Here is a 112,838-nt window from a genome sequence, read left to right as displayed (position 1 = left end):
GTCCTTGGCCTTGGCCGACGGCGGGTTGCGGGCCGGTGCCCCGGCCGACCGCGGGCTGCGGGCCGGTTCCGAGCGCGGGCTGCGGGCCTGTCCCGGTGCCGACCGCGGGCTGCGGGCCGGTGCCCCAGCCGACCGCGGGCTGCGGGCCCGTGCCCAAGCCCACCGCCGGTTGAGGTCCAGTGCCATGGCCCACCGCCGGTTGAGGTCCAGTGTGGCCGTGACCGACTGCCGGCTGCGGGCCGGTGCCGGTGCCCACGGCGGGCTGCGGGCCCGTCCCGGAACCGATGGCGGGCTGCGGGCCCGTGCCGGGGCCCTCCTCGCGGACGAGCGGCTGCGGGCCCGTGTTGAGCCCGACGACCGGCTGCGGCCCCGTGTTCGGGCGCACCGGGGGCTGCGGGCCGGTGCCCTGGCCGACGGCGGGCTGCGGGCCGGTGCGCGTGCCGACCGCGGGCTGCGGGCCCGTTCCCGTACCCACCGCGGGCTGCGGGCCCGTCCCGGTCCCCACGGCGGGCTGCGGGCCGGTGCCCGTGCCCACGGCGGGCTGCGGGCCGGTGCCCGTGCCTACCGCAGGCTGCGGCGCGGTGCCCGTGCCGACGGTGGGCTGGGGGCCGGTCGGGCGGCGGGGCGGGTTGTGTTCGTCCAGGTCAGGTGTGGTGAGCGTAGGGTCGGCCTGGTCGGCGGCGGCGGCGCGCTCCTCGGCCAGCGCCCGCGCGAACTCCTGCTCCGGGCTCTGACCGAAACCGGCCGCCGGGGCCGGAGCGGGAGCCGGGACGGCGTTCTGCGCCTGGGCCAGCGCGGCCTGAGCCGCCTCGAGAGCCTCCCGCACGTCCGGGTCGACCGTGATCACCGGCTCCGGGCGGAGCGGCCCCTCCGGGGCGGCGGGGGCCGGGGACGCGGCCGGGGGGACGGCGGGCTCGGGACGCGGCGCGGCCGGGTCGGCGGGCTTCGCCTCCTCCAGCATCGCCTCGAAGGCCTGGGTCACCGACGGGTCGACCGGCTGTAGCTCCGGGTCGTCGGCGTCGGACTTGAGCTCGCCGAGCCACTCCATCGAGGGCTCGTCCGAACCGTCCCGGGTGGCTCGCGGGGAGCCGTGGGATTGCTCACTCATGCGTTGACCAGTCTCTTAACGATCGAAGTGAAGAACCCGAGACCGTCCGTGGACGGACCGGTCAGCGACTCCACGGCGTGCTCCGGGTGGGGCATCAGCCCGACCACGTTGCCCGCCTCGTTGCAGATCCCGGCGATGTCGTCGAGGGAGCCGTTGGGGTTCAGGTCGACGTAGCGCGCGACGATCCGGCCGGAGTCGGCCAGTTCGGCGAGGGTCTCCCGATCGGCGGTGTAGCGGCCGTCGCGGTTCTTGACGGGGATGACGATCTCCTGGCCCTCCCGGTACTCGGTGGTCCAGGCGGTGTCGGCGTTCTCGACGCGGAGCCGCTGGTCGCGGCACACGAAGTGGAGGCCGGCGTTCGGGAGCAGCGCGCCGGGCAGCAGGTGCGACTCGCACAGCACCTGGAAGCCGTTGCAGATGCCGAGGACGGGCAGGCCCGCGTCCGCCGCGGCGGCGAGCTCGGTCATCAGCGGGGCGAACCGGGCGATGGCCCCGGCGCGCAGGTAGTCGCCGTAGGAGAACCCGCCGGGCAGGACGACGGCGTCCACCCCGCGAAGATCGTGGTCGCCGTGCCAGAGGGGGACCGGCTCCGCGCCGGCCACCCGCACTGCGCGTGCGGCGTCCTTGTCGTCGAGAGAACCAGGGAAGGTGATGATCCCGACCCGGGCAGCGTCCATCTCTTCTGTTCCTCCGAAATGAGGGGCGGCCGGGACGGGCGGGTCGTTCCGCCGATCACCCCGATGCGCGTCGTATTTCCCCCCGCGCCCGTACCAATCTACCCGGCGCTGTGCATGAGGCTGCGGTCGAGGCGCCGGACCAGCGCCCCGTCGCGCCAGGTCAGCCGCTTCCGCAGGTGGACCACGGTGCCCCGGTCGGGCGCCGAGTCGATCTCCAGGTCGTCCACCAGCGCCCGCATGATCTTAATGCCGCGACCGGACTCGCTCAACGGGTCGGGGTCGCGCGGGGCGGGCCGCGGGCCGCGCCCCCAGTCGACGATCTTGAGGGTGCAGACGCCGTCGTCGACCTGTCCGGAGACCTCGTAGTCGCCCGTGAGGCGGGCGTGCTGGACGACGTTCGTACACGCCTCGGAGACGGCGACCAGGAGGTCGTCGACGCAGTCGGCGGTGACGCCGAGCCCGCGGAGCGCGTCCCCGACCACCCGCCGGATCACCGGGATGCTCGGCGCCTCGCACGGCAGCGCGAGCGAGAACCTCATTTCCACCCGGACACCTCGTGTCATGCCCCGGAACGACCGTTCCCCCGGTCCCGGAGCGTGCTCGACGACTCGACGCAGCTAACACTTCCCCGGAGCAATCTTCCGTAATCGTTATACTCGCGGGTCGCTCACGGAGGTCTCGGCGGCACGGACGGTGGCCGGGTGCCGCCTGGAACGCGCCAAAGCCGTCCCGCGACCGAACGGCACTCCGCTCCCGGGCCGCCCGCGGGCCCGGTCCCGCTAGAGAACCCGGACCTCGTAGTTCTCGATCACGGGGTTGGCGAGCAGCGTCTCCGCGATCTTGCGGACGCGCTCCAGGGCGGCCTCGTCGGCCTCGCCCTCCAGTTCCACCTCGAACCGCTTGCCCTGCCGGACGGCGACGACGCCGTCGAAGCCCATCTGCGGCAGCTTCCGGGCGATCGCCTGACCTTGCGGATCGAGGATCTCCGGCTTGAGCATGACGTCGACGACGACACGCGCCACGGCCGCCCCCTCACTGATCTGCGCTTTTCGTTACGACTGCTTACGATCCTGAAGCGTACGGCACCATGGCCGGACACGGACCGACCCGCTCCCGCCGAGCACGTCCCGAACACGTCCAACCGCACCCCCCGGAGCCGCCCGATGAACATCGAGGACCTGACCCCGTCGGAGCGCCGCCTCTGGGAGGCGTTCCCGAAGGGCGAATCCGTCGACCTGTCGTCCGGCGACCAGACGTTCGACGACGTCGGCCGGTCGGACTCCTGGGGACGCGACCGGGTGATCAGGGCCGAGGTGCTCGTCGCGCTGCTCGTCGGCGCGGTGGAGTCGGAGCCGGGGCAGGTCGCCGCCGTCCGGCTGGTCGGCGCGCGGATCATCGGGTCGCTGAACCTCGGGCACGCGGACGTGAGCGTCCCGCTGGCGCTCACCGGCTGCTCGTTCGACGAGGCCCCGCACCTGTACTGGGCGAACATGAACAGCGTCCACCTGATGCGGTGCCGGCTGCCGGGGCTGATCGCGTCCGGCACCCGGGTGGACGGCCACCTGTGGCTGGAGGGCAGCCGCATCGCGGGCGGGCTGTGGCTGGACGGCGCGAACATCACCGGCATCCTGAACATGTCGGGCGTCCAGCTGCACAACCCGACCGGGGACGCGCTGCTCGCCGACCGCCTCACCGTCGAGGCGAACGTCTACTGCGACCAGGGGTTCTCCGCCCAGGGCGAGGTGCGGGTGCCGGGCGCCCGGATCGGCGGCCAGCTCATCCTGCGCGGCGCGCGGCTGCACAACGCGTCCGGTCCCGCGCTGTACGCGAGCCGCCTGGACGTCGCGGCCAACGTGTTCTGCGACGGCGGCTTCACGGCGGAGGGCGAGGTGCGGCTGCGCGGCGCGCGGGTCGGCGGCTACCTGTCGTTCGTCGGGGCGAAGCTGTCCGCGCCGCAGCGGACCGCGCTGAATGCCGACGACCTCGCCGTCGAGACCGACGTCTACTGCTCGGACGGGTTCAGCGCGGTCGGCGCCGTCAGCTTCTCCGGCGCCCGCATCACCGGCCAGCTCAGCCTGCGCGGCGCCCGGCTCCAGCACGACGAGGGGACGGCCCTCAGCCTGCAGCGCGTCCAGGCCGAGGAGCTGCTGCTGCGCACCTCCGAGCCGATCCAGGGCACCGCGGACCTCTCCTACGCCCGCATCAACCTGCTGCGCGACGACGCCGCGTCCTGGCCCGCGAAGCTCCAGCTCGACGGCCTCCAGTACGAGACGCTCGACCCGCCGCTCACCGCCCGCGAGCGCCTCGCCTGGCTGCGCCGCGACAACGACGGCTACGCGCCGCAGCCGTACGAGCGGCTCGCCCAGACCTACCGGGCGCTCGGGCTGGACGCGGACGGGCGCTCCGTCCTGCTCGCGAAGGCCCGCGACCGGCGCGCCACGCAGGGCCCCACCCGCAAGGTCGTCGGCTGGTTCCAGGACGTCCTGGTCGGCTACGGCTACCGTCCGTTCCGGGCGGCGAGCTGGCTGATCGGGCTCCTCGCCTTCGGCACGATCGTGTTCTCCGTCCACCGGCCGGACGTCCTCGACGACGGCCACCACCCGCACTTCAACGCGTTCTTCTACACGCTCGACCTGCTCCTGCCGATCGGCAGCCTGGGGCAGGAGGTCGAGTTCGCGCCGAAGGGCGTCTACCAGTGGATCGCGAACTTCATCGTCGCCGCCGGGCTGGTCCTCGGCCTGACGGTCGCCGCCGGCGCCACCCGCGCCCTCTCCCGCGAATGACTCCCCTCACCGGCGCAAGGCCGGCCTAAGCCCGCCCCAAGCCGGATGGTCCAGGCTTGTCTGACGAGCGGCGCGATTTTGCCCAAGGGTGGCATGTGTCACGTCCGCGTCAACGGCGTCCGACCGGGGTAGGGACGGTCACAGGTGGGACTTGCATCGCAGGGTGTGATGTCTGCCACGATGGCATTAGCGGCTTTTGTCCCTTACCGGGGCCTCAAGCCGCGGACATCGGCCGATGCGCGGCGATCCCGCGTGCCGGCCCCGAACGAGGAGTGTCATCGATGACGATCGACTCCGTGCGCGGCGCGCCAGACACCCCCGAGCTCGCCGAGCCCGAGCTCGTCCAGTTGCTCACCCCCGAGGGCGAGCGCGTCGAGCATCCCGACTACCCCCTGGACCTCAGCGCCGAGGAAGTCCGCGACCTGTACCGCGACCTGGTGATCGTCCGCCGCCTCGACCTGGAGTCCGTGGCGCTCACCAGGCAGGGAGAGCTGGGGCTCTGGGCGTCCCTGCTGGGACAGGAGGCGGCGCAGATCGGGTCCGGACGGGCCCTGTCCGAGAACGACATGGTCTTCCCGACCTACCGGGAGCACGGCGTCGCCTGGTGTCGCGGCGTCGACCAGCTGAAGCTCCTCAGCATGTTCCGGGGCGTCACCCACGGCGGATGGGACCCGGCCGACCACAACTTCCACCTCTACACCGTCGTGATCGGCAGCCAGACCCTGCACGCCACCGGGTACGCGATGGGCGTCCAGCGGGACGGAGTGCTCGGCACCCCCTCGGCCGCCGCGACGATCGCCTACTTCGGGGACGGAGCGACCTCGCAGGGCGACGTCAACGAGTCGTTCGTGTTCGCGTCCGTGTTCAACGCGCCGATCGTGTTCTTCTGCCAGAACAACCAGTGGGCCATCTCCGAGCCCCTCGAACGGCAGTCGCGCATCCCCCTCTACCGCCGCGCGCAGGGTTACGGGTTCCCCGGCATCCGCGTGGACGGAAACGACGTGTTCGCCTGCCTCGCCGTCACCCGCAAGGCACTAGAAAACGCCCGGACAGGTCAGGGCCCCACCCTCATCGAAGCGTTCACCTACCGGATGGGCGCCCACACCACCACGGACGACCCCACGCGCTATCGGCTCAAGGCCGAGGAAGAGGCGTGGAAGCTCAAGGACCCGATCGAGCGCGTCAAGGCGTACCTGGTGCGCAACGAGTTCGCGGACGCGGCGTTCTTCCAGAAGATCGAGGACGAGGCCAAGCAGGCGGCGCGCGAGCTGCGCGAGGGCTGCCTCTCCATGCCCGACCCGAAGCCGCTGTCGGCGTTCGAGCACGTCTACGCCGAACCGCACCCCCTGATGACCGAGGAGCAGGAGCAGTTCGCCGCCTACCTGGCGTCGTTCGAGGAGGAGGCGGCGAGATGACGACGCTGACGCTCGGCAAGGCGATGAACGAGGGCCTTCGCAAGGCCATGGAGAACGACCCGAAGGTCCTCGTGATGGGCGAGGACGTCGGGAAGCTCGGCGGCGTCTTCCGCATCACGGACGGCCTCCAGAAGGACTTCGGCGAAGAGCGCGTCATCGACACCCCGCTCGCCGAGTCCGGCATCGTCGGGACGGCGATCGGGCTCGCGCTGCGCGGCTACCGCCCGGTCGTGGAGATCCAGTTCGACGGGTTCGTGTTCCCGGCCGCCGACCAGATCATCACGCAGCTCGCGAAGATGCACATGCGGTCGCTCGGCAAGCTGTCGCTGCCGGTGGTCGTCCGCATCCCGTGCGGCGGCGGGATCGGCGCGGTGGAGCACCACTCGGAGTCGCCGGAGGCGTACTTCACGCACACCGCCGGGCTGCGCGTGGTCGCGTGCTCGAACCCGGTGGACGCCTACTCGATGATCCAGCAGGCCATCGCGTCGCCGGACCCGGTGATCTTCTTCGAGCCGAAGCGCCGGTACTGGGAGAAGGCCGAGGTCGACGTCGAGTCCACGGACTGGACGCCGCTGCACAGCGCCACCGTCGTCCGGCCGGGCGAGCACGTGACGCTCCTCGCGTACGGGCCGTCGGTGAAGACGTGCCTGGAGGCGGCGGGCGCCGCCGCCGAGGAGGGACGCTCGCTGGAGGTCATCGACCTGCGCTCGCTCAACCCCCTCGACATCGGCACGGTGGTCGAGTCCGTCAACCGGACGGGACGCTGCGTCGTCGTCCACGAGGCCCCGGTCTACAACGGGTTCGGCGCCGAGCTGGCCGCGCGGATCACCGAGCGGTGCTTCTACCGGCTGGAGTCGCCGGTGCTGCGCGTCGGCGGGTTCTCCACGCCGTACCCGCCGTCCCGCATCGAGGACCAGTACCTGCCCGACCTCGACCGCATCCTCGACGCGGTCGACCGGACCTTCGCGTGGTGACGCCGGTGAGCCAGCCGAAAGTCTTCAACCTGCCGGACGTGGGCGAGGGCCTGACGGAGGCCGAGATCGTCAAGTGGCACGTCCAGGTGGGCGACACGGTGGAGATCAACCAGACGATCATCGAGATCGAGACGGCCAAGGCGATCGTGGAGCTGCCCTGCCCGTTCGAGGGCGTGGTGACCGAGCTGCACGTCGCCGAGGGCCAGACGGTGGACGTCGGCGCGCCGATCATCTCGGTGGACGCGGAGGGCGGCGCGGCACCCGAGCCCGCACCGCCCGCCGAGTCGGCCCGGCATGAGGAGCGGGTGCCGACCCCGGACGAGCCGGGGATGGTGTCGCCGGAGCAGCCGCCCAAGCGGACGCCCGTGCTCGTCGGGTACGGGGTGAAGGAGGCGGCGACCAAGCGGCGCCCGCGCAAGCCGTCCAACGGAGCGGCCCCCGCCCCGGCGGCATCCGCCCCGGCGGCATCCGCTCCGGCCCCCGCGCCCGCGCCCGCCCCGGCGGCGCCGGTCGTGAAGCCGCCCGCACCTCGTCCACAGCCTGTGGACAACGGCCTGCCGCTGGCGAAGCCGCCCGTCCGGAAGATGGCGAAGGACCTCGGCGTCGACCTCGCCACGATCAAGGGGTCGGGCCCGCAGGGCTCGATCACGCGGGACGACGTCCAGGCCGCGCTGTCCGCGCCTTCCGCGCCCGCCGTCCAGGCGGGGCCGCGCGAGGAGCGGGTGCCGGTCAAGGGCGTGCGCAAGGCGACGGCGGCGGCGATGACCGGGTCGGCGTTCACCGCGCCGCACGTCACCGAGTTCCTCCAGGTCGACGTGACCCGGACGATGGAGACCGTGAGGCGGCTCCGCGAGCTGCCCGAGTTCGCGGACGTGAAGGTGTCCCCGCTGCTGCTGGTCGCGCGGGCGCTGCTCACCGCCGTGGCGCGCAACCCGATGGTCAACTCGTCCTGGGCGGACGGCCCGGACGGCGCGGAGATCGTCGTCAAGCGCTACGTGAACCTGGGGATAGCGGCCGCCACGGAGCGCGGCCTGATCGTCCCGAAGGTGAAGGACGCGCAGGACCTCGACCTCCCCGGCCTCGCCCGCGCGCTGGCCGAGCTGACGGAGAAGGCCCGCGCGGGCAGGGCGACGCCCGCCGACCTGTCCGACGGGACGATCACGATCACCAACGTGGGCGTGTTCGGCGTCGACTCCGGCACCCCGATCCTCACGCCGGGCGAGTCGGCGATCCTGGCGTTCGGCCAGATCAGGGACATGCCGTGGGTGCACGAAGGGGAGCTCGCGATCCGCAAGGTCACCACGCTGTCCCTGTCGTTCGACCACCGCATCGTGGACGGCGAACTCGGCTCGAAGGTGCTCCGCGACGTCGGCGCCATGCTGGAGGACCCGATCCGGATGCTCGCCTGGTCCTGACGACCGCCTGACCCGCGGGGCCGGTCGACCGGCCCCGCGGGTTCCGCGGTCACGAGACGGGGACTTTGTCGAAGTTTCCAAAGGGCCCCGCGTTGAAGGTGACGGACGTGACGTTCCCCGGCGGCGCGGGCAGGTACACGAAGCCCCGGACGGGCTGGTTGACCGCCGTCCGGAAAACGGCGCGCCCAGGGTCGACGTACGCGCCGACGCCGCCCTCCGCCGCGCCCGTCTCCGCGCCGACGCGCACGCCCCGGTACGTCTCCTTCCCGCCCTGGACCTGGATGGAGAACGCCGTGAACGCGCCTCCGGGATAGTCCTTGTTCGGGTAGGAGGCGTCCGGCGGCGTGGTGCCGGGGCCCTCGTTCACGATGTCGAACACGGCGACGACGTAGGGGCCGTCGCGGTAGAAGGGCTTGACGTCGATGCGTCGCTTCGCCGAGCCGAACTGGGCGGAGCGGCTCGCGACGGTCTTCCCGTCCTGCGCGTGGAACGCGGCCGGCGCGCCGGCCGCGGGGCTCGCCGAAGATCCGGTGGACGAGCCCAGCAGGGTCGCGCCGACCGGGAAGGAGATCTCGACGCGGCGGTTGCGGGCGCGGGCCGCGGCGTCGTCCGCACCGCCCTCCCGCGCGACCGGCTGCGCCTCGCCCATCCCCCGCGCGGTGTAGGTGAGGCCGCCGCCGAGCCGCGCCTTCAGCTCCTTCATGACGGCTTCCGCCCGGTCCTTGGACAGCTTCAGGTTCTTCGCGTCGTCGCCCTTGCCGTCCGTGTGCCCCTCGAACGTGAGCGTCCGCGCGCCCTTCGCCTTGACCTGCTGCGCGGTCTCGTCCAGGACGGCCTTCGCCCCGGCGGCGAGCTTGGCCTTGTCGCCCTCGAAGAGCGCGTCGGTGTGCAGCGCGAACGTGACCTGCGAGCCGCTGGCCGTGACGTCCTTGGTCTGGCTCTCGGTGATGTCGTACAGGTCGGCGGGGTTGGCTCCGGTCGCGGGCGGCGACGTCCCGGTTCCGGGCGACGGCGTCCCGCTCGACGAGGACGAAGGTGAGGACGAGGGCGACGAGGTCACCGGCGACGGCGCCCCGGCGAACGCCCGCTCGAACGGCTCGCCGCGCAGCGACGGCCCGTTCGTCGTCGTCCCGCCGTTCGGCGCCCCGGACGGCGGCGTGAACCCGCTCGGCGGCCCGGACCACGTGGGCACCCCGGTCCCGGTCGTCGGCACGCCCGGCCCGGACGGCAGCCCACCGGACGGCGGCCCCGGCGTCCCCGTGGCGGTGGTCACGGGAATGCCGGTGAACTCCCCCGCCGTCCCCGGCGTGAGGACGGTGACCTTCTGCGTCTCCGGCGGCAACGGCGGAAACTCCGCCGCCATGTCCCGCGCCGTCCCCGGCGTGAAGTTCTCGCCGCTGGTCGAGCCGGTCGGCCGGTACAGCCTGCGTCCGACCGGGTCGAGGAGCTGGACGCCGAACGAGACCGACTTCACCGCCGAGTCCAGGGACGTGACGCCGTACCGCAGCACGGTCTTCGTCCCCTGCCGCTCCACGGCCCTGACCTCGAAGCGGGCGTGCAGGCCGTCCGCCGTCCCGAACCAGCCCTCCTTCGCGTAACCGGGGCCGGTGCGCGGGACGGGCGAGCCGTTCGGCCCGGCCGTCGGCGGGTCGCTCGACACCGCCCGGTCGGTGTCGGCACACCCGGCGAGCAGCAGAAGCCCGCTGAGAAAGATGGCGAGGGGCAGGACACGTCGCATCGTTGTTCCGGTCGGGGGGAGGAGGACGAGCGAGGGGACGCGCCCACAGTAGCCACATGCGAGACCCCCCGCCATCGGGGGTCTTGCGCACCCGTCGATCTCCCGGGCGGGGCCGCCCGGGAGATCGACGACCGCGCTAGAAGGACTCCTCCGGGAGGTCCATGACGTCCAGGGTGGTGCCCTCGGTGATGGCGCGCTCGGAGGCCAGGCGCGGCAGGACGGTCTGGCAGAAGAACTGCGCCGCCGCGACCTTGCCCGTGTAGAACGCCTCGTCGGCGTCGGAGACGTCGCCGCCGCCGAGCCGCTCCAGCGCGATCTCGGCCTGGCGGCAGAGCAGCCAGCCGACGATCAGGTCGCCGAGCGCGAGCAGCAGCCGGGACGAGTTGAGCCCGATCCGGTACAGCTCCCTCGGGTCCTCCATCGAGCCGAGCGCCCAGCCGACCATCGGGTCGATGATGCCCTGCACATCGTCCAAGGCCCGGCCGAGCAGGGCCCGCTCGTTCTTCAGCCGACCGTTTCCGGCGTCGGAGTCGGCGAACGCCCTGATCTCCCCAGAGAGCACCTTGAGCGCCTCTCCGTTGTCCCTGAGGATCTTGCGGAAGAACAGGTCCTGGCCCTGGATCGCGGTCGTCCCCTCGTACAGGGTGTCGATCTTGGAGTCGCGGATGTACTGCTCGATCGGGTAGTCCTGCAGGAAGCCGGAGCCGCCGAGGGTCTGCAGCGACTCGGCGCCGAGCAGCGCGTACGCCCGCTCCGAGCCGAAGCCCTTGACGATCGGCAGCAGCAGGTCGTTGACCTTCTCGGCCGTCTCGTCCTTGCGGCTCTCGAACTCGGCGACCTGCACGGCGTCCTGGTAGGTCGCGGCGAGCAGGAGCAGCGCCCGCATGCCCTCCGCGTACGCCTTCTGCGTCATGAGGCTGCGCCGGACGTCCGGGTGGTGCGTGATCGTCACACGCGGGGCGGTCTTGTCGGTCATCCGCGTCATGTCGGCGCCCTGGACGCGCTCCTTCGCGTACTCCAGCGCGTTCAGGTAGCCGGTGGACAGCGTCGCGATCGCCTTGGCGCCCACCATCATCCGCGCGTACTCGATGACGAGGAACATCTGCCTGATGCCCTGGTGGACGTCCCCGACCAGGTACCCGACGGCCGGGTGCTTCTCGCCGAAGGTCAGCTCGCAGGTCGTGGAGACCTTGAGCCCCATCTTCTTCTCGACGTTCGTCACGTACGCGCCGTTGCGCTCGCCCAGCTCGCCGGTCTCCAGGTCGACCAGGTACTTCGGGACGAGGAACATCGACAGCCCCTTCGTCCCCGGACCGGCGCCCTCGGGACGGGCCAGCACCAGGTGGAAGATGTTCTCCGCCATGTCGTGCTCGGCCGACGTGATGAACCGCTTGACGCCCTCGATGTGCCACGTTCCATCGGGCTGCTGGACGGCCCTGGCGCGTCCCGCGCCGACGTCGGAGCCCGCGTCCGGCTCGGTCAGCACCATCGTGGCGCCCCACTGCCGCTCAAGGGCCAGCTCGGCGAACCGCTTCTGCTCCGGCGTCCCGATGCGCCACAGGATCTGCGCGAAGCCGGGACCGGACGCGAACATGTAGACGGCCGGGTTCGCGCCGAGGATCTGCTCTGCGACGGCCCAGGTCAGCGAGCGCGGGGCGCGGCTGCCGCCGAACTCGGGCGCGAGGTCGAGCCGGTACCACTCGGCGTCCATCCACGCCTTGAACGACTTCTTGAAGCCCTCCGGCATCGTCACCTCGCCGGTGGCGGGGTCGTAGACCGGCGGGTGGCGGTCGGCGTCCTCGAAGGAGTCGGCGATGGGGCCCTCGGCCAGCCGGTTCACCTCGTCGAGGACGCTGCGCGCGGTGTCCTCGTCGACCTCCTCGTAGGGGCCCTTGCCCAGGAGGTCCTGGCGCCGGAACACCTCGAAGAGGTTGAACTCGAGGTCTCGGAGGTTGCTCTTGTAGTGCCCCATTTCGAGACTCCGTTCGGTCTTGCGGCGACCGGCGGTCCCGCTACGTACTGGTCGGTAACTCGCTCTCATGCTACCCGCTGGTAACCAGTGGCGGCACCCCCGGATCGAGTTACCGGGTAGTTCACGCACTGTTCACGCATCGTCGCCAGCACCGCACCCGACGCGGCTTGGGACCCTTCCGGTGGGAAGATCGGACGTGCCATTCACCGCGCGACACCCGCGACGCGAAAGGGAGGTGCGCATGGATCAGAGGACGGCCGAGGTCCCGCGACTGACCGTCATCGGGACCGGCTACCTCGGCGCCACACACGCCATCTGCATGGCGGTGCTCGGCTTCGAGGTCCTCGGCGTGGACGTCGACCGGGAGAGGATCGCCCGGCTGGCGTCCGGCGAGGTGCCCTTCTTCGAACCCGGGCTGCCCGAGCTGCTCACCAAGGCGCTCGACTCGGGCAGGCTGCGATTCACCACCTCCTACGAGGAGGTCGGTGAGTTCGGCGACGTCCACTTCGTGTGCGTGGGCACACCGCAGCTCCCCGGCTCGGACGCCGCCGACCTGTCCTACGTCGAGGCGGCGATCGGCTCCCTCGCCCCGCACCTGCGCCGCCGCGCGCTCGTCGTCGGCAAGTCGACCGTCCCGGTCGGGACGGCGCAGCGGCTCACCGGCGTCCTGCACGACCTCGCTCCCGCGGGCACGGACGTCGAGCTGGCCTGGAACCCCGAGTTCCTGCGCGAGGGCTTCGCGGTCGACGACACGATGCGTCCCGACCGGCTGGTGTTCGGCGTCGCGTCCGACTGGGCGGAGGAGCGGCTGCGGGCGGCGTTCAAGCCCGTCCTCGACCTCGGCACCCCCGTGGTCAGGACCGACCTCGCCACCGCCGAGCTGGTCAAGGTCGCCGCGAACTCCTTCCTCGCCACCAAGATCTCCTACATCAACGCGATGGCGGAGGTCTGCGAGGCGGTCGGCGCGGACGTCAAGGACCTCGCCGACTCCCTCGCCCTGGACGACCGCATCGGCGGCAAGTTCCTGAAACCCGGCCTCGGCTTCGGCGGCGGCTGCCTGCCGAAGGACATCCGCGCGTTCGCGCACCGCGCCGAGGAGATCGGCGTCGGCCAGGCGGTGTCGTTCCTGCGCCAGGTGGACGACATCAACCGGCGCCGCCGCGCCCGCACCGTCGACCTCGTCCGCGAGGTCCTCGGCGGCGACCTCGCGGGCCGCCGGATCGCGGTGTGGGGCGCCGCGTTCAAGCCGAACTCCGACGACATCCGCGACGCGCCCGCGCTGGACGTCGCCCGCACCATGCACGGCCTCGGCGGCGACGTCCGCGTCCACGACCCCGTCGCGCTCGACAACGCGCGCCGCGCGGCGCCCGAGCTCACCTACGGCGACAGCGCGTTCGACGTGGCGCGGGACGCCGACGTCGTCGTCCTGCTGACCGAGTGGTCGGACTTCCGCGAGGTGCGTCCGGAGGCGCTGGCGGAGGTCGTCAAGCACAAACGGATCGTGGACGGCCGCCACGCCCTCGACGCCGCGCAGTGGCGCGGTGCGGGCTGGGAGTACCGCGCCCTCGGCCGGTCGTAGGGGAACAGCTCACGGCACAGGGCCGTTGGATCGAATGAGGACCAGGGCGTCCTCCCGGACGAGGTGCGACGTACCCGGCAGGCGAAGACGGCGCGTGACCTGACCGTCTCGCCTTCCGGGAGTACACGATGGCCTGGATCCTCGTCATCACCGCCGGCCTGTTCGAGGTCGCGATGGCCCTGTGCCTCAAGGGCAGCAAGGGCTTCACCGAGCCGCTGCCGTCCGCCGGCTTCGCCGTGTTCGCCGTGACCAGCTTCGGCCTGCTCAGCCTGGCCTTGAAGAACCTCGACGTCGGCACCGCCTACGCCGTGTGGGTCGGGATCGGCGCGGTCGGGACGGCGGCGCTCGGCATGCTCGTCATGGGCGACCAGGTGTCCGCGATGAAGATCGCGGCGCTGGCGCTCATCGTGCTCGGCGTCGTCGGCCTGAACCTCGCGGGCGGCGGGCACTGAAATCCGCGGCCGAAACCCCCGCGCGCGGCCGTCACCGGACGTGGCCATTCGCAGGTCACGCCGGTACTTCGGAACGTACTCTCCCCTAACAGCGTCTATGGGACGAGAGCGCCCCCAACCAGGCATCCGGGGGCGCTCGTACACGGGAGGGACGGACCTTGGTCTTCAAGAAGCTGCGCCAGGCGATGGGCATCGGCGGCCCGTCGATCGAAACGACCCTGCACGACCCCAACACCGCCCCCGGACGGGTGGTGACAGGTGAGATCACCATCATCGGCGGGCAGTTCAACTCCGACATCAAGGCGGTGAACCTCGCCCTCCGGACCAAGGTCGAGGTCGAGTCGGGCGACAACGAGTACACGTCCAACCTGGAGTACTCGAAGATGCCCGTCGCCGGTGGGTTCAGCCTTCAAGAGGGGGCCCGGCACAGCATCCCGTTCCAGTTCCCCATCCCGTGGGAAGCGCCGCTCACGCACATGTACGGGCATCCGCTGCACGGCACCACGGTCGGGCTCGCCACCGAGCTGGAGGTCGCGGGCGCGCTCGACCCGGGCGACCTCGACCCGATCGCCGTCCACCCGCTGCCCGCGCAGGAGCGCATCCTCGCGGCGTTCTCCAACCTCGGGTTCCAGTTCCGCAACGCCGACTGCGAGAAGGGGCGGATCTGGGGCGTCCACCAGGAGCTGCCCTTCTACCAGGAGATCGAGTTCTACCCGCCGGGCCAGTACGCGCGCGGCATCAAGCAGCTCGAAGTGACGTTCGTGTCCTACCCGCAGTCGATGGAGGTCGTGCTGGAGCTCGACAAGCGCGGCGGCGTGTTCACCGAGGGCCACGACGCGTTCAGCCGCTTCACGGTCGACTACGGCACCGTCGACCACACCGACTGGGAACGGCAGCTCGACGGCCTCCTCCGGGACGCCGGACGCCGCCGGGGCTTCTTCTAACCCTTGCCGATCCCCTCCGCGAGCTTGATCGCGGAGGGGATCGCCGCGTAGGAAGGGTGTCCGTGTAGAAAGGTGTCCGTGCCCCAGCCCCCCGGACTGAACCACGCCGAACGGCGGCTCTGGGCCGCCTTCCCCACCGGCGCGAAGGTCGTGCTCGGCGACGACCTCCCGGCCGGGCCGCTCCCCGACCGCATCGTCCGCGCGGAGATCATCACGCAGCTGCTGCTCGGCGCGGGCGAGACGCGGCCGGGCGCGGTCGCGGCCGTCCGGCTGCGCGGCGCGTACGTCACCGGGACGCTGGACGTCTCCGGCGGGAGGGTCGAGCACGAACTGCGCCTTGAGCAGTGCAGGCTCGTCGAGCATCCCGACTTCTCCAACGCCGAGACCAGGCAGCTCCGGTTCGCCGACTGCCGGATGCCCGGCTTCGACGGCGGCGGCCTGCGCGCGGACGGCTACGTCAGCCTGTCCGGGTCGCGGATCGACGGCACCGTCAAGCTGCCGCGGGCGGTGATCGGCGGCGGCCTGCGGATGAACCGGACGACGATCACCGCGCCCGACCCCGAGGCGTGGGCGGTGTTCACCGGCGGGCTCGTCGTCGAGGCGGGCATGTTCGTCCAGGAGGCGACGATCACCGGCGGGATGCGGCTCGTCGGCGGCCGGATGAACGGCGGCCTGTTCATGCAGGGCACGAGCCTGATCAACCCGGGCCGCATCGCGCTCGACGCGCAGAACCTGGTGGTCGAGGACGCCGCCGAGTTCAGCCGCGGCTTCTCCGCGCTCGGCACCGTCCGGCTGCGCAGCGCCCGCTTCAACGGGATCCTGTCGTTCTCCCGGGGCCGCCTCGACTCCGGCGACCCGGGCCGGATGGCGCTGCACGCGAGCCACATCGTGGCCGACGAGCTGCTCCTGCTGCCGGAGGGGAAGATCGAGGGCCGGGTCTCGCTGTCCTACTCCCGGATCAAACTGATCATGGACATCGACACCGCCTGGCCGGACGAGCTGTTCCTGAACGGCCTGACGTACGAGACGCTGCGCAGCGTCGAGGGCGGCGACCGGCTCGACTGGGTGTCCCGCGACCCCGACTTCCACCTCCAGCCGTACGAGCAGCTCGCCGCCTGGTTCCACGGCGCCGGGCACGACGACATGGCCCGCAAGGTGCAGCTCGCGAAGCTGCGCGCCCGGCGCCGCAACCTGAACGCGGTCGGCAAGGCGTGGAACCACGTCCTCGACTGGACGGTCGGGTTCGGCTACCGGCCGTGGCTCGCGTTCGCGTGGTTCGCCGCCCTGGTCGCGCTCGGCACGACGGTGTTCTCGATCGAGAAGCCGCGCGCGGTGAAGCCGCCGGACGAGCTGCCCGCCTTCCACGCCCTGATCTACACGCTCGACCTGCTGATCCCGCTGGACACGTTCGGGCAGCAGTTGTCGTACGACGCGGTCGGCTGGTCGCGCTGGATCGGCTACGGGCTGGTCGCGATCGGCTGGGTGCTCGCGACGGCGCTGATCGCGGGGGCGACGCGGGTGCTGCGCCCGTCGGCCACCGCGGGCTGATCTTCCGGTGGCCGCGAACCCGGGGACCGCCCCCCGCGTCCACACGTATGGCGGACCCGACGAGAATGGACGGTCATGGGCACGTATCTGATCACGGGGGCGACGGGCGGGATCGGGACGGCCGTCGCCGAGCTGCTGCGCGAGCGGGGGCACGACCTCGTCCTCACGGCGCGTTCGGCCGAGCGCCTCGACGCGCTGGCCGCGCGGCTGCGCACCGGCGCGCACGCCGCCACGCAGGTCTTCAACCCGGGGGCCGCGACGGCGCCGCGTCCGACGCCGCGCATCACGACGATCCCGGTCGACCTGACCGAGCCGCTGCGGATCGAGGCGTCCCTCGGGATGGCGGACGTCCCCGCGCGGCTGGACGGCGTCGTCCACGCGGCGGGCATGGTGCATCTCGCGCCCGTCTCCGACCTGGGCGCGGACGAGTGGATCGAGCACCTGTCGGTGAACCTCGTCTCCGTGGCCGAGCTGACGCGGCTGCTGTTGCCCGCGTTGCGCGCCGCCGAAGGGCACGTCGTGTTCGTCAACTCGACGGCCGGGCTGCGCGCCAACCCCGAATGGTCGGCGTACGCGGCGTCGAAGTTCGGGTTGCGGGCGCTGGCCGACTCGCTGCGCGCCGAGGAGCGGTCCCTGCGCGTCACGACCGTCTACCCGGGCCGGACGGCCACCGAGATGCAGCGGAAGGTGCGCGCCGAGGAGGGCCACCCCTACGCCGAGGACGACTTCGCCGCGCCCGCGACCGTGGCGCGCGTGCTGGTGTCCGCGCTGGAGACGCCGCGCGACGCGGTCGTCTCCGAGGTGACGGTCAGGCCGAACTAGGCGCGTCCCGGCTCGGGGAGCGGCGCAGGAACCACGCGCCGAGGACGCCGCCTAGCAGCCCGAACAGGTGGCCCTGCCAGGAGATGCCGGGGTCGCCGGGGATGACGCCGAGAAGCATCGTCCCGTACACGGCGACGACCGCCACGGCGATCGCGATGTCCACGAGGCGGCGCTCGAAGATCCCGCGTCCGACCAGGTAGCCGAAGAAGCCGAAGATCAGGATGCTGGACCCGAGCGTGTTCGCGCTGCTCGTGAACCACACCCCGAGCCCGCCGACGACGATCACGATCAGGCTGGCGACGAGGAACTTCGCGACGCCGCGCACCGCCGCGATGAACCCCAGCACCAGGAACGGGACGGTGTTCGCCATCAGGTGCCCGAACCCGGCGTGCATGAACGGCGCGGTGAAGATGTCGGGCAGGTCGTTGACGTCGCGCGGCTGGATGCCGAACCGGTCGAGCCAGCCGTCGGTCGTGTAGTCGAACGCCTCCAGGACCCACATCAGCGCGGTCACGGTCCCGACCAGCACGGCCGCGGACAGCGCCCGCGTCCCGTGCTTGGCCAGCGACTCGGAACGCCGCCGTTCGGGGGTATAGCTCATGTCAGCCACCGTAAGTCTGGACGACCCTGCCCAGTCAACGCGCGGCCCGTCCGGAAGGTGCCACGGGGCCTATGCGGCGGAGGCGTGCTCCGACTCCGAGGCGTCGCCGCGCACCACGATGACCGGCAGCGGCTTGCGGACCGGCGCGTCGGCCGTGCGGCGCAGGTAGCGGCGCTCCTCCGGGGTCGTCCCGCCCCAGACGCCGTCGGGTTCACCGACCTGGAGGGCCCAGGAGAGGCATTCGGCCTTCACCGGGCAGTTCGCGCAGATCGCCTTGGCGGCGTCCTCCTGCGCCTTGAGCACCGGCGCGGAGTACCCGATCGGGAAGAACAGGTCGGGATCGGCGCCACGGCAGATGGCGTGGTCGCTCCAGTGTTCCTCGTTCTCGTTGCGGTACATCGACATCTCCCTGCGCGGCGACGTGACCACCGGCAGTCGGGTGCGTTGGAAGGTGGTCTCCACTCAGTGTAGTACTACAACTCGTAGTACTACAGGACGTTCGTGAACGTTGCAACTTAGCGTGCGGATAACCTGTCGGGTGTGCAGCGTGATCAAGAAGTGACCTTCCGCGAGGCGACGGTCGCCGACCTGCCGGGGATCGTCCGGCTACTGGCCGACGATCCCCTCGGATCGACCCGCGAAACACCGGGCGACCCGATTCCGGAGGAGTACTTCACCGCGCTCGGCGCCATCCAGAACGACCCGAACAACACCGTCCTGGTCGCCGAGGTCGCCGGAGAGGTCGCGGGCACCCTCCAACTGACCTTCATCCCCGGCCTGACCTACACGGGCGGCGAACGAGCCCAGATCGAGGGGGTCCGCGTGGCCGCCTCCCAGCGCGGCACCGGCATCGGCCAAGACATGATCAACTTCGCCATCGACCGGGCCCGCGCCCGCGGCTGCCGCCTCGTCCAACTGACCACCGACCGCCAACGCCCCGCCGCCATCCGCTTCTACCAAAAACTGGGCTTCCACCCCTCCCACATGGGCATGAAATACCACCTAAACGACGCCTAACCCCACCCGCCGACCAGCAGCCCGCAGGCCGAACACGGAGAACTGAACCGCATGGACGCCTACGCCGTGACCGCCAGCCGCGACGGGAAGTTCTGGATGCTTGAGATCAACGGCCCAGGGCTCAAGCGCCCCGGAGCGACCCAGGTCCGCCGCCTCGATCAGGAACTGGCGATGGCGCGCGATTGGCTCGGAACCCGATTCGCCCTGCTGGACGATTACACAGTCGAGGTCACCATCACTCCGCCCGCCCTTCACAGGGAAGACCACTAGGGCGTTCAGACTGTGTTGGCTAAGCGGGCACGCCCTTAGCGTGCGGGACCAAGGTTCGTCCGCAGGCCGGGCCGGAGGTCACGTCAAGGCAACAGAATTGGGCTGTACCGCCCCTTGGACGCCTCCGGGTGGGGGGACAAACGTTCTGTATGGGTGCGGGTGGGACACCACCGATCCAGGATGCTGCACAACCCTGCGGCCGCCTGGCCGTAGGAGCCGTACGATGAGCAAGAGGTCTGACGGGGAAAGAGGGGATCGACGGTGGCGGCATCGCTCAGTGAAATCGAGATGCGGCTGCGGGCCGTCGAGGCTCGGGTTGGTCGCCACGACGAGGACATGGCCGCGCTAGTGGACACCGGCAGTCAGACTCTCACTCTCGTGAAGGCACTTGCCCAGCACGCAGGTCTGGACGTTGACGTGCTGCTCGCCCAGGCAGAGGAAGACGCCGAGTACTAGCAGTTCAGCGGTGCCTGACTGCAACGGGTAGGGCAACAATGAGCGACCCGTCCCGGACCCGCACGACGGGCTGCCGTGTCCGGTGCTAGGAGTGCCGGGGTACCGGGCTTGCCGAGCCGCCCGCGCCACCGCCCCGCTACGACGCCCGCGGCTACAAGATCCCCCAGGACGGGGAGGAATACGACGAGGCCGTCCACGGGCCGGTGTCGGCGTCCCCGCTCCCTCGGCGTCTGTCTGCCGAGTCTGCTACGGCGGCCGCTCTCCCTGCCCGGCCTGCTCGGCGGGCTAAGAGAACTGGTGCGGGCCTGCGCCCTCGGTTCCGATCATCGAACGCGCGTCCACTGCTTGGGAGGACGGCGAGGTGATGCAGGGGGTTGTCACCTCGCCGTCCCGGACCGCGCCCCTGGTCGCCTCCGCGCAGGCATCCGGGGGTGCGGTGTCTCAGGGGGTGGTGCGCTCGGCCTCGCGGCGGCGGGCGGCCGCGCGCTCGATGATGTTGCCGAGGTAGGCGACGCGTTCGGGGTTCTCGCGCTTGCCGCGGTAGTACTGCGACTCTGGGACGATCTCGTCCATCAGCAGGTTGTAGGCCGCGAGCGCCTCCGCGAGGTTCCGGGCGCGCTCGGGCGAGAGCTTCGCCTCACCCGTCATCGCTCATGACCCTTCGGATCTTCTCGGCGAGTTCTTCGGGGGTGTCCGCGGAGACGTCCGCGACGCCGCTGAGGTCTTCGCGGGTGAGGGGTCCGCGGGTCGCCCACCATTTGCCGATGTCGGTCCGGATGATGGACCACCTCGGGAACTCGTCCTTGAGCCGGGCTCTGGCGTCCTCGGTGTCGTCTGCGGTTGTCGTCATGTAGGCCGTCCTGCTGCGATGCACGGGTGGTGTTTCGATCACTCTCAGTGAATCTGTGGCGGACGGCGCGCGACCAGAGGGAGACTGGCAAGCCAGGGGAAGCACGGTCTTCCCTTCCCCCGGCGAAGGGTGCATCGCAGCATGTCCGCCGCCAAAGTCATCGGCGCACGCCTGCGCAGGCTGCGCGAGGAACCCCGCGATGAGCACGGGCGCGCCCACCGGTCGCGGGAGAAATGGGCGCTCATGCTCCGCAGCGCCGCCGATCCCGCCGCTGACGGTCTGCCCGGCATCAAGAGCCTGGCGAAGATGATCGCCCAGTGGGAGCGCGGCGACCACGTCCCCGGCCCCATCTACCGGCCCCTGTATGCGAAGGTCACGGGGAAGGCCGAGGCGGAGCTGTTCGGCGAAGCGATGAGGAGCAGCGCCCCGGTAGCGCGCCATGATGCCTTGCCCCTGGCGTCGGCCGCCGGTGCCGCGTCGCGCCGGCGGTCCGCGCCCGTCGCCCCGGAACTCGCGGACTACTTCGCCGAGCAGCTCGCGGGGCACTACCGCGCCGACCGCCATCTCGGCCCGTTCCGTCTCATCCCGACCGCTGCCGCGCAGTACGAGCTGCTGTGCGACCTCGCCGCTGGGGCGCAGGCGCCGCTGCGTCGGCGGCTGTGGTCGCTGGCGGCCGGGTTCGCCGCGTTCCTCGGCTGGCTCTACCAGGACGGCGGCGACCTCGACCGGTCCGCGCACTGGCACGACCTCATGCTCGAACGCGCGCACCGGTCTCATGACCCGCAGCTCGTGGCGTTCGCCCTGCACAACAAGGCGATGCTGCTGGCTGACCTCGGGGACGGGCGGGGTGTCCTCGACCTGACCGGCGCCGTCCTCGCCTACTCTCCGGGGCTGATCCCCAAGGTGCGGGTTCTGGCGTTGCAGCAGTCCGCGCACGGCGTCTCCCTCGCCGCCGGGGACGACGACACCGGCGAGGCGGCCGACGAGTGCGCCCGGCTGCTCGATGACGCCGCTGCCCTGGTCGAGCGGGTCGACGACGTGTATCCATGGGGTGGTGCGTGCCGCACGACGCATTACCTCGACGTCCAGCGCGCGACGTACCTGACCCGGCTCGGCCGCGCCGATGAGGCCCTGACGATCTGGGAGCGGATCATGCCTGCGCTCGTCGAGAGCGGGGCCCGCCGCGACGTCGGCGTGTTCAAGGCGCGGCAGGCGCAGGCATACGCATCGCGCCGCGAGCCCGAGCAGGCCGTGACCGTTGCGGGCGAGGTCGTCGCCGTGGCCGAAGAGACTGGCTCGGCGCGGATGCGGCGGGAACTGCGGACGCTCGGCGAGCGCATGAGACCGTGGGCGAGCGAGCGGCCCGGACGGCGCCTCGCCGAGATGCTCGCCGGCATGGGAGGACACGCGTGAGCTTGAGGGCCCCCCTCGACGCCGGTCAGGTCGCCGAACGGCTCGCCGCGACGGGATGGGCCGGGGACACTCGCGAGATCCACCGGGCGTTCGCCGTCGAGTACGACGTCGCGATGCGCATCGTCGCGGACGTCGCCGCCGCCGCGATCGAACTGGAGCACCGTCCGGACGTGGATATCCGCTGGGACCGGCTGCGGTTCTCGATGACGACGCACACCGCCGGGGACGTGGTGACCGAACTCGACTTCAAGACCGCTGAGCGAATCAATCAGATCGCCGCCGCCCACGGAGCCGTACCGGCCTAGCCAGGCCGACCGTTCGGCCGGATGCCCTCGTGCGGCACGCGGGCGAAGGCGGCTACTGGAACTGTGCGGCGAGTGAGCATTGGGTTGTGGCCAGGTGTTTTAGTTCGGCGGTGCACATCATCAGGTTGCGGGTCGGGATGTGTTGAACGTAGTGGTCCAGGTCGGCACCGAGGGCGAATACGTGGACTGGGACTTCGGCGGTGCGGCCGGAGTCCACGGCTTGGCGTAATGCGGCCAGGACGGCCAGGGGGCGGGTCTGGTAGGTGGCTGATACCAGGTGGTTTCCTCGGTCGGCGGCCAGGTAGAACTGGATCAGGTCCTTGGTGCCGACGAACAGCTCGCTTGCTCCGGAGGCGCAGCATTCGGCGGCCGAATGGACGGCGGCCGAGGTCTCGGCTGCCGCCTCGTCCAGCTCACCACCGACCGCCAACGCCCCGCCGCCATCCGCTTCTACCAAAAACTAGGCTTCCACCCCTCCCACATGGGCATGAAGTACCCCCTCACCGACTCCTAGCCCACGCCGATGTGCGGATGCCGCTCCACGCCGATTGCGGCCGCTTGACGGAGGTCTCCGTTGATCGCTAGGGGGCCGATTCCAAGCCTGGCGACCGATGCGCCGATACACCGTGGCATTTCAACCCGACTGTCCGTGACCGTGTTTCGTGTAACCCGGACGCGTACTTCTGGAAGAGGTCTTCTCGTCAGTCAAGGAGGCACGAAGTGTTGCGGAAACTCATCGGCGTTGGCGTGGCGCTTGCCGTGGCTGTCACGGCCACGGCCGGTCCGGCCGGGGCAGCCACTTTCAAAGAAGCGAACTCCAAGGTCCAACCCAGTGTCGATCCCGCCACGGTCGCCGCGGCGATCAAGGCCGCGTACGACGCGTACAAGACCTTCGCCGGTGGCGGCTCATCGGCGGCCGCCACCGCACAGATCATCGCCGCGATCCAGTCCGCCCAACGCGACATCATCAACCACATTGACGCCGTCGCCGCCGCCGACGCGCGCGCCTGCGCGCACAGCGCCGTCATCAACTTCCCCGACTTCGACAATCTGACCACGGACAACAAGCAGAACTTCGCGCTGAACGCGACCTCCTGTATCACCCAGATCAACAGCCTGATGTCCGCGGTCACCAGCGGGGCCGCCCTGGATCAACTCGGCTTCTCGGTCAACGCCGTCGGCCCCATCGCGCTCATGGCACGCAGCAAGGCCGGCCTGCACAACGACACTCTCATCCCGGTTCTCCGCGAGTCCAACCAGAAGATCCGCACCAGCCTGACGCCCAGGTGCTCCCAGCTCTACGACGCCGACTCCCACAAAAAGCTGTGGTTCTGCACGGCCTACAACGGCAATCGAGGCGACAGCATCATTCAGGCCCGCGCACAAGAGGACGCGATGGTGAACACAAGTTGGGAGGTCGCCCAGACCACCCTGACCCAGCTCACGGGCCTGTGAGAGTCGTCTGACCGGCGGTCGGGGCCGGTCGAGGACACGCGGTCCGGCCCCGACCGTCCCATGCGAAGCCCCCGGCGGACGTTCGGCCGAGGGCTCAGGGTGAGCGGGGGACGTCAGGACGGGTCGTGTGCGCCTGACTTGATTTCGGCAGTGAAGGCACTCCATGCGGACGGGGAGAGGGCCAACTTCGGACCGTTCGGGTCCTTGGAGTCACGCACGCCGATCACACGGGCAAGGTCCGCCACCTCGACGCAGTTGCCGCCCTCGTGTCCGCTGTAGCTGCTCTTGCGCCAGCGGATGCATGGCATGCGGTTCATAGAGCCTCCATCGCCGCCTTTATCGCGGCTCGCGACTCCCCGATGGGGAGTGCGTAGCCTCTGAGCGAGTCCCAGCGTACGACGAAGTCTGCGATCTTGTCGGGCGTGCGGATGAGCGTTCCTATTCCTGCTGACTCTGTGTAAGCGATGCTGGTCCCATCACTGAAGCCCAGCATGGTGAAGTCGCCGGTAAGTCCCACGTGGTAGCCCGCACGAAATGGCATAACCTCGATCACCACTCCGGGCTGCTCCGACGCCTTCAGCAAAGCTTCGAGTTGTCCGCGCATGACTTGCGAAGATCCGATCACTCGATGCAGGATCACCTCATCGATGGTCAGCCAGGTCAGTGGCGGATCCTCCCGATGGAAGATCGCCTGGCGCTCCATGCGCTTCGCGACCAGCTCCGGCACACGACTCCCGTGGGCAGTGCCCATCACCGCCGCCGCGTAGTCCTCAGTCTGGAATAGACCGTTGACGAGAAAGCCAGAAAACGCGCGGACAGAGTTGGCCTTCGTCTCGTCCTCCGCGTACTGCGCGAACCCGGGAGGAAGCACGGCCTGAAGCTCGACGTCGTTGATGAGCTTCCAGTGGCGATGGAAGTGGCCATCGGTCTTGAAGAAGGTGTCGAGGTCGTGGGCGCTCTGCTCGGAGACCTTGCGGCCGCTTTCCATCATGCTGATCCACTGCGGGGTGCAGCCGAGGGCGTCGGCCAGCTGCTTGCCCGTCAGCCCGGCTTTATCGCGCATGCGGCGGAGTTCTTCGCCGAAGAAGACACGGGCTCGGTTCTCGGTCATCGGGGAGCCTCCGAGAGTTCACCATGATCTTGGTTGATGTGATCTTTCCCCGGCTTGACGGGAAGTGCCGAAGGTTCACTAGCCGACTTTTACCTTGGCTGTGAGTGTGATTGCAAGCTTTTCGACGGCGGCAATCGAAAATGGGGCTTCTACATGACGGTATCGGCCAATTTCAGGAGAGTGAGGGGAATGCCCTTCATGTCCGGGTGGTTCGGCGAGCGGAGGGACGGCGGATTCGTCGCGCGCCGGGTCGGCGAGCTGAGCGAGTACCAGCGGTCCAACGGCTGCCTGGCCAGCGTGCGGGCTCGGGACGAAGGCGAGCTGTGGCTGCTGTGCGACGCGCAGACCCGGCTGTCCGAGCGGGTCGCGCTCGCCGAGGCCCTGGGGAGGCGGCCGTGAGCGTCCCCGAGCACGAGTCCCCGGCCGTCGAGTCGTACGTCCGGCTCAGGGCGCTGGAAATGCACCTCCGGGCGCACGGGTTCGCGACGCAGATGGTGGCGGGCTCGCTGGTCGTCCGGAACATGACCGCGCGGAGCCTGTGCGGGTCGGCCGGGGTCGCGGGCGATGTGATCGCCTGCCGCCCGCACGAGGACGACGAGGGGCGCTACTGGTTCTTCACCTCCTGGCAGCAGCCGATCGCGGAGTCCGACCGCATCACGGACGCGCTGGTGACGATCAAGGGTTATCTGGGGGCGCCCGCGTGACGTGCGGCGACGACGGGACGTGGCGCACCGACCCGGCCGCCTACCTTGCCGAGCTGCGGCGCGACTTCCCAGGGTTCGGGATCGTCGCTGATCCGTGGCGTCCCATATGGATGGCGGTTCGAGGCGATGTGTTCATCAAGGCGACGGACGGTGTCGTGCTCCGGCAGCGGCTATTGGAACTGTCCGGCGAGTGAGCATCGGGCATTGGCCAGGTGTTGCAGTTCGGCGGTGCACATCATGAGGTTGCGGGTCGGGATGTGCTGGACGTAGTGGTCCAGGTCGGCGCCTAGGGCGAATACATGGACTGGGGCTTCGGCGGCGCGGCCGGATTCTACGGCTTGGCGTAATGCCGCTAGGACGGCCGGGTGGCGGGTCTGGTAGGTGGCCGATACCAGGTGGTTTCCCCGGTCGGCGGCCAGGTAGAACTGGATCAGGTCTTTGGTGCCCACGAACAGTTCGCTTGCTCCGGAGGCGCAGAATTCGGCGGCTGAATGGACGGCGGCCGGGGTCTCGATGAAGACGCCCAGCGGTGTGTCGTATCGCAGGGCGAGGCGGCGGCGGAGGAGCAGGAATTCGTTGCGGTCGTTGATGAAGGGGACGGCGAATCTCACGCGGTCCGCGTCCGGGCCGAGGTGTTTGCCGATGTGGGCGCGGAGCGCGCGGAAAGCGTGTGGGTAATGGCGTTCGTGTAGGAGCCATCGGGCGCCGTGGCGGCCTAGTTCCGGGTTCGGTTCGTCGTCCACGTGGTCACCGGTTGTGATCTTGGCGGCGTCGTCCGAGCGAAGGTCCAGGAGTCTCATGATGAGGCGTTGGCCGGGGAGCAGCTCGTCCACCATCGAGCAGATCTCGGCGGCTATGGCCGCGCCGTAGCGTTCGGCTTCGAGGGTGCCTGCGCGTAGGGCGTCGATGGGGCTCAGACCGGCGGCGAAACAGACGAACTCCTCGCGGACGAAGAACGAGTTCGCCTGGTGGACGCGGGGTTTCAGGGCGTTCGTCGATCGGATGTCGGTGGCGTCGGCGATGACCACGCAGATCGACTCGATGTCGGCTAGGGCGGCGGGCGAGAGGGTTGATGGGTGGGGTGGTGGGTTGGCCTCGCCCAGGACTACTGATCCGCGGTCTAGCAGGACGGTGACCTCGGCGGGAAGGGCGTCCAGATCGGACGGCTCGATCCGGAGGACGGGGATGCCGCGGGAGCGGCAGAGGGACTGCATGTGCCCGGTCCGGCCGCCTCTCGCGCAGATCACGGCGGAAGAGGCGATGATGGCGTCATAGAGTTCGGGGCCGAGCGAGTCGACCACCAGAATGGCGCCTTGAACCGGCTTTCCGGTGCGATTGCAGGGCCCGTGAACGCTTCGCTTGTGCGAATCGACGAGCAATACCCCGGGTACTTCACGAGGGCTGGCGGATGTCCTCATGAGGGAAGGCTCGCAGCGGCGGTGACGGATGCGCACCTTCCCAAATGCCGAGGTGCTTTCCGGCTAATCAGCCTCCTGCGGCTCATCCAGCCCTAGCAGGGAACGGAGGTCTCGCGGCGTCACGGAAAGGTCGTTCAGCCTCGTCGTCGCGGCCGTGTTCACGGCGAACCGCAGCGCACGGTCCGTAACGCGGCCATCGCGAACGGATTGGATGCATTCCTCAAGCCTCGCCGTCCAGGCTTCGCGGTCGCGGCGGCGTCGGGCGGCCATTCGGCGCACATCGAGGCTGATCAGGCGGGGGAACGCGGCGGCATCGACGGTGGAAGTGTCGTCGAAGCAGGATTCGAGGCTTCGTAGGACGGCGGCGGCGACGCCCACCGAATGGTTCTTGATGGCGGCGAGGTTGAACGCGAACGCACCCATCCGGCCATAGCGGACGATCTCGTCGCCCTCACGCGGACAGCCGACCACGGAGATCGGAGCGACCGGGACGCCGCATGGCCCGAGGAGTGCACCGGAGGCGTCCACCTCGATGCCGCGTCCGGTGCGCCGGTGCCGCACCGCGATTCCCTTGCGCAGCAGGTTCTTCCACAAAGGCGAGCCGACCTGCGCGTAGTCGGTCTCGCGGCCGAAGTTCGAGATCACGAGGTCCGCCTCGATCGTCCGCGTCGGCGACGGGCCGGACACCGTCAGCCGCAGGGTGCCGGACGCGGTGCCGACGATTTCGTCCACCTTCCCGGTGGTGCGGACGATCGGTCTTCCGGACTCCAGCGCGGCGTCCACGAAATCGGTGATGTACGCGACGGCATTCACGCGCAGCGTGGCGAGAAGGCTCCCGTACCCGTCGAGCAGCGCGCGGAGGTCGGACGACGGGACGCGCGCCAACGCCTCGGGCAGAAACGGCTCCCAGGATTTGGCGACCCGTTCGGTCACCACGGCACGCGGTACGGCGGGATGTTCGCGGGCGACGATGTCACAAGCCCGCTCCCATTCGCTTTTCACGCGCCGGACGAGTTCGTCCCGCCCCTCGTAGGCGTCGGCGTGCAGCCGTGGCGCGGGCAGGTCGAGTACGTGGTGCCGGTGGTCTGAGGGATAGGTGCGGAGTCTCAGCCCGGACCGCGAGATCATGTGGATCGTCCCGGTGTGGCCGCGACGGAGGAGCAGCGACGCCGAGTCGTACGCGCTCAGCAATGTGCCGACGATGGCGACGACGGCGTCCCGCCGAGTACTGACGATTCGCTCGATGCCGTCCTTGGAATACGGGTGCCGCACGAACGCGGGATGGTCTTTCACACCGGCCGCGAACGGCAGGTCGCGCTCTTCCAGACCCGTCGCCAGGACGACATGGTCGGCGAAGAGCACCGTCCGACCCGAAGAACCCGATAAGAACGAGTTCTCCACGACGACGCCCACCCGGCCGCCGCCGATTTCCAGGTCGACCACTTCGCCGTCGGCTTCGAGGAGCGTCACGCCCTTCGCGGCTTCGCGTGCCGCGTCGGCGAGGCGGGTGGCCAGGTAGTCGGCGTAGATGCGGCGCGGTGCGGGCCCCGACTCGACGAACGTGAAACCGCTCCATTCCGGCGGCCAGCCCGCGCGGTCGGCCTTGTTGTTGGCCCAGTCGAGGAAATCGTCGACGTCCTCGCGGAACATCGACATGCGTCCGGCCTGGATGTTGAAGACATGGTGCCAGTGGTTGCCCGTCCGGTGGTAGGCGACTCCGGCGCTCCGGTATTCGGGCCGCCGCTCGACCACCACCACCCGCAATGGTTCGCGGGCGAACTGTAAGAGGCGGACAGCGGTGGCGGTACCGCCAAGCCCCGCTCCGACGATGACTACGCTCCGTGGTTCCGAGAAGCCCACCGTGGCCACTCCCGCACACGCCGAACGGTCCGCGGACAAAGGATTTCGCCGGTCGAGCGTATCTCGCATCGTCCCGGCCGCCCAGCGGCACCAGTCCCGCGGGCTCAGGGATCGGAGAATTCTTCCGCCAGTTCGCGGTGTTTCGTCGCGGCCTGTCTCGCCTGTGCGGAACTGATGACGGAGCCGGGCATGGCGCCGAGCCGTTCGACCTGGTCCGCGAAACGGAGGTGCTCGCGCCGCGCGTGCTCGCGGCACGCCAGGCAGGTGACGCGGTCCGCGCGCGAAGACGTCATCGCGTACGGCACCCGCTGCCCGCATCCGGTCATGACGACGCGAGGCAGGTCGGCGGCGAGGCCGAACGTCGACGCCATCAGGTCGCGGACCGCAGCGGAATGGCGCACCACGTTCGCCGTGACGTGAATGTGCGGATCGTCCCCACTCGTGGTCATGCGTTCTCCTCGCATCCCGAAGCCGATTCTGCCAGCCGTCCGGAGAGCGGCCCGGGTGGGTATGAAGATCCGGACTACCCCCGTTCGGGGGTGGCGTGGGTCACTCGGGGTGGCCACGATCCTGCTACCGGGTGTCCGTGCGGCTACGAGGAGAGAAAAATGCCCGCAGTCGAGTTCCGGGCGGCGCGCGACTTCCTGCTCGCGCATCGCGACGACTACGCGACCGCGTACGAGAAGTTCCGCTGGCCCGTGCTCACCGGCTTCAACTGGGCGCTGGACTGGTTCGACAAGATCGCCGAGAGCAACGACTCGCCCGCGCTGTGGATCGTCGAGGAGGACGGTTCGGAGGCGCGGTACTCGTTCTCCCAGCTCGCGCGGCGGTCGAACCAGGTGGCGAACCTGCTGCGGCGGTCCGGCGTGCGGCGCGGCGACCGGATCATCCTCATGCTGGGCAACCAGGTCGAGCTGTGGGAGACGGTGCTCGCCGCGATGAAGCTCGGCGCGGTCCTGATCCCGTGCACGCCGCTGCTCGGCCCCGCCGACCTGCGCGACCGGCTAAAACGCGGGAACGCCAAGCACGTGGTGGTCGCGGCGGCCGACACCGGCAAGTTCGACGCCGTCGAGGGCGACTACACGAAGATCGCGGCGGGCGACCCGGTGGACGGCTGGATCCGCTACTCCGACGCCTACGAGGAGGCCGAGCACTTCACGCCCTACGGCCTCACCATGTCGCGGGACACGCTGCTCCTCTATTTCACGTCCGGGACGACCGCGCAGCCCAAGCTCGTGGAGCACACGCACGCGTCCTACCCGGCGGGGCACCTGTCGACCATGTACTGGATCGGGCTCCGCCCAGGCGACGTCCACCTCAACATCTCGTCGCCGGGCTGGGCCAAGCACGCCTGGAGCAACATCTTCGCCCCGTGGGACGCCGAAGCCTGCGTGTTCATCTTCAACTACACGCGCTTCGATCCCGACCGCCTGCTGGACACCCTCGAACGCTGCGGAGTGTCGAGCTTCTGCGCCCCGCCGACCGTCTGGCGAATGCTCATCCAGTCCGATCTGGGACGCCTGGCCAACCCGCCCCGCGAGGTCGTCGCCGCCGGTGAGCCGCTCAACCCGGAAGTGATCGAGCGCGTCAAGGACGCCTGGGGCCGGACGATCCGCGACGGCTTCGGCCAGACCGAGACCACCGTCCAGATCGCGAACACGCCCGGCCAGCCGGTGAAGCCCGGGTCGATGGGACGTCCCGTCCCCGGCTACAAGGTGACGCTGATCGACCCGCTGACCGGCGAGCCCGCCGACGAAGGGGAGATCTGCCTCGACCTGGAGGACCGTCCGCTCGGCCTGATGACCGGCTACCACGGCGACGACGCCCGCACCGACGAGGCCATGGCGGGCGGCTACTACCACACCGGCGACATCGGCTCCCGCGACGCGGACGGCTACATCACCTACGTCGGACGCGCCGACGACGTCTTCAAGGCGTCCGACTACAAGATCTCCCCGTTCGAGCTGGAGAGCGTCCTGATCGAGCACGAGGCGGTCGCGGAGGCGGCCGTGGTGCCGTCGCCCGACCCGGTGCGCGGCGCGCTGCCGAAGGCGTACGTGACGCTCGCCGCCGGATGGGAACCGGACGCCGCTACCGCCAAGGCGATCTTCGAGCACAGCCGGGCGCAGCTCTCCCCGTACAAGCGGATCAGGCTGCTGGAGTTCGGCGAGCTGCCGAAGACCATCTCCGGGAAGATCCGCCGGGTGGAGCTGCGGACGAGCGAGATCGGCAAGCATCCCGCCGGGGACGCCCGTCCCGACGGCGAGTTCCGCGAGGAGGACCTGCGATGACGGCGCTCGCCTACGCGTCCGGCACGGCGACGACGCCGCTGCTCGGCGACACGATCGGCGCGAACCTGGACCGGATCGTCGCCGCCCACTCCGAGCGGGACGCGCTGGTCGAGCGGGCGACCGGCCGCCGCTGGACGTACGAGCAGTTCGCCGACGACGTCGAGGCCGTGGCGCTCGGCCTGCGCGACCTCGGCGTCATCAAGGGCGACCGGGTCGGGATCTGGTCGCCGAACTGCGCGGAGTGGATGCTCGTCCAGTACGCGACGGCGAAGCTCGGCGCGATCCTCGTCAACATCAACCCGGCCTACCGGGTGCACGAGCTGGAGTTCGTGCTGAACCAGGCGGGCGTCCGGACGCTGGTGTCGGCGTCCGCGTTCAAGACGTCCGACTACGCGGCGATGATCGCGGAGGTGCGGCCGAAGTGCGCCGCGCTGCGGGACGTCCTCCTCCTCGGCACCCCGGACTGGGACGCGCTCCTCGAATCCGGCCGGGAGAGCGACCCGGGCGTCCTCGCCGAGATCGGCCGGACGCTCACCGCCGACGACCCGATCAACATCCAGTACACGTCCGGGACGACGGGCTTCCCCAAGGGCGCGACGCTCTCGCACCACAACATCCTGAACAACGGCTACTTCGTCGGCGAACTGTGCGGCTACGACGAAGAGGACCGCATCTGCGTGCCCGTGCCGTTCTACCACTGCTTCGGGATGGTGATGGGGAACCTCGCGTCCACGAGCCACGGCGCGTGCGTCGTGATCCCGGCCCCGGCGTTCGACCCGAAGGCGACGCTGGAGGCGGTCGCGGCGGAGCAGTGCACGTCGCTGTACGGGGTGCCGACGATGTTCATCGCCGTCCTGAACGAGCCGTCGCTGGACGACCTCGACCTGTCCTGCCTCCGCACCGGGATCATGGCCGGGTCGCCGTGCCCGGTCGAGGTGATGAAGCAGGTCATCGACCGGCTCGGGATGAGCGAGGTCGCGATCTGCTACGGGATGACGGAGACGTCCCCGGTGTCGACGCAGACGCGCGCGGGCGACTCGCTCGACCGGCGCGTGTCGACGGTCGGACGGGTGCTGCCGCACCTGGAGGTGAAGGTGATCGACCCGGAGACGGGCGTCACCGTCCCGCGCGGCGTGCCCGGCGAGTTCTGCACGCGCGGCTACTCGGTGATGCTCGGCTACTGGGACGAGCCGGAGAAGACCGCCGAGGCGATCGACGCGGCGCGCTGGATGCACACCGGCGACCTCGCCGTGATGGACGACGAGGGCTACGTCAACATCACCGGCCGCATCAAGGACATGGTGATCCGGGGCGGCGAGAACGTCTATCCGCGCGAGATCGAGGAGTTCCTCTACACCCATCCGGACATCGTGGACGCGCAGGTCATCGGCGTCCCGGACGAGAAGTACGGCGAGGAGCTGATGGCCTGGGTGCGGCTCCGCGAGGGCGTGCCCGGGATGACGGCGGCGGAGCTGCGCGCGTTCTGCGAGGGCAGGCTGGCGCACTTCAAGATCCCCCGCTACCTGCACGTCGTGGACGAGTTCCCGATGACCGTCACCGGGAAGATCCGCAAGGTGCAGATGCGCGCCGAGGCCGTCGACATCCTCGGGCTCACCGACAGGTAGCGTTCACCACCGCACGGCGGAGACGTCCACGGGCCGGGGACGCAGCGCGCGGGTGCGCACGGCCAGCCCGTGCAGCCGTCGCCGCATCTCCCCTACCGGAAGACGCTTGCGGTCGCCATGTCCGGGCAGCAGCCACTCGAAGCTGAGCCGGTCGACCGTCCGGGTCAACGACGCGGCCAGTTCCTCGATGGAGTACCAGGTGACGGTCTCGGCGACCTCGACGTCAGCCGTGGTCCGCGACCAGTAGAAGCTGTCGCCGCTGAAGCAGAACCGGTCGTCCACCACGTAGAGCACGCTGCCCTCGGTGTGCCCGGGAAGCGGATGGACGATGACTCCTTCGGCTATCTCCAGCGGTTCAAGGCCACGAATGACCTGGTCGGCGTCCGGGGCCGCGTCGAGGTCGCCCTCGTGTATCCAGAGCCGGGCCCCGAACCGGTCGGCGAAGCGGCGGCCGTGGGCGGCGTGGTCCCGGTGGGTGAGCAGGACGTCGCTCACCCGGCCCAGCTCCGCGAGCCGGGCCGCCACCGGCTCCGCCCAGCGCGGCGTGTCGATCAGCAGGTTGCCGGTCGGACGGCGCACCAGGTAGGAGTTCGCGCCCGCAGTCTGGCGGGAGTTGTGCCCGCACAGGTAGACGCGGTCGTCCAGCCGCATCGGGAACGGGTCGAGCGCCGGATCCAGCGGCCGCGCCGAGCGGTGGATGGACCGGGTGTGGCAGGCGAACGCCGCCGCGTGCAGCGCGGCGCGCTCTTCGTCGTCGCGCGGCTGCCGCAGTAACACCGAACGACCGTCGCGCTGCCCGATCAGCCCGGGAGCGAGCTGCCGGGCCACGTCGCAGTTGGTGCAGCGTGCGTCGACGAACCATCCGTCGTCCATCAGGGCTCCTTCGTCGCGTGCCGCCCAGGGTGTCCGTACCCCGACGCGCGCGCCGCCACCCGAGGGACGCCCGCTGACCACGCGGCCCCCTTTTCGCCCGCACGACTTTCCGGACGCGGCCCCGGCGGGGCATGCTCTGACCATGGCAGTGCAACCGGGGGACCTGGGAAATTCTCTGTCGGGACGAATACCCGACGACGCGGGCGCCGTCCGGTCGGCGGTGCTGACGCTGCACCGGACGACCGGCCTGCCCGTCGTGTTCGGCGGCGCCGTGTCGTCCGCCGCGCGGGACCGCCTGCGCATCACCGAGCTGGTCGGCAACACCACCGACTCGCTGGACGGGCTCGTCGTCCACAACGGCAACGGGCTCGGCGGCAAGGCCATGGCGATGGGGCGCCCGCTCTGGGTGAGCAACTACCCGTGCTCGGCGTCGATCAGCCACGACTACGACAAGCCGGTCGAACGCGAGGGGCTGCTGTCGATCCTCGCGGTGCCGATCGTCGTCCGCCGCCGGGTGCGCGGCGTCCTGTACGGGGCGCTGCGGGAGCCGCTGTCGCTGGCCGACCGGGTGGTGGGCGCGGCCGTCCAGGCGGCCCGCGACCTCGAACAGGACCTCGCCGTCCGCGACCGCGCCGACGAGACGCTCGCCCGCGCCCGCCCCGCCACGTCGTCCGCCCGCTGGGAGGAGGTGCGCGCCGTCCACGCCGACCTGCGCGCCCTGGCCGACGAGGTCACCGACGAGCCGACCCGCGAACGCCTCCGCCAGGCGTCCCTGCGCCTGGCCGCCGCCGGACTGAACGACGCGCCCGACACGTCCCCGCGCCCGGCCCTCTCCCCCCGCGAGTTGGACGTCCTCTCCTACGTGGCGATCGGCTGCACCAACGCCGAAGCCGCCGCCCACCTGGGCCTCCTCCCAGAGACGGTGAAGAGCTACCTACGCTCCGCCATGCGCAAACTGGACAGTCACACCCGCCTAGAAGCAGTGACCACAGCCCGCCGCACGGGGCTGCTCCCCTGACCGTCGCGGCGGGCGGCGCGGTGTCCCGCGTAGGCGGCGCAGGCGGCGGTCAGGGCCGTGGCGGTGAAGGCGAGCATGACCACGGTGAACGCATGGGCGTGACCACCGGGGACGCCTAGGTAGAGGGCGCCGTAGGCGGCTACGCCGGTGACTCCGGCCAGCTGGAAGTTGGTGTTGATCAGGCCGCTCAGGTCCGCCGCTTGGTGCGGTGGGACGGCCGACGTGAGGCGGACTAGTTGAGGGGCGAAGCCCAGGCCCAGGCCGAGGCCGCCGAAGCCGAGGAGGGCTACCAGCGCCGCTCCGTCCGGGTGCGTCAGGCCGATCGTCAGGTAGACGGACGCTAGGAGGACGTATCCGGCGACCGGTGCCCATGCGGGTAGGCGAGGTGTCAGCGTGCCTGCGATTCCGAACGCGGAGACCCATGACACGAGTACCAGGCCGGAGAACAGGGCGCTCTTGCCTAGGCCCTGTTGGAGGTAGAGGGCCAGGACGAACAGCATCGCGAAGTAGGTTCCGGTCGCTGCGGCCAGGGCGGCGAGCGTCCACGAGACGACCGGGCGCGCGAGGACGGTGAGGTCGAGGAGGGGCGCGGCTACGCGGCGCTGGCGGCGGACGAAGAGGGCGAAGACGGGTGGGCAGGACGCCAGGGACGCCCATGTCCAGACGGGCCAGCCTTCCTCGCGTCCGAACACCAACGGGACTACTGCCAGCAGGACGGCCAGCGACAGCAACACCACGCCGCCTACGTCGAGCTTCGGCTTCGCGCCGCGTGGGTCCAGAGGCAGCAGGCGTAGGCCCGCAATGAACAGGATGAGACCTACCGGCACGTTGACCAGGAAGATCGGGCGCCAGCCGAGTCCGGCCAGATTCGCCGAGACGAGGACGCCGCCGAGCACCTGGCCTGCCACCGCGCCGCCCGACAGGGCGACCGCGAACAGGCCCTGTGCCCGCGCACGGGCACGTCCGGTGAAGTGGAGTTGGATGCCGGACAGTACCTGCGGCACCATCACCGCCCCGGCCGCGCCCTGCGCGAGGCGCGCGGCGATCAGCACGCCGGTGGTCGGGGCCAGCCCGCAGGCGAGCGAAGCGAGGGTGAAACCGGCCAGGCCGAGGAGGAACATCCGGCGATGGCCGCGTGCCGCGCCGAGGCGCGCGCCGGTGACCAGCAGGACGGCGTACGCCAGCGGGTAGCCGGACACGACCAGTTCCAGCGCGCCGCCGGACGGGCGCAGCCCGTCCTGGATGGCGGGCGCCGCGACGTTCACGATCGCGACGTCGACGTTGACCATGAACTGGCCGGCGAGCAGCACCGCCAGCATCCCGGCGGCGGGGGTCTTGGAGATCACGGACGGTGGAACCCCGCCCGCCCCCGGCCGGTTGCACGGCGGTGCGCCCGGGAGGGGACCGCGGGGCCGCGCGGTGTTCCCGGGGATCGGGCCCGGCGACGGGGTCAGCGCGTACGTGCGGCGGCGCGCGTCGTCCAGTACAGATCGGCCCCCGTGGCGCACTGCCTGGACGGAACGCTCACCCCACGCCGGCTGCGCCGGGCCGTGATCGTTCGGCCGTCCCGCCTCGTCCCGGGCGTGGACGTCCGTCCCCTGATATACGCAGAAAACCGTAACATCTCGGCGAACAACATTGTTCATGGATTGCTTCGTAAATGGGTTACCTCGTCGGGCGATGCCCCGTTGGTAGCTTGTGCCTGTGGACTCCGACGGCTACACCTCGCTGCCGCGCGGGCGTCATCACCTCACGCGCGAACAGGTCTCGGCCTCCCAGCGGGAGCGCATGCTCCAGGGCATGACGGACGCGGTCGGGGAGAAGGGATACGCCCGCACCTCGGTCGCCGACGTGCTGAAACGCGCGCACGTGTCCCGCGAGACGTTCTACGAGCACTTCACCGACAAGCAGGCGTGCTTCCTCGCCGCCTACCAGGCCGCCGCCGACCGCATCGTCGGAGTCGTGAACGACGCGCTCGCCGACACCGGCGTGCCCGTGATGGGACGGCTCGAAGCGGCGCTGCGCGGATACCTGCGCGAGCTCGCCGCCGACGGCGGCGCGGCCCGCACGTTCCTCCTGGAGGTGTACGCGGCCGGGCCCGCCGCGGCGGCGCTCCGGTTCCGGGTGCAGCGCGGCTTCGTCGAGCTGATCGCCGGCCTGCTGATCGAGGACGAGCGGTTCCGCGCGCAGCCCGACCCCGAGTTCGCCTGCGGGATGCTGATCGGCGGGATCGCCTCGATGGTGACCGGGAAGGTCGCGCTGGGCGAGCACGCGACGCTGCCGAAGCTGTGCGCGCCGATCCTCGCCCACGTCAGCGCCCTCCTCGATCACTAGCCGTCAGATGAAGGTGCTGAGCAGCGCCGCCGTCGCGAAGCCGACGACGGACAGGATCGTCTCCAGCACCGTCCACGTCTTCAGGGTGTCGCGCACCGACATGTTGAAGTAGCGGGAGATGATCCAGAACCCGCCGTCGTTGACGTGCGACGCGATGATCGACCCGGCCGAGATGGCGATGGCGATCAGCGCGACGTGCGGGTCGGAGTAGTCGTGCGCCTTGACGAGCGGCGCCACGATCCCGCCGGTCGTCACGATCGCGACGGTCGCCGAGCCCTGCGCGAGCCGCAGCCCGCAGGCGATCAGGTAGGCGAGGACGATGACGGGCAGCCCGGCGTCCGACAGCGTGGTGGCGAGCGCCTTGCCGACGCCGGTCGCGGACACGACCGCGCCGAAGAACGCGCCGCCGCCGATGACCAGCAGGATCATGCCGATCGGACGGAGCGACCGCGTGGCGAGCTCGGACAGCTCCGCCGCCGGGACGCCGCGCCGGACGCCGAGCAGGTACATGGCGAGCAGCACGGCGATCGTGAGCGCCACGACCGGGTTGCCGAGGAAGGTGAGGGTGGGCAGCGCCGGGCTGTCCTTCCACCAGACGGTCCCGAACGTGGCGAGCAGGATCAGCACGAGCGGGATCGCGATGATCAGCCCGACCAGGGCGAGGGACGGCTCGCGCTCCTCCTCGTCCTTGTCCTGCGCGACCTCGTCGTCCTCCGGAGCCTCGTGCTTCTCCTTCTCGGTCTCGGCGGTGACGTACTCCTCCGGCACCTCGACGTAGACGCGCTTGCCGATCCACGCGCCCCACGCGACGCCGGAGACGAGGAACGCCGGGATGCCGCAGATCAGGCCGAACACGATCAGCCAGCCGAGCGGGACTTCGAGCAGCCCGGCGGCGGCGACCGGTCCCGGGTGCGGCGGCAGGAAGGCGTGCGTCATCGAGAGCCCGGCGAGCAGCGGCAGCGCGTAGAGGACGAGCGACCGTCCGCCCCGCCGGGCGGTGATGTAGACGAGCGGCGCCAGGACGAAGATGCCCACGTCAAAGAAGACCGGGATGCCGAAGATGAGCCCGGCGAGGCCCATCGCGAGCGGCGCGCCGCGTTCGCCCGCGACGCCCAGCAGGCGGCGGGTCAGGACGTCCGCGCCGCCGGACCGCTCCAGGATCGCGCCGAGGATGGTGCCGAGCCCGACGATCGGCGCGATGTGCCCGAGCAGCCCGCCGAAGCCCTTCTCCAGCACCGACTCCTTGGAGCTGAGCGCGGTGCCGACGATCTCCTCGACGCTGAGCCCGGCGGCGAGCGCGAGGGCGAGACCGGAGACGAGCAGCGCGATGAACGGCTCCAGCTTGACCTTGATGATGAGGAACAGCAGGACCGCGATGGACGCGGCGCAGAGCAGCAGCAGGCCGCCCGTCTCGTGTTGCAGCCAATGGACCATGGGGGTGGGCCCTCTCGGTCGGCGGGGGGTAGGGGGAGTCGAAGGGTCAGCGGGTGGTGCCGTCTGGGGAGCGGCGGAGGGAGCGGCCTGGAAGCGCGCCGGTGCGGCGCCCGTCGGAGACGACGGCGGTCCCGGCGACGAACACGTGCGGGACGCCCTCGGCCTGCCGCTTCGGGTCGTCGAACGTGGCGGCGTCGCGGACGGCCGCCGGGTCGAACAGGACGAGGTCGGCGTGGTATCCGGGCCGGATCAGCCCGCGCCGGTCGAGGCGGAGCCGCCGCGCGGCCCGGCCGGTGAGGTGGGAGACGCACTCTTCGAGCGAGAGGACGCCCAGTTCGCGGACGTAGTGCCCGAGGTAGCGCGGGAACGTCCCCCACGCGCGCGGGTGCGGCTTCGCGGCGGCGAGGAGCCCGTCGCTGCCGCCGGTGTGGCACGGATGCCGCATGATGGCCCGGACGTTCTCCTCATGCCCGACGTGCTGGAGGATGGTGGTGGCGAGGTCGTCCGCGATCAGGCGCTCGCGGTAGACGTCGAACGGCGCGCGGCCCGACGCCTCCGCTAGCTGCGCGATGGTCCGGCCGACGACGGCGGGGTCCGGGGAGCCGGAGATCTCGATCGTGTCCCATTCGGCGGGGACGCCGTGGCAGCCGTCCGAGCCCTCGACCTCCATCGCGTGCTGGATCTCGGCCCGTCCGGCCGGGTCGGCGAGCCGGGCGAGCAGCGCCTCGGGGCCGCCCGCCGACGCCCAGCTCGGCAGCAGCGCGGCGAGCGTCGTGGAACCGGGCAGGTAGGGATAGGTGTCGAGGGTGATGTCGCAGCCCGCGTCGATGGCGTCGTCCAGGAGGCGGAGCAGGTCGGGGGCGCGGCCGCGGTTGACGCCGAAGTTCATGGTGGCGTGCGCGAGGTGCAGCGGGCAGCCGGAGCGCCGCGACAGCTCGACCATCTCGGCGTACGCCTCCAGCGCGCCCGCGCCGTAGGAGCGGTGGTGCGGCGCGTAGAAGCCGTCGAGGGACGCGACGACCCGGCACAGCTCGGTTAACTCGTCGTCGTCCGCGTACATGCCGGGCACGTAGGTGAGGCCGCTCGACATTCCGACCGCGCCGTCGCGCATTCCGTCCGCGACGAGTTCGCGTTGCCGGTCGAGTTCGGCGGGAGTGGGCGGACGGTCGTCCCAGCCCATGGCGAGCATCCGAACCGTCCCTTGCGGGACGAGATAACAGGCGTTGACGGGGACGCCTTCGTCCAGGCGGTCGAGGTATTCGCCGACCGTCCGCCAATTCCAGTCGAAGCCGGGCGGGTCGCCGTTCCATCCGGCGATGGTGCGGCGGATCTCGGCGAGGGTCTTGCCGTCGGCGGGCGCGTAGGAAAGGCCGTCCTGGCCGATGACCTCGGTCGTCACGCCTTGGCCGACCTTGGCGAGATGGTCGGGGTCGGTGAGAAGCGCCAGGTCGGAGTGGGCGTGCATGTCGATGAAGCCGGGCGCCAGGACGAGCCCGTCCGCGTCGAGCGTGGTGGCGCCGGTCAATCCGGGGCCGATCTCGGTGATGCGGCCTTCGTCCATCGCGACGTCGGTCACCTGGCCGGGGGCGCCGGTGCCGTCCACGACGATGGCGCCTCGGATCACCGTGCCGGGCATTTCAGAACCACGTCCTGATGAGGTCGACCACGACCGGGTCTTCCGCGTCGGCGTCGTCCACGACCGGGATGAGCGTCCATTTGTCCATCGCCGTGCACGGGTGCGAGAGCCCGAGTCTGACCACGTCTCCGATTTCCACCGACGAGTCGACGAGGAATGTGTGCTGGTCGTTCATCGCCGTGGACCGCGCGTTCTCCACCGGCCCGGCGCCCTTTCCCTTGACGAACTGCGGCTCGGGCAGCCCCTCGTCGAACGGCAGGTCGCGTTTCCCCGCGTCCAGGAGGGCGAGCGCGGGCTCGGGCTTCGACACGACCCGCGCCCAGCCGTGCATGGCCGACCGCAGCGGCGCGTCGCCCGTCCCGCGCGAGAAGGGCGAGATCTCCCGGTAGAAGCCGTCGTCGTGGACGATGTACGCCCCCGACCGCAGCACCACCTGCCCGCCGGTCGCGCCGAGGACGTCCACGACCTGGTCGAAGAAGGCGCTGCCGCCCGCCGTCACGAACGGCTCGTCCGTCTCGTGGTCGAGGCCGCCGAACAGGTTCGCCATCCGGCGCAGGTAGGCGTCGACGGTGCGGCGCCCGCCGTCGGACGCGTCGTGCGCGAGCGCGCCCTCGTAGCCCGCGAGCCCGGCGAGGCGGAGCGTCTGCGCCTTGCGGACCGCGTCGGCGAGGGCGCGGGCGTCGCCGTCGTCGCGGATGCCGGTCCGCCCGTGCGGCCCGCCCAGCTCGACGCACACGTCCACCGGACGCTGCGCGCGGGCGGCGCGGAGCGCGTCGTCCATCAGCTCGACCGAGCGCGGCGAGTCGACCCACGACACGAACTCGAACTCCGGGTGCTCGTCCAGCTCGGCGCCGAGCCAGGCGAGGCCCGCCGGGTCGAGCAGCGCGTTCGCGAGCATCACCCGGCGGACGCCGAACGCGCGCGCGACGCGGAGCTGCGGCAGGTTCGCGACCGTGATCCCCCACGCGCCCGCGTCGAGCTGCCGCCGCCAGAGCTGCGGGGCCATCGTCGTCTTGCCGTGCGGGGCGAGCGCGACCCCGGCCTCGTCCGTCCAGCGGGCCAGCGCGCCGACGTTGTGGTCGAGCGCGCCCGCGTCGAGCGTCATCAGCGGGGTGCCGAAGTCGGGGAGCGGGACGCGGGCGGCGCGCAGCTCCGCGACCGTCGTCCCGTGCGCGGACACCGGGACCGCCTTGAAGCGCCAGTCGAGCCGCTCGTCGCCGAGCGCGTCGACCGCCGCCCCGTCGATCGCCTCACCGGAACTGGTCGCGACCATCATGACCTCCGATGTTGCACAATGTGCAACGAAAATTGCGCCTTGCGCCGATGTGGTTGTAGCATCGCGGCCGGTGATCGGTCAACGATCCGGGCCCTCCGAAAAGGAGAGGGGGAACGGTGAGCCAGAGCCTCGGCCGCGCCCTCGCCATCCTCGGTGAGCTGGGCGAGGGGCCACGCCGACTCGACGAGCTGGCCGCGAAGATCGGCGTCCACAAGACGACGGTGCTGCGGCTGCTGCGCACCATGCAGGACGAGGGGTTCGTGCACGGCGACGCGAACCACCGCTACCACCTCGGGTCCCGGCTGTTCGCCCTCGCGGGGGCGGCGCTGGAGCAGCGCGGCGTCCGCGACATCGCCGCCCCGCACCTCGCGCGGCTGAACGACGACACGGGCGAGACCGTCCATCTCGGCGTGTACGAGGGCGGAAGCGTCGTCTACCTCGACAAGTACGACTCGCGGCACGCCATCCGCATGTACTCGCGGGTCGGGCTGAGCATGCCGCTGCACGCCACCGCGATCGCCAAGGTCCTGCTCGCCGACCTGCCCGAGCCGCGCCGCCGCCGCGTCGCCGACGGGATCGAGTACACCCGGTTCACCGAGCACACCATCACCAGCCCGGCCGAGCTGCTGGACGAGCTGTCCCGCGTCGCCGCCCAGGGCTACGCGCTCGACGACGCCGAGCACGAGACGTTCATCCGCTGTGTCGCCGCGCCCGTCCGCGACGCGACCGGACGGGTCGTCGCCGCCGTCTCCATCTCCGTGCCCGCCGTCGTCCTCGACCGGGACGGCGTCCTCGCCCTGCTCCCCCGCCTGCTGGAGACCGTCCGCGCCGTCTCCGCCGACTGCGGCCACGCCGAGGGCTAGCGCGACAGGCGTCCGGTCGCGACCAGCTCCAGCGTGATGAGCACCGCGACCGACTCGACGGCGAGCAGCCCGACCAGGACGAGGAGCTGGATCGCGCCCGCCTCCACCGGGTCCGCGCCGCCGAGCAGGACGCCGACGAACGCGCCCGGCAGCGTGACGAGCCCGACCGTCCGGGTCTGGTCGAGGACGGGGAACAGCGCCAGCGCCGCCGCCGGACGGCACAGTTCAAGCGCCGCGTCCCGGGGCGGGAGGCCGAGCGCGAGCCCGCCCTCGTACTCGCCGCGCCGCAGTCTCAGCTCGTCGAGCGCGCGGCGCCCGGTGAGCCCGGTCGCCGACATCGCGCCGCCGATGAAGATGCCCGCGATCGGCAGCACGGACACCGTCCGGTGCGGCACCAGCGTCGTCGCCAGCAGCAGCCCGAGGACGGGCCCGACACCGGCGGCGATCGGCAGCGCCGTCCACCACGCCCGCCCGCGGAACGAACCGGTGACGCGGCGTCCGGACGTGGCCGTCGCGATCACGACCATGCCCGCGATGAACGCCGCCGTCAGGCCCGCGCTGCGCAACACCGCGGCGATGAGCAGCGACACCGCGGTGAGCTGCACGGCCGCCCGCAGCGCGACGACCAGCATGTCCCGGCCGAGGCCGAGCGCGCCGACCCGGACGAGCAGCGCGGCGGCCGACGCGAGCGAGAAAAGCACGATCGCGAGCGCCGGCCCGACCGCCGGACCCGCGCTCACCTGCGCACCTGTCCACCCATTCGCGCCGAAGATCCCATAGCGTGCTCCTACCCCGGAAAACCTCGATAGCGTGGGACTTGTGGAGGTTGACCCGGCCGCCTTGGCGACTCATCTGACCCGCCGCAGGGCGCTCTGGCTGATGGGTGCCGCGGGCCTCACCGCGCTCGGTTCGGACAGCGTCCATCCGCACGGCGGAGCCCGGCGCGTACCGCCCACGGCGGCGACGCCGCGCGCCCGTCCGGTGATCAATCCGTCTCCCACCCCGACTCCGACGCCGACGCCGACCCCGCGGGCCGCCTCCTGGACGCCGGTGAAGCTCACCGCGGCCGAGACGCCGGTGCGCGAGCTGACCGAGCTGTCGCCCCCGCCGCCGCCGAAGTCGATCGCGCTGACCATCGACGACGGCCCGAACCCGACGTGGACGCCGCGCATCCTCGACCTCCTCGCCGAACACGGCGTGCACGCCACGTTCTTCGTCATCGGCGAACAGGTGGAGGAGTACCCGAAGCTCACCCGCCGCATCACCGACGCGGGCCACCAGATCTGCAACCACACCGAGACGCATCCGATCACGATCGCGGGGCTGCCGCGCAAGCGCGTCCGCAAGGAGATCCTCGACGCGCAGAGCCGGATCTCGGACGTCACGGGCGTCGTCCCGCAGTTCTTCCGGTCGCCCGGCGGGGCGTGGTCGAAGACCGTCCTCGAACTCACCGCCGAGCACGGCATGATCCCGATCGACTGGGCCGTCGACCCGCGCGACTGGGCCCGCCCCGGCGTCGCCCACATCCGCCGCGAGCTGCTGAGCGGCAAGGACGGCGACATCCTCCTCTGCCACGACGGCGGCGGCGACCGGTCGCAGACCCACCGGGCGCTGAAGGCCGTCATCCCCAAGCTCAAGGAGCGCGGCCTGACCTTCGTCGCGCTGTAACTCCCAGGGGGGCGACCCCCTGGAACCCCCGTCACTCGCGAGGGGCCGTTTTCCCGAATCGCGTTCGCTCTCGGGAAAACGGCCCCTCGCTCGGCGGGTCGGGCGACCTCCGGCCTTGGCGGCCTCCGGCCGCCCGACCCGTGACCCCGGTGCTGCTGGTTGCGTGGGTCAGTTCTGCGGGACCAGCGTTCGGGGCGCGGGTTCCGGGGGCTGGGGCTCGCCGTGCGAGATTCGGGGTAGCCAGGCCAGCCAGCGCGGCAGGTACCAGTTGGCGCGGCCTAGCAGGGACATCACGGCTGGGAGCAGCACCACCCGGACGACCGTCGCGTCGATGAGCACCGCCACCGCGAGGCCGACGCCGAGCTGCTTGAAGTCCTGCATGGACAGCGTCCCGAAGATCCCGAACGTGGCGATCATGATGACGGCGGCGCTGGTCACCACCCCGGCCGTCGCGCCGACGCCCTCCCGGACGGCGGCCGCCGTGTCGAGCCCGCGGTCGTGGGCCTCGCGGATCCGCGAGACGACGAACACGTGGTAGTCCATCGACAGCCCGAACAGGACGACGAACACGAACAGCGGGATCCACGACTCCAGCGCCCCGGCGGCGGTCGTCCCGACCAGGAAGTCGCCCCAGCCGTGCTGGAACACCGCGACCATGACGCCGTAGGCCGCGCCGACCGACAGCAGGTTCAGCACGATCGCGCTCAGCGCGATGAGCGGCGACCGGAAGAAGACCAGCATCAGCAGGAAGGTGATCCCCATGACGAACAGGAACACCGGCACGATGCTGCTCTTCAACTGCGCGTTGTAGTCGGTCGACCAGGCGAGCTGCCCGGTGACGGGCGCTTCGGCGACCTTCCCGACCGTCTCGGGGACGATCCGCTCCCGCAGCGTCTCCAGCGCGTGCTTGGAGGCCGCGTCGGAGCCCGTCCCGGCGAGCGGGACCTTGACCTCCGCGATGTTCTCCTTCCGGTGGACGGTCACGTCGATCGGCTCGTTCATCTCCCCCGACGCGACGGCCCGCCGCTTGAGCTCGGTGATCGCGGACCTCACGGCGGGCGCGCCGATGTCGGGCGCCTTCACGACGACCAAGGCGGGTTCCGGGTTGCCGGGGAACGCCGCGTTAAGCCGCGTGTAGGTCTGCGCGATCTCCTCGCCGGGCGGGACCTGCTGGTCGAGGCGGAGCTTCTCGGTCTTCATGCCGAGCGCGGGCGCGGCCAGCGCGAGCAGCAGCCCGGCCGCGAGCACCGCCGCGATCCCCGGCCGCGCGAGGACGGGCCTCAGCAGCGTCCCCACCACTCCGGCGCGCCCCTCGCGGCGCCGGCGGGGCAGGCGGACGCGGCCGAAGTCGACCTTGTCGCCGAGCAGGGACAGCAGCGCGGGCAGCACGGTCACCGACCCGAGCATCGCGATCAGCACGACGAGGATCGTCGCGAGCGCGAAACCCTTGAACAGCAGCAGCCCGGACAGGAACATCCCGGACATCGCGACCAGCACGGTGAGGCCGGAGACCAGCACGGACCGTCCGGACGTGGCGGCGGCGATCGCGAGGGCCGTCTCCCGGTCGCGTCCGCGCCGCCTCTCCTCGCGCTCGCGTTGGAGGTAGAAGAGGCAGTAGTCGACGCCGACCGCGAGGCCCATCAGCAGCATCACCGAGTTGGTCGTCTGGTCGACGTGCAGCGCGTGGCTCGCGACCGCGAGCAGCCCGCCCGCCGCGAGGAACGCGGTGAACGCCAGCACGACCGGCAGGACGGCGGCGAGCAGCGCGCCGAACGCCACGAGCAGGATCCCGATGGCGAGCGGCACGGCCGTCATCTCGGCCCGCTTGAAGTCGTCGCCTAGGGCGTTCTCGAACCAGGCGTCGGCGGTCGCCCCGCCGAACTCCCCGATCTTGACGGACGGATTGCCGCGCTGTGTCTGCTTGACGGCCTGTTGGATGGCGGGCAGCGGGTCGGGCGCGCCGTCCGCGACCTTCTTGACCGTGAACTGGACGATCACGTGCCGCCGGTCCTTCGACACGACGTCCGGCCGCAGGTCGGTGACCTTGCCGGTGGCCTTGACGTTCGCCCGGACGTCCGCCGCCGCGCGGGCCAGCTCGGGCGCGCCCGCCGTGGCCGCGGAGATCAGCACGGTCTCCTGGTCGGGATCGTCGATCCCGGCCTCGTCGAGGATCCGCACGGCCTGCGCCGACCGTCCGCTGCCCTGCTCGTGGTCCGCCATCGTGACCTGGCCGGACATCCCGCCGAGCAGGGAGGCGAGGACGACGAGCAGCAGCCAGCCGAGCACGGCCGTCTTTCGGTGCCGCGCGCTCCATCCGCCGAGCGCGGCGGCGAGATTGCGTTTCATGGGGTCCCCTGGAGTCATCGGTGCGGGGTGACACCAATGGACGCTAGGAACGCGGGGACCGCCGCGACATGGCTCTAGACGGCGTCCGGCGGTGTACCTGAGTACACCCCCACTCCGGGACACGGGCACACCGAGCCTGGACGCCGTCCAGAGACCACGCTCGGCCGCGGGTCAGACCCCCGCGACCGAACGAATCCAGGAGCGGTTGGCGGGGACGCTCCCGTAGGTCTGCTCCGCCCGGCCGTCCGCCGTGGACGCGACGCCGACCTGCTTGCCGTCGTAGCGCTCCGGGCCGCCGGAGTCGCCGCTCCACGCATTGCCGGTGATCTTGGTGCTGCACAGCGCCAGGCCGTACCGGTAGTCGCGGCAGGTGGTGGACGTGACCTTGACGTCCGCGCACTTGAGCTGCTCGGACACCGGGCCGTTGGAGCCGGTGTAGCCCCAGCCGCAGATCTGGTTGGTCGAGCCGACCGGCGGGTCCGCGTCGGCGAGTTGGGAGAACGTGGCCTGCTGCGGCGCGGTGAGTTCGATCAGGGCGAGGTCTGCGCCGGGCGCGACCTCGTAGCGCTTGACGGTCGCCGGGGCGGCCTTCGACCGGTAGACGCTGCCGACGCGGACCGAGATGCCGCTGCCGACGCAGTGGGCGGCGGTGAGGACCCAGGTCGGCGCGATGATCGTGCCGGAGCAGGAGAACGATCCACCGCTGCGGTAGATCGACGCTCCCCACGGGGCCTCGGCGTCGGTGACGACGGTGCCGCCGATGATCGGCGCGGACGGGCGGGTCCCGGGCGGGGGCGCGGCGGCGGCGGGGAGGGCCGTCCCGGAAAGCAGGGCGAGCACGGCGCCGGTGACGACGCCGACACGGCGGGGGGCGGGCATGCACAACTCCTTTGTCCGAGCATGCGACCCTCCGAAAATAGAGCAGCGCCCACCCGGCGCGGCGTTTTCAGCGCGCCTCGGCTTTTCGATGTTGATACTTGCCTCCTAGAAGGAGGCCGGTGAATCGCCTTTACGGACGGGAGTGCCGCCCGGCCGGACGATCGAGGCGTTCGGCCGGACGGCACCCGTCATGCGAACCGGTTCAGAGCGGTCGCCTTTCATCCCCCGGCGGGGCGGGGAACGAAATGCGTCAGGCGATCTCCTGCAGCGGAACCAGGGTCTCGCCCGGCTTGTGCGTGCTCATGTCGAACATCGTGAGCGAGGCGAACGTCGGGCCCTTGGCGCAACGGTTGTCGAGCAGGGTCGAGCGGCCCATGAACATGTTGATGGTGCCGTCCATGGTCTTCTCGGCCGGGCAGACGACGTTGAGCTGCACCGCGCCCTCGCCCATGCAGGACGCCGCCACGAAGGGGCCGGCGTCGGCCTTGAGACTGCAGGTGACGGGGGGCTTCGGCTTCTCGTCGCCGGTGGTTCCGGCGAAGGCGGAGCCGGCGCCGCCGTACAGGGCGAGCGCGGCGGCGCTGACGCCGACCAGGGCGAGGGTGTGCTTGCGAATCCTCATGATCGCACTTCCTTGGGAGCGTGGTGGATCACGTACTGCGTCGCCGGCGGGCAATACGCGGACGAGGCGCAGCGGAGCCGCGCCTCGAATGCAGCAACCATCATTGATCGGCGAAGCGGATCCTGGCAATGTCATTAGGCCATAGAACTAAGCTATATCCTGCGACACCATGGAAAATGCGCTGAATTCGCCGGTCGAACCGGCCCCGGACCCCGAATTGGTCATGATCGAATGCGCCGCCGGGAGAGCCCGTAACGGGAGGTGACGGAACGCCCTCCGGGCACTATTCTCGGGAATCTCTCAGGAAGAAGTCTCGCGCCCCGGCGGACTTTCCGTCAATGATGAACAACAACTCGGCATGGATTTCCTTGCGCCGCGCGAGGCCGGGAAAAGGGCGCAGATCGGGTGAACCGCGCAATGGCTCCTCGCGTCCGCGGGCGCGGTTCCTCCTCTTTCCGGCGGCGTCCGGGGTGTAGCTGAGTACACCCCATGTCCGGGTTGCGGGCACACTGTGGCCGTGGCCGCCGGCCGGAAGACTCGTCTTCAGGACGGCACCCGACCTGCGGAGGAACCCGGTGAACGGCGTAACGGTGAGAGAGACCAGGCTGCAGCGGCACGCCAGGGCGCCCTGGCGCGGCCTCGCGCTGTACCTGCTGAGCGTGCCCGCGACGCTCGTCGGCCTGTGGTTCATCACGGTCGTCTCGATGATCACGAGTTTCGTCGGGGTGCTGCTGTTCCCGTCGGCGGCGATGCTGCTGCGCACCCAGCTCGACGCCTACCGCTCCCGGATCAACAAGTGGACGGGCGTCCGCGTCCAGCGCCCCTACCTGCCGGAGCAGGAGACCGAGCCCGGCGTGATGGGGATGATCAAGCGGTTCGTCGGGCTGGCGTCCGACCCGGCGACGTGGCGCGACTACCTGTGGGTGGTCGCGGACCCGGTGGTGGCGCTGTTCACGGCGGCGCTGCCGGGGATGCTCATCCTGTACGGGGTGTGGGGGTACGCGCTCGCCACGTTCGCGGGCGGGCTGATCGGCCACTACGGCGGCAGCGACTGGTACACGTGGATCCACGTCGAGCCCGGCTACGACCGGGACGCCGAGCGCATCGTGTCCACGGTGATCGTCGCGACGGTCTGCATCGTCGTCGGCTACCTCATCGGCCCGAAGATGCTGACCGTGTACGGCCACTGGGGGCGCCTCCTCCTCGGCCCGACGAGGAAGTCGGAGCTGGCGCTGCGCGTCCGGCACCTCCAGGAGTCCCGCTCCGAGGCCGTGGACGCCTCCGCCGCCGAGCTGCGCCGCATCGAGCGCGACCTGCACGACGGCGCGCAGGCCCGGCTCGTCGCGATGGGCATGAGCCTCGGCGCGATCGAGCACCTGCTCGACCGCGACCCGGAGAAGGCGCGGATCCTGCTCGCCGAGACGCGGGCGTCGTCGGCGAAGGCGCTGAGCGAGCTGCGCGACCTCGTCCGCGGCATCCACCCGCCGGTGCTCGCCGACCGCGGCGTCGGCGACGCGGTCAAGGCGCTCGCGCTGGACCACCCGCTGCGTCCCGAGGTGAACGTCGAGCTGCCGGGCCGGCCCGAGCCGCCGGTCGAGTCGGCCGCCTACTTCGCGGTGTCGGAGATCCTCACGAACGCGGCCAAGCACTCCGGCGCGTCCCGCGTGTGGATCGACGTGCGGTACGAGCGCGGCATGCTGCGGATCACCGTCACCGACGACGGGCGCGGCGGCGCGCGGATGGAGGACGGCACCGGCCTGCGCGGAATCGAACGGCGGATCGGTACATTCGACGGCGTCCTCGCCCTCAGCTCGCCGGTGGGCGGCCCGACGATCGTGACGCTGGAGCTGCCGTGCGCGTTGTCCTCGCCGAAGACCTCGCCCTCCTGAGGGAGGGCCTGGTCAGCCTCCTGGAGTCGCACGACTTCGAGATCGCGGCCGCCGTCGACAACGGCCCCTCGCTGCTCAAGGCGCTGGTCGACCACCGTCCGGACGTGGCGGTGGTCGACGTGCGCCTGCCGCCGTCCTTCACCGACGAGGGGCTCCAGGCGGCGCTGGAGGCGCGCCGCCGCGTCCCCGGCCTGCCCGTGCTGGTCCTCTCGCAGTACGTCGAGCAGCTCTACGCGCGGGAGCTGCTCGCGGACGGCAGCGGCGGCATCGGCTACCTGCTGAAGGACCGGGTGTTCGACGCCGCCCAGTTCGTGGACGCGGTCCGCCGGGTCGCCGCGGGCGGCACCGCGATGGACCCGGAGGTCATCTCCCGGCTCGTCGCGAGCAGCACCCGCGACACGCCGCTCGCCCGGCTCACCCCGCGCGAGTCGGAGGTGCTGGAGCTGATGGCGCAGGGCCGCTCGAACGCCGCGATCGCGGAGAAGCTCGTCATCACCGAGCGCGCCGTGACCAAGCACACCGCGAACATCTTCGCCAAGCTCGACCTGCCCGTCACGGGCGACGACAACCGCCGCGTCCTCGCGGTCCTCGCCTACCTGAACCGCTGATCCGGCGTCCGCGTCCGCTCGCCGGGGATCTGGCCGGGGCGCGCCGGGTGAACTAGGTTGCTCGGCGAGATGGCCCTCCCGACCCGGTTCCGGGGGCGTCCCTCAGAAAGGCGGGGCTCGATGGAAGTGGTCCTGGTCCTGCTCTGCCTGGCCATCGCGGGCCGGGAGCTGTATCTGGCGTTCGAGCGCAGGCGGTCGCCGGGCGCGCCGGAGATCGCCGACATCCGCACCCAGCTCCGCGAGCTCAAACGCACCCGCGAGGAGCTGGACGGCGTCCGCGCGGCGCAGCGCGAGGGCCTCGACCGGCTGTCCCGCGAGCAGGACCGCGACCGCGAGGCGCTCGCCGCCGCCGACGTCCGGATCCGGTCGCTGATCGCGCAGATCAACGAGCGGATGGTGCCGGACGTCAACGCCCGCCTGACCCGGCAGCGCGAGGCGGTGGAGGCGCTGTCCGCCGAGGTCGCGGGGCTGCGCGCGCACCTCGCCCGGCGGCTGGACGACGCGGTCGCCGCGTCCCTCGGCGCCGAGCCCGCCGACCTCGTCGGCGGGACGCTGGCCGTCCGGCCCGAGTCCGCGCGGGACGCGCTGACCGGCCCCTACGAGCGGTTCGCGGCACACCACGGGCTGCGCGTCGAGCTGACCGACGGCGACCGCCTCTACCTGTCGGGACGCAGCCCGCGCGCCCTGGAACGCGACTTCATCGAGCTGGTGCGGGCGTTGCGCGGCGAGTTCGCGGAGGACACGTCCGAGGCCCGCGCGCTGCTCGACGGCCTGCGCGACGCCGACCACGGCGGCGCCACGCTCGGGCCGCTGCTCGTCGTCCGGACGCCGGAGTCGCTGGTCTGCGGGGTGCTGCCGCTCGCCGAACTGCTGCGCCCGGACGCCGCCCGGCTGCTCGACGACCCGCCCGCCGCCGCGCGGCGGCTGCGGCGCCTGGACGAGCGCCGCTTCTACGACGTGCCCGCACGCTCCGCGCTCAACGGATAGGGGACGTCCATCTGAAGGCGGGCGCGCGGCGTTCGAGGAACGCGGCGACGCCCTCCTCGACCTCGCCGCTCGCGGCCATCTCGGCCAGCCAGCGCTTCGCCGCGTCCGCGGTCGGGGTTCCGGCGGCGGCCGCGTCCACGATCTCCTTCGTCGCGCGCTGCGTGAGCAGCGACCGGGACGCGAGCGTCGCGGTGAACGCGGCGACCCTCGCGCGCAGCCCCTCGGCGGGGACGACCTCGTCCAGCAGGCCGATCCGCAGGGCGTGCGCGGCGTCGATCAGGTCCGCCGAGTACAGCAGGTACTTCGCCGCGGACGGCCCGAGCAGCCGGACGAGCCGCTCCGTCGCCGCCGCCGGGTACACGATGCCGAGCCGCGCCGGGGTGACGCCGAACCGGGCGCCGTCCGCCGCGAACCGCAGGTCGCAGGCCGCGGCGAGCTGGCAGCCGCCGCCGACGCAGTACCCCTCGATCGCGGCGAGCGTCGGCTTCGGGAACGCGGCGAGCGCCCGCTCGGCGACCGTCGCGAGGTGCGACTCGTCGTCGCGGTGGATGTCGGCCAGCTCGGAGATGTCGGCCCCGGCGCAGAAGTTGCCGCCCGCGCCGGTCAGCACCACCGCCCGGACGCCGGGATCGGCGGCGAGATCGTCCAGGAGGGGCGGGAGCGCCCGCCACATGGCCGCCGACATCGCGTTGCGCTTCGCGGGCCGGTCGATCGTGATCGTGCCGACGCCGTCGGCGGCGTCCACGCGGATGTCCACGCGGCCGATCGTACGGAGCCCTCCTCCCTCTAGGAACCTTGGGGGCCTCCTGGCAGTCTTAAGGGGTCGAGGCACGAAACGATCAGTGGCACGGGCGGACGCGAGCCGGGGGGCACGGCGTCCGCCGACACCGGCCACAGGGGGACCAGCTACATGAAAACAGTCATCGACCTCCGGGAATGCGAAACCGCCCTGGAGTGCTGTACTGTCAAGGCAACGTCTTCGGACTTCCGCGATTCGCGGCGGAGGCGTTTCTTCCCCGCCCCGGGCCATCTGAGCGCCCGGTGACTTCTCCGGTTCGAGACGCGCACGGCGTTTCGGGCCGCCGTCCAAAGGGAGCAGACGTCAGCCCGGTGAACCGAGCTGCATACCTCTCATCCCCCTCGCGTACGCGCCGCGGGAGCAGCCGCCGTACGCAGGACTCGACCCCTGGCCGCGCGGAGCGTTTCGCGGCCTGAGAAGGGACCCGCATGTCCACTTCCACAATCACCACCGAACGCCCGCCCTCGGGCCGTTCCACCACGAACCGTAAGACCCAGGCGCCGCACGGCGTGGCCGCGCAGAACGCGCAGAACGCCGCGCAGAACGCCGGAAAGAGCACCGCGCAGAGCGCCCGCAAGAACAACAACGACCGCCGTCCGGCCGCCGAGGCCCCGGTCGTCCCCTTCCACGGCATCCTCGACGTCCAGGAGAAGCACGCCTTCATCCGCACGTCCGGCTACCACCCGGGGCCGGACGACGTGCACGTCGCCCTCGCCCAGGTGAAGGCCGACGGCCTGCGTCCCGGCGACGCCGTCGCGGGCTTCGCGCGGCCGCCGAGGTCCGCGCGGGAGAAGTTCGGCTCGCTCGCCCGCGTCGAGACCGTGAACGGGCTCCCGCTGGAGGAGGCGGGCGGCCGTCCCGAGTTCGCGAAGCTGACGCCGCTCTTCCCGAACGAGCGGCTGCGCCTCGACACCGGCCCGCTCGCGACCCGCGTCATCGACCTCGTCGCGCCGGTCGGCAAGGGCCAGCGCGGGCTCATCGTGTCGCCGCCGAAGGTCGGCAAGACGATGGTGCTGCAGGCCCTCGCGAACGCGATCGCGGAGAACAACCCTGAGGTGCACCTCATGGTCGTCCTCGTCGACGAGCGGCCCGAGGAGGTCACCGACCTCCAGCGGTCGGTGCGCGGCGAGGTGATCCACTCGACGTTCGACCGTCCCGCGCAGGACCACACGGCCCTCGCCGAGCTGGCCGTGGAGCGGGCCAAGCGGCTCGTCGAGCAGGGCCACGACGTGGTCATGCTGCTCGACTCGATCACCCGGCTCGGCCGCGCCTACAACCTCGCCGCGCCGTCCAGCAGCCGCATCCTCGCGGGCGGCGTCGCGACGACCGCGATCTACCCGCCGAAGAAGTTCTTCGGCGCCGCCCGCAACATCGAGAACGGCGGGTCGCTGACCATCCTCGCGACCGCCCTCGTGGAGACCGGGTCCCGCATGGACGACGTCTTCTTCGAGGAGTACAAGGGCACCGGCAACATGGAGCTGAAGCTCGACCGGGGCCTCGCCGACCGCCGCGTCTTCCCCGCCGTCGACATCGAGGCGTCCGGCACCCGCCGCGACGAGCTGCTCATGTCGCCCGAGGAGCTCGCCCTCTCCTGGCGCCTCCGCCGCGCTCTCCAGGGACTGGAGAAGCAGCAGGCCGTCGAGCAGCTCCTGGAGAAGATGAAGGGCACCTCGTCGAACGCGGAGTTCCTCCTCCGCCTCCAGCAGTCGACCTGACCCGTCCCGCCTTTACGGGGTCACGGCCTTACGGGGTCACGGCCTGTCGGGGTCGAAGGACTTGAGGATTCCGTCGTAGAGACGCTGGCCGGGCGTCCAGCGCCGATCGGGCGCGGAGAAGCAGAACTCGTACCCCGCCGCCCGGCCGCACAGCATGTGCCGCGTGTCGTCCCCGCGGCGGCGCGTCCCGCCGCCGCGCCAGGTGAACTCCCATTCCGCGCCGCCCGCGACGACGTCCGGGACGCCTTCGAGCCGCAGCCTGCGGTACCCGGGGAAGCGGTGCTCCGCCGTCGCCTTCCGCTCCGCCGCGCGCAGGCCGGTCAACGGGTCGCCGGGAGCGGGCGAGATGCGCAGCGCGCGTCCCGTCCCGGCGTCCTTCCACAGGACGGCCGAGCCGTGCCGCTCCGCCCGCCATCCCGCCGGGACGCGCACCGTGTACGCGCCCGCCTCCCGGTACCGGGCGGTCTTGGCCGTGTCGCTCGCGCGGAGCGCGACCGCGTCGCTCTTGCCGATGGACGTCCAGCGCGCGGCCCACGTCCCGGTGCCCGCCGCGAGCGCGGCGAGGACGGCGACGCCCGCCACCGCGCCGGGCCGCAGGCTCCGCGGACGCCGCCGGGCGCGGGCCCGCCGCGAGCCGCACGGCGCGGGCCGGGTTCCGGACGGACGCCCGCCGCGCAGCGTCCACGGCACGCGCGGGCCCCGGACGACGCGGGAGCGCGCCGCGTCCCGCGACACCCACGAGCCGCGCCGCGCCCACGGCACCCTTCGCAGCAGCGTGCGGCGGCGGGCGGGCGGGACGGCAAGCGTGATGCCCGGCTGCGGGAGTTCGCCGACGATCTCGCGCAGGAGGTCGGCGGTCGCCTCGGCGGTCAGCCGGTCCTCCGGCCGCTGCCGCAGCAGCCCCTCGATGACGGGCGTCAGCGGCCCCGCCCGCACGGGACGCGCGTAGTCGCCCAGCAGCACCGCCACCATGGACGCGAGGGCGTGGCAACGTAGGAAGGGCGAGAACCCTTCAACCGCCGTGTAGAGGGTCGCGCCCAGCGACCATAGGTCGGACGCCTCCAGCCCTGGCACTCCGTTCACGCGCTCTGGCGAGAGGTAGGCGGGCGAGCCTTCGATGCCCGCCGGCATGGTGTCGACGGTCTCCCGTCCACCGGACGCGTAGACGGCGAGCCCGAAGTCGGTGAGCAGGACCCGCCCGTCGTCGCACACCAGGACATTGCTGGGCTTGACGTCCCGGTGCACGATCCCGGCGGCGTGGGACGCGCGCAGTACGGACAGGACGGCCGCGCCGATCTCAGCCGTCCGGCGCGGGCCGAGCGGACCGTCCTCGGTGACCAGCCTGTTCAGGGAGCACGACTTCAGGAACTCCATGACGATCCACGGGCGTCCGCCCTCGATGATGAGGTCGTGGACGGCGACCACGCCCGGATGCTTCAGCGCGGCGGTCGCCCGCGCCTCGGACAGCAGCCGCCTGCACATCGCCTTGCGCTCGGCCTCGGTGATGCGCTTCGGGAGGTGGACCTCCTTGACGGCGACGTCCCGGTCGAGCGTCTCGTCGTAGGCGCGCCAGACGGTCCCCATGCCGCCCCGGCCGACGACGGTGAGAAGGCGATAGCGGCGCGCGAGCGGTGCCGGCCGATCCCCGTCCATGCGGAGTCAATCGCCCGGACGCGGTCAGCCCACGCCCCGTCCGCATCCATCATTTCTTGACCGGTGCGGCCGGGGAAAAAGTGGCAGGACGTGGTATAAGCCGCGTCTGGGGGAGACGCGCCCGTTTTATAGGACGCTGCGGGCCCACTTGTAGTCGGACTTCCCGACGGCGGTGCGGCGGACCTCGTCCACCACCGTGATCTGGCGCGGCAGCTTGTATCCGGCGAGCCGGCCGCGGCAGAACTCCGTCAGCGCGTCCAGGGTGACCGTCGCGCCGGGACGCGGCGCGACGACCGCGGCGACGCGCTGCCCGAACCGCTCGTCCTGGACGCCTACGACGACCGCGTCGTACACGTCCGGGTGGTCCTTCAACGCGACCTCGACCTCCTCCGGGTAGACCTTTTCTCCGCCCGTGTTGATGACGAGGGAGCCCCGGCCCAGGAGGACGATCGTGCCGTCCTCCTCCAGGCTGGCGAAGTCGCCGGGAACCGACCAGCGGGTGCCATCGCTTGCGGTGAAGAAGGTCGACGCGGTCTTCTCGGGGTCGTTGTAGTAGCCGATGGGGATGTGTCCCTTGCGGGCGAGCCGTCCGATCTGGCCGGGTGCCACGGGGTTGAGGTCGTCGTCCAGGACGGCGACGTCAGGGTTCATGTCGAACCGGGCCGTCCCCTCCTTGCCGCCCACGGACGGACCGCACGCGCCCGTCTCCGAGGCGCCGTAGTTGTCGAGGAAGACCACATTCGGGAGTCGCTCGCTAAGCGCCTTCTTCGCGCCGTCCGTCAGCGGCGCTCCCCCGGACGCGATCCCCATCAGAGACGACGTGTCGTACTCGCCTTCGGCCAGCGCCCGCGCGACGGGCCACGCCATCGCGTCCCCGACCAGCATCAACACGTTCGCCCTCTCCTCGGCGACGAGCCGCAGCGCCTTCCCCGCGTCGAAAGCGTGGTCGGTGTAGAGGACGACCTTCGACCCGCCGAACAGGCCCATGAACGCGACCCACTGCCCGGCGCCGTGCATGACGGGCGCGCAGTCGAGCACGGCCGTCGCGGGCTGCTCGGCGTTGGCGGCGATCTCCTCCGGGCTGCCGATCGGGTCGCCGAGGACGTTCCCGCCGCCGAGCGCGCCGAAGAAGATGTCCTCGACGCGCCATTCGACGCCCTTGGGATATCCCGTCGTCCCGCCCGTGTACATGATGTAGCGGTCGTCGTTGGAGCGTTCCGGGAAGTCGTCGCCGGGATCGGCCTCCGCGAGCGCCTTCTCGTACTCGACCGCGTCCGGAATCTCGCCATCGGCCCCGTCCTCCAGGACGATCACATGCCGCAGCTTCGCCAGATCACCCCGAATCTCCTGCGCCTTCGCCAAGAGCGAACGCTCCCCGATCAGCGCGACGGAGTCGGAGTCGGCCAGCACGTGCCGCAGCTCCGCCGCCACATACCGGTAGTTCACCGGAACCGGCACGGCCCGGATCTTGAACGCCCCGAGCATCGACTCGATCCACTCGGCCCGGTTGTGAGCGAGTATCGCGACATGCTCTCCCGGCCGCACCCCGGCCGCCGCGAGATGGTGCCCGACCCGGCTCGCACGCTCGTTGAGCTGCCGAAACGTCCGGCGGACGTCCCCCGCGACGAGCGCGGGCCGGTCCGGCCCCGCCGCGGCCAGGAGCTCCAGCAGGTCGGCCGGGTTGTAGCTACGAGCCATGCCACGTCCTCGCGTCTCGGGGGTGGGACTGCCCCGATCCTCGCCCCGGACGGACGGCGACTCAATCCTTGTTGGCATTCCGTCCAATGAGATCGGTCACACCGGTACCGAATCGAGATGCGCCTCATCCGGCCACGCACCCGGTTCTTACACGGCTCTTATCCGGGTACCGGCATGCTTGGCCGTAACGATTCAGTATCAGACGGGGGTAGTGGTGAGCGCAGGCGCTATGGCGTGGACCCCGCCGACGTGGGAGGAGATCGTCAGCCAACACTCGACCAGGGTGTTCCGGCTGGCGTACCGGCTGACCGGCAACCGGCACGACGCCGAGGACCTGACCCAGGACGTCTTCATCCGGGTCTTCCGTTCTCTGTCGTCCTACAGCCCCGGCACGTTCGAAGGCTGGCTCCACCGCATCACCACCAACCTGTTCCTGGATCGGGCCCGGCGCAAGCAGCGGATCCGCTTCGACGCCCTGGGCGACGACGCCGCCGAGCGCCTCCAAGGTCGTGAGCCGACCCCAGCCCAGGCGTACGACGACCGCCACCTCGACGCCGACATCCAGCGCGCCCTGGACGACCTCGCCCCCGAATACCGCGCGGCCGTCGTCCTCTGCGACATCGAGGGCCTCTCCTACGAAGAGATCGCCGCCACCTTGAACGTCAAGCTCGGCACCGTCCGCTCCCGCATCCACCGAGGCCGAGCCCAACTACGCGACGCCTTGGAACACCGCCGCCCCACCGAAGTCCCCGCCTGCACCGACCACTGACCAACGGCCACCGCCAGCGCGGGCAATCACATCAGCCAGCCTCGAACAGGTCTTCCAAGATCAGCCGTGCTCGGTCAGGTACCGGCTCTTCTGGGAAGACGTCGGCGCACAAGGACAAGACGTCCTTCACAGAACCGAGGCGAAGGTGACGGATCAGGAAGCGGATGTCTTCTGCGTCGCGGCGGCGGGCCGCGAGCACTTTCATCGCGAGAAGGTGTTCGGGCGAGGCTGCTGAGACCCGCAGTCCCGGGTGGTCGAAGACGCGCGTGGCAGCGGGATCCCCACCTGGGGCAACGTAGACGCTCGCCTGTTCGTTAAGCCACCACTGCGGCAGGCCAAGTTCTCGGGCGACCGCGCGAACTTCTTCTAGCACGATGCCGTGCGGCTCGAAGACCGCATCGATGTCACGGGTGGAGCGGCGGGCGTCGTAGGCCAGCGCCATCGCCGCGCCGCCGACGACGTAGATGTCGGCGACCACGCCTCGACGCGCCAGGCGATCGCCGAGCGAACGGAGGACGTTCTCAATGGCGGCGCGGTCGAGGAGCGGTTCGGAGTCGCTCACGCGACCTCCAGTTCCTGCGGTGCGATGAACACACCGCGCCGACGGAACGCGGCCGGAGCGTGCACGATGGCGTCAACCCTGGCGGCACGGGTGTTGAAGGGGAACCAGAACCGGTACAGATGGCGGGACTCGGCCCAGGAGGCGGCACCCCGCCCGTCCCGGGACGCCAGATGTTCGGCCAGTGCCGCCAGAAACACGTCCCAGTGTTGATCGCCGGTCGTCGCGGGCTCTTCCGCGAGAAGCCTCAGACGCTCGATCGGCGGCTCATGCTTGAACTCTTCGAGGAACTCGGCGATCAGCCGCCACCGCGTCTCGTCATCTCGACTACCCGCCAGATGAAGAGCCAGGTCGACCAAGGTCATCGGCTGGTATGCCTGGTCAATCCGCATGAGCTGCACCTCCACCCCCGAGTGTACGGCCGGGCCGCGACACTGGCCGGTGGTGCGGCTGGAGGCTGCCCCCAGGTCGGACAGCCTCCAAGGGTCGCGAAGCGGCGGTTACGGCAGGTCGTAGCGTCCGGCCAAGATCTCGGCGTGGAAGGTGCGCCAGGACGCGACGCTGAACGCCAACCTCGGACCTTCCGGATCCTTACTGTCCCGAACGGCCGTCCCACAGCAAGCGCACGTTCCGACCTCGACACATCCCCCGTTATTTCCGCTGCGAGCGCTCTTCCGCCACGCACCGACCTCTACGCAATGGGCGTCGCCTTCTCCGCCGTGGCTACTCGTGCGCCACGAGAGTTCGCTGCTCAGTTCCATTCTTCATACCTCGTTCAAGGTAGGTTCTCGGCTGCTTCCTTGATCAGCGAGCGCGACTCCACCGGTCCAAGGGCACGAGCGCGCAGTTGATCGAACAACGTGGAGTATGTGGCGACCTCGGCTGGCTGCTCCAGGTACAGCCCGTTCGGCCGCAGCTCAAAGTAGACAACGTCCGGGTCAATCGGCTCCGGGAAGCCGAGAACGGTGAAGCCACCAGCGGCAATGGCCGGGTGCGCTCCTGCCGCGAAGGGGAGAACCTGGAGATCCACGCTGTCGCCCCTGGAAGCGGTCACCAGGTGTTGTAGCTGTTCGCGCATCACGGTCGAACCTCCGACGAGTCGCCGGATCGCGTCCTCGTTGACGACGAACCAACTCTTCAACGGATCACCTCCAGCGAGGCGTTCTTGTCGCTTCATGCGCACGGTGACCACTCGTTCGATTTCCTCTTCAGGATAGGTCCGCACCTCTGCCGCGAGTAGTTCCCGGACATAGGCATCCGTCTGAAGAAGACCAGGAATCACGTCCAGGCTGTACTGGCGGAGGGTGTTGGCCTCTTCTTCCAGGCCGGTGTACGCGCTGACGAACTCCGGCAGGTCGTACTTCTGCCACCAGCCCTTGATCCGGCACTGGCGGGCCAGCGTCACCAGTTCGTCGGTCTCACGGTCACCGACGGCGTAGAACCTACAGAGCATGGCGATGTCGGCGGGCTTCGGGTTGTGCGTCGCTGCCTCGATGCGGCTGATCGTCACTGGGCTGATGCCAGCGAACGTCGCCGCCTCCTCACGGGTCTTCTTCGACTGCTTGCGGAGCTGACGCATGATCGCGGCCAAGCGTCGACGGCGGACCGTGGGGCTCGTCCGTCTTGTCGCCATCGTTGCCTCCCGAGAAGTTCGACCGTCGAGTGACCGCGGATTTTTTGAACTAGGTCACACAAAGTGCTTGCCAGCCCACAGACGGTCACGCAGACTCGGAGCGTAGCGACTCATGACGCGCCGTGTTCGGATCTTCTGTGTATTCGGCTGAATACGTCTGCCTTGGACGAGGGGACGCCTGATGGGAATCGTTGGACGGGTGGGCTGGCGTCTCGTGGTCCGGGACCGGTCGTCTGTGCGGCCGCGCCGGATGCACCAGGCCAGGCGTACGTTCGATCTCCCCGTCGATCACGGGGGTTCGGTTTCGCGGTTGGGGCTGGCCAAGGGGTCTCTGCGGCTGCCGACCGAGGTGGGAAGCGTGCCGGTCGGGCGTCAGTGGCTGCGGGACGTCCTCGGGCGGGAGTGCGGTGCCGGGCATCCGGCCATCGACGATGCTCTCCAGGCTTTGTCGGAGATCCTCACGAACGCCGTCCTGCATGGGACGGGCCCGGACGTCCGGGTGGCGTACACGCTGGTCGGCGAGTGGGCCGAGGTCTCCGTTCACAACCGCGTCCGGCCCGGTGAGGTCCAGCCGCGGAGGCGGACGCCCGCCCCGCCTAGCGCTGAGAGCGGTCGCGGGCTGGACCTGGTCGAGGCGTTCAGCGACCAGTGGGGCATCACGGTGCTGCCCGAGGACGAGATCAAGGTCTGGTTCAGGGTGAGGCTGGCATGAACGGCCACCCGCAGCGGGCGCATGCGCGGCATCGGGGTGCGTCCGACCGCTATGCCCTTGGGATCGTGCACGGCGCGCTTGTGGGGATGGGCATCGGGTTCGTCTTGGTCGCCTTGGCCGCGTTTCTGGTGTGAGCAAGGCGAGGGCCCGCGCGTCCGGACGCGCGGGCCCTCCTCCAAGGCTCAGCCGGTGACTGGGAGGTCGCCGGTGATGGGGGTCGGGATCGGGGCCGCTGAGGGCGGGGGCGTCGGCGTGGACGGGGTGCCCGGGTCGGACGGGTCCGAGGGGCCGGACGGCGGCTGGCCCGGCTCACCCGGCTGGGCGCCCTTGCCGCAGGTCGCGGAGGCGATGCTGATCGTCTGGGTCTGGCCCGCGAGGGTCGCGCTGACCTCGATGGCCGTGACGGTCAGCTTGCCGTCCTTGTCGCGGACGTGCCGGTTCAGCGTGACCGTCGCCGAGCCGACGCCGGTCAGGTTCACGGTGACGGCCGTGTTGGGCGCCGCGTCCGCCTTCAGGGTGCGGCCGTTCAGGGTCGCCTTGACCAGGTGCGAGACGCCGTTCCCGTTCTCGCATTTGGCGGTGACCAGGCTCGCGCGCAGGCCGAGCTTCAGCAGCCGGAGGTCGGCGACGGAGGCGCGGGCGTGGCCCGACCAGGCTGCGGCGTTCAGCAGCCGCGCCTCGACGATCGGGTTCGGCGGCAGCTCGACGACGCTCTTGCGGACGGGCCGCTGGGCGTCCGACGTCACGGCCGGGGTCGGCGGGACGGCGACGGGCCCGCCCGCCGAGATCGCGACGGCCGAGCCGGCGCCGCCGGTGGTCGCGGACGCGCCGGGGACGACGGCCGCGAAGGGCAGCGCGAGCGCGCCGGCGACGGCCGCGCACTTCGTGAGTGCCTGCAAACGCACGGTGTTTTCTCCTCTGTGTCGGGGGTGGAGACGGTTCGGGGGGACGTCAGGCCGTGATGACGACGGGCGTGCCGAGCGGCACCTTGGCGAGGCGTTTCAGGGCGTCCGCGGGCACGCGCACGCAGCCGTGCGTGACGGCCTTGCCGAAGACGGCCGTGCTGGGCCAGCCGTGGAACGCGACCGTCCCGGGGCCGCCGCCGAAGGTGTCGAGGGTCGCGGAGTGCGCGCCGACCGGCAGGATCAGCGGGCTGAACGTCGGCTTGGCCGGGGCCAGCGATGCGAGCAGGAACGTCCGTCCGACGGGGGTGGGCGTCTTGGGCGCGCCGACGGCGACGGGCCAGGACCCGGCGGGGCGGCCCGCGTTCAGGAGGGTGAGCTTCCGGTCGCTGATGTCGACCTTGATCGCCTGGCCGCTGCGCGCGGTCTTCAGGCCGGAGTCGGGGATCCAGCCGGTGACGCCGTTCGGGCGGCTCGGCAGCAGCACCCGCTTCCAGCCCGGACGGCTCTCCACGACGGGCACCCACGTGTCGCCCTTGAGCTGGGCGGCGGGCAGCTCGGCGACGGCGGGCGCGCCGGGCTGCGCCGACACCGGGGCCGTCTCGGCGGGGTGGACGACCGTGCCGTCCAGCGCGGCGGACGGAGCCGGGTCGGCGGGCAGGTCCTTGAGGGTCGTGTAGGTGGTGGCCTGGGGCAGCGCACCGCCCGCCGCCGGGGACACCCCGCCCTTGCCGGCGGTCCCGCCCCCGCCGCCGCATCCGGACACGAGCACGGCCGCGACCGCCAGCACGACCGGTATCGCGACTGGTGGTCCGGGCACGCCGCGCGCCGTGGTTTCGTCGCTCACGAAGACTCCCGATGGTCGTGGACGCCGGACGGACGGCCTCCTCGCCGTCCACGCCCGCCCGTCCGTGCGCCTCTGTGCCCGCTGTCTACGCACGAGCCGGGAATCGGGTTGCACGCCCCGGGAACAATCGCGGGTTTGACTTGTGTTTGAACCCTCAACTAACCTTCGACGAGTCGTTGAAGATTCAAGCACCAGCCACACTTGTCGTCCGGTCAGTGCCGTCGACCACCCAGAGGAGTACCCATGAGCATCGCCGCAGTCGCACCCGAACTGACCACCGGGACCTGGAACATCGACCCCGCGCACTCCGAGGTCACCTTCGTCATCCGGCACCTCATGACCAAGGTCCGGGGCACGTTCACCGAGTTCAGCGGGACGGTCCAGATCGCCGACGAGCTGGCCGACTCCACCGCCACGGCGGAGATCAAGGTCGCCTCGATCGACACCCGCAACGCCGACCGCGACGCGCACATCCGCACCGCCGACGTGCTGGACGTCGAGAACCACCCGAACATGACCTTCGCCGCCACGGGCGTCCGCGCCGAGGACGGCGAGTACTACCTCGACGGCGAGCTGACGATCAAGGGGGTCACCCGTCCGGTCTCCCTCGCGGTCGAGTACAACGGCGTCGCCGAGGACCCGTGGGGCGGCACGCGCGCCGGGTTCTCCGCGTCCACGACCATCAACCGCAAGGACTGGGGCGTCGAGTTCAACGTCCCGCTCAAGGGCGACAAGGCCCTGCTGGGCGACAAGGTCGACCTGAACCTGGAGATCCAGGCCGTCCGCGCCTGAGTCCCGCGCCGAGCGCGCGTCGAAAAGGGCCGTCCACACCCTGTGGACGGCCCTTTCGCGTTGCCGTGGTCAGCGGCGGCGGCGGTCGACGGGTTCTGCGGCGAGCGGCAGGCGGAGGGCCAGGCGGGCGCCGCCGCAGGGGGCGTCCTCGATCCGGAGCGTCCCGCCGTGCGCCTGCGCGATCTCGCGGGCGATGGCGAGGCCGAGCCCGGCGCCGCCGGCGCCCCGGCTGCGCGCGGTGTCGAGGCGGGTGAAGCGCTCGAACACGCGCTCCCGGTCGGCGGGCGCGATGCCCGCGCCGTCGTCGCTGACGGTGAGCAGCGCCCGGCCGTTCTCCCTGGTCACCTGGACGGTGATGCGCGAGTCGGCGTACCGCTCGGCGTTGTCGAGCAGGTTGCCGAGCAGCCGGACGAGCTGCATGCGGACGCCGCGCACCAGCACGTCCCGCGTCAGGTCCGTGACGATCTTCATGGTGAAGGCGCGGCGGCGGATCTCCGCGTCGGCCAGCGCGGACAGCTCGATCGGCTCCTGCACGGCCGTCCCGCCGGTGCCGATGCGGGCGAGGAGCAGCAGGTCCGTGACGATCGACTCCAGCCGGTCGGTGTCGCGCAGGGCCGACTCCACGACGGCGCGCAGGTCGTTGTCGTCCGGGTGCATGGAGGCGTCTTCGAGGTTCGCGCGCAGCCCGGCGATCGGGGTGCGCAGCTCGTGGGACGCGTCCGAGGCGAACTGCCGCTGCCGCCCGACGGCCCGCTCCAGCCGGTCGAGCGTCGCGTTGGCGGTGCGGGCCAGTTCGGCGATCTCGTCCTGGCCGGACGGCTCGGGCACGCGCCGGCTGAGGTCGCTCGCGCTGATCTCGGCGAGCTGCGCGCGGATCGCCTCGACCGGGCCGAGGGTGCGGCCGACGATCAACCAGGTGATCCACGCGGAGAGCCCGGAGAGCAGCAGCACGGCCGCGCCGAGAACGCCCTCCAACAGCCCGTTCACCAGGTAGGACGGCACCCGCTCGGACGCGTACACGACCACCGAGTCGGGCGCCGTGGAGACCCTGATCGCCTCGGTGACATAGCAGTCACGACCCGGCCACGTTCCGTTGCATTCGGTGTAGTCGCGGATCCGCAGGTTGCTCGACGGCCAGAGTCTGCTCACCGGGGGTCTGTCCGTTGCGGCGGGTGTCGCGTTCGCCACACGTCCGCCGCGTTCCACGACCTGCACGAGGACGCGGCCGCGCGTGTCGTCCGGGATCTGGCCGTCCAGCGACCCGTCGCGGACGCCGCCGCTGGCCCGCCGTCCCTCGACCTGCGTGCCGCGCAGGAGATCCGCCTTGACGGCCCCGCGCACGGCGATGTCCGCCCCGGCCGCGGTGACGCCGAGCACGAGCGCCGCGAGCACCGCGGCGACGAGCGTGTCCCTGGCCCTGATGGACCGGGGGCGCATGCGCATATGGCCCCTCCCCGCTGGAGTTGCCGCTTCCCGGACGGCGCACACACGCTACCGGCCGGTCACAAATCGGGGAGCCGAAAATCAAGCGCCTGGTTTTCGCCTACCCCCGCTGGGACATCCCGTTTGTGACGGTTCCTCCGAAGCACAGGGACGGACACATGGGCAGGGACGTGGCTTCGGTCACCATCAGCGGCGAGGACCGGCGGCGGTACCGCGACAAGGTGCGCAGGTGCCTCGACGTGCTGGCCCGCATGCTGGGCGAATCCCAGTTCGACTTTGAGCGCCCCCATATCGGCCTTGAGATCGAACTCAACCTGATCGACGAGCTCGGCGACCCGCTGATGCGGAACGCCGACGTGCTCAAGGCGATCGCCGACCCGGCCTGGGCAACGGAGCTCGGCCAGTTCAACCTGGAGATCAACATCCCCCCGCGCGAGCTGGGCGGGGAGGGCACGGGCGAGTTGGAGGCGGAGGTCCGCGACCATCTCGAACACGCCGACGACCGCGCGCGGGAGGTCGGCGGCAGGCTCGCCATGATCGGCGTCCTGCCGACGCTGCGCCGCGCCGACATAGGAGAGGAGGCGCTCTCCGCCAACGCCCGCTACAAGATGCTCAACGACCAGATCTTCGCGGCACGCGGCGAGGAGATGCACATCGCGATCGACGGCCCGGAGCCGTTGCAACTGCACACGGACACCATCATCCCCGAGGCCGCGTGTACGAGCGTCCAGTTCCATCTCCAGGTGAGCCCTGAGCAGTTCGGCGCTTACTGGAACGCGGCCCAGGCCATCGCCGGCGCGCAGGTCGCGATGGGCGCGAACTCCCCGTTCCTGTTCGGGCACCAGCTCTGGCAGGAAACGCGCATCACGTTGTTCGAACAGGCCACCGACACCCGTCCGGAGGAGCTCAAGGCCCAGGGCGTCCGGCCGCGGGTGTGGTTCGGTGAACGCTGGATCACGTCGGTGTTCGACCTGTTCGAGGAGAACACGCGCTACTTCCCCGCGCTCCTGCCTCTCTGCGACGAAGAGGACCCGCGGGCCGTCCTGGACGAGGGCGGCATCCCCGAACTGGGCGAACTGACCCTGCACAACGGCACCATCTACCGCTGGAACCGTCCCATCTACGCCGTCGTCAAGGGTCGTCCCCATCTTCGCGTCGAGAACCGCGTCCTGCCTGCGGGGCCCACCGTCGCGGACGTCGTCGCCAACGGCGCCTTCTACTACGGCGTCGTCCGCATGCTGGCCGAGGACGACCGTCCCGTCTGGTCGCGCATGTCCTTCGCCACCGCCGAGGAGAACCTGCACCGCGCCGCTCGCGACGGCCTCGACGCCACCCTGTACTGGCCCGGCGTGGGCGAGGTCCCGGCCGCCGAGCTGATCCTGCGCAAGCTGCTCCCCCTCGCCCACGAGGGACTCGAACTGTGGGGCGTCGACCCGGCCCGCCGCGACCGCCTGCTCGGCATCGTCGAACGCCGCTGCGTCACCGGCCAGACCGGCGCCGCCTGGCAGATCCGCGCCGTCGAGAACATCGAGAAGTCCTACGGCATCCCACGCCATGACGCCCTCCGCATGATGACCCGCGCCTACGCGGACCGGATGCGGGACAACGCCCCCGTCCATACCTGGACCTTCTAGCCGCAAAAGGAGATCTTCACGAGTCACGCACAACTCCGGCCCTTCACGTCCATGACCTGCTTCTAGAGTTTGGACGTGACTGGGAACGAAACGCGCATTCTCATCGTCGAGGACGAGCCGACGATCGCGCGGGCCGTCGCCGACCGGCTGGCGGCGGAGGGGTTCGCCGTCGAGGTCGCCGGGGACGGCCCCGCGGCCGTCCGGCGCGCCCGCGAGTACGCGCCCCACCTCATCGTCCTGGACGTGATGCTGCCCGGCTTCGACGGCCTGGAGGTCTGCCGCCGCGTGCAGGCGGAACGCCCGGTGCCGGTGCTGATGCTGACCGCGCGGGACGACGAGACCGACGTCCTGGTCGGCCTCGGCGTCGGCGCGGACGACTACGTGACCAAGCCGTTCAGCATGCGCGAGCTCGTGGCGCGGGTGCGGGCGGTGCTGCGGCGGGTGGAGCGTCCCGCGCCGGAGACCGACGGCGCGCTGGTGCGGATGGGCGCGCTGGAGGTCGACCGGCGGGCGCGTCGCGTCGTCATGGACGGCCGCGAGGTGCATCTCACGCCGACGGAGTTCGACCTGCTCGCCTGCCTGCTGCGCAACCGGGGCGCGGTGCTGACGCGGGCCGTCCTGCTCGAACAGGTGTGGGACTGGGCGGACGCCTCCGGAACCCGCGTCGTCGACAGCCACGTGAAGGCCCTGCGCCGCAAACTCGGCCAAGAACTGATCCGCACCGTCCACGGGGTGGGCTACAGCCTGGAGGTCGCGTCGTGACCGGAGCGGAGCGAGGATCACGACGGGACCAGCGGGGGCCTGAGGGTCATCCCCCAGAAAGGTGGGCGTCGTGACGGCTGTCGTTTATCGGGCTTGGGCGCGGTTGCCTCGGCCGTTGGATCCGTTGCGGTCCATCAAGGTGAAGTTCGGCGTCGTGGTCGTGGTGACGGCGTGCGTCGCGGTCCTGATCGTGCTGTGGGGGTATCCGCTCGGGTTCCGGGCGCGGCAGACGATGCCGGTCGGCGTGCTCATCTCGCTGGTCGTGACGCAGCTCCTCGCGCACGGGATGACGGCGCCGCTGCGGGAGATGACGGCGGCGGCGCGGACGATGGCGCGCGGCGACTACAGCCGCCGGGTGCGCGCCACGTCCCGGGACGAGGTCGGCGAGCTGGCGCAGGCGTTCAACCGGATGGCCGCCGACCTCGCCGAGGTCGACCGGCAGCGCCGCGAGTTCGTCGCGAACGTGTCGCACGAGCTGCGCACCCCGATCAGCGCGCTGCGGGCCGTGCTGGAGAACGTCGCGGACGGCGTCACGCCCGCGACGCCGGACGTCCTCGCGTCCGCGCTGGAGCAGACCGAGCGGCTCGGACGGCTCGTCACGCAGCTCCTCGACCTGTCGCGGGTCGAGGCGGGCGCGGCGGTCCTGGACGTGACCGACGTCGACGTCGCCGCGTTCGTCGCGGACGTCACCGCCGAGGCCGCCGCCGGGCATCCGGACGCCCTGTTCGCGTCCGACGTCCCGGCCGGGCTGCGCGCCCGCGCCGACCGCGACCGGCTGCACCAGGTCGTCGCGAACCTGCTGGACAACGCGGCGCGGCACGGCCCGGCGGGACGTCCCGTCACCGTCACCGCGCGGCCGCTCGGCGGGACGGGCGGCCTCGTCATCGACGTCGCCGACGAGGGCCCGGGGATTCCGCCCGAGGAGAGGACGCGGGTGTTCGAGCGGTTCTCGCGGGGGTCGGCGTCCGGTCCGCGGGCGGGAACGCCGGGCGGCGGCACCGGCCTCGGCCTCGCCATCGCTAGCTGGGCGACGGAGCTGCACGGCGGCGACATCACCGTCATGGACACACCGAGCGGATGCCGAATTCGGGTCGTCATTCCTGCGGGGCTTGGCGAACCCGCGTGACGTTGACTATTTCGCCTCGTGCATGAGGAGAAGCGCGTAGGCGGCCAGGGTCGAGTCGTCGGTGATGCGGCCGTCCCGTACGAGGGTCGTGAACTCGTCCCTGGACATCCACTTCTGGCGCATGTCCTGTTCCTCGTGCTCACGGTCGGCCTGGCCCGCCCTCAGGTCGGACGCCACGAAGACGTTGAAGCCTTGGCCGCTCGTCCCGTGTGAGCAGTTCAGATAGCCGAGGTGGGTCAGTTCGCCCGCGCGGAGGCCGGTCTCCTGCGCCAGTTCAAGATGGGCGAGTTCCTCTGGGTCGGCGTCACGCCGACCTGGCAGCGAACCCTGCGGGAAACTCCACGTGCGCTTCCCAATGGGATAGCGGTATTCCTCCACCAGGTGGAACCCGTCGTTCTCGACGGGAATGACGAGAACGAAGTCGGGCTTGTCGACGACCCCATAGATGCCGCGTGAACCGTCCAGGCGCTCGACCTCGTCCTCACGGACGACCATCCACGGGTTCTCGTAGACGACCCTGGTACCGACCTGGCGGACGGCGGGTTTCTCGCCGTCCGTGTCTGGGGCTTCGCTCATTTCTCAGACTCCCGACCCGTAGCGGTAGACGAGTTCGTGCCGGTCGCCGACCACCACCCGGTGGGTGACCTCGACGACGCGGCCGTCCTGGTCGCACGCGCGGCGCCACAGCGTCAGGACGGGCCGGTCGGGGCCGATGTCCAGCGTGCTCTGCTCGTCCGTGCGCGGGAGTCGGCACGTCACCGTCTCCTCGAACGTGATCCGGCGCCCTGCCTCCTCCAGGCGGGAGTAGATCCCACCCGGGCCGGTGTCGACCTGGCGCAGGATGGGGATCTGCTCCACCACGTCCAGGATTACCCAGGTTGTCGCCGTCTGAATGGGCGGTTCGCCCTCCACGCCCTGGACGCGCGCCCGTTCCAGTACGCGCGTCCCTGGGGGGACGTCCAGGCGCTGGGCGAGCCGTTCGTCCGCCTCCACCTCGGTGACGGTCGTCCGGGTGAACGGGACGCGGCCGTCCCGCCGGGCGGACACGTGGAACCCGCGCCAGGCGCCGACCTGCCGGGTGATGTCGGCCGCCGCGCGCCGCACCCGCCGCGCCGTCCGCACCTGGGCGCCCGCGCCGTGCCGCAGCTGGACGAGTTCCTGCTCGGCCAGCATCCGCAGAGCCCGCCGGACGGTCGACCGGTCGGCCCCGTACTCGCGCGCCAGCTCCCGCTCGGACGGCAGCCACGCCCCGGGTTCGAGGTCGCCCTCGACGATGCGTGCCGCCAACGCGTTCGTGATCGCCTGTGCCTTCGTGGGGGGTCGCGGCATTTCGGAACCTGCTCCGGATAGTCCGTTGACCTCACACCGTACAGATCCCACCATTCCTGAAGCCCTCTTGGGTATCTCGTGAGGGCATTGTGGGCGATGCTTGGTCGGCTTATGGTAGACCCACCATAGACCCACCAAGGGAGCCCGCGCGATGTCGGTGATCATGTGCATGCCCGGCTGGCACAACGAGCGCTCGGACGACGGCCTGCGGGCCACCCGGATCACTCCTTTGTCGGATTACCAGCGGTCGAACGGCTGCCTCCAGCAGATAGTCGCGCTTGACGAGGGCGAACTGTGGCTCCTCTGCGACGCCCAGACCCGCCTCGCCGAACGCGTCGCCACCGCCGAACGCCTCCGCCCCCGCCAGTCGTTTCTTCCTCACGCCGCAACATGACGCCTGGACCGGGGCCGAGTTTGTGCTGGGTCGGCGAGGTGTGCGGTATTGGCGAGGTCAGTTGCGGTGGAAGGTGACGACCTCTCCTGAGTCGCCGACCGCCGCGTGCGATGACGGGACGATGCGCTCCCCCGCGTTCTCCGCGAGCAGCGCGCGGGCGCGCAGCACGATCTCCAGGTCGAAGCGCAGATCGGGGTCGAGGAGCTGGTCGCCGAACAGCTCCTCCAGCTGACGGAGCCGGTACCGGACGGTCTGCGGGTGGACGTGCAACCGCATCGCGACCTCGTTGGCGTTGCGTCCCGACTGGAGCCAGGCGAGCAGGGTCTCGGCCAGGCGGTCCTGCTGGCTCGGGCGCAGGTGCGCCAGGGGGGCGAGGCGCAGGTCGGCGAGCGAGGTGATGAGCCCCTCGTCCTGGAAGAGGATCAGCGTCGACATGTGCTCGACGCAGCGGATCACGCCGCTCTGGCCGCCCGGGCCGTCGTCCGCCTCGATGACGCCGCGCTGGACGAGGCACAGCGTCTTGCGCGCCCACTGGATGGAACGTGCCGCCTCCATCAGCGGGACGGTCGGGCCGACGACGGCGAGCGTCCCGGCCAGGGCTCGGTCGACGAGCTTCGCCCGGCCGGGCCCGTCCGGGTCGGGGACGATCAGGCTGGGGGTGCGGCGGGTCAGGTCGGCGAGGACGTCCGGCGGAAACGCGGGCTGGCGGGCGTCCCGGGGCCGGCCGAGCGCGACCGCCGCGACCGTCCGCGGGACGGGCCAGTGCGCGGCGGCGGCGAGGTCGGCGATCGCCTCCCGCGCGGCCGGCGGGTCGGCGAACAGCAGGTCGAGCAGGCGCTTGCGGCGGCGCTGCATCTCGCCCGCGACGGCTGCCCTGGCCTGCGAGTATCCCTCGGCGGCGGCGTGCGCGAGCTCGTCCTGGAACTCCATCAGCACCTCGCCGACGGCGCCGAGCGTCCGCGGGGACACGTGCAGGACGTCCGCGCCCTCGGTGAGCCGCCGCCACGCGACCATGCCGCCGACCCGCATCGCGGTCTGCATGGCGTCGAGGCTGCGCCCCTCACCGGCCTCGCCGCGGCCGATGGCGCGGAAGAAGTCGGCCACCGGCGCGGAGTCGTGGCCGGGATCGGCCACCCGGTCGACGAAGAAGTGGAGCACGCGCTCGACCGCGAGCCGGAGCGTCCCGGAGTAGGAGCCGTCGCCCGGCCGGTCGTACTCGCTGACGCGCGTCTGGATCTCCTGGATCATGTCGTCGGCCACCTCGTCGAGGTGCGGCCGCATGTGGTCCGCCAGGTCTCTCGGCAGATCCGCCCAGGGGCGCCCGTCGGTGGTCGAACTCGCGTCCGCCACAGAACCTCCCAGCTCTCGGTCCCGCTGCGTCGCGCGCCACTCACAGGGGGTAAATGCTTACTTATGTGGTCTGTGTGGGGCAAATCATGACCCGTGACGTGCCCAGGCGCAAAGTTTAGGTCGCCCCGCGACCGACTCCGGCCGGACGCCGCCCTCCGCGAGGGAGCCGCGACGGCGCCGTCGCAGCGTCGTGTCACCGGCGCGGCGGCGGGCGGGTGTTTGGCTGTTGAGCAGGCTTTTGGGGTGTTGGGGGTTTGTTTGGTCGGGCTGGGGCGGGCGGGCTTATATCGCGTGAGCTGGGTAGTTGTCTTGTAGCAGGGGGTTGGTACCCGAGGGCTGGACATGACATGTGCGAGATCGAGGACATCCGGCAGTGGCGTGGGCGTGACGTGGTCGACGAGTCCGGTAGCAAGATCGGTCAGTTGGAGGCCGTCTACGTCGACACCGGGACGGATCGGCCGTCGTTCCTGACCGTGCGGATGGGCCTGCCGACCCGGCAGCGGCTTGTGTTCGTGCCGCTGGACGGGGCGAAGGTGGGGCCGGAGTACGTCCGCGTCGCGTACGGCAAGAAACAGGTCAAGAGCTCGCCGTCGATCGGCACGGACGGCGAGCTCCTCGCCGGTGACGAACAGGCGGTCTTCGATCACTACGAGCTGCCCTATCAGGCCGCCCCGGACGAACGTCGCCTCGCCCGCCGCTGAGGCGGCCGTCGGACGTCGCGACCCGAGCGCTCCGCGGGCATGCGGGTGACGCGCGGCGCCCGGAAGGCGCGACAACGAGGAGGGGATTCCACGTGGCCTTGTTCCTGTTCATCCTGTTGGTGGCGGTCGCCCTCGGAATCGTCGGCGTCGTGGTGAAGGGGATGTTCTACCTGCTCATCATCGGGATCATCGTGTTCCTGATCAACCTCGTCCTGAGCGGAATCCGGATGGGGCACAGGCGCAGTTCCCGTCCAGCACGCTGACTGCTCCCGATCTGAACATTGAAGGCGGCTTGCGGGGCCCTCATCCAGTCCGAGTGGTCAGCGGTCTTCTAGGAGCGGGAGGGTCGGGTCCCAGGTTGTGCCGTTGCGGGCGTCTCGGCGGCGGCGCGCTATGCCGGACAGGGCCTCTAGGACGACTCGGTTCGCCAGTAGGGATGTGATGTCCGCGTGGTCGTAGGGCGGGGAGACTTCGACGACGTCCACGCCTACTACTGGGAGTTCGTAGGTTACGCGGCGGACTGCGTCCAGGAGTTGGCGTCCGGTCAGGCCGCCTGGCTCGGGGGTGCCGGTGCCGGGGGCGTGGCCCGGGTCGCATACGTCGATGTCGACTGAGAGGAAGACTCCGTCGCACTCGTCTACGGCGATCTCGAATGCTTCTGTCAGGCATTCGTCCAGGCCGCGCGCGACGATCTCGCTCATCTCGTATGAGCGCATGCCCTGCTCGGCCATCCAGGACAGCGTTTCCGGGCCCGGCCAGTAGCCGCGCAGGCCGAGTTGCAGGAACCGGTCGCCGCGCAGGGCGCCGGACTCGATCAGGCGGCGCATGGGCTGTCCGTGCCCGACGAGGGATCCGAAGGCGGTGTCGCCGGTGTCGGCGTGCGCGTCGAAATGGACCATCGAGACGCGGCCCCGGCCGATGTGCTGCGCCACCCCGGCGGCGTCCGGCCAGGCGATGGTGTGGTCGCCGCCCAGGATGAGCGGGATCGCCCCGGTTCGGGCGACCGCGTACACCGCCGCCTGGAGATCGCGGACGGAACGTTCCGCGTCGCCGGAGTACATCAGCACGTCCCCGGCATCGTAGACCGTGAGGTCGCCTTGGAGGCCGTCCACGCGGAGGGCGAGGGACGGGCGCGAGCCGTCGTGCGGCAGGTAGCAGCTCTGCCGGATGTACTGCGGGCCGAACCGGGTCCCCGGCCGGTGGGACGTGCCGCCGTCGAACGGGGCGCCCAGGATGACCACGTCGGCGTCCGCGTAGGTGGACGGGTCCGACCAGGTGCAGTGCGGCACCCCGAGGAAGGTGATGGCCGGGCCGTGCTGCGGCACGTACGTCATGCGAGCCCCCGCTCCGATCGACGCCAGGCGTGCTACCTCGATCTATAACACGAGGGGGCGGGCATGCCGGTGCCACGGCGGCCCGATCGCGCGGCGGGGTGCGCGATCGTCCGCCGTGGCGCGGCGTCCCGCGTTCAGCGGCGTCCAGATTCAGCGGGACGATCTCACAAGCGGCACCGGCGTCATTGGCGGACGATCCAATGGTCGTTCGCGCCGGTCCGCTCGAACTTCAGCGACGGGCACAGGTAGTCGCTCGGGTTCGGGTTGGCGGTGGGCTGCCACGGCGAGTCGGACGGGCCCGCCGGCCGCCAGGCGTTGTTCTGCCGGAGCTGGATGGAACTGCTTTCGAACACGACGTTCTTCGCGTCCTTGCAGTAGTAGGCGTTGCCGGTGCTCGTGTCGCGGGTCGCGTAGAACTCGAAGATGTCCCAGCCGTACTTGAGCTCGCTCGTGTCGGTGCCCGACTTGCTGTAGAAGAGCTCCCACGCCTTGGTGTTCTGGTTGTAGAGGTAGGCCGACCAGGCGTTGCTGCCGCCCGTCTTGACGAGCTGGACGCTGTAGGCGGGATGTCCGTTCACGTTCGTGGTATAGGTCGACATGAAGGAAGCGTCCATTTTCACTTCCTTCTTGGGACCATTGCCGCCGCACCAGTCCCAGGCCCATATCTCGTTTCCGACGGTCACCGAGTATACGGTCGTGATCTCCATACAGGACCCGGCGGCCTTGATGGTCGGCGTATAGGTGAAGTCCCCGTTGAAGGACACCTTGTAACTGGTGTCGACGCTCTGCGTCGCCTGCATTCCGTCGTGGCTTCCGGCGGCGGGTTCGACGCCCCAGAAATGGTGGAGCTGCTCGCGGCGCTGCTGTCCCTGCACGCGGGAACGATGCAGTTCGCGGAAACGCTGAACGGCCGGGGCGTTCTTCGTGTTCGGCGTGAAGGCGTGGGCGCCGGCGACGGCGCCGCGCTTCGGGGCGTTCGGGTTGGGCGCGGCGGACGGGGCCGGGGGCGCGGCGGGGGACACGGGCGAGGCGGACGCTCCGGCGGCGGGGGCGAGGATGCCCGCGCCGAGAATGGCGCAGGCGAGCAGGGTTCGGCGCTTCATTACGCGACTCCTTGCGGCATGGACGGGAGCTGTCGGCATGCGCACTGGCCAAAGCCCGGGACGGGGACCCCTCATGCCGCCCCAAGAATCGCGATTTGTTCGTCCTACAGTCAATCAGTCGTTTTTCAATCCGCCTTCTATGCACGTCGAAAGGAACCATACGGCCTGGGCAGGCGAATCCGCGGCGGCCCGCACCGCGTCGAACGAGCCGGGGCGCCGAGCTGAATCAACTCGAACACACCGACGGAAACCATGCGAACACATCGGCTAAGGCCGGGCGCGCGGAGGCCACCAGCCGAAACGCCGCGAACACGCTGGTCGAGGGCACGCGAGCACGCCGAATGCGACCACGCGGACACGCCACCGCGAACGGCGGCCGCCGCGTCGTCCAAAACGGGCTGGTCTTTCAGCGGCGGTAGAGGTTGAGTTTCCGTTCGCCGATGCGCTCCCGGAGCGCCGGGTCGTCCACGCCCTGCCCCTCCGCCGTCGCCCCGCACAGGACGGCGACCTTCCCGACGTGCTGGTTCGTCTGGACGGCGCGGGTCGCGTCGCCCGCCTCGTCCAGCGGGAAGACCTTCGAGAGCGTCGGGTGGACCATGCCGAGGCCGATCAGCCGGTTGACCTCGACGGCCTCGTGGTAGTTGAAGCCGTGCGAGCCGATGATGCTCTTGAGCCGCATCCACAGGAACCGGTTGTCGTACTCGTGCCGGTACCCGGTGGACGATCCGCAGGTCACGACCTTGCCGCCGCGCTTCGCGACGTACACGGACGCCCCGAACGTCTCGCGTCCGAGGTACTCGAAGACGATGCCCGGGTCCTCGCCGGCGAGGCGGCGGATCGCCTCGCCGAGCATCCGTCCGGCCTTCGGGTGGCGCAGTCCCTGGTCGCCGAGGTCCAGGTCGTTGCGGTTGATGACGTGCTCGCAGCCCTGCGACCGGACGATCTCGGCCTTCTCGTCCGACGACACGACGCCGACCGGGATGCCGCCGCCGTTCCTCACGAGCTGCGTCGCGAACGAGCCGAGCCCGCCGGTCGCGCCCCAGATCAGCACGACGTCGCCCTGCTTCATGCGGGCGCCGTGCGGACCGACCAGCATCCGGTAGGCGGTGCCGGCGCACAGCGTGTTCGAGCCCGCCTCCTCCCAGGTCAGGTGGGCGGGCTTGCGGATGAGCTGGTTCGCCTTGACGATGCAGTACTCGCCGAGCGAGCCGAAGTTCGTCTCGAAGCCCCAGGCGAGCTGCGTCTCGCTCATCATGCCGTCGTCGTAGGAGCCGTGGTCCTCCTCGTCGACGTAGGACGGGGACAGCACGACCTTGTCGCCGGGCTTCCAGCTCTTCACGCCGCTGCCGGTGCGGACGACGACGCCCGCGCCGTCCGACCCGAGGACGTGGTACGGCAGGTCGTGCCGCGCGCCGTACCAGCCCTGCCGCCCGAACTTCTCCAGGAACGCGAACGTGGGGACCGGCTCGAAGATCGCCGACCAGACCGTGTTGAAGTTGATCGCGGCGGACATCACCGCGACGACGCACTCGTCCGGCGCGAGCTCCGGCATCTCGACGTCGCCGACGTGCAGCGACCGGCGGACGTCCTTGTCGGCCTGGCCCTCGAAGATCCCGACCTCGTCCTTGCGGGTGAACGCGGCGCGGAACCGGGTCGGCAGCTCGATGTCCCGCAGCTCGGGGCCGGTGGCGCCGTTCCGGACGGCGTCGAGCAGCGCGTCCGAGCCGGCGCTCCGGGGAGCTCCCCCGCCGAAGCGGGGGGTCGCCGCCCCGCGCTGGTCCGAGCTGTTGCGGGTGGTTCGGGGGGCCGCGCCCTCGCATCGGTCCGAGCCGTTCTGGGCCATGGCGTGTCCTCCGTGGTTCGCGGGGTTCGTGGGGCGGGCCCTCAGCGGGCCGGGGTGCGGACGGCGGCGCTCTCCCGCCGTCCGGCGAGCCGGGCCTCCAGGTGCGCGGCGAGCACGCCGACGCCCGGCGGGTCCAGCAGGTTGAGGTGGTGCGCCCCAGGGATCGGGACGATCTCCAGGTCCGCGCAGAACTCGCCGAAACCGTTGGTCCCGTCGAGTACGTAGCGGGCGTCACGGACGGCCCAGGGGGTCTCCTCGGGCGCGTGGTAGAGGACGACGTGGCCGTCGTACGGCCCCGGCCGGTACGCCTCCAGCGATCGGGTGTCCTGGTGGGACGTGAGCTGGTGGGTGAGGGCGGCCGGCGGGATGTGGTCGACCAGGGGGGCGGCGCGCTCCATGACCAGCGCGAACTGCGCCTCCTCCGAGAGCCCGGACAGCTCCTCGTACGTCAGCGAGACGGCCAGGCCGTAGGTCTCGTTGACGTAGTCGGCGAACGCGGAGAAACGGCGGGCGAGGGTGTCGGACTCGTCCGCGACCGGCAGCGGCAGTCCCGCGTCGAACAGCGCGACGAACTCGACCTCGCGCCCGCGCGCCCGCAACTGCCGGGCCGTCTCGTAGGCGAGGACGCCGCCGAACGACCAGCCGCCGAGCCGGAACGCGCCCGCCGGCTGCGCATCCAGGAGAAGCCGGACGTACCGGGTGGCGCGCTCCTCGACGGGCGGCGCGTCCTCGAACCGCTCCAGGCCGTAGACGGGCTGGTCGGCGCCGAGCAGGTCGACGAGCTGCCGGTAGCAGGCCGTGGTGCCGCCCGCCGGGTGCGCGACGAAGATCGGGCGGCGCGTCCCGGACGGTCTCAGCGGACGGACGGTCTGCCGCGCCGCCTCCTCGTCCGCCGCCCTGATGTACTCGGCGACGTTCTCCGCGGTCGGCGTCTCGAACAGCTCGCCCCGGGTGACCTCACCGCCGATCTCGGCCGTGACCAGCGCGACGACCCGGTCGGCCTGGTGGTCGCCGCCGCCGAGGTCGGCGAAGAAGTCGGCGGTGACGCTGACGCGGTCGAGCCCGAGAACGTCCTCGAACACGCGGACGGCGAGCCGTTCGGCCGCGTCGCGCGGCATCACGTACCCGCTCTCGCCGTTCGCCACGGCCACCGGCGCGGCGGCTTCGGCGAGGCCCAGCTCACCGGCCGCCCATTCCTCGAAGGCGTTGACGCTCGCGCCCTGGAGCAGCACGGACGCGGGAACCGTCAGCCCGAGGTCGTGCTCGACGCCGCTCTTGATCCGGACGGCGACCAGCGAGTCGAGCCCGAGGTCGGTGAGCGGGACGGCGGGGTCGAGCCGCTCCGGATCGAACCCGAGGACGGCCGCGATCCGCCGCCTGACCCGCGCCGCGATCATCGCGCGGGCGGTGGCGGGGTCGGCGTCCTTGAGCGCGTCCGCGCCGGGCCAGCCTTCGTCGGCCGCGCCGTCGGCCGTGCTGTCGGCCGCCTCGGTCAGCGCGGCGAAGTAGGGCATGGCGCGGATCTCGGGGAACAGCTCGACCGCCGTCCGCGGGTCGAAGCGCAGCACGCCGGTCGCGGGCCCGCCGTGCGCGAGCAGCGCCTCCAGCGCCTCGGCGCCCTCGTCCGGGCTGATCGAGTCGATGACCGCGACCGGCGTCTCCACCGCCCCGCCGACCCGCGACCAGGTCCCCCAGTTGATCGTCGTTCCGGGACGGCCGTGCGCCCGGCGGAAGGCCATCAGCGCGTCGAGCGCGGCGTTCGCGGCGGCGTAGGCGGCCTGACCGGGCGAGCCGAGCAGCGCGGCGGCGGACGAATGCGTGACGAACCAGTCGAGATCGGCGTCCCAGACGGTCTCGCTGAGCCGCCGCGCGCCCTCGACCTTCGCCGTCCACACCCTGTGGAGATCGTCGCGGCCGAGGTCGGCGATCAGCCGGTCGTCGATCGCTCCGGCGCCGTGCACGACCCCGCACAGCCGCGCGCCGCCCTCCCGCGCGGCCTCGACCAGCCGCTCCGCCGTGCCGGGACGCGCGATGTCCCCGAGGACGACGGCGACGTCCACGCCCTCGTCGCGCAGCCCGGCGATCACCTTCTCGGCGTCGGCGCCGGGCCCGCTCCGCCCGGACAGGACGACGCGCCCCGCCCCGCGCTCCGCGAGCAGCCGCGCCGTGACGAGCCCGATCCCGCCGTACCCGCCGGTGATCACATACGCCCCGCCCCGCCGGACGATCCGCTTCTTCGCGGGCTTTTCGGCCGGGACGCTTCGTGCGAGACGCGCCACGTAGCGGGTGCCGCCGCGCCAGGCGACCTCGCGGGCGGCATCGTCCTGGACGAGTTCGGCCACCAGGTCACCCGGACGATCGACGTCCACATGGGTCGCCCGCTGAACGCTCCGTTCAAAGGCGAGCACGCGGGTCAGGGCGCTGATGAAGCCGTGGCCGGGCTCCCCCGGCTCGCCGTCGCGGACCGGGACGGCTTCGCGGGTCGCGACGTAGAGCCGCGGGCCGTCAGGGAGCGACCGGCTCACCTCCGCGACGGTCAGAACCAGCTCCTCGTCGACCAGGTCGGCCGCCGGAACGACGAGCACACCCTCGACCGGCTGCTGGTCGTCAACGCCTGGGTGCCCGTCAGGAGTGAGCCGATGCCGGACGACCCTCTTCCCGTGCCCCTCCAGCCCGGCCGCGACCGCCTTGGCCAGCGCGTCGTCGTCCTCGGCCAGCACCAGCCAGAGCCCGCCCTCATGGACCGCCCCAGAGGGCGGGAGAGGGATTTCGTCCCAGACGAGTTCGACCAGTTTGTCGGCGAACGGCACGGGGATGTCATGGCGCTCAACACGGCGCAACACGATCCCGGACGCTTCGGCGAGGACCTGGCCGTCCGCCGCCGCCAGCAGAACCGAGCCCGTCATCCCGTCATCGCCCTGGACCAGGGTCGCGTGGACGTGCCCGCCGCGATGCGTCGGCCCGTAGACGCGCAGGGTGCCGATGCTCTCGGCCAGCCACACCCCGCCCGCGACGGCCGCCGCCTCGTCCGACAGGACGGACAGGCACCGGTCGAACACCTCGGGATGCAGCCGGTAGTGGCGGCTCCCTCGGCTGGCGCCCGCGACCTCGGTGGCCGCGCCATGCCCAGACAAGGACAAAGCGTCAAAGCGCTCTTCGCCGACGTCGGCACTCGCGAGGCGCGTCCAAGTTCCCGCCGCCGTGAGCGCGTGGACCTCCACCCGCTGCTCCACCTCGGCGAACGTCGTCGTCACGGTGGTGTGTTCGCCGAGGGCGAGCGGGCGTTCCATCCACAGGCCGTTGACGCGGACGTCCTCGGTACCGAGCGCGACGGCTCCGGCGGCGAGCGCCAGCTCCGCGAACGCCGCGACGGGCAACACGTGCAACCCGTGGACGGTCACGTCGTTCAGCCACGGCTGGACGGCGAGCCCGACGTCCGCGCGCCAGGCGTGCCGGTCCTCGCCGGGGAGTTCGACGTGCGCGCCGAGCAGCGGATGCTCGTCCCGGCCGCGACGGCCCCGCACGGGCAGGTCGACCCAGTGCCGCTCGTGCCGCCACGGCGACGGCGGGACGTCGACGATCCGTCCGTCGCAAGGCCCGGCGACCGCGTGGCCGTGCGCGGCCAGGGCGGCGAGCTGCGCGTGGAAGGTCAGCGTGTCGTCGGTCTCCTGCCCCTTGGGGGCGCGTTTGAGCGTGTGGGTGACGAGCGCGCCCGTCCCCTCCAGGGTCTCCGCGATCGCCGGGGCCAGGATGGGATGCGCGTTGACCTCGATGAACGTCCGGAACCCGTCGTCGGCGGCAGCGGCCACCGCGTCCGCCAGCCGGACGGGATTCCGCAGGTTCGCGACCCAGTACTCGGCGTCGAGCTTCCCGGACGAGGCGCGGGGATCGTCCAGCGCGGTCGTGTACAACGTGATGTCGTCGGCAAGCGGGTCGCCAGGCTCAACGCCGACCCCGGAGAGAAGGTCGCGCAGTTCAGGAAGAAGCGGATCGACCTGGGGCGAATGCCCGGCGCCCTCGGCCTGGACCATGCGGGCGAGCCGCCCCTCGCCCTCGGCGCGCCTCACGATCTCGGCGACCTGCCCCGCGTCCCCGGTGACGACGGTCTGCCGCGGCGACGAGTGGACGGCCGCGTGCACCTCGGGCAAGCCGTCCGCGAGGCGCGCGACCTCGTCCGCGGACGCGCCGAGGACGGCCATCGCGCCGCCGCCGACCAGCCGCGTCAGCAGCCTCGACCGCCGGCAGATGACGCGGACGCCGTCCTCCAGGGTGATCGCTCCGGCGACGACGGCCGCCGCGACCTCGCCCATCGAGTGTCCGATGACCGCGCCCGGCGTCACGCCGTAGGACGTCCACATGCGGGCGAGGCCGATCTGGATCGCGAACAGGACCGGCATGGCGTCCGCCGGGCCGTCCGGTCTGCGGCCCTCTTCGAGCAGCGCCCACAGGTCGGGGCCGCCCTCCGCGGCGAACAGCGGGTCCAGGTCGTCGATGGCCTCGGCGAACGCGGGCTCCTCCTCCAGCAGCCGCCGCGCCATGCCCGCGCGCTGCGCCCCATACCCGGAGAACACCCACGCCGGACGACCCGGAGCCCCCAGCGCCGTACCGCTCACCACACCGGGATGGGGACGCCCCTCGGCCAGTGCGGTCAATCCGTCGATGAGCCCTGCCTCGTCCCTGGCGGCGATGGCGGCGCGAGCCCGTCCACGGCCACCGCGCCTGTGCAGGGTGAGGGCGAGGTCGGCAAGGTCGACGTTCCGACCCGGAAGCCAGCCGGCGAGCAGAGCCGCATGGTCGCGAACACGGTCGTCGCTGGCATCCGACAGGGGGAACACGCGCACGACCGCGGGTTGAACGACCCGATCCTGCGCGGGCGCCTTCTCCAGGACGACATGCGCGTTCGTCCCCCCGAACCCGAACCCGGACACCCCAGCGCGCGCGGGACGACCCCGCTCAGGCCACGGCATCTCGTCCGCGACGACTGCGAGCCCGAGTTCCTCGAACGGGATGTGCGGGTTGGGCTCCTTGTAGTGCGCGCTAGGCGGGATCACCCCGTGATGCAGCGCGAGGACGGTCTTGATGAGCCCCGCCATGCCCGCCGCCGACTCCAGGTGCCCGAGGTTCGACTTGACGGAGCCGAGCAGCAGCGGCGCGCCCGGGTCGCGTCCCGCTCCGAGGACGTCGCCGACCGCCTTCGCCTCGATCGGGTCGCCGAGCAGCGTGCCCGTCCCGTGCGCCTCGACGTAGTCGACCTCGCGCGGGTCGACGCCCGCGCCCGCGTACACGTCCCGGAGCAGGGCGCGCTGCGCGTCGGAGTTCGGCGCGACGAGCCCGTTGGAGCGACCGTCGGAGTTGACGCCGGAGCCGCGGATGACGGCGAGGACGCGGTCGCCGTCGCGCAGCGCGTCCGGCAGCCGCTTCAGCACGACCGCGCCGCAGCCCTCCGCGCGGACCATCCCGTCGGCGGCCGCGTCGAACGCCTTGCAGCGGCCGTCGGACGCCGTCCCGCCCGCGAGGTCGAACGTCCTCGTGACGGTCGGCGAGAGCAGGACGTTCACGCCGCCCGCCAGCGCCACGTCCGCCTCGCCGCCGCGCAGCGCCTGGACGGCGAGGTGCGTGGAGACCAGCGACGACGAGCACGCCGTGTCCACGATCATGCTGGGGCCGCGCAGGTCGAGCAGGTACGACAGCCGGTTCGCGACGATGCCGAGCGCCGCGCCGGTCGCCGTGAACGGTTCGAGGGACGCCAGGTCGGACGCGGTGAACGCGGCGTACTCCGGCGCGGACACGCCGACGAACACGCCGGTGCGGGTGCCGCGCAGCGACGCGGGCGCGATCCCGGCGTGCTCGAACGCCTCCCACGCGACCTCCAGGACGAGCCGCTGCTGCGGGTCCATGACCGCGGCCTCGCGCGGCGTGACGCCGAAGAACCGGGCGTCGAACCCGGCGATGTCGTCGAGGAAGCCGCCGAGCCGCGTCGTGTGCGCGAGCAGGTCGCCGACCTCGGGAGAGCCGTCGTCGAACGGGTCCCAGCGGCCGTCCGGCACCTCGCGGACGGCGTCGCCGCGCCCGGTGAGGAAGCGCCAGAACTCGCCGGGGCCGGTCAGGTCGCGGTCGCCGCCGGGGAAGCGGAGCCCGACCCCGACGACGGCGATCGGCTCGTCGCCCGCCGTCTCCCGGCGCGGCTCGGGGACCGCGGCGGGGCCTCCGGCCAGCGCCACCGACAGCTTGTTGATCGTGGGGTGCTCCCAGACGAGGGTGGCCGGGAGGGCCCGGCCGAGCAACTGCTCCAGCTCGCCCGCGATCGCGACCGCGTCCCGGGAGGCGAGCCCGAACTCCTCCAGCGGACGGTCGGCGTCGACCTCGGCGGCGGGCGTCCTGGAGCGGCGCGCGATCTGCTCGATCAGGTGCCGCCGAACCGCTTCCGCACCGATCCGGGTGTCGTCGGACGGGGTGTCCCGCGCCGCTCCGGAACGATCATTGCTCTGCATGCGGTGGGCTCCCCCAAATGAACCGGGATCGTTCAGCGAAGCGGAGGGACCACTTTGTCCTACGGCGCCGCGCCCACGATGCGCATCCAGCCCACTTTTCTCCCCGGTTCCTTGTCACGGTGATGACAAGACTCCGGCGTGTCCATTGTGGCCTGATGGGACAGTTGAGCCGCTGCGGCCCGGGAGTCAGGGCCGAGTAACGAGATACCAACCAATAGTAACAATAGCGACGACAGGGTATAGGGAGAAGCGGCGGATTTCCCGGCGCCGGCGGGACGCACGCCGCACGCAGAGGTGACCCGGGGCCGATACCGATGGGCGCTGGCGGTGGTGGCCGTCAGCGCATTCATGATCACCATGGACAACACGGTGGTCGCGAACGCCATGCCCACGATCATGAGCGACCTGGACATGTCCAACTCCGCCAAGGACTGGGTCGCCACCAGCTACATCCTCGCCTTCTCCTGCCTGATGATCGCGGGCGGGCGGCTCACCGACGTGTACGGCTGCCGCGCCGTCTTCGTCTCCGGAATGGTCGTCTTCACGGCCGCGTCCGCCGTCTGCGGCCTGGCCCCCGACTCCGCGACGCTGATCCTCGCGCGGGTGACGCAGGGCGCGGGCGCGGCGCTCGCCCTGCCCGCCACGCAGGTCATGGTCACCGTCGGACGCACCGACAAGCAGCGTTCGCTCGGCACGATCGTCTGGGTCGGCGCGGCGTCCAGCGCCATCGCGCTCGGCCCCACGATCGGCGGGCTCATCGTCCAGCAGTGGAGCTGGGGCTGGATCTTCCTGATCAACATCGTGCCGGGCGCGCTGGTCGTGCTGCTCGGCCTCGCCGTCCTCACCGGGACGGGCGAGAACCGGGACGCCCGCGTCGACCTGCCCGGCGTGCTGATCTCCGCGACGATGCTGTTCGCGTTCACCTACGGGCTGGAGTCGGCGAACCGGTACGGCTGGGCCGACCCGTCCGTGCTGAGCGTCTTCGCCCTCGCCGCCGTCGCGCTGGCGTCCTTCGTCCTGGTGGAGAGCTGGGCAGTCGATCCGATGATCGACCTGCGGTTCTTCCGGAACCGGGTGTTCACCGGCGGGCTGGTCTCGCAGATGCTGTACGGCATCGGCTTCAACGGGATGATCTTCTATTCGGCGACGTTCCTGCAGCGTTTCCTCGGGTTCTCGCCGCCCGAGGCCGGGCTGGTCATGCTGCCGCCGGCCATCGCGATCATGGTGATGACGCCCGTCGCGTTCTGGCTGGCGGCGAAGCTCGGGCCGCGTCCGGCCATCGGCGGCGGCCTCGCGCTGATGGCGTTCGGCATGTTCCTGTTCTCCACGATCCAGCGGGGCGACGGGTACGCCGAGCTCATGCCCGGCGTCATGATCGTCGGGGTGGGCGCGGCGATGGGCATGCCGCTCGTCATGTACGTGCTCAAGGCCGTCCCGGAGCACCAGGCCGGGGTGGCGAGCGGCGTCATCAACGTGGTCCGCGAGGCGTCGGGCGCGTTCGGCATCGCGATCGTCGGGCTGCTGATCCACCACGTCCCCGAGCGGGGCGCGTCGCCCGCCGAGCTGGAGACCTTCCGGGACGGGACGGCGGCCGGGCTCGTCCTCGGCGCCGCGCTCGTCCTGGTCGGCGGGCTGGTCAGCGGCCTGACCCTGCCGAGCCGCCGCGGCTGGGCCGGGCCCAGGCACGGCAGGAACGCCCCGATCGTCGCCGACCGCCCGGCGCGGCCCGAGCGTCCGGCGCGGTCCGAGCGCCCGGCGCCGCCGGAGGGGTGGTACGAGCCTTATGTCCCGGACGACGTGCCGGTGGACGTGCCGCGGGTCGAGCCGCGCGGTGATGCCTGGTAGGAGGGCCGTATGAGCAGAGTCGTGATCTTCGCGGCGGGGTCGCGGGGGGACCTCCAGCCCTGCGTCGCGCTCGGCCGGGCCCTGCGGCGGCGCGGGGACGAGGTGCGGCTCGTGGCGAGCGCGCGGTACGCGCCGATGGTGCTCGCGGCCGGGTTGGAATTGGCCGCCTTGACCGCCGATCCGATGGAGATCCTCGAATCGGACGCCGGTCAGGAGTTGCTCGCGGGCGGCCGCAACCCGGTGACGTTCCTGGGTGGATTCCGGCGGATTCTCGGGCCTATGGCCGAGCGGCTCCTGGCCGAGTGTTCGGACGCTTGTAAGGGCGCGGACCTGATTCTCGGGCCCACGCTCGGTTTCCTTCCCCGGCATATCGGCGAACATCTCGGGATTCCGTGGGCGCTGATTCACTTTCAGCCGAGTCGGCCCACGGCGGCGTTTCCGCACCCGTTCGTGCCGCAGGCCCGGATGTTCGGCCCCTGGGCCAATCGGGGCAGTTTCCTTTTGGTCGATCAGATCGCGTGGCAACTGTCGCGGCCGTTCATCAATCCGTGGCGGGACGAGTCGCTGGGGCTGCGTCGGCTGCCCGTGTGGGGCGGCCGGACGGGCGGCGCGCCGGTGCTGGCGTGCTACAGCCCGTCCGTGGTCCCGAGGCCGAAGGACTGGCCGTCCGAGGTGAACCTCACCGGGTACTGGTTCCTCGACGAGCCCGGGTGGGAGCCTCCCGCCGAGCTGGCGGAGTTCCTGGAGGCCGGGCCCGCGCCGGTGTACGTCGGGTTCGGCAGCATGGTGCCCGAGGACCCCGAGATGACCCGGCTGGTCGTCCGGACGGCGCTGCGGCTGGCCGGGGTGCGCGGCATCGTGCACGGCGATCCGGCGACGTCGGACGAGCAGGTGCTGGCCGTCCGCGACGTTCCGCACTCGTGGCTGTTCCCGAGGATGGCGGCCGTCGTCCACCACGGCGGGGCCGGGACGACGGCCGCCGGGCTTCGGGCGGGGACGCCGATCGTGGTGTGCCCGTTCTTCGGCGACCAGCCGTACTGGGGCGAGCGGGTCGCGTCGCTCGGGGCGGGTCCGGCGCCGCTGCCGTTCCGTGCGATGACGGTGCCTCGGCTCGCGGCCAGGATCCGGCGAGCCGTCCAGGATGAGGAGATGGCCGAGCGGGCGGGCGACCTCGGACGGCGCGTCCGGGCCGAGGACGGCGTCGGCCGGGCGTTGGAGATCATCGACTCGCTCCTCGGCTGACTCACTGTTCGTCCGTTTCCTCGCCCCAGCGCCAGCCCGAGCCGTCCGGGTTCGGGACGATCGCCCGCTTGACCTCGTCCTGTGGTGGCGAGGGCTCCGGCGGGCCGTCCGCCCACGGGGTCCAGGGGACGTCGCTGGACGGCTCCGGTGTGGTCGGGGCCTGTTCCCAGTTGAGGGCGTACGCGAGCGGCGGTTCGTCCGGCACCTGCTGAGGGACGGCTGGGACGGGTGCCGGCGCGCTGCGTTCGCGCAGGTCCATCCGCGCGTGCAGACCGGCGAGGAACCCCGGCAGCCACCAGTTCGCGGCGCCCATGAACCGCATGGTCGCCGGGACGAGCAACGAGCGGACGAGCGCGGCGTCCACCACGACGGCGACGAACATCCCGACGCCGATGAGCTTCACGACGGTGATGCCCGCCATGCTGAACGCCGCGATGACCACGAGGAAGAGCAAGGCGGCACTGGTGATGATGCTGCCGGTGTGCTGCATGCCGGACGCGACCGCGGCGCGGTTGTCATGCGTGCGGTCCCATTCCTCGCGGATGCGGCTCAGCAGGAAGACCTCGTAGTCCATGGACAGGCCGAACACCACGGCGAGGATCAGGATCATGCTGGTCGCCTCGACCCCGCCCGTCGGGGTGAAGTCGAGGATTCCCGCCAGGTGCCCGTCCTGGAACCCCCAGACGATCGCGCCGAACGAGGCGCCGATCGACAGGATGTTCATGGCGATCGCCTTCAACGGCAGGAAGAGCGACCCGAAGAACATGAAGAGCAAGACGAACGTGGCCACGCCCACGACGGCCGCCATCTTCGGCAGGGTGCGCATCAGGCTGGACATCAGGTCCATCTGCGCGGCGGTGCTGCCGCCGACGTCGACGTGCATGGGATAGCCGTCCTTGGACAGGCTCATCTTCCGTATCTGGGTGACGAGGTCCTGGGCGCGCTGGTCCATCGGCTCGTATCGGTGCGTGACGGAGATGCGCACCCCGCCGTACGTACCGGAATAGCCCGTGAACTGCGCCTCGGTCACACCGGGTAGGGCGGCCAAGCGCTTCCTGAACTGCTCCAGGTAAGGCGGGATGGGATCGCCCTTACCGGTCGGCCTCCAGTTGCGCGGGATGAGGTCTCCCGAGACGACGACGTCGATGGGTTCCGCGGATCCGTTGGGGAAGTCACGCTTGACCGTCTCCACCACTGCCCGGGTGGGACTGTCCTTGGGGAGGACGCGCGCGTCCACGCTCCCGAACTGGACGTTGAGGAACGGCCCGAACATCACCGCGAGGATGACGAGCACGACGGCGAAGTAGGGCAGCGGATGCTTCATCACGCTGTGCCCTAGTCGGTACCAGAACCCGCTGTCGGGGTCGCGCCGCGCGCGCTTGGCCGAAGGCCGTCGCCAGGGCATGCGTCCGAATTCCACGCGCGGACCCAGGAGTGCCAGCAGCGTGGGCAGGAGAACGGTCGCTCCGAACACGGCGACCATGACGGTGGCGATGCCCGCGAGGCCGATCGTCCTGAGGAACATCTGCGGAAAGAGGAGCAGCCCGCCGAGGGCGGCCGACACGGTGATTCCGCTGACGAAGATGGTGCGTCCCGCAGTGGCCATGGTCGCGGCGAGTGCGTCCTCAGCGGTGGCACCGCGCCCCAGTTCCTCACGGAAGCGGCTGATGACGAACAACGAGTAGTCGATGGCGAGGCCGACACCCATCATCGTGACGACTTCCAAGGCGAAGGACGTCACGTCCGCGGCATAGGTGACGACGTGCAGGACCGCGAGCCCGCCGACCATCGAGAACAGCGCCACGACCATCGGCAACAGCGAGGCGGTCAGCGCGCCGAACAGAACGACGAGCAGGATGAGCAGCGGCAGGGCGGTGATGGCTTCGGCGCGCACGATGTCCGTGACGACCTGCTGCCCGAACTCCTCACCAAGCGGGATGTTGCCGCCGTACTGGACGTGGAGCCCCGGCGCGGCCAGCCGTTCCTTGATGGCGTGGTAGTTCTTGATCTTGCCCGCGCCGTCTTCTTCGCGCAGCTTCACCGCGACGAACGTCGAACGCCGGTCGTGGGACGCGAACGAATGCGCGGCCTTGCCGTCGAACGACCAGTACGAGATGACCTCCTCGACATCGGTCTTCGGCAGCCGCGCGATCGTGCCGGTGACACTCGCCTTGTAGCGCCTGTCGTCCACCGTCATGGTGTCGCTTCTGTAAAGCACCAGGACGTCGGGGTTCGTACTGCCGAAATAGGTGGCGCCGAGCTTGGCGACGAGGGTGGACGAGGCGTCCGGGTCCTCGAAGCCGCCCTCCTTGAACTTGGCGAACACGCCGAGGCCCCACGCCCCGGCGAGCGCCGTCGTGACCAGGATCAGGACGAGGACGGCCCAGCGTCGCCGGTGGATGAGACGCCCCAGCCCCGAAAGCATGTTCCTCCTGTGTCGGCCCGTCCCGTGTCGTTACCGGCGGGACGCGAGACGAGCCTCGGTCGTCGCCAGGCGGCCGTCAAGGTAACGCCGCCTGGTGGCCGCGCGCGCGATCTTCCCGCTGGACGTCCGCGACACGCCGCCCGGTTCGATCAGCACGAACTCGTGCACGCTCATCTCGTGCTCGACGTTGATGGCGCCCCGCACCGACGTCTCCACCTCGTGCACGTCCACCCGTCCGAGGGGGACGCGACGGTTCCGCTCTGCGACGACCACCAGTTGCTCTGTCTCGCTCCCAGGAAGCGCGAACGCGGCGACGTGATCGGACCGGATCGCCGGGTGGGCCTCCTGCACGGTGACTTCGATGTCCTGCGGGTAGTGGTTGCGACCGTCCACGATGATGAGGTCCTTGATGCGGCCGGTCACGTACAGGTCGCCCTCGAAGACGACCCCGTAGTCGCCGGTCTTCATCCAAGGCCCGGACGGCAGGTCCCCAGGCTCGGACAGTTCGCCGCCGAACGTGTCCTGGCTGCGTTCCGAGTTGCGCCAGTAGCCGCGCGCCGTGTTCGGGCCGTGCACCCAGATCTCGCCTACGCCGCCGTCCGGTTGCTCGGTGCGGGTCTCCGGATCGACTATGGCGACGATCTGACCGGACGGGCGTCCGCACGACACCAGCGTGGTGGCCCGCTCCGCGTTCTCGTCGCACAGGTGCAGTTCGCCTTGGGTGAGGGCATCCCGGTCCACCGTGATGGCCTTCGGCGGGACGTCCTCCGCAGCGGCGGTGACGAAAACGGTGGCCTCCGCCAGCCCGTACCCAGGCGCCTGTGCGCCTGGACGCAGCCCGGCCGGCGCGAACGCGTCCGCGAACATCGAAAGCGTGGACGTGCGGATCGGTTCGGCACCGTTCAGGCACGTCGTCAACCCGGACAGGTCGAGTTCCGCGATCCGCTCCGGTCTGGCCTGCGACGCGACGTACTCGTACGCGAAGTTCGGCCCCGCCGTGTAGACGTTCTTGCCCGGACGCCCGGCGATGAGCTCCAGCCACCGCATCGGGTTCATGATGAACGAAACGGGATCGGTGAAGATGGCGTGGTCACCGTGCACCAGCGGCAACGCCATGGTCGCGATAAGCCCCATGTCATGGAACAGGGGCAGCCAGCTCACCAACTCGGGGTTCGGCTTCTCCGGAGCCCAGCCCGCCCAGAGCTGCATGGCGTTCGCCGTCACGTTCCCGTGGGTGATCTCCACCCCGGCGGGACGGCGCGTAGAGCCCGACGTGTACTGCAAGTACGCCAGGTCGTCGAAGGCGACGGGTTCGCTCTCCCACCGTCCGGCCAGGGTGAGGTCGACCTCGTCCGCGAACAGGATTTCCTTGGGCTGCGGGACGTCGTGGTCGGCAAGGAACTTCTCGACGTGCGGCAGCGCGTTCCGTGTCGTGACGATGACGGCGGGCTCCGCGTCGGTGTAGGCCCCGATGAGCCGGTCGGCATGGCCGGGCAGGTCGGGAGAGAACAGCGGCACCGCGACGACGTGCGCGTGCATGGCGCCCAGCATCGCCATCATGTATTCGAGCGTCTGCGGCAGGAGCAGCGCGGCCCGTTCGCCCGGTCCGGTGACCTGCCGCAGGGCGACGGCCATCGCCCGCGCACGCCGGTCCGTCTCGGCCCATGACAACGTGACCTGCACGCCGGACGGGTTCACCGAGTAGTCGACGAAGGTGTAGGCCGGGTCGTCGGGCCTCTCCCGCGACCACCGCGCGACCCGTTCGATCAGCGGGGTGCGGCCGGAGGCTCCGGGGAGGAGTTCGGGAAGCAGCGAGCCCAGTGCCATTGATCATTCTCCCGAGGGGACGGGCCGGCCGGGGTGCGGGCGGGCGCCGGACGGCGAGCGCGGCGCGTCCGCCGGGCGCCCCGGACCGGCGCCCCCGGCGACCGGCGACGCCCGTCAAGCTACCGGATGGTAGCCAGGACGCGGTATTAGCCGCCGGTCACATTCGGCAATGCCCGGTTTGTCACCCCCGTGACAAGAGAATTGCCTTTTCACACCGGGTCCGCGCCGGGTTAGCGCCGGGTCAGCGCCGGGGCGCGCCCGCCGTCACCGACCGTGCCGGAACCGTCCTCAGAGGGAGAAGATCTGCTGCATGATCCCCCTGCGGTGCCGCCCCTGGTACGCCGTCTCGGGGGTGACCTCGTCCGGAAGCTCGGCGAGGTAGCGGCTTTCCGCGTCGATCAACTGCTCCAGCTCGCCCCGGTCGAGAAAGACGCCCTTGCATCCCGGGCATTCCTCGATCACGACCCCGTGCCGTTCGTGGGTGTCGAGCTTTGATTCGCACTTCGGACACCGCAGCGTCGTGTTTGACATACCGGATCCCCTGTCCGTCACGGCAGCGTTTACCGTCAGCCGGTCAGCTTACTGACAGGAGGGCCGATTCGGGGACAATCGTCATCGGATTTCGGCTGGTCCGAAGCCGCGCGCCGCCGTTCCGACCGCCGGCCGATCATGCCCGGAGCGCGGCCGTCAGCCCGCCGCCGGGCCGTCCCCGCCGCCCGGACGGGACGCGGCGCCCATGCGTTCGAGCGCGATCCTGCGTCGCCAGAGCGCCACACAGGCCGCACTCCAGAGCAACGCGACCTCGGCCACGAGGGCCATGCCGATGACGACGGCCCAGTCGGTCTCGTCGTCCTCGTTCGCGCCCACCGGGGACATCAGCGTCAACCGGCTCTCTCCCGCCCCCTCCGCCCGCCGCGGATCGGTCCCCGCCAGCGAGGGCAGGACGACCCCGTTCGGCGGGGGCGCCAGCGACGGCATGGCCGGGAGCGCGGGCGCGGTCGGGGCGGGAGGCGCCTCCGGGATCGACGGCGCGGGCGCCCCCGGGGCCATCTCGTTCCCGTCCGACCCAGCCGCCCCGTAAGGCCACGGGGCGTCGACGCACCCGGTGCGCTTCTTGCACACCTTCACCGTGGGCGTCCCGGAGTTCTTCTCGCCGTGGTGCGCGCGGGTCTTCTTAGGCGACGGCTTCGCGCCTTCGACCACGGGAGGCTCGGGCTGCGTTTCGTCGCCCCAGCCTGGGTCGCGGGTGGGTCGCCCATCGGAACCGGCCTGACCGCGCGGTTTCGGCTCGCCTGCGCTGGACGTGCCCGCGTGGCAGGGCCTCTTTGTCACACCGCTCTTGCACGACTTACCGGGGGACGACGGCTTGTGCGAGGGCGCGGGCTGGCCTGTAGTGCTCGACGGGCTCTGTGAGCTTGGCTTAGCGCCAGTCGACGTCCCGGCCGAACAGGGTGTCTTGCAGGGCTCGCCATGCGGGAAGGAACCGCGCGGCCTCGGCTTGCCGCCGCTCGGCGTTCCCGCGGCGCAGGACCTCTCGCAAGAGGCGGTCGGGGTCGGGCCGGATGCACTCGCCGTTGAACAGGCTTTGTCGCTTGCGCATGCAGACGAAGACGCGGTGTTCCTCGGGCCCGGCGGCCTGACGCCGCCGGACTTGCTCATCTGGCAAGGAGAGTCGTCGACCGGACTGTTCCGGCATGGCTCGCGCTTCGGGCTCTTGTGGCCCATCGGGTTCTTCGGGCTCGTAAGGCTCTTCGGGCCCTGCGTGTTCGGACGGGCGTTCACCGCGCCGGACCCCGTACCGGGGAAACCGACCACCGTGCGGATCGTCCGGCGCGGCGTGTTGGCGGCGCTCCCGATCGCGTAGACGTTGAGCGGCCTGGCCGTTGGTCCCGTGATGGCGGAGTTCGGCACCCGGACGGTTCCCGCCCGCGTGACCTCCGCCCTACCGAGAGCGCCCAGTTCGCATCTCACTTGCTGTCCGTACTGGGCGCATCCGGACGAGTACGCCGTCCACGCCATCGGACGGTCGGCCATCAACTGCAACACCACGCCGCGCGCCGTCCCTCCGTCGGCGCGCAGCCGGACGGTGTACGTCAACGGGTAGCTCGACCCGGACCCGGTGCCACCGGCGGTCGTGATGTCCATGACGAGCCGGACGTCCTGCGGACGGTTCGCCGCGGCCCCGGCGGCAGGACCGGCGAGCGCGAGCGACGGCGCCGTGATGGCGCCACCGGCCGCGATTGCACACCAGCGTGTTCTTCGGCGCGACGTTCGCACCCCGTCCCCCTAGCGTCTGCTCTGTCGTTGTGGCTGCCGGGGGGCGGCGGAAGTGCGCCGTCTACCGACAGTTATAGCCCCCTTACGGCCGCGAGTAACGTCCATCACTCCGTGGAGCCGGTTTCTTTCGCACAGCGAAATCGATCCTCCGTAGAATCGGGTGGATCGGGTGGATCGGGGGGATCGCGAGGAGAGGAGACGCCGGTGGCGGAGGCCGTGCGGTCGCTGGAGCGGGCGTTCGAGCTGCTGGAGCATCTGGCGGACGCGGGCGGCGAGATGGCGCTGTCGGAGCTGACGGAGGTCTCCGGCCTGCCGATGCCGACGATCTACCGGCTGATGCGGACGCTGGTGAACCAGGGCTACGTGCGCCAGGAGCCGTCCAAGCGGTACGCCCTCGGGCCCCGGCTCGTCCGGCTCGGCGAGGGCGCGGGGCGGCTGCTCGGCACGTGGGCGCGTCCGGTGCTGGCCCGGCTCGTGGACGAGGTCGGCGAGACGGCGAACATGGCCGTCCTGGAGGGCGACCGCGCCGTGTACGTGGCGCAGGTGCCGTCCAAGCACTCCATGCGGATGTTCACCGAAGTGGGACGGCGCGTCCAGCCGCACTGCACGGGTGTCGGCAAGGCGCTGCTGTCGCAACTGCCAGAGCAGAAGGTGCGCGAGATCCTCGACCGTACGGGCATGGACGCGCACACCCCGAACACCTTCACCGACCCGGACGCGCTGCTCAAGGAACTGGAACTCATCCGGGAGCAGGGCTACGCGCTGGACGACGAGGAACAGGAGATCGGTGTCCGCTGCGTGGCCGTACCTCTACGCGGTGCACCGGCGCTCACCGCGATATCCGTGTCGGGACCGTCTGGGCGGATGACCCGGGAGGCCGTCCCCAACGTCGTCCCCATCATGCGGGACGCCGCCGCCCGCTTCACCAAGGAACTAAGCCCGCACGGCTAGGACACATCGGCCTAACGCGAAAGGCGAGACCAGTACGCGTACTGGTCTCGCCTTCACTTCGATGGATGGGTCAGTCGATCGGCTCTCCTACGACGACCTTGGGACGTCCACCGCGCTCCCAGGTGACGAAGTCACCGGCGGACTTCACCAACACGGCGAGCATCCAGAGCGCGAGGCCCGTGTCGTCGGCGATGCCCGCGATGGGGATCACGTCGGGGATGGCGTCGATCGGGGAGATGATGTAGACGAGGCCCAGGGCGAGCAGTCCGAGCGTCCCGTGGGACATGCCCTTGTACTGTCCGCGCAGGACCGACTTCACCATGCGGGGTACGGCCCGCACGCGCTCCCAGAGACCGGGAGCGTCCGGTTGCAGGGTCTCGGCGTAGATCTGCCAGGCCTGTCCGGCAGCCGCCGCGCTTCGCTTCCTGTTCACGAGCACTCCTCAACGGAACGTTCATGAGGGCGCGCCCCCGCGGCGCCCACGACTTCTTACGACGCGGCAAGTGCCGGATTTGTTCCGTCGCATCCGGCATGCGGTTGATGTCACAGGCCACCCGCACGACCCGGCACCGGAAAGATCGCGAACACGCCCGGGACGGCATGCACACGAGCATGCGATCTGCGTCACCTCAGGTGAGTTCTTCATCACTCTTCCGGGCGACGTACGGCGATTCCCGGCGTGTTGCCTGGCGTTCACTGCCAGGCTGGGGCAACGCGGGGCCGCGGGGGAGCGCCGCCTCTCCCGGCACGACCGGCATCGCCCGTCGAGCATCGCAGGAGCTGAAGTACCGAATGAGCGGCGACGATCACACGCACCGTCCCGTCCACGGCACCGCCGCGGGCGGCGCCTACGTCGCGCTGCCGCCGACCGCCGTCGACGCGGCGCCGTCCGGCCCGGTCCGGCTGCTCGTGGCCTGGCCCGGATTCGACCCGCCCCGCACGGCGAGCGCGCTGGCCGCGGCGATGCCGATGACCGGCGTGCCGGTGTGGCGCGTCTACCTCGACCTGCCCGGACAGGCGTCCGGGCAGGCGTCCGCCGGGCTCGGTTCCGGCGCGATCCTGGAGACGGCGACCATCGAGGCGTACTGCGCGGCGGTCGAGGGCGCCGCCGAGCGCCTTCCGGACGCCCTCGCGGACGTCCGCCGCCACCTCGCAATCCCGGACGGCCCCGTCGCGCTGGCGGGCTTCAGCGCGGGCGGCGCCGCCGCGCTGCTGGCCGCGGCCCGCGGCGCCGCCCCGGTGACCTCGCTCGCGCTCGTCGCGCCGGTCGTCGCGCCGGCGCGGGCCGCGCGGGCGGTGGAGAAGCGGTCCGGCCGCGACCGGTCCTGGACGGAGCAGGCCGCCGCCCTTGCCGACCGCCTCGACCTCGGCACAGCGGCCGCCGCCCTCGCCGGACGGGAGATCGCGACCCTCCTCATCGGCGGCGCCAAGGACAGGGTCGTCCCCGCGCGGGAGATCACGTCCCTGCGCGACGTGCTGCGCCGCCACGAGACGGGGCCGGTCGAGTCCGCCACGTTCCGGATGGGGCACGCGCTGGCGGCCGAGCCGGGCACGGAGGCGCGCCCGCCGATCACCGAGGCGGTCCGGGTGGACGGCGTCCTCACCGACTGGTTCCGCGACCGCCTCGCTCTCCCGGAGGCGGGCGGGGAGGCGCGTCCGGCGGAGGACGGGCACGGCGCCTGGTCCAGCACCAATCCGGCCGATCCGTCGACCGGCGAGGTCCCTGCGGTCGGATCGGACTCCACTGCGGCGATCAGCGGCGCCGGTCACCCGCACTGACGTCACCCCCGCCCGGCGGGCATGCTCGGACGCCCGCCGGGCGGGGAGGTGACAATAGTGAGTCAGTCGCGCGACAGAACCTGGTACCGGACTGGGATCACGCCCGATCCGGTGCCGCCGACCTTCTGCATCGCGGCCTTGGACAGGTCCAGGCAGCGTCCGCCCGCGTACGGGCCGCGATCGTTGATACGGACGATGACCGACCGCCCGTTGTTCTTGTTGGTCACGCGCACTTTGGTGCCCATCGGCAGCGTCTTGTGCGCGGCGGTCAGCTCGCTGGGGTCGAACGACTCGCCGCTGGCGGTCATCTGCCCCTCCCAGTAATAGGACGCCTGGCACGAGCCGGACCGGACGACCTTGAACTGCTGCTTCTTCTTGGGTGCGGCCAATTCGGCGGCCGTGCTGTCGGGCTCGGTCTTGGCTGGCTTCGTCTTCTTCGGTGCCGGCGACGACGGCGACGGTTCCGGTTCCGGAGACCGCGTCCCGCCCCGGCTCGCCCGGGACGGTTCGCCCCGCGGCGCGTCTCCCAGCGATGTGGGCGGCGCGGCCTGCGCGGCGGCGGCGGAGTTCGCCGGACGGTCGGTCTTGACCAGGGCGAACGCCCCCACCGCGAGAACGGCGGCGGCAGCGCCGGAGACGATCAGTACGGCGCGCAGGCGCGCGCGAAGAAGACGTCGAACAGGGCTACCCACAGAGGAGTCCTTTGATAGGGGACAGGACCCCGGACGCCCGGCAAGTTCGCGGCGTGTTCAGGCGACCTTTCGCGTCCCCGAATCCCCCACCGCCCGCGGGTTCATGGACCCGCCTCCGCGCCGATCATCAAGGCGCTTCCGCTTCATCGCGGTTCAGGCGTCCGGCAGGTGCGGCGGAAGGCATCTTCTGTTAGGCATCTTCACTTCGGTCACTGACGACGCCGCACAAGTCCATGACCGTACGTTGCGTCCCGCGTGAATCAAGCCGCAGAGCCCTGGTTTGTGGGGTTTGTCACCTCACCTTTTGCCCTCCGAAGCTGATCCACTTCGCACAGTGACCATTTTAGTAGATCAACTTTACTGGCCGTATAGGCGTGATCACGGACATATAACAAGCACCTTCCGGCAAGCGAAACGGGGCGTTCCCGGCGACCGTGAAGGCCGGGAACGCCCCGTTTCGGGTGATCGGGTGGAGTGGGTCAGCGGACCCCGGGAAGGCCGCGCACCGTGATCCCGGTGGCGGCGTCCGTCAGGGACAGCGGGCCGCCGTCCGTGTTCCCGGCGCGGCCGTGCGGCTTCAGCACCCCGCCCACGCCGGCGGACTTGGTGACGGCGTTGCCGACCCCGTTGACGACGCCGTTCGCCTGGCCGATGACGTCGCCGTGCCGCGGCTTGCGGCGGGGCCGGGGCCGCGGGTGCGGTCGCGCGATCCGGTCGGCGGACGGGGACAGTGTCGAGCCGAGCCGCACACCGCGGGGGTTCGCGCCGCCGAGCGCGGACGCGGCGTCCGGCACGGGCAGGCTCAGCGGCGACCCGGCGCGGCGCTCGCTCCCCGCGCGGCGCCGACCCGGCAGCGAGGTCACGCCCGGCAGCCCGCCGAGGCGGCTGGCGTTCAGCTTGCCGCCGACCTTGCCCGCGTCCTCGAGCACCGCGTCCGAGACGCGGGTGACCGGGTCGGCCGGGGCGGGCTTGCGGGGCGTCGCCACGCGGCGTCCGGCGGCGATGCAGTGGCCCTGCGGGACCCCCTTCAACGGCCCCTTCGCGGCGGACGGCAGCGAGGTGCGCGGGAGCTGCGCCCCGGTGTGCTTCTTGATGACCTTGCGCGGGCTCAGCGCACAGGGCCGCCCGGACACGGACCCCAGACCCGGCGCGTTGGACGCGGTGCGGAGGCCCGGCGCGTTACGCAGGCCCGGCCCGGCGGATCCGGAGCCCAGGCTCGGCGTGCTGGAGGCGGTGCGGAGGGCGCGGTCGACCGTGCCGGTGACCTGCTGGGCGGTGCGTCCGGCGGGGCCGGTCACCTGGGCGGGGAGCGGGGCGGTGGCGGGCGCGGCGGCGGCCGCGGCGGCGTGGAGCAGCGTGGTGGACGGTCCGGCCGGCGCGGGCGGCGCGGCCTGCGCGACGGCGCCGACCGGGGCGGCGGCGACCGCGGCGACCGCGACGGCGGGTGCGAGGACGGAGACGCTGAGCAGGCTTCTGGCGGGTCGCTTCATTCTTTTCCCCCGGGGTTCGGATTGGTGCGGCAGCGTGCGGTGCGCGCCTGCGCGGCTCTCGTTTCCGGCGCACCGTCGACCGGGGACGCTAGTACAGACCGAAGGCCCGCACCGCCGATTGAAGAAGCGATTGGCAAACGCGGGATAGATCTACTTCAAGGCGCGTCCAGACACCTCGAAGACGACAAGCCGCAAATGGCGGCAATCACCCCGAGACGCGAAACGGGGCACCCCGGAAGGGCGCCCCGGTTTGGACGTCGACCGCCTCGCGAGACGGGCCGGGCGGGACCGGCTAGTCGCCCGTCCCGAGGGTGATGGCCTGGTCGACCTCGTCCTTGCGCGCGGCGAGCTCGGCCGCGTAGCGCTCCTCGTCGACCTTTTCGGCGATCTCCTCGTCCTGCTTCATGAGCGCTTCGAGATCGGCCTTGGCGTTGTCGAGGACGCCCATGTCCGCGTACGCGGCCCGCACCTTGTCGCCCCAGAGTCCCACGTCCCGGACGCACGGGACGATCCGGCTGAACAGCAGCGACTGGTACAGCGAATACATTTCCGAGTTGTCGACGAATTCCATGCACTTCTCGACGGGCATGTCGAGCTGCTCGAAGATCTCGCGTCCCTTGAAACGGTCGCGCATCAGGTAGCAGCCCTCGACGACGAACTCCTCGCGCTCGCGGCGCTCCCTGTCGGTGAGCTCGGCGTAGTAGTCCTTGAGCGCCAGCCGCCCGAACGCGACGTGCCGCGCCTCGTCCTGCATGACGTACGCGAGCAGCTGCTTGACCAGCGGGTTCGTCGACATGTCGCGGTACAGGCCGAACGCGGCGAGGGCGAGGCCCTCGATCAGCACCTGCATGCCGAGGTAGGGCAGGTCCCAGCGGCTGTCCTCGAGCGACTCGGCGAGCAGCTTCGCGAGGTCCTGGTTGACGGGGTAGTACATGCCGATCTTCTCGTGCACGAACTTCGTGTAGAGCTCGACATGCCGCGCCTCGTCCATCGTCTGGGTGGCGGCGTAGAACTTGGAGTCCAGGTCAGGGACGGTCTGGACGATGCGCGCCGACACGTTCAGCGCGCCCTGCTCGCCGTGCAGGAACTGGCTGAACAGCCACGAGCCCTGGTGGCGTCCGAACTCGTCGCGCTCCTTCTGCGACATCTTCTCCCAGATGTCGGAGCCGAAGAGGGGGTTGAAGTTCTCCGGCAGGCCCGCGATGTTGACCGGATCGACCTCAAGGCTCCAGTCGATGCGCTTCTGCGCGTCCCACTGCTTGTCCTTGCCCTTCTGGTACAGGTTCAGCAGCCGGTCGCGTCCGTCGTCGTACTCCCAGGTGAAGCGGGTGTCGCCCGCCATGGGGACGTTCCACGTGTCCGTCGGGACAGGCGTGGAGTAGAGGTCGAAGGAACTCACGGATGACCCTCCTCCGGGCGTGCCGCCGCACGAACGCGACGCGGACGTGCACCGCCCAACGGCTTTACATACCTTCGTAACATGTAAACCCGCGTGCTGGCCAGGCCCATAGCCGCAAGCGCACGAGAACAGCCCGGCACGCGAAGGGGCCGGAGACGGGTCAGCGGGACTGGAGGGCGTCCAGCGCGACGGCCTGCGCGATGACGAGGCGCCGGTCCACGCGGGGGTCGTTGATCTCGACGACGTAGCGGTCGCGGAAGCCGAACCTCTTGTCGACGGAGAAGGCGACCTGGTCGCCCGCGTAGAAGTCGAAGTGGTACGGCCAGGCGAAGGGGAGCGAGTCCACGTACGGGATGAACTGCCAGACGCGGCGCAGCATCGCGACGGCCTTGTTGCGCTCGCTGCCGGTCGTGACGCCGAGGCCGGGCTGCTCCAGGTGCCAGGTGGAGGCGAGCAGGGACTTCTTGAAGTCCTTGCGGAAGACGCCGATGGGCTTGCCGTCCGCGTCGGTGACGTCGTACGCGGACGCGAGGTCGATGCGCTTGCGCGCCTTGAACCCGAGGATCGGACGGGTCTTGGCGTCGTCCGCGTACAGGGTCACCTGCTCCTTGAAGGCGAGGCGCTTCTGCTGCGCGAACGCGAGCAGTTCGCCCTCCTCGCCGCCGGGGGTCTCGGCGTGCACCTCGTACTGGTTCACCATCAGACGCAACCGCTGACGGATCAGCAGCCTGTTCTGCGCCTGGAGCCGTGCGTCGTCCAGCGAACTCACCCGTTCTGTAGCGTTTCGCGGAGTCTGCCACAGAAGTCGGGCGGTGGGTCAGGACTCCTCGATATGGGCGGCGAGGTAGCCGTGGATCAGGCGCTCCGCCTCGGAGACGATCACCGGGTCGCCGTCCGGGTCGCGGCGGAAGGCCATCTTGAGCACGGCGTCGCCCGCCTCCACCGCGATGGCGAGCGCGGTGGCGAGGCCGGGGGTGTCCTGGATGCCGAACGTCTCGACGATCATCCGGCGGAGCCGCCCGGCGACGACCGCGTTGTTGTCGGCGTCGGAGTCGAGCAGGTGGACGTCGGCGACGTCGCCGAACCGCAGCACGCGGAAGCCGGGGACGGTGCGGTGCATCGCGACGAAGATCTCGATGATCGCGCCGACCGTGTCGGACCAGTCGTCGAAGCCGCCGTCGGCCAGCCGCGTCGAGATGCGCTCGCCGAACTCCTCCAGGTTGCGCAGCGCGAGGGCCTGCGCGACGGCGCGCTTGTCGGGGAAGAACTGGTACACCGAGCCGATGGCCACGTCGGCGCGCTGGGCGATGCGCGTCGTGGTGAGGCCGTCGTAGCCGTCCTCGTCGAGGATGTCGGCGCAGGCGTCGAGCATCCGCTGGACGCGTTCGGCACTGCGGCGCTGGGCGGGACGGCGGCGGAGCGGGGTCCGGATCTCGGTCACCCGACCATTGTCACCCGAACGCGACGCCGCCGGGCATGGACGGCGTCACCGCCGCCACCCCGAGGCCACGGGAGTCTTCCGTGCGCACCACCCGAACACCTAATATCCGAAAGTAATTCGCATTTCCGGAGGCTCCGGGGAGGGGACGGCGATGGGTCTGCCGCAGGGGTTCCGCTGGGGCGTCGCGACGGCCGCCTACCAGATCGAGGGCGCGGCCGACGAGGACGGGCGGGGACCGTCCACCTGGGACACCTTCGCCCGGACGCCGGGACGCACCCGCGACGGCCACACCGGCGACGTCGCCTGCGACCACTACCACCGCTGGCCGGAGGACGTCGCGCTGATGGCGGGCCTCGGCGTGGACTCCTACCGGTTCTCGATCGCGTGGCCGCGCGTCCAGCCGCGCGGCAGCGGCCCGGTGAACCCGAAGGGCCTCGACTTCTACGACCGTCTCGTGGACGGCCTGCTCGCGGCGGGGATCGCGCCCGCCGCCACCCTCTACCACTGGGACCTCCCGCAGCCGCTCGAAGACGCAGGCGGCTGGATGGAGCGCGACACCGCCTACCGGTTCGCTGAATTCTCCTACCTCGCCGCCGAGCGCCTCGCGGACCGCGTGGACATGTGGATAACTCTGAACGAGCCCGTGGTCGTCATGGCCTACGGCTACGCGTTCGGCGTCTACGCCCCCGGCCGGACGCTCATGCTGGACGCGCTCCCGACCGCGCACCACCAGCTCCTCGGCCACGGCCTCGCCGTCACCGCGCTGCGCGGCCGGGGCGCCCGCGAGGTCGGCCTGACGAACCACTACTCCCCGGCCTGGGCCGCGTCGCCCGCCGACCGTCCGGCGGCGGACGCCTTCGACGCGTTCATGAACCGGCTGTTCACCGATCCCGTGCTGCTGGGGCGGTATCCGGACATCATGGGCGAGGCGCCGTTCGTCCGCCCGGAGGACCTGGCCGTCATCGCGTCGCCCATCGACTTCCTGGGCGTGAACTACTACCAGCCGACGCGGCTCAAGAACCCGACGGAGGGGCCGCTCCCCTTCGACATCGTGGACATCTCCGAATATCCGGTGACCGGGATGGGATGGCCGATCGTCCCCGACGCCTTCCTGTCGCTGTTGCGCACCCTCGATTCCCGGTACGACCTGCCGCCGCTCTACATCACGGAGAACGGCTGCTCGTTCCCCGACGAGATCGGCCCGGACGGCGCGGTGGACGACTCGTCCCGCATCGCCTTCCTGGACGCCCACATCAACGCCATGCGCAAGGCGATCGGCGAGGGAATCGACATCCGCGGGTATTACACGTGGTCGCTTCTCGACAACTTCGAATGGTCGGAGGGCTACCATCCGCGGTTCGGGCTCGTCCACGTCGACTACGAGACGCAGAAGCGGACGCCGAAGAAGTCCTACGACTGGTACCGCGACCTGATCGCCGCCTCCTAGTTCTGTCCGGCGTTCGCGGCGTCAAGGCCAGAGGCGAATCCGCGGAATGGCGTCCGCCCAGATGGCCGCGCCGCTCCCCGGATAGGCTGCTCTCCTCTCGCCGCCGCCGTGGAGGTCCCGGATGCCCGAACCGCGCCCGCTGCGCCCGAACGACCCGCGCGAGCTCGGCGGGTTCCGGCTGACGGCCCGGATCGGGGAGGGCGCGCAGGGCACCGTGTTCCTCGGCGAGTCGGCCGACGGGCAACGCGTCGCGGCGAAGCTCCTGCACGCCGACATCGGCCGGGACGAGCGCGCCCGCACCCTGTTCGAGCGCGAGCTGGCGGCCGTGCGCCGGGTCGCGCCGTTCTGCACCGCGCGGGTCCTCGCCGCGGACGCCGACGGCGACCTCCCCTACATCGTCAGCGAGTACATCGAGGGGCCGTCGCTGCGCGAGCTGGTCGCCGAGCGCGGCGCGGCGTCCGGCGAGGACCTGGTCAGGCTCGCCATCGGCACCGCGACGGCGCTGGCCGCGATCCACGAGGCGGGCGTCGTCCACCGCGACCTCAAGCCGGCGAACGTGCTGCTCGGCGCGGACGGCCCGAAGGTGATCGACTTCGGCATCGCGCGGCCGCTGGACGCGACGTCCGCGACCATGACCGGCGCGGTCGGGACGCCCGCCTACATGGCGCCCGAGCAGTTCGCCGGGTCGGCGGGCGGCGCGCCGCTGGACATGTTCGCGTGGGGCTGCACGATGGCGTTCGCCGCGAACGGCGTCCCGCCGTTCGGCGCCGACACCGTCCCGGCGATCATGCAGCGGGTGCTGACCGGCGAACCGGACCTCGGCGCGCTCACCGGCGACCTGCGCGGGCTGGTCGCGGCCTGCCTCGCCAAGGACCCGGCGAGCCGTCCGACCGCGGTCCAGGTTTTGCGCGGGCTGCTCGGCGACCGGCTGGACGCCGCCGCGGCCGGGACGGAGCGGAACCTACTCGCGGAGGGCACGTCGGTCGCCGGACGGCGGCCGTCCGCGCCGCCTCCCCCGGCGTTCCCGGCCGGTCCGCCGCCGGTGTACCGGTACCCGACGAATCCGGCGGGCGCGCCGCGACCGGGGCGTGGACGGCACGCGCCGCTGATCGCCGTCGGCGCGTGGGCGGGCGTGCTGGCCGTGGCCGGCGGGGTCGTCGGCGTCGTCCTCTGGAACGACAGGGAGAAGCCCGCGACACCGGCCACCCAGTCGAGCCCCGGCAGCAGGACCGCTCTGGCAGGGCAGTCCAGTCGCAACTGCGTCTACACGCGGGAAAGCCTCGGAGGCGTCAAGGACGTGGGGACGCCCCCATCGCAAGTACCCGCGACCCTGCCTACAAGGGCCACCATCAAGACCAACCGGGGCACGTTGCAAGTGCGACTGGACGCGGCCAAGGCGCCCTGCACCGTGAACTCGCTCGCCTTCCTGGCGGGCAAGAAGTACTACGACGACACGCCCTGCCACAGGCTCACGACCAGTGCCGGTCTGAAGGTTCTCCAGTGCGGCGACCCATCGGGTAGGGGCTCCGGAGGTCCCGGCTACAAGTTCGCCAACGAGAACACCTCGGGAGCGCGCTACACCCGGGGAGTGGTCGCCATGGCCAACGCGGGCCCCGACACCAACGGAAGCCAGTTCTTCATCCTGTACGCGGACGCGACCCTGTCCCCGGACTACACGCCCTTCGGCCAGGTCACGTCCGGCCTGGACATGGTGGACGAGGTCGCCAAGGCAGGGGCGGGCGACGAGAACGGCCCCGGCGACGGCACACCCAAGCGCCCCGTAACCATCACAGAATTCCGAACAACCTGACCCATGGACTGATGGACGAGACGAGCTTCGAGGAACTGGTGGCCGAGGCAGAGGCGGCCCCGGTGGCGGGCTGGGACTTCTCCTGGCTGGACGGCCGCGCGACGGAAGAGCGCCCGCCCTGGGGCTACCAGCGCCTCATGAGCCGGCGGCTCGCCAGTGCCCAGGCCGCGCTGGACGTGGAGACCGGCGGCGGCGAGGTGCTCGCCGGGGCGGAGACGTTCCCGCCGACGATGGCGGCGACGGAGTCCTGGCCCGCGAACGTCGCGCGGGCGACCCGGCTGCTGCACCCGCGCGGCGCGGTGGTGGTCGCCGACCCGGGCGGGCCGGCGCTGCCGTTCGGCGACGCGGCGTTCGACCTGGTCGTGAGCCGTCACCCGGCCGTCGTCCGGTGGGCGGAGATCGCCCGCGTGCTGGTCCCCGGCGGGACGTACTTCGCCCAGCACGTCGGCCCGGCCAGCGTGTTCGAGCTGACCGAGCACTTCCTCGGCCCGCAGCCGGAGGCGCGCCGGAAACGGCACCCGGACGTGGAGAGCGCCGACGCCCGCGCCGCCGGGCTGGAGGTCGTCGACCTGCGCTCGGAACGGCTGCGGATGGAGTTCCTCGACATCGGCGCGGTCGTCTACTTCCTGCGCAAGGTCATCTGGATCGTCCCGGGGTTCACGGTCGAGGCGCATCGCGAGCGGCTCCGCGAACTGCACGACCGGATCCGGCGGGACGGCCCGTTCGTCGCCCATTCCTCGCGCGTGCTGATCGAGGCCCGCAAACCCGCCGGCTAAGCGGCGCCGACCGTCAGCGTGGCGTCGATTCCGAAATGGTCGGAGAGCTGGACGGCGCCGCCGTCGGGAAGGCGGACGTCGTCCTTGAAGACCAGCCGGGTCGTCGCCTCGATCCCCGGCCGGACGAGGAGCTGGTCGATGGGCTCGAACTCCGCGATCTCGGGACGGAACGTCGGCTCCGCGTCGCCCGCCAGGGCGTTCGCCAGCCCGGTCGCGTCCGTGAACGCCCGCAGGAACGGCGATTCGCGGGGGACGTTGAAGTCGCCCATGACCGCCATCGGTTCCGTCCGGGGAATGCGGCCGATCCCGGCGGCCAGTTCCCGAAGCTCCGATTCCTCGACCTTCGCGTAGACGTTGGACGGAGACCAGTCAACGTCCAGATTCGCCGAAAGGTGCGTGTTCACAACGGTCAGATACCCGTCCGGAAGGCGGACGCGGGTGAACAGCGCCCCTTTGCGCAGGATCCATTCGGGACGCGCTGGAAGGGAACGCGTGTACGTCAGGAAATGGCTCCGCGTGATCGGCCAGCGCGAAAGCGTGACCAACCCTCCGCGGACGAGCGGAAACGCGCCGGCGTGCGCCCGATGCGGATAGGACGGCGTCCCGCCGCGCAGCCGGGCGAGGACGCGCGGGGAAATGACCTCCTGGAGGCAGACGACGTCGTAGTCGGCGCGATCGACGATTTCGGCCAGCGCCCCGATTCGCGCGCGGGCCCGTCCGCGGAACAGCGTGTTGAAGGTGAGGACGCGGACCTTCATCACACGACACCCGCCTCGGTAAGACGCCATAGCCCGGCGGGGCGGTCGTCCCAGATGGCCATGTCCGCCACTCTACGTGCGCCCCGCATCAACCAGGAGGCGTGACGAGAGGGACGGACGGACGTCGCGGCCGGATCCGGCCATCGCGTCCATGACCACCGGGCCGGGCCCCGTGCTTCCGGACGGCCGCGGCGGCCCCCGCCGCCGCCTCGACCGGCGCACCCGCGCAGGTGAGGGCGATCTTCACGCTCCGCCGCTTCGCCCACCGCGCCGGGCCTCCCGACCGTCGCGCGGCTCTCCCGGAGCGCGTCCACCGAACGCCGAACGGGTTGCGAACCGCCCCATTCTCGCGTTTCGGCTAAATCAGAAAAAGGGGTCGAAGCTCGCTAGCTGCCGGGCGAGATCCGCTATCTGTTTCGCGTTGATGCGCGCGGTCGGCTGATGCATGATTGGAGCTTCAGCGGCTCCGCCCCGGGAGGCGAATCAGTTCCGAATCCCGCCCCCCGGGGTCAGCGAATTCAACGCCCCGAAGGCGGCCCCCCACTCTTCGCGACGCCGGAAGTGCAGACGATGCGCAGCGACCCCGCATATCCCTTACTCGACGGCAGCCCGGCCTGCTCGATGCCGAACTGCGGGCGTTCTTCCCGCTTTCACGTGCGATTGGAGGCGGTTCCGGCGCCCGGGGTCCGGACGCCGGGACGCGATTCCTGCGGCGCCCATCTCGCGGAGATCGTGCACGAGACGGCGCTCTGGGCCAGGGAACGGCGGCGGCGGCCGGCGACGGTCGTCGTCTACGCGACCACGGACGTCCGGCGTCCGAACGAGCCGGAGCCGGGGCCCTTCGACCGCGTCGCCCTCGGAACCATTCCCATCTAAGAGGGTTTGTTCGACCGCGAGGGCCCGGTACCGTCGCACACCACCATGACTCCTCCCACCGCTTCCCAACCCCTGTCCGCGTATCGGCGGGTCGTCAGCAGGGAGCTCGACGTCCTCCACGACGCGGTCGAACCGTTCGCCGTTGGGCACGACCTCCAGGCCCGCAGGCCGGGCGCACCGCTGGACGGGGTCGTCAACGCCGTCACCCTCGGCTCGGTCAACCTCGTCTGGGTCCGGTACGGCGGCGGCGGCGTCATCGTGGACACGCCCCCCACCGAGGGGCACTTCGCCATGTGCGCTCCGATGGCGCCCATGGACGTCGAGTACCGCTCCACCCGCAAGCGGTCCACCACCGGCGGCGGGCACGTCCTGTCCCATGACGAGCCGATGCGGCTGGTTCCGCCGCCGAGGCGCGGCTGCCTGGTCGTGTCGACGACCACCGGGCGGCTCGCCGACCACCTCGCCCGCCAGCTCGGGCGCGAGCACGGCCCGCCGCCCCGCTTCCTCAACTCCGGCGGGAAGGCCGTGCTGCCGTCCTCGATCGTGGACCGGACGTGGCGGCACGTCTGCGACGTGCTCGACCACGCGACCGCGCACGGCGGCCTGCACCCGCTGGCGGAGCGGAACCTGGAGGAGTCGCTGCTCACCGCCATCCTGCTCGGCCTCCCGCACACGGCGGCCGACACCCTCGCCGAGCCGCCGCCGCGCCCGCCGCACCGCCTCGCGGGCGTCATCCGCGACTGGGTGGAGGCGCACCACCGGCGCCCGATCGGCGTCGCCGACATCGCCTCGGCGGCCGGGATCGGCGTCCGCCAGCTCCAGGCCATCTGCCACGCCGAGTGGGGCATGACGCCGACGCAGCTCCTGCGCGGCGTCCGGCTCGACCACGCGCGCGCCGCGCTGCTCGCGGCGACCCCGGGACCGCGGACGATCACCGAGGTCGCCGGGGCGGCGGGCTACGTCCACATGAGCCGGTTCGCCGCCCACTACCGGCAGCGCTTCGGGGAGACCCCGTCCCAGACCCTCAGGCGCACCGCCGCCGACCCGCGCCAGCGCGTCGACCCGAGAGCGGAGGCGTAGTTTCCCGTGAAACCACGCCTCCGCGACGGGCCCTCCGACCAGCGCTACCGGACGGGCTGCCGCAGGATCGTGCGCATCTTCGCGGGGTCCGTCTCCCGCGTGTCGGACAGGTAGATCTCGTGGTGGAGTCCGTTGGGAACGAGCCCCTCGGCCTCCATCAGCGCGCCCATCTTCGCCAGGGACGCGGGCTCGTCCGCGTACGCGCCGCGATGGAGCACCTGCACGCACCGTCCACCCCCGTACCGGACGTGCTGGACGCGCGCCGCCGCCGGAACCTTCGCCCGGACGTCCTCCCGCGCCTGGTCGATCGCCCCGACGTCGTCCGGGAGGCGGAGGAACAGGTGCCACCGCCACTCCTCGCGCGGGACGTCGAACGGCGACCGCTCGTCCTCGACCCACCAGCGTCCCTCCAGCGGGGCCGCCGGCGCGCCGAGCGCGCCCATCACCGCGTACAGCGCGCCCACGCTCGCGCCGTAGGCGGCGCCTCCCGGCTCGCCGCGACCGGTCACCGCCAGACCGGACACCGGCCCGTGCTCCACGATCTCCGGTTCGCCGGACGCCTCGTACCAGCCGTTCATGGAGAGTCCTCCACTCTGATCATCACCCGGGTCTCCAGGCGTTCGGGCGGCGTGGTCGCGGGATCGTCGAGGTACACCTCGCGGACGGGACCGGCGGGCGTGTGCCCGTGGTCGCCGATCCACGCGAGCACGCCATGGACCGTGAGCGGGATCTCCTCGTACGGGCCGACGTGGACCGCCGCGGCGAACGGGCCGCCGGGCAGGACGCCGTCGCCGTCCGCCGCCTCGACCACGACGCGGACGTCGAACCCGTCCGCCATGTCGAGCGGGAACAGGCCGACGAGCAGGCCGCCGGGCGTCATCCGGGGCAGCAGCCGCGCGACGCACGCCCCGGTGGCGACCGGAATGGTCGCGGGCGTCGCAGGTTCGCTCGCGGTGAACACCCGGCGGGCGGGCTCCTGGACGATCGACACCGCGACGTCCGGCAGGCCCTCGGCCACGACGCGGTCGAGCAGGCGCAGGCCGCGCAGCCGCCGGTCGACGTCGGCCTCGATCCGGTCGCGCGCCTCGCGGAGCGCGCCGCCCTCGTCCCCGGACAGGACGCGCGCGACCACCGGCAGCGGGACGTCCATCGCCCGCAGCAGGCCGGCGAGCAGCGCGTCCCGCGCCTGGCCCGGCCGGTAGTAGCGGTAGCCGGACGACGGGTCCGTCCACGCCGGGGCGAGCAGGCCCAGGTCGTCGTAGTGCCGGAGTTGCTTGACGCTCAACCGGCACAGCCGGGCGAACCGTCCGATCGGCAGGAGATCGTCGCTCACGGGCACCACCCTGAGCCCTCCCACGGGGGGAGAGTCCAGCCGGTCAGGACGGGCGCGCCTGGAGGCCGGTGCATCCCCGCAGCCCGTTCCACCTCTTGACGCCGGCGACCGCCGAGGCACCCTTCAGCGGGATCGGGAGGCCGCCGGAGATCCGGGCGGGCGCCCATTTGTCCTTGACGACCTTGCCGTTCTCGACGCGCAGGAACAGCACGCCCGACTCGGCCGTCTGGCCGCTCGCGGACGAGAACACGAAGTTGCCCATCCCGTAATGGACGTACGAGCCGTTCATGTACCCGCCGCCCAGCGGGACGTGGGCGTGGCCGCCGACGACGATGTCCGCGCCCGCCGCGACGAGCTGCTGGGCGAGCTCCTGCTGGCGGGGCAGCGGGCACGACCTGAGCTCCTGGCCCCAGTGCAGGTGGACGATGACGACGTCCGATCCCTTGCGCGCCTCCTTCACCGCCTGCACCATTCGCGGGATGTCCTTGGCCGACGCCAGACCGCCCTTGGCGTCGGTGGCCGTCCACCGCTCGATCAGGTTGTCGTCGAGTACCTGGGTCGCGCCGATGATGGCGAGTTTGTTGCCCTTCACGGTGACGCGGTAGGGGCGGTACGCCTCGTCGGCGTTCTTGCCTATGCCGACCACCGGGAACCGGCTGCGTTTGATGGCGGCGAGGGAGTCGCGCAGCCCTTCCTCCATGTAGTCCATGCCGTGGTTGTTCGCCATGGACGTGACGTCCACCCCGGCGGCCTTGAGCGCCGTGAACGCGGTCGCCGGGGCGCGGAAGGTGAACTGCTTGCCGGGCGCGGGCGTCCCGCCGGTCGTGATCGCGGTCTCCAGGTTGACCATGGCGAGGTCGGCGGCGCGGAGCTGCCGCGCGACCGGGCCGAGCGCGGTCGCCGGGTTCGCGAGCCGGGACCGCAGCGACCCCTCGAAGTGCGTGTCGCCGCCGAACGCCAGGACGATCGGCTGCCGCGCGGCCGGCTCCCGGCTCGCCGGGGCCTGCGTGCCGCCGGACGTCCCGGGCGGCGGCGTCGCGCCCTTCGCGTCCGAGTCGCCCGAACCGCCGCCGCACCCGGTGGCGGCCAGCGCGACCGCCCCGGCCATGACCGCCGCCGCTGCCGCCTTCCCCCGCATGCCCATCCCCATACCTCCGCACGCCCCCAGCGGAGCTCCCGGATCAGACGCCCCAGCATGCCACGGGCGCCACATCCCGCGGGAGAACGCCCCCTGACCTGCTTGGACGGCGACGGTCCTCACACGCGGACGACACAGCGGGTCACCCACCGTGGCCAGACCCGCGGAGCCGGGGAATGATGGGGACGGTCACGTTCACAAGGAGTGCTCGATGGGCAACCGCACGGCGTTCCGCACCTGTCCCCTCTGCGAGGCGATGTGCGGACTGGAGCTGACACTCGACGACGCGGACGCCGTCACGCGGGTGCGCGGCGACCGGGACGATCCGTTCAGCCGCGGGTTCATCTGCCCCAAGGGCGCCACGCTCGGCTCCCTCGACGGCGACCCGGACCGGCTCACCGAGCCCCTCGTCCGCGCACCCGGAGCGGACGGCTGGACGGCGGCCGGGTGGGACGCGGCGTTCGAGACCGTCCGGGACGCGCTGTCCGGGATCGTCGAGCGGCACGGCGCGGACGCCGTCGCCGTCTACATCGGGAACCCGGCCGCGCACTCCATCGCCGGTCCGCTGTACGCGGGCGCGATCGTGAAGGCGCTCGGCACCCGCAACCTGTTCACCGCGAGCACCGCCGACCAGATGCCGAAGCACGTCGCCTGCGGGCACATGTTCGGCGACCCGCTCGCGATCCCCGTGCCCGACCTCGACCGCACCGGCCACCTGCTGATGCTCGGCGCGAACCCGCTGGACTCGAACGGCAGCCTCGCGTCCGCGCCCGACTTCCCCGGACGGCTCAAGGCGATCCGGGCGCGCGGCGGGAAGGTCGTGGTCGTCGACCCGCGCCGGACGCGGACGGCCGCGCTCGCCGACGAGCACCTGTTCATCCGTCCCGGGACGGACGCGTTCTTCCTGATGGCGCTGGTCCGCACCCTGTTCGCCGAGGACCTCGTCGTCTCCGCCGAGCATCTCGCCGGGCGCGTCAACGGCCTGGACGACCTGCGCGCCCTCACCGTCGACTTCGCTCCCGAGTGCGTCGCGCCCATGACGGGCGTCCCGGCGGAGACGATCCGGCGGACGGCCCGCGAGCTGGCCGCCGCGCCCCGCGCCGCCGTGTACGGGCGCGTCGGCACCTGCACGCAGCCGTACGGGACGCTGAACAGCTGGCTGGTGGACGTCCTCAACGTCCTGACGGGGAACCTCGACCGTCCCGGCGGGGCGATGTTCCCGCGTCCCGCGCACGCGCCCGTGTACCGGCGGAAGCGGCCGTTCACCACCGGGCGGTGGCGCAGCCGCGTCCGCGGGCTCCCCGAGGTCAACGGCGAACTGCCCGTCGCGACCCTCGCCGACGAGCTGGACACGCCCGGTGAGGGCCAGGTCAGGGCGCTGATCACGATCGGCGGGAACCCGGCGCTGTCGGCGCCGAACTCCGTCCGGCTCGACCGGGCGCTCGGCGGCCTGGAGTTCATGGTCAGCGTCGACCCGTACCTGAACGAGACGACCCGGCACGCGCACGTGATCCTGCCGCCGCCGCGGCCCGCGCAGACGCCGCACTACGACGTCGCGCTGACCGGGCTCGCCGTCCGCGACTACGCGCGCTACTCGCCGCCCGCCGTCCCGCTCCCGGACGGCCGCCCGGACGAGGCCGCCATCCTCGCCCGGCTCGCCGTGCTCGCCTCCGGCGCGGACGCCGACCCCGCCGCGCTCGACGACATGATCATCACGGCGGCGCTGACCCGGGCGGCCGCGCTCGCCGAGTCGCCGGTGCACGGCCGCGAGCCCGCCGAGCTGCGCGCACTGCTCGACGCCGACGCGCCGCCCGCCGAGCGGCGGCTCGACATGATGCTGCGCCTCGGCCCCTACGGGGACGGCTTCGGCGCCGACCCGGACGGGCTCACCCTCACCCGGCTCCGCACCGAGCACCCGCACGGCCTCGACCTCGGCGCCCTCAAGCCGCGCCTGGACGAGGTGCTCTGCACCACGTCCGGACGGATCGAGCTGTGCCCGTCCACGTTCGCCGCCGACGTCGACCGCCTGCACCGCGCCCTCCGCGAGCCCGTCCCGTCCGGGCTGGTCCTGATCGGACGCCGCCACCTGCGCTCCAACAACAGCTGGCTGCACAACGTCCCCGAGCTGGTCGGCGGCTCCAACACGTGCACGCTCCTGCTCAACCCCGCCGACGCCGCCCGGCTCGGCGTCGCCGCCGGGGACGCGGTGCGCGTCTCGTCCCGGACGGGCGCCGTCGAGGCCGTCGCCGAGCCCACCGACGCCCTCATGCCCGGCGTCGTCAGCCTCCCGCACGGGTGGGGCCACGACCGCTCCGGGACGCGGACCGGGGTCGCGCGGCGGCACGCGGGCGTCAACGTCAACGCGATCACGGACGAGCGGGAGATCGACCCGCTGTCGGGCAACGCCGTCCTGAACGGCGTCCCCGTCACCGTCACCGCCGTCACAGCCGGTTAGCGGACGCCCGCGCAGCCCACGCGCCTAGCACACGTCGGCCCCGTGGTTTAGCCCCTCCCGCCTACAGGTACGTATGACTGGCCGCAGGTGAACGCGGACGGCTAGTGTCCGACAGGGGGCTCGGACGAATGCGAGGTCTCAAGCACACGCCGCGGAGGAGGGGCATGAACCGCAGGACGAACATCTTCCGGCGAATGTCCCGGCCGGAGGGGCCGGCGCGGCTCGCCGACGTCACCGACCGGCTGGAGCAGGCCCAGGGCCTCGACGGGGTCATCCGCGGACTCTCCCTGGCCGTGCGGCGCGTGCTGCGCCCGGGGCCGGTCAAGGACGCGCTGCACGGCGTCCCGGCCGGGCACCCCGCGCATCCGCCGCTGACCGACATGCCGATGGGCTTCTGGATGTCCGCCGCCGTCCTGGACCTGATGCCGGGCGCGCGGCGCGCCGCCGGGACCCTCGTCGCGGCCGGGCTGGCGAGCGCCGTCCCGACCGTGCTGACCGGCGTCGCCGACTGGGCCTCGCTGCACCGCGAGCAGCAGCGCGTCGGGCTCGTCCACGCCGCCGGGATGGCGACGGCGAGCACGCTGTACTCGGCGTCCCTGGTGGCCCGCTACCAGGGCCGGGACGGCGCCGGGCGCGCGTTCGGCTACGCCGGGCTGTCCGCCCTCCTCGTCGGCGGCTACCTCGGCGGGCACCTCGCGTTCCGGCAGGCCGCGGGCGCGAGCCACGCCGACCAGATCGGCCACCTCGTCACGCTCGGCTGGCACGACCTCTGCGCGGCCGACGAACTCCCGGACGGCTGGCCCGTGCACCGCCGCCTCGGCTACATCGGCCTGTTCGTGCTTCGGACCGGCGACGAGATCCACGTCCTCGCCGACCGCTGCAGCCACCTCGCCGGGCCCCTTCACCAAGGGCGCATCGTCACCGACGACAACGCCGACGTGTGCGTCATCTGCCCGTGGCACGGGAGCACGT

Annotated in this window: 104 protein-coding genes, 1 pseudogene and 1 riboswitch (1 of these 106 only partly in view); of the genes and pseudogenes, 49 read left to right on the top strand and 56 right to left on the bottom strand. The window is 71.2% G+C overall.

Annotated features, from left to right (window positions below; all coding sequences use genetic code 11):
* Positions 1 to 1,104: 1,104 nt before the first annotated feature.
* The 3 genes from purQ to purS form a co-directional block, all read right to left on the bottom strand.
* A complete protein-coding gene (gene purQ / locus FXF68_RS10555) occupies positions 1,105 to 1,785 on the bottom strand; it encodes a phosphoribosylformylglycinamidine synthase subunit PurQ (protein ID WP_148758734.1) in 681 nt (226 codons plus the stop codon).
* Between the two features lie 98 nt (positions 1,786 to 1,883).
* Positions 1,884 to 2,324 carry an ATP-binding protein gene (locus tag FXF68_RS10550; RefSeq protein ID WP_246178618.1) on the bottom strand — a complete coding sequence of 147 codons (441 nt, stop codon included), beginning with the start codon at positions 2,322 to 2,324 and terminating at the stop codon, positions 1,884 to 1,886.
* Positions 2,325 to 2,564: 240 nt separating this feature from the next.
* Positions 2,565 to 2,807, bottom strand: a complete 243-nt coding sequence (gene purS, locus FXF68_RS10545) for a phosphoribosylformylglycinamidine synthase subunit PurS (protein ID WP_067897450.1) — start codon at positions 2,805 to 2,807, stop codon at positions 2,565 to 2,567.
* Positions 2,808 to 2,948: 141 nt separating this feature from the next.
* Here purS and FXF68_RS10540 point away from each other — a divergent pair, with 141 nt between their 5' ends.
* The 4 genes from FXF68_RS10540 (at position 2,949) to FXF68_RS10525 (ending at position 8,372) form a co-directional block, all read left to right on the top strand.
* On the top strand, positions 2,949 to 4,568 hold the full coding sequence (locus FXF68_RS10540; protein WP_148758732.1) for a hypothetical protein: 1,620 nt from the start codon (positions 2,949 to 2,951) through the stop codon (positions 4,566 to 4,568).
* Between the two features lie 281 nt (positions 4,569 to 4,849).
* Complete coding sequence (gene pdhA / locus FXF68_RS10535; protein WP_148758731.1) at positions 4,850 to 5,983, top strand: pyruvate dehydrogenase (acetyl-transferring) E1 component subunit alpha; 1,134 nt, start codon at positions 4,850 to 4,852, stop codon at positions 5,981 to 5,983.
* Complete coding sequence (locus FXF68_RS10530; protein WP_148758730.1) at positions 5,980 to 6,957, top strand: alpha-ketoacid dehydrogenase subunit beta; 978 nt, start codon at positions 5,980 to 5,982, stop codon at positions 6,955 to 6,957. The genes pdhA and FXF68_RS10530 overlap by 4 nt, the downstream gene beginning before the upstream one ends.
* Before the next feature lie 5 nt (positions 6,958 to 6,962).
* Positions 6,963 to 8,372 carry a dihydrolipoamide acetyltransferase family protein gene (locus FXF68_RS10525; RefSeq protein WP_148758729.1) on the top strand — a complete coding sequence of 470 codons (1,410 nt, stop codon included), beginning with the start codon at positions 6,963 to 6,965 and terminating at the stop codon, positions 8,370 to 8,372.
* Positions 8,373 to 8,421: 49 nt separating this feature from the next.
* On the opposite strand, the gene FXF68_RS10520 is transcribed toward FXF68_RS10525, so the two are convergent.
* A complete protein-coding gene (locus FXF68_RS10520) occupies positions 8,422 to 10,110 on the bottom strand; it encodes an OmpA family protein (RefSeq protein WP_187437843.1) in 1,689 nt (562 codons plus the stop codon).
* A gap of 136 nt (positions 10,111 to 10,246) precedes the next feature.
* Positions 10,247 to 12,082 carry an acyl-CoA dehydrogenase gene (locus FXF68_RS10515; protein ID WP_148758727.1) on the bottom strand — a complete coding sequence of 612 codons (1,836 nt, stop codon included), beginning with the start codon at positions 12,080 to 12,082 and terminating at the stop codon, positions 10,247 to 10,249.
* Between the two features lie 241 nt (positions 12,083 to 12,323).
* Between FXF68_RS10515 and FXF68_RS10510 the strand changes: the two genes are divergently transcribed.
* The 5 genes from FXF68_RS10510 (at position 12,324) to FXF68_RS10490 (ending at position 17,427) form a co-directional block, all read left to right on the top strand.
* Complete coding sequence (locus FXF68_RS10510; protein ID WP_148758726.1) at positions 12,324 to 13,661, top strand: UDP-glucose dehydrogenase family protein; 1,338 nt, start codon at positions 12,324 to 12,326, stop codon at positions 13,659 to 13,661.
* 33 nt (positions 13,662 to 13,694) lie between these two features.
* Positions 13,695 to 13,758, top strand: a riboswitch (guanidine-III (ykkC-III) riboswitch).
* Between the two features lie 31 nt (positions 13,759 to 13,789).
* Entirely contained in the window at positions 13,790 to 14,113 is a 324-nt protein-coding gene (locus FXF68_RS10505; protein WP_148758725.1) for a DMT family transporter, read from the top strand.
* Positions 14,114 to 14,271: 158 nt separating this feature from the next.
* Positions 14,272 to 15,057, top strand: coding sequence for a sporulation protein (locus FXF68_RS10500; protein WP_148758724.1), 786 nt, complete (start codon positions 14,272 to 14,274; stop codon positions 15,055 to 15,057).
* Between the two features lie 78 nt (positions 15,058 to 15,135).
* Positions 15,136 to 16,605: a hypothetical protein gene (locus tag FXF68_RS10495; RefSeq protein WP_148758723.1), complete on the top strand. Its 1,470-nt coding sequence runs from the start codon at positions 15,136 to 15,138 to the stop codon at positions 16,603 to 16,605.
* A gap of 75 nt (positions 16,606 to 16,680) precedes the next feature.
* Entirely contained in the window at positions 16,681 to 17,427 is a 747-nt protein-coding gene (locus tag FXF68_RS10490) for an SDR family oxidoreductase (protein WP_148758722.1), read from the top strand.
* Here FXF68_RS10490 and FXF68_RS10485 read toward each other — a convergent pair.
* Both FXF68_RS10485 and FXF68_RS10480 read right to left on the bottom strand, forming a co-directional pair.
* Positions 17,414 to 18,028 carry a rhomboid family intramembrane serine protease gene (locus FXF68_RS10485; protein ID WP_148758721.1) on the bottom strand — a complete coding sequence of 205 codons (615 nt, stop codon included), beginning with the start codon at positions 18,026 to 18,028 and terminating at the stop codon, positions 17,414 to 17,416. The two genes, FXF68_RS10490 and FXF68_RS10485, sit on opposite strands and share 14 nt — an antisense overlap.
* A gap of 69 nt (positions 18,029 to 18,097) precedes the next feature.
* A complete protein-coding gene (locus tag FXF68_RS10480) occupies positions 18,098 to 18,427 on the bottom strand; it encodes a WhiB family transcriptional regulator (RefSeq protein ID WP_246178617.1) in 330 nt (109 codons plus the stop codon).
* 141 nt (positions 18,428 to 18,568) lie between these two features.
* Here FXF68_RS10480 and FXF68_RS10475 point away from each other — a divergent pair, with 141 nt between their 5' ends.
* The 3 genes from FXF68_RS10475 (at position 18,569) to FXF68_RS10465 (ending at position 19,771) form a co-directional block, all read left to right on the top strand.
* The gene (locus tag FXF68_RS10475; RefSeq protein WP_342787115.1) at positions 18,569 to 19,045 is read left to right on the top strand and encodes a GNAT family N-acetyltransferase; all 477 of its coding nucleotides are present in this window, start codon (positions 18,569 to 18,571) and stop codon (positions 19,043 to 19,045) included.
* 51 nt (positions 19,046 to 19,096) lie between these two features.
* Positions 19,097 to 19,315: a hypothetical protein gene (locus FXF68_RS10470; protein ID WP_148758720.1), complete on the top strand. Its 219-nt coding sequence runs from the start codon at positions 19,097 to 19,099 to the stop codon at positions 19,313 to 19,315.
* 261 nt (positions 19,316 to 19,576) lie between these two features.
* Positions 19,577 to 19,771 carry a hypothetical protein gene (locus FXF68_RS10465; protein WP_148758719.1) on the top strand — a complete coding sequence of 65 codons (195 nt, stop codon included), beginning with the start codon at positions 19,577 to 19,579 and terminating at the stop codon, positions 19,769 to 19,771.
* 441 nt (positions 19,772 to 20,212) lie between these two features.
* On the opposite strand, the gene FXF68_RS10460 is transcribed toward FXF68_RS10465, so the two are convergent.
* The gene (locus FXF68_RS10460) at positions 20,213 to 20,419 is read right to left on the bottom strand and encodes a hypothetical protein (RefSeq protein WP_148758718.1); all 207 of its coding nucleotides are present in this window, start codon (positions 20,417 to 20,419) and stop codon (positions 20,213 to 20,215) included.
* On the bottom strand, positions 20,409 to 20,621 hold the full coding sequence (locus FXF68_RS10455) for a hypothetical protein (RefSeq protein ID WP_148758717.1): 213 nt from the start codon (positions 20,619 to 20,621) through the stop codon (positions 20,409 to 20,411). The genes FXF68_RS10460 and FXF68_RS10455 overlap by 11 nt, the downstream gene beginning before the upstream one ends.
* 141 nt (positions 20,622 to 20,762) lie before the next feature.
* Between FXF68_RS10455 and FXF68_RS10450 the strand changes: the two genes are divergently transcribed.
* The gene (locus FXF68_RS10450; RefSeq protein WP_148758716.1) at positions 20,763 to 22,034 is read left to right on the top strand and encodes an NsdA family TPR-like regulatory protein; all 1,272 of its coding nucleotides are present in this window, start codon (positions 20,763 to 20,765) and stop codon (positions 22,032 to 22,034) included.
* Positions 22,031 to 22,339 carry a 4a-hydroxytetrahydrobiopterin dehydratase gene (locus FXF68_RS10445; protein WP_148758715.1) on the top strand — a complete coding sequence of 103 codons (309 nt, stop codon included), beginning with the start codon at positions 22,031 to 22,033 and terminating at the stop codon, positions 22,337 to 22,339. The genes FXF68_RS10450 and FXF68_RS10445 overlap by 4 nt, the downstream gene beginning before the upstream one ends.
* A gap of 52 nt (positions 22,340 to 22,391) precedes the next feature.
* Here the strand turns inward: FXF68_RS10445 and FXF68_RS10440 are convergent, their stop codons facing one another.
* Positions 22,392 to 22,796: a putative PEP-binding protein gene (locus FXF68_RS10440; protein WP_246178616.1), complete on the bottom strand. Its 405-nt coding sequence runs from the start codon at positions 22,794 to 22,796 to the stop codon at positions 22,392 to 22,394.
* A 263-nt stretch (positions 22,797 to 23,059) separates the two neighbouring features.
* Between FXF68_RS10440 and FXF68_RS10430 the strand changes: the two genes are divergently transcribed.
* The gene (locus FXF68_RS10430; protein WP_148758714.1) at positions 23,060 to 23,794 is read left to right on the top strand and encodes a hypothetical protein; all 735 of its coding nucleotides are present in this window, start codon (positions 23,060 to 23,062) and stop codon (positions 23,792 to 23,794) included.
* A gap of 113 nt (positions 23,795 to 23,907) precedes the next feature.
* Here FXF68_RS10430 and FXF68_RS10425 read toward each other — a convergent pair whose 3' ends face one another.
* Together FXF68_RS10425 and FXF68_RS10420 are read right to left on the bottom strand one after the other, a co-directional pair.
* Complete coding sequence (locus FXF68_RS10425; RefSeq protein WP_187437842.1) at positions 23,908 to 24,111, bottom strand: DUF397 domain-containing protein; 204 nt, start codon at positions 24,109 to 24,111, stop codon at positions 23,908 to 23,910.
* Positions 24,108 to 24,905, bottom strand: coding sequence for a helix-turn-helix domain-containing protein (locus FXF68_RS10420; protein WP_148758713.1), 798 nt, complete (start codon positions 24,903 to 24,905; stop codon positions 24,108 to 24,110). The genes FXF68_RS10425 and FXF68_RS10420 overlap by 4 nt, the downstream gene beginning before the upstream one ends.
* Before the next feature lie 189 nt (positions 24,906 to 25,094).
* Here FXF68_RS10420 and FXF68_RS10415 point away from each other — a divergent pair, with 189 nt between their 5' ends.
* The 3 genes from FXF68_RS10415 to FXF68_RS10405 are packed head-to-tail and all read left to right on the top strand — an operon-like array spanning position 25,095 to position 25,803.
* Positions 25,095 to 25,304, top strand: coding sequence for a hypothetical protein (locus FXF68_RS10415; RefSeq protein WP_148758712.1), 210 nt, complete (start codon positions 25,095 to 25,097; stop codon positions 25,302 to 25,304).
* The gene (locus FXF68_RS10410; RefSeq protein WP_148758711.1) at positions 25,301 to 25,609 is read left to right on the top strand and encodes a hypothetical protein; all 309 of its coding nucleotides are present in this window, start codon (positions 25,301 to 25,303) and stop codon (positions 25,607 to 25,609) included. The genes FXF68_RS10415 and FXF68_RS10410 overlap by 4 nt, the downstream gene beginning before the upstream one ends.
* Complete coding sequence (locus tag FXF68_RS10405) at positions 25,606 to 25,803, top strand: hypothetical protein (protein ID WP_148758710.1); 198 nt, start codon at positions 25,606 to 25,608, stop codon at positions 25,801 to 25,803. Before FXF68_RS10410 ends, FXF68_RS10405 begins: the two co-directional genes overlap by 4 nt.
* Here the strand turns inward: FXF68_RS10405 and FXF68_RS10400 are convergent.
* The 3 genes from FXF68_RS10400 to FXF68_RS10390 all read right to left on the bottom strand — a co-directional run bounded on the left by FXF68_RS10400 (position 25,780) and on the right by FXF68_RS10390 (position 29,336).
* Positions 25,780 to 27,027 (bottom strand): putative PEP-binding protein, encoded by a 1,248-nt coding sequence (locus FXF68_RS10400; protein WP_148758709.1) that lies wholly within the window; start codon positions 27,025 to 27,027, stop codon positions 25,780 to 25,782. The two genes, FXF68_RS10405 and FXF68_RS10400, sit on opposite strands and share 24 nt — an antisense overlap.
* 63 nt (positions 27,028 to 27,090) lie before the next feature.
* Positions 27,091 to 28,887, bottom strand: coding sequence for an FAD/NAD(P)-binding protein (locus FXF68_RS10395; protein ID WP_246178615.1), 1,797 nt, complete (start codon positions 28,885 to 28,887; stop codon positions 27,091 to 27,093).
* A 104-nt stretch (positions 28,888 to 28,991) separates the two neighbouring features.
* Complete coding sequence (locus tag FXF68_RS10390; RefSeq protein ID WP_148758707.1) at positions 28,992 to 29,336, bottom strand: hypothetical protein; 345 nt, start codon at positions 29,334 to 29,336, stop codon at positions 28,992 to 28,994.
* A gap of 159 nt (positions 29,337 to 29,495) precedes the next feature.
* Between FXF68_RS10390 and FXF68_RS10385 the strand changes: the two genes are divergently transcribed.
* Together FXF68_RS10385 and FXF68_RS10380 are read left to right on the top strand one after the other, a co-directional pair.
* Positions 29,496 to 31,178, top strand: coding sequence for an AMP-binding protein (locus tag FXF68_RS10385; RefSeq protein ID WP_148758706.1), 1,683 nt, complete (start codon positions 29,496 to 29,498; stop codon positions 31,176 to 31,178).
* A complete protein-coding gene (locus FXF68_RS10380; RefSeq protein ID WP_148758705.1) occupies positions 31,175 to 32,803 on the top strand; it encodes an AMP-binding protein in 1,629 nt (542 codons plus the stop codon). Before FXF68_RS10385 ends, FXF68_RS10380 begins: the two co-directional genes overlap by 4 nt.
* 3 nt (positions 32,804 to 32,806) lie before the next feature.
* Here the strand turns inward: FXF68_RS10380 and FXF68_RS10375 are convergent, their stop codons facing one another.
* Positions 32,807 to 33,676, bottom strand: a complete 870-nt coding sequence (locus FXF68_RS10375) for an MBL fold metallo-hydrolase (RefSeq protein ID WP_148758704.1) — start codon at positions 33,674 to 33,676, stop codon at positions 32,807 to 32,809.
* A 142-nt stretch (positions 33,677 to 33,818) separates the two neighbouring features.
* Between FXF68_RS10375 and FXF68_RS10370 the strand changes: the two genes are divergently transcribed.
* Positions 33,819 to 34,694, top strand: a complete 876-nt coding sequence (locus tag FXF68_RS10370) for a helix-turn-helix transcriptional regulator (protein ID WP_148758703.1) — start codon at positions 33,819 to 33,821, stop codon at positions 34,692 to 34,694.
* Here FXF68_RS10370 and FXF68_RS10365 read toward each other — a convergent pair.
* A complete protein-coding gene (locus tag FXF68_RS10365; RefSeq protein ID WP_222869881.1) occupies positions 34,640 to 36,040 on the bottom strand; it encodes an MFS transporter in 1,401 nt (466 codons plus the stop codon). The two genes, FXF68_RS10370 and FXF68_RS10365, sit on opposite strands and share 55 nt — an antisense overlap.
* 358 nt (positions 36,041 to 36,398) lie before the next feature.
* On the opposite strand from FXF68_RS10365, the gene FXF68_RS10360 reads away from it, so the two are divergent.
* Positions 36,399 to 37,028, top strand: a complete 630-nt coding sequence (locus FXF68_RS10360) for a TetR/AcrR family transcriptional regulator (RefSeq protein ID WP_148758702.1) — start codon at positions 36,399 to 36,401, stop codon at positions 37,026 to 37,028.
* A gap of 3 nt (positions 37,029 to 37,031) precedes the next feature.
* Here FXF68_RS10360 and FXF68_RS10355 read toward each other — a convergent pair whose 3' ends face one another.
* The 3 genes from FXF68_RS10355 to FXF68_RS10345 are packed head-to-tail and all read right to left on the bottom strand — an operon-like array spanning position 37,032 to position 41,371.
* The gene (locus tag FXF68_RS10355; RefSeq protein ID WP_148758701.1) at positions 37,032 to 38,462 is read right to left on the bottom strand and encodes a GntP family permease; all 1,431 of its coding nucleotides are present in this window, start codon (positions 38,460 to 38,462) and stop codon (positions 37,032 to 37,034) included.
* 46 nt (positions 38,463 to 38,508) lie between these two features.
* On the bottom strand, positions 38,509 to 40,098 hold the full coding sequence (locus tag FXF68_RS10350) for an N-acyl-D-amino-acid deacylase family protein (protein WP_148758700.1): 1,590 nt from the start codon (positions 40,096 to 40,098) through the stop codon (positions 38,509 to 38,511).
* Between the two features lies 1 nt (position 40,099).
* Positions 40,100 to 41,371 carry a type III PLP-dependent enzyme domain-containing protein gene (locus FXF68_RS10345; protein ID WP_222869880.1) on the bottom strand — a complete coding sequence of 424 codons (1,272 nt, stop codon included), beginning with the start codon at positions 41,369 to 41,371 and terminating at the stop codon, positions 40,100 to 40,102.
* Positions 41,372 to 41,490: 119 nt separating this feature from the next.
* On the opposite strand from FXF68_RS10345, the gene FXF68_RS10340 reads away from it, so the two are divergent.
* Entirely contained in the window at positions 41,491 to 42,237 is a 747-nt protein-coding gene (locus tag FXF68_RS10340; RefSeq protein WP_148758698.1) for an IclR family transcriptional regulator, read from the top strand.
* Here FXF68_RS10340 and FXF68_RS10335 read toward each other — a convergent pair.
* Positions 42,234 to 42,977, bottom strand: a complete 744-nt coding sequence (locus FXF68_RS10335; protein ID WP_148758697.1) for an ABC transporter permease — start codon at positions 42,975 to 42,977, stop codon at positions 42,234 to 42,236. The genes FXF68_RS10340 and FXF68_RS10335 overlap by 4 nt on opposite strands.
* Positions 42,978 to 43,056: 79 nt before the next feature.
* Between FXF68_RS10335 and FXF68_RS10330 the strand changes: the two genes are divergently transcribed.
* A complete protein-coding gene (locus FXF68_RS10330) occupies positions 43,057 to 43,905 on the top strand; it encodes a polysaccharide deacetylase family protein (protein ID WP_246178614.1) in 849 nt (282 codons plus the stop codon).
* A gap of 168 nt (positions 43,906 to 44,073) precedes the next feature.
* Here the strand turns inward: FXF68_RS10330 and FXF68_RS10325 are convergent, their stop codons facing one another.
* From FXF68_RS10325 to FXF68_RS10315, 3 genes are all read right to left on the bottom strand, one after another.
* Positions 44,074 to 46,251: an MMPL family transporter gene (locus FXF68_RS10325; protein WP_148758696.1), complete on the bottom strand. Its 2,178-nt coding sequence runs from the start codon at positions 46,249 to 46,251 to the stop codon at positions 44,074 to 44,076.
* Positions 46,252 to 46,422: 171 nt separating this feature from the next.
* Positions 46,423 to 47,130: a S1 family peptidase gene (locus FXF68_RS10320; protein ID WP_148758695.1), complete on the bottom strand. Its 708-nt coding sequence runs from the start codon at positions 47,128 to 47,130 to the stop codon at positions 46,423 to 46,425.
* 250 nt (positions 47,131 to 47,380) lie between these two features.
* Positions 47,381 to 47,752 carry a hypothetical protein gene (locus FXF68_RS10315; RefSeq protein WP_148758694.1) on the bottom strand — a complete coding sequence of 124 codons (372 nt, stop codon included), beginning with the start codon at positions 47,750 to 47,752 and terminating at the stop codon, positions 47,381 to 47,383.
* 575 nt (positions 47,753 to 48,327) lie between these two features.
* Here FXF68_RS10315 and FXF68_RS10310 point away from each other — a divergent pair.
* The 3 genes from FXF68_RS10310 to FXF68_RS10300 all read left to right on the top strand — a co-directional run bounded on the left by FXF68_RS10310 (position 48,328) and on the right by FXF68_RS10300 (position 51,236).
* Entirely contained in the window at positions 48,328 to 49,641 is a 1,314-nt protein-coding gene (locus FXF68_RS10310; protein WP_246178613.1) for a sensor histidine kinase, read from the top strand.
* Entirely contained in the window at positions 49,605 to 50,249 is a 645-nt protein-coding gene (locus tag FXF68_RS10305) for a LuxR C-terminal-related transcriptional regulator (RefSeq protein ID WP_148350405.1), read from the top strand. The genes FXF68_RS10310 and FXF68_RS10305 overlap by 37 nt, the downstream gene beginning before the upstream one ends.
* A gap of 120 nt (positions 50,250 to 50,369) precedes the next feature.
* Entirely contained in the window at positions 50,370 to 51,236 is an 867-nt protein-coding gene (locus FXF68_RS10300; protein WP_148758692.1) for a hypothetical protein, read from the top strand.
* Here the strand turns inward: FXF68_RS10300 and FXF68_RS10295 are convergent.
* Positions 51,226 to 51,993, bottom strand: coding sequence for an enoyl-CoA hydratase/isomerase family protein (locus FXF68_RS10295; protein WP_246178612.1), 768 nt, complete (start codon positions 51,991 to 51,993; stop codon positions 51,226 to 51,228). The genes FXF68_RS10300 and FXF68_RS10295 overlap by 11 nt on opposite strands.
* 662 nt (positions 51,994 to 52,655) lie before the next feature.
* Here FXF68_RS10295 and rho point away from each other — a divergent pair.
* Positions 52,656 to 53,750 (top strand): annotated as a pseudogene (gene rho, locus FXF68_RS10290) (transcription termination factor Rho); the annotation flags it as partial.
* A 36-nt stretch (positions 53,751 to 53,786) separates the two neighbouring features.
* Here rho and FXF68_RS10285 read toward each other — a convergent pair.
* Both FXF68_RS10285 and FXF68_RS10280 read right to left on the bottom strand, forming a co-directional pair.
* Complete coding sequence (locus FXF68_RS10285; protein ID WP_148758689.1) at positions 53,787 to 55,403, bottom strand: serine/threonine-protein kinase; 1,617 nt, start codon at positions 55,401 to 55,403, stop codon at positions 53,787 to 53,789.
* Positions 55,404 to 55,529: 126 nt separating this feature from the next.
* Positions 55,530 to 57,101: an acyl-CoA synthetase gene (locus tag FXF68_RS10280; RefSeq protein WP_148758688.1), complete on the bottom strand. Its 1,572-nt coding sequence runs from the start codon at positions 57,099 to 57,101 to the stop codon at positions 55,530 to 55,532.
* Between the two features lie 229 nt (positions 57,102 to 57,330).
* On the opposite strand from FXF68_RS10280, the gene sigE reads away from it, so the two are divergent.
* Positions 57,331 to 57,870, top strand: coding sequence for an RNA polymerase sigma factor SigE (sigE, locus tag FXF68_RS10275; protein ID WP_083981410.1), 540 nt, complete (start codon positions 57,331 to 57,333; stop codon positions 57,868 to 57,870).
* 31 nt (positions 57,871 to 57,901) lie between these two features.
* Here the strand turns inward: sigE and FXF68_RS10270 are convergent, their stop codons facing one another.
* The 4 genes from FXF68_RS10270 to FXF68_RS10255 all read right to left on the bottom strand — a co-directional run bounded on the left by FXF68_RS10270 (position 57,902) and on the right by FXF68_RS10255 (position 60,020).
* Entirely contained in the window at positions 57,902 to 58,432 is a 531-nt protein-coding gene (locus tag FXF68_RS10270) for a DUF6036 family nucleotidyltransferase (protein WP_148758687.1), read from the bottom strand.
* Positions 58,429 to 58,821: a hypothetical protein gene (locus FXF68_RS10265; RefSeq protein ID WP_148758686.1), complete on the bottom strand. Its 393-nt coding sequence runs from the start codon at positions 58,819 to 58,821 to the stop codon at positions 58,429 to 58,431. The genes FXF68_RS10270 and FXF68_RS10265 overlap by 4 nt, the downstream gene beginning before the upstream one ends.
* 108 nt (positions 58,822 to 58,929) lie before the next feature.
* Positions 58,930 to 59,190, bottom strand: a complete 261-nt coding sequence (locus FXF68_RS10260) for a DUF397 domain-containing protein (RefSeq protein ID WP_148758685.1) — start codon at positions 59,188 to 59,190, stop codon at positions 58,930 to 58,932.
* A 14-nt stretch (positions 59,191 to 59,204) separates the two neighbouring features.
* Positions 59,205 to 60,020: a helix-turn-helix domain-containing protein gene (locus FXF68_RS10255; RefSeq protein WP_246178611.1), complete on the bottom strand. Its 816-nt coding sequence runs from the start codon at positions 60,018 to 60,020 to the stop codon at positions 59,205 to 59,207.
* A gap of 223 nt (positions 60,021 to 60,243) precedes the next feature.
* Here FXF68_RS10255 and FXF68_RS10250 point away from each other — a divergent pair, with 223 nt between their 5' ends.
* Entirely contained in the window at positions 60,244 to 60,774 is a 531-nt protein-coding gene (locus tag FXF68_RS10250; protein ID WP_148758683.1) for an ATP-binding protein, read from the top strand.
* A gap of 182 nt (positions 60,775 to 60,956) precedes the next feature.
* Here FXF68_RS10250 and FXF68_RS10245 read toward each other — a convergent pair whose 3' ends face one another.
* Entirely contained in the window at positions 60,957 to 61,679 is a 723-nt protein-coding gene (locus FXF68_RS10245) for a choice-of-anchor P family protein (RefSeq protein ID WP_148758682.1), read from the bottom strand.
* A 46-nt stretch (positions 61,680 to 61,725) separates the two neighbouring features.
* Positions 61,726 to 62,523: a L,D-transpeptidase gene (locus tag FXF68_RS10240; RefSeq protein WP_148758681.1), complete on the bottom strand. Its 798-nt coding sequence runs from the start codon at positions 62,521 to 62,523 to the stop codon at positions 61,726 to 61,728.
* Positions 62,524 to 62,766: 243 nt separating this feature from the next.
* On the opposite strand from FXF68_RS10240, the gene FXF68_RS10235 reads away from it, so the two are divergent.
* Positions 62,767 to 63,315, top strand: coding sequence for a YceI family protein (locus FXF68_RS10235; protein ID WP_148758680.1), 549 nt, complete (start codon positions 62,767 to 62,769; stop codon positions 63,313 to 63,315).
* Positions 63,316 to 63,384: 69 nt separating this feature from the next.
* Here FXF68_RS10235 and FXF68_RS10230 read toward each other — a convergent pair whose 3' ends face one another.
* Positions 63,385 to 64,758, bottom strand: a complete 1,374-nt coding sequence (locus tag FXF68_RS10230; RefSeq protein ID WP_148758679.1) for a sensor histidine kinase — start codon at positions 64,756 to 64,758, stop codon at positions 63,385 to 63,387.
* Between the two features lie 158 nt (positions 64,759 to 64,916).
* On the opposite strand from FXF68_RS10230, the gene FXF68_RS10225 reads away from it, so the two are divergent.
* From FXF68_RS10225 to FXF68_RS10215, 3 genes are all read left to right on the top strand, one after another.
* Positions 64,917 to 66,392, top strand: a complete 1,476-nt coding sequence (locus FXF68_RS10225) for a glutamate-cysteine ligase family protein (RefSeq protein WP_148758678.1) — start codon at positions 64,917 to 64,919, stop codon at positions 66,390 to 66,392.
* 75 nt (positions 66,393 to 66,467) lie between these two features.
* Positions 66,468 to 67,154, top strand: coding sequence for a response regulator transcription factor (locus FXF68_RS10220; protein WP_246178610.1), 687 nt, complete (start codon positions 66,468 to 66,470; stop codon positions 67,152 to 67,154).
* Between the two features lie 115 nt (positions 67,155 to 67,269).
* Positions 67,270 to 68,280 (top strand): sensor histidine kinase, encoded by a 1,011-nt coding sequence (locus FXF68_RS10215; protein ID WP_246178609.1) that lies wholly within the window; start codon positions 67,270 to 67,272, stop codon positions 68,278 to 68,280.
* A 6-nt stretch (positions 68,281 to 68,286) separates the two neighbouring features.
* Here FXF68_RS10215 and FXF68_RS10210 read toward each other — a convergent pair whose 3' ends face one another.
* Both FXF68_RS10210 and FXF68_RS10205 read right to left on the bottom strand, forming a co-directional pair.
* Complete coding sequence (locus tag FXF68_RS10210; protein WP_148758676.1) at positions 68,287 to 68,856, bottom strand: NUDIX domain-containing protein; 570 nt, start codon at positions 68,854 to 68,856, stop codon at positions 68,287 to 68,289.
* Between the two features lie 3 nt (positions 68,857 to 68,859).
* Positions 68,860 to 69,609, bottom strand: coding sequence for a GntR family transcriptional regulator (locus tag FXF68_RS10205; RefSeq protein ID WP_148758675.1), 750 nt, complete (start codon positions 69,607 to 69,609; stop codon positions 68,860 to 68,862).
* Positions 69,610 to 69,760: 151 nt separating this feature from the next.
* Here FXF68_RS10205 and FXF68_RS10200 point away from each other — a divergent pair, with 151 nt between their 5' ends.
* A complete protein-coding gene (locus FXF68_RS10200) occupies positions 69,761 to 70,003 on the top strand; it encodes a hypothetical protein (protein ID WP_148758674.1) in 243 nt (80 codons plus the stop codon).
* A gap of 57 nt (positions 70,004 to 70,060) precedes the next feature.
* Here the strand turns inward: FXF68_RS10200 and FXF68_RS10195 are convergent, their stop codons facing one another.
* Positions 70,061 to 71,353, bottom strand: coding sequence for a PucR-like N-terminal domain-containing protein (locus tag FXF68_RS10195; RefSeq protein ID WP_246178608.1), 1,293 nt, complete (start codon positions 71,351 to 71,353; stop codon positions 70,061 to 70,063).
* A 347-nt stretch (positions 71,354 to 71,700) separates the two neighbouring features.
* Here FXF68_RS10195 and FXF68_RS10190 point away from each other — a divergent pair, with 347 nt between their 5' ends.
* On the top strand, positions 71,701 to 72,054 hold the full coding sequence (locus FXF68_RS10190; RefSeq protein WP_148758673.1) for a PRC-barrel domain-containing protein: 354 nt from the start codon (positions 71,701 to 71,703) through the stop codon (positions 72,052 to 72,054).
* A 92-nt stretch (positions 72,055 to 72,146) separates the two neighbouring features.
* The gene (locus FXF68_RS42260; RefSeq protein ID WP_187412284.1) at positions 72,147 to 72,317 is read left to right on the top strand and encodes a hypothetical protein; all 171 of its coding nucleotides are present in this window, start codon (positions 72,147 to 72,149) and stop codon (positions 72,315 to 72,317) included.
* Between the two features lie 57 nt (positions 72,318 to 72,374).
* On the opposite strand, the gene speB is transcribed toward FXF68_RS42260, so the two are convergent.
* From speB to FXF68_RS42255, 5 genes are all read right to left on the bottom strand, one after another.
* The gene (gene speB / locus FXF68_RS10185; protein WP_148758672.1) at positions 72,375 to 73,388 is read right to left on the bottom strand and encodes an agmatinase; all 1,014 of its coding nucleotides are present in this window, start codon (positions 73,386 to 73,388) and stop codon (positions 72,375 to 72,377) included.
* Positions 73,389 to 73,570: 182 nt separating this feature from the next.
* Positions 73,571 to 74,491 (bottom strand): carbohydrate-binding protein, encoded by a 921-nt coding sequence (locus FXF68_RS10180; protein ID WP_148758671.1) that lies wholly within the window; start codon positions 74,489 to 74,491, stop codon positions 73,571 to 73,573.
* A 406-nt stretch (positions 74,492 to 74,897) separates the two neighbouring features.
* On the bottom strand, positions 74,898 to 76,334 hold the full coding sequence (gene ccrA, locus FXF68_RS10175) for a crotonyl-CoA carboxylase/reductase (RefSeq protein ID WP_148758670.1): 1,437 nt from the start codon (positions 76,332 to 76,334) through the stop codon (positions 74,898 to 74,900).
* A gap of 41 nt (positions 76,335 to 76,375) precedes the next feature.
* Positions 76,376 to 82,825 (bottom strand): type I polyketide synthase, encoded by a 6,450-nt coding sequence (locus tag FXF68_RS10170; RefSeq protein ID WP_148758669.1) that lies wholly within the window; start codon positions 82,823 to 82,825, stop codon positions 76,376 to 76,378.
* Positions 82,826 to 82,884: 59 nt separating this feature from the next.
* On the bottom strand, positions 82,885 to 83,211 hold the full coding sequence (locus FXF68_RS42255) for a hypothetical protein (protein WP_187437915.1): 327 nt from the start codon (positions 83,209 to 83,211) through the stop codon (positions 82,885 to 82,887).
* On the opposite strand from FXF68_RS42255, the gene FXF68_RS10165 reads away from it, so the two are divergent.
* Both FXF68_RS10165 and FXF68_RS10160 read left to right on the top strand, forming a co-directional pair.
* Complete coding sequence (locus FXF68_RS10165; RefSeq protein ID WP_148758668.1) at positions 83,120 to 84,670, top strand: MFS transporter; 1,551 nt, start codon at positions 83,120 to 83,122, stop codon at positions 84,668 to 84,670. The two genes, FXF68_RS42255 and FXF68_RS10165, sit on opposite strands and share 92 nt — an antisense overlap.
* A gap of 9 nt (positions 84,671 to 84,679) precedes the next feature.
* The gene (locus tag FXF68_RS10160) at positions 84,680 to 85,912 is read left to right on the top strand and encodes a glycosyltransferase (protein WP_148758667.1); all 1,233 of its coding nucleotides are present in this window, start codon (positions 84,680 to 84,682) and stop codon (positions 85,910 to 85,912) included.
* Between the two features lies 1 nt (position 85,913).
* On the opposite strand, the gene FXF68_RS10155 is transcribed toward FXF68_RS10160, so the two are convergent.
* The 4 genes from FXF68_RS10155 to FXF68_RS42250 form a co-directional block, all read right to left on the bottom strand.
* Entirely contained in the window at positions 85,914 to 88,337 is a 2,424-nt protein-coding gene (locus tag FXF68_RS10155; protein ID WP_148758666.1) for an MMPL family transporter, read from the bottom strand.
* A 30-nt stretch (positions 88,338 to 88,367) separates the two neighbouring features.
* On the bottom strand, positions 88,368 to 90,164 hold the full coding sequence (locus FXF68_RS10150; protein ID WP_148758665.1) for a fatty acyl-AMP ligase: 1,797 nt from the start codon (positions 90,162 to 90,164) through the stop codon (positions 88,368 to 88,370).
* 288 nt (positions 90,165 to 90,452) lie between these two features.
* Positions 90,453 to 90,695, bottom strand: coding sequence for a TFIIB-type zinc ribbon-containing protein (locus FXF68_RS10145; RefSeq protein WP_148758664.1), 243 nt, complete (start codon positions 90,693 to 90,695; stop codon positions 90,453 to 90,455).
* Between the two features lie 156 nt (positions 90,696 to 90,851).
* Positions 90,852 to 91,367, bottom strand: coding sequence for a hypothetical protein (locus tag FXF68_RS42250; protein WP_187437840.1), 516 nt, complete (start codon positions 91,365 to 91,367; stop codon positions 90,852 to 90,854).
* Positions 91,368 to 91,557: 190 nt separating this feature from the next.
* Here FXF68_RS42250 and FXF68_RS10135 point away from each other — a divergent pair, with 190 nt between their 5' ends.
* Both FXF68_RS10135 and FXF68_RS10130 read left to right on the top strand, forming a co-directional pair.
* On the top strand, positions 91,558 to 92,028 hold the full coding sequence (locus tag FXF68_RS10135) for a hypothetical protein (protein ID WP_148758663.1): 471 nt from the start codon (positions 91,558 to 91,560) through the stop codon (positions 92,026 to 92,028).
* 617 nt (positions 92,029 to 92,645) lie between these two features.
* Positions 92,646 to 93,392: an IclR family transcriptional regulator gene (locus FXF68_RS10130; protein ID WP_281292199.1), complete on the top strand. Its 747-nt coding sequence runs from the start codon at positions 92,646 to 92,648 to the stop codon at positions 93,390 to 93,392.
* Positions 93,393 to 93,462: 70 nt separating this feature from the next.
* On the opposite strand, the gene FXF68_RS10125 is transcribed toward FXF68_RS10130, so the two are convergent.
* Positions 93,463 to 93,825, bottom strand: coding sequence for a YkvA family protein (locus FXF68_RS10125; protein ID WP_148758661.1), 363 nt, complete (start codon positions 93,823 to 93,825; stop codon positions 93,463 to 93,465).
* A gap of 359 nt (positions 93,826 to 94,184) precedes the next feature.
* Here FXF68_RS10125 and FXF68_RS10120 point away from each other — a divergent pair, with 359 nt between their 5' ends.
* A complete protein-coding gene (locus FXF68_RS10120) occupies positions 94,185 to 95,171 on the top strand; it encodes a hypothetical protein (protein WP_148758660.1) in 987 nt (328 codons plus the stop codon).
* Positions 95,172 to 95,233: 62 nt separating this feature from the next.
* Here FXF68_RS10120 and FXF68_RS10115 read toward each other — a convergent pair whose 3' ends face one another.
* The 5 genes from FXF68_RS10115 to FXF68_RS10095 form a co-directional block, all read right to left on the bottom strand.
* Positions 95,234 to 95,863, bottom strand: coding sequence for a septal ring lytic transglycosylase RlpA family protein (locus FXF68_RS10115; protein ID WP_148758659.1), 630 nt, complete (start codon positions 95,861 to 95,863; stop codon positions 95,234 to 95,236).
* Positions 95,864 to 96,342: 479 nt separating this feature from the next.
* A complete protein-coding gene (locus FXF68_RS10110; RefSeq protein ID WP_148758658.1) occupies positions 96,343 to 97,353 on the bottom strand; it encodes a hypothetical protein in 1,011 nt (336 codons plus the stop codon).
* Between the two features lie 292 nt (positions 97,354 to 97,645).
* Positions 97,646 to 98,752: a ferritin-like domain-containing protein gene (locus FXF68_RS10105; protein ID WP_148758657.1), complete on the bottom strand. Its 1,107-nt coding sequence runs from the start codon at positions 98,750 to 98,752 to the stop codon at positions 97,646 to 97,648.
* Between the two features lie 160 nt (positions 98,753 to 98,912).
* Complete coding sequence (locus tag FXF68_RS10100) at positions 98,913 to 99,521, bottom strand: LURP-one-related family protein (RefSeq protein ID WP_246178606.1); 609 nt, start codon at positions 99,519 to 99,521, stop codon at positions 98,913 to 98,915.
* A gap of 48 nt (positions 99,522 to 99,569) precedes the next feature.
* Entirely contained in the window at positions 99,570 to 100,193 is a 624-nt protein-coding gene (locus FXF68_RS10095) for a TetR/AcrR family transcriptional regulator (protein WP_148758656.1), read from the bottom strand.
* Positions 100,194 to 100,344: 151 nt separating this feature from the next.
* Here FXF68_RS10095 and FXF68_RS10090 point away from each other — a divergent pair, with 151 nt between their 5' ends.
* The 3 genes from FXF68_RS10090 (at position 100,345) to FXF68_RS10080 (ending at position 104,226) form a co-directional block, all read left to right on the top strand.
* On the top strand, positions 100,345 to 101,640 hold the full coding sequence (locus FXF68_RS10090) for a GH1 family beta-glucosidase (protein WP_148758655.1): 1,296 nt from the start codon (positions 100,345 to 100,347) through the stop codon (positions 101,638 to 101,640).
* 121 nt (positions 101,641 to 101,761) lie between these two features.
* Positions 101,762 to 103,450 carry a protein kinase domain-containing protein gene (locus tag FXF68_RS10085; RefSeq protein WP_148758654.1) on the top strand — a complete coding sequence of 563 codons (1,689 nt, stop codon included), beginning with the start codon at positions 101,762 to 101,764 and terminating at the stop codon, positions 103,448 to 103,450.
* Between the two features lie 11 nt (positions 103,451 to 103,461).
* On the top strand, positions 103,462 to 104,226 hold the full coding sequence (locus FXF68_RS10080; protein ID WP_148758653.1) for a methyltransferase domain-containing protein: 765 nt from the start codon (positions 103,462 to 103,464) through the stop codon (positions 104,224 to 104,226).
* Here the strand turns inward: FXF68_RS10080 and FXF68_RS10075 are convergent.
* Positions 104,223 to 104,984: an endonuclease/exonuclease/phosphatase family protein gene (locus tag FXF68_RS10075; RefSeq protein ID WP_187437839.1), complete on the bottom strand. Its 762-nt coding sequence runs from the start codon at positions 104,982 to 104,984 to the stop codon at positions 104,223 to 104,225. The two genes, FXF68_RS10080 and FXF68_RS10075, sit on opposite strands and share 4 nt — an antisense overlap.
* 654 nt (positions 104,985 to 105,638) lie before the next feature.
* On the opposite strand from FXF68_RS10075, the gene FXF68_RS10070 reads away from it, so the two are divergent.
* On the top strand, positions 105,639 to 105,860 hold the full coding sequence (locus FXF68_RS10070) for a hypothetical protein (RefSeq protein ID WP_148758651.1): 222 nt from the start codon (positions 105,639 to 105,641) through the stop codon (positions 105,858 to 105,860).
* Between the two features lie 45 nt (positions 105,861 to 105,905).
* Positions 105,906 to 106,940, top strand: coding sequence for an AraC family transcriptional regulator (locus FXF68_RS10065; RefSeq protein ID WP_148758650.1), 1,035 nt, complete (start codon positions 105,906 to 105,908; stop codon positions 106,938 to 106,940).
* A gap of 44 nt (positions 106,941 to 106,984) precedes the next feature.
* On the opposite strand, the gene FXF68_RS10060 is transcribed toward FXF68_RS10065, so the two are convergent.
* Genes FXF68_RS10060 through FXF68_RS10050 form a run of 3 tightly spaced genes read right to left on the bottom strand, consistent with a single transcriptional unit; the run spans position 106,985 to position 109,417 of the window.
* Positions 106,985 to 107,518, bottom strand: a complete 534-nt coding sequence (locus tag FXF68_RS10060) for a GyrI-like domain-containing protein (protein ID WP_148758649.1) — start codon at positions 107,516 to 107,518, stop codon at positions 106,985 to 106,987.
* Positions 107,515 to 108,273 carry a MerR family transcriptional regulator gene (locus tag FXF68_RS10055; RefSeq protein ID WP_148758648.1) on the bottom strand — a complete coding sequence of 253 codons (759 nt, stop codon included), beginning with the start codon at positions 108,271 to 108,273 and terminating at the stop codon, positions 107,515 to 107,517. Before FXF68_RS10055 ends, FXF68_RS10060 begins: the two co-directional genes overlap by 4 nt.
* Positions 108,274 to 108,316: 43 nt before the next feature.
* Positions 108,317 to 109,417 (bottom strand): CapA family protein, encoded by a 1,101-nt coding sequence (locus FXF68_RS10050; RefSeq protein ID WP_342787114.1) that lies wholly within the window; start codon positions 109,415 to 109,417, stop codon positions 108,317 to 108,319.
* A 205-nt stretch (positions 109,418 to 109,622) separates the two neighbouring features.
* Here FXF68_RS10050 and FXF68_RS10045 point away from each other — a divergent pair, with 205 nt between their 5' ends.
* Both FXF68_RS10045 and FXF68_RS10040 read left to right on the top strand, forming a co-directional pair.
* Positions 109,623 to 111,866 carry a molybdopterin oxidoreductase family protein gene (locus tag FXF68_RS10045; RefSeq protein WP_148758646.1) on the top strand — a complete coding sequence of 748 codons (2,244 nt, stop codon included), beginning with the start codon at positions 109,623 to 109,625 and terminating at the stop codon, positions 111,864 to 111,866.
* A gap of 164 nt (positions 111,867 to 112,030) precedes the next feature.
* Positions 112,031 to 112,838 carry the 5' portion of a Rieske (2Fe-2S) protein gene (locus FXF68_RS10040; RefSeq protein ID WP_148758645.1) on the top strand. It continues 107 nt past the right edge of the window, so the window shows 808 of its 915 coding nt (coding positions 1-808); the start codon lies at positions 112,031 to 112,033; its stop codon lies beyond the right edge, outside the window.

It is taken from the genome of Actinomadura decatromicini (assembly GCF_008121305.1).
GTDB lineage: Bacteria > Actinomycetota > Actinomycetes > Streptosporangiales > Streptosporangiaceae > Spirillospora > Spirillospora syzygii.
This window is presented reverse-complemented; position numbering and strand designations above follow the sequence as displayed.

What these genes read in the sequence shown, in the direction of transcription:
- FXF68_RS10420 (WP_148758713.1), bottom strand. Translation starts at nt 24,905, where the DNA reads ATGACCGAGAACCGAGCCCGTGTCTTCTTCGGCGAAGAACTCCGCCGC.
- FXF68_RS10450 (WP_148758716.1), top strand. Translation starts at nt 20,763, where the DNA reads ATGTCCGCCGCCAAAGTCATCGGCGCACGCCTGCGCAGGCTGCGCGAG.
- FXF68_RS10355 (WP_148758701.1), bottom strand. Translation starts at nt 38,462, where the DNA reads ATGGTCCATTGGCTGCAACACGAGACGGGCGGCCTGCTGCTGCTCTGC.
- FXF68_RS10550 (WP_246178618.1), bottom strand. Translation starts at nt 2,324, where the DNA reads ATGAGGTTCTCGCTCGCGCTGCCGTGCGAGGCGCCGAGCATCCCGGTG.
- FXF68_RS10085 (WP_148758654.1), top strand. Translation starts at nt 101,762, where the DNA reads ATGCCCGAACCGCGCCCGCTGCGCCCGAACGACCCGCGCGAGCTCGGC.
- FXF68_RS10350 (WP_148758700.1), bottom strand. Translation starts at nt 40,098, where the DNA reads ATGCCCGGCACGGTGATCCGAGGCGCCATCGTCGTGGACGGCACCGGC.
- FXF68_RS10045 (WP_148758646.1), top strand. Translation starts at nt 109,623, where the DNA reads ATGGGCAACCGCACGGCGTTCCGCACCTGTCCCCTCTGCGAGGCGATG.
- pdhA (WP_148758731.1), top strand. Translation starts at nt 4,850, where the DNA reads ATGACGATCGACTCCGTGCGCGGCGCGCCAGACACCCCCGAGCTCGCC.
- FXF68_RS10315 (WP_148758694.1), bottom strand. Translation starts at nt 47,752, where the DNA reads ATGAGGATTCGCAAGCACACCCTCGCCCTGGTCGGCGTCAGCGCCGCC.
- sigE (WP_083981410.1), top strand. Translation starts at nt 57,331, where the DNA reads ATGGCGTGGACCCCGCCGACGTGGGAGGAGATCGTCAGCCAACACTCG.
- FXF68_RS10265 (WP_148758686.1), bottom strand. Translation starts at nt 58,821, where the DNA reads ATGCGGATTGACCAGGCATACCAGCCGATGACCTTGGTCGACCTGGCT.
- FXF68_RS10370 (WP_148758703.1), top strand. Translation starts at nt 33,819, where the DNA reads ATGGCAGTGCAACCGGGGGACCTGGGAAATTCTCTGTCGGGACGAATA.
- FXF68_RS10225 (WP_148758678.1), top strand. Translation starts at nt 64,917, where the DNA reads ATGGGCAGGGACGTGGCTTCGGTCACCATCAGCGGCGAGGACCGGCGG.
- FXF68_RS10515 (WP_148758727.1), bottom strand. Translation starts at nt 12,082, where the DNA reads ATGGGGCACTACAAGAGCAACCTCCGAGACCTCGAGTTCAACCTCTTC.
- FXF68_RS10280 (WP_148758688.1), bottom strand. Translation starts at nt 57,101, where the DNA reads ATGGCTCGTAGCTACAACCCGGCCGACCTGCTGGAGCTCCTGGCCGCG.
- FXF68_RS10285 (WP_148758689.1), bottom strand. Translation starts at nt 55,403, where the DNA reads ATGGACGGGGATCGGCCGGCACCGCTCGCGCGCCGCTATCGCCTTCTC.
- FXF68_RS10145 (WP_148758664.1), bottom strand. Translation starts at nt 90,695, where the DNA reads ATGTCAAACACGACGCTGCGGTGTCCGAAGTGCGAATCAAAGCTCGAC.
- FXF68_RS10060 (WP_148758649.1), bottom strand. Translation starts at nt 107,518, where the DNA reads ATGAACGGCTGGTACGAGGCGTCCGGCGAACCGGAGATCGTGGAGCAC.
- FXF68_RS10490 (WP_148758722.1), top strand. Translation starts at nt 16,681, where the DNA reads ATGGGCACGTATCTGATCACGGGGGCGACGGGCGGGATCGGGACGGCC.
- ccrA (WP_148758670.1), bottom strand. Translation starts at nt 76,334, where the DNA reads ATGGCCCAGAACGGCTCGGACCGATGCGAGGGCGCGGCCCCCCGAACC.
- FXF68_RS42255 (WP_187437915.1), bottom strand. Translation starts at nt 83,211, where the DNA reads ATGGCGTTCGCGACCACCGTGTTGTCCATGGTGATCATGAATGCGCTG.
- FXF68_RS10485 (WP_148758721.1), bottom strand. Translation starts at nt 18,028, where the DNA reads ATGAGCTATACCCCCGAACGGCGGCGTTCCGAGTCGCTGGCCAAGCAC.
- FXF68_RS10540 (WP_148758732.1), top strand. Translation starts at nt 2,949, where the DNA reads ATGAACATCGAGGACCTGACCCCGTCGGAGCGCCGCCTCTGGGAGGCG.
- FXF68_RS10170 (WP_148758669.1), bottom strand. Translation starts at nt 82,825, where the DNA reads ATGCAGAGCAATGATCGTTCCGGAGCGGCGCGGGACACCCCGTCCGAC.
- FXF68_RS10480 (WP_246178617.1), bottom strand. Translation starts at nt 18,427, where the DNA reads ATGTACCGCAACGAGAACGAGGAACACTGGAGCGACCACGCCATCTGC.
- FXF68_RS10520 (WP_187437843.1), bottom strand. Translation starts at nt 10,110, where the DNA reads ATGCGACGTGTCCTGCCCCTCGCCATCTTTCTCAGCGGGCTTCTGCTG.
- FXF68_RS10210 (WP_148758676.1), bottom strand. Translation starts at nt 68,856, where the DNA reads ATGAGCGAAGCCCCAGACACGGACGGCGAGAAACCCGCCGTCCGCCAG.
- FXF68_RS10065 (WP_148758650.1), top strand. Translation starts at nt 105,906, where the DNA reads ATGACTCCTCCCACCGCTTCCCAACCCCTGTCCGCGTATCGGCGGGTC.
- FXF68_RS10300 (WP_148758692.1), top strand. Translation starts at nt 50,370, where the DNA reads ATGGAAGTGGTCCTGGTCCTGCTCTGCCTGGCCATCGCGGGCCGGGAG.
- FXF68_RS10505 (WP_148758725.1), top strand. Translation starts at nt 13,790, where the DNA reads ATGGCCTGGATCCTCGTCATCACCGCCGGCCTGTTCGAGGTCGCGATG.
- purQ (WP_148758734.1), bottom strand. Translation starts at nt 1,785, where the DNA reads ATGGACGCTGCCCGGGTCGGGATCATCACCTTCCCTGGTTCTCTCGAC.
- FXF68_RS10250 (WP_148758683.1), top strand. Translation starts at nt 60,244, where the DNA reads ATGGGAATCGTTGGACGGGTGGGCTGGCGTCTCGTGGTCCGGGACCGG.
- FXF68_RS10380 (WP_148758705.1), top strand. Translation starts at nt 31,175, where the DNA reads ATGACGGCGCTCGCCTACGCGTCCGGCACGGCGACGACGCCGCTGCTC.
- FXF68_RS10205 (WP_148758675.1), bottom strand. Translation starts at nt 69,609, where the DNA reads ATGCCGCGACCCCCCACGAAGGCACAGGCGATCACGAACGCGTTGGCG.
- FXF68_RS10320 (WP_148758695.1), bottom strand. Translation starts at nt 47,130, where the DNA reads ATGCCCGCCCCCCGCCGTGTCGGCGTCGTCACCGGCGCCGTGCTCGCC.
- FXF68_RS10155 (WP_148758666.1), bottom strand. Translation starts at nt 88,337, where the DNA reads ATGCTTTCGGGGCTGGGGCGTCTCATCCACCGGCGACGCTGGGCCGTC.
- FXF68_RS10180 (WP_148758671.1), bottom strand. Translation starts at nt 74,491, where the DNA reads ATGAAGCGCCGAACCCTGCTCGCCTGCGCCATTCTCGGCGCGGGCATC.
- speB (WP_148758672.1), bottom strand. Translation starts at nt 73,388, where the DNA reads ATGACGTACGTGCCGCAGCACGGCCCGGCCATCACCTTCCTCGGGGTG.
- FXF68_RS10090 (WP_148758655.1), top strand. Translation starts at nt 100,345, where the DNA reads ATGGGTCTGCCGCAGGGGTTCCGCTGGGGCGTCGCGACGGCCGCCTAC.
- FXF68_RS10075 (WP_187437839.1), bottom strand. Translation starts at nt 104,984, where the DNA reads ATGAAGGTCCGCGTCCTCACCTTCAACACGCTGTTCCGCGGACGGGCC.
- FXF68_RS10390 (WP_148758707.1), bottom strand. Translation starts at nt 29,336, where the DNA reads ATGACCACGAGTGGGGACGATCCGCACATTCACGTCACGGCGAACGTG.
- FXF68_RS10400 (WP_148758709.1), bottom strand. Translation starts at nt 27,027, where the DNA reads ATGAGGACATCCGCCAGCCCTCGTGAAGTACCCGGGGTATTGCTCGTC.
- FXF68_RS10425 (WP_187437842.1), bottom strand. Translation starts at nt 24,111, where the DNA reads ATGAACCGCATGCCATGCATCCGCTGGCGCAAGAGCAGCTACAGCGGA.
- FXF68_RS10455 (WP_148758717.1), bottom strand. Translation starts at nt 20,621, where the DNA reads ATGACGACAACCGCAGACGACACCGAGGACGCCAGAGCCCGGCTCAAG.
- FXF68_RS10200 (WP_148758674.1), top strand. Translation starts at nt 69,761, where the DNA reads ATGTCGGTGATCATGTGCATGCCCGGCTGGCACAACGAGCGCTCGGAC.
- FXF68_RS10080 (WP_148758653.1), top strand. Translation starts at nt 103,462, where the DNA reads ATGGACGAGACGAGCTTCGAGGAACTGGTGGCCGAGGCAGAGGCGGCC.
- FXF68_RS10470 (WP_148758720.1), top strand. Translation starts at nt 19,097, where the DNA reads ATGGACGCCTACGCCGTGACCGCCAGCCGCGACGGGAAGTTCTGGATG.
- FXF68_RS10510 (WP_148758726.1), top strand. Translation starts at nt 12,324, where the DNA reads ATGGATCAGAGGACGGCCGAGGTCCCGCGACTGACCGTCATCGGGACC.
- FXF68_RS10110 (WP_148758658.1), bottom strand. Translation starts at nt 97,353, where the DNA reads ATGAAGCGACCCGCCAGAAGCCTGCTCAGCGTCTCCGTCCTCGCACCC.
- FXF68_RS10530 (WP_148758730.1), top strand. Translation starts at nt 5,980, where the DNA reads ATGACGACGCTGACGCTCGGCAAGGCGATGAACGAGGGCCTTCGCAAG.
- FXF68_RS10150 (WP_148758665.1), bottom strand. Translation starts at nt 90,164, where the DNA reads ATGGCACTGGGCTCGCTGCTTCCCGAACTCCTCCCCGGAGCCTCCGGC.
- FXF68_RS10190 (WP_148758673.1), top strand. Translation starts at nt 71,701, where the DNA reads ATGTGCGAGATCGAGGACATCCGGCAGTGGCGTGGGCGTGACGTGGTC.
- FXF68_RS10160 (WP_148758667.1), top strand. Translation starts at nt 84,680, where the DNA reads ATGAGCAGAGTCGTGATCTTCGCGGCGGGGTCGCGGGGGGACCTCCAG.
- FXF68_RS10235 (WP_148758680.1), top strand. Translation starts at nt 62,767, where the DNA reads ATGAGCATCGCCGCAGTCGCACCCGAACTGACCACCGGGACCTGGAAC.
- FXF68_RS10345 (WP_222869880.1), bottom strand. Translation starts at nt 41,371, where the DNA reads ATGGTCGCGACCAGTTCCGGTGAGGCGATCGACGGGGCGGCGGTCGAC.
- FXF68_RS10375 (WP_148758704.1), bottom strand. Translation starts at nt 33,676, where the DNA reads ATGGACGACGGATGGTTCGTCGACGCACGCTGCACCAACTGCGACGTG.
- FXF68_RS10460 (WP_148758718.1), bottom strand. Translation starts at nt 20,419, where the DNA reads ATGACGGGTGAGGCGAAGCTCTCGCCCGAGCGCGCCCGGAACCTCGCG.
- FXF68_RS10325 (WP_148758696.1), bottom strand. Translation starts at nt 46,251, where the DNA reads ATGAAACGCAATCTCGCCGCCGCGCTCGGCGGATGGAGCGCGCGGCAC.
- FXF68_RS10385 (WP_148758706.1), top strand. Translation starts at nt 29,496, where the DNA reads ATGCCCGCAGTCGAGTTCCGGGCGGCGCGCGACTTCCTGCTCGCGCAT.
- FXF68_RS10050 (WP_342787114.1), bottom strand. Translation starts at nt 109,417, where the DNA reads ATGGGCATGCGGGGGAAGGCGGCAGCGGCGGCGGTCATGGCCGGGGCG.
- FXF68_RS10230 (WP_148758679.1), bottom strand. Translation starts at nt 64,758, where the DNA reads ATGCGCATGCGCCCCCGGTCCATCAGGGCCAGGGACACGCTCGTCGCC.
- FXF68_RS10120 (WP_148758660.1), top strand. Translation starts at nt 94,185, where the DNA reads ATGAGCGGCGACGATCACACGCACCGTCCCGTCCACGGCACCGCCGCG.
- FXF68_RS10260 (WP_148758685.1), bottom strand. Translation starts at nt 59,190, where the DNA reads ATGGAACTGAGCAGCGAACTCTCGTGGCGCACGAGTAGCCACGGCGGA.
- FXF68_RS10415 (WP_148758712.1), top strand. Translation starts at nt 25,095, where the DNA reads ATGCCCTTCATGTCCGGGTGGTTCGGCGAGCGGAGGGACGGCGGATTC.